At 39.6% G+C, this 115,343-nt stretch carries 112 protein-coding genes and 1 tRNA gene (2 of these 113 running past the window's edge); 63 read left to right on the top strand and 50 right to left on the bottom strand.

What is annotated here, in order from left to right; all coding sequences use genetic code 11:
• The 5 genes in view from HQN83_RS02900 to HQN83_RS02880 are tightly spaced (at most 27 nt apart) and all read left to right on the top strand, a layout consistent with a single transcriptional unit that may run on beyond the window.
• On the top strand, window positions 1-35 hold the 3' end of the coding sequence (locus tag HQN83_RS02900; RefSeq protein ID WP_173088413.1) for a phytoene desaturase family protein. The gene continues 1,453 nt to the left of window position 1, outside the view; the window shows 35 of its 1,488 coding nt (coding positions 1,454-1,488); the start codon falls outside the window, past its left edge; it ends in the stop codon at window positions 33-35.
• Window positions 36-38: 3 nt separating this feature from the next.
• A complete protein-coding gene (locus HQN83_RS02895) occupies window positions 39-875 on the top strand; it encodes a phytoene/squalene synthase family protein (protein WP_173088411.1) in 837 nt (278 codons plus the stop codon).
• Window positions 872-1,375, top strand: a complete 504-nt coding sequence (locus tag HQN83_RS02890) for a hypothetical protein (RefSeq protein ID WP_173088409.1) — start codon at window positions 872-874, stop codon at window positions 1,373-1,375. The genes HQN83_RS02895 and HQN83_RS02890 overlap by 4 nt, the downstream gene beginning before the upstream one ends.
• 27 nt (window positions 1,376-1,402) lie before the next feature.
• On the top strand, window positions 1,403-1,864 hold the full coding sequence (locus HQN83_RS02885; protein ID WP_217277293.1) for a sterol desaturase family protein: 462 nt from the start codon (window positions 1,403-1,405) through the stop codon (window positions 1,862-1,864).
• Between the two features lies 1 nt (window position 1,865).
• Complete coding sequence (locus HQN83_RS02880; protein ID WP_173088407.1) at window positions 1,866-3,023, top strand: lycopene cyclase family protein; 1,158 nt, start codon at window positions 1,866-1,868, stop codon at window positions 3,021-3,023.
• A gap of 138 nt (window positions 3,024-3,161) precedes the next feature.
• On the opposite strand, the gene HQN83_RS02875 is transcribed toward HQN83_RS02880, so the two are convergent.
• Window positions 3,162-3,617 carry a VOC family protein gene (locus HQN83_RS02875; protein ID WP_173088405.1) on the bottom strand — a complete coding sequence of 152 codons (456 nt, stop codon included), beginning with the start codon at window positions 3,615-3,617 and terminating at the stop codon, window positions 3,162-3,164.
• Window positions 3,618-3,770: 153 nt separating this feature from the next.
• Here HQN83_RS02875 and HQN83_RS02870 point away from each other — a divergent pair, with 153 nt between their 5' ends.
• From HQN83_RS02870 to HQN83_RS02860, 3 genes are all read left to right on the top strand, one after another.
• Window positions 3,771-4,439 carry a hypothetical protein gene (locus HQN83_RS02870; protein ID WP_173088403.1) on the top strand — a complete coding sequence of 223 codons (669 nt, stop codon included), beginning with the start codon at window positions 3,771-3,773 and terminating at the stop codon, window positions 4,437-4,439.
• Window positions 4,440-4,757: 318 nt separating this feature from the next.
• Entirely contained in the window at window positions 4,758-5,525 is a 768-nt protein-coding gene (locus HQN83_RS02865; RefSeq protein WP_173088401.1) for a helix-turn-helix domain-containing protein, read from the top strand.
• A 66-nt stretch (window positions 5,526-5,591) separates the two neighbouring features.
• The gene (locus tag HQN83_RS02860) at window positions 5,592-6,020 is read left to right on the top strand and encodes a DUF1398 domain-containing protein (RefSeq protein ID WP_173088399.1); all 429 of its coding nucleotides are present in this window, start codon (window positions 5,592-5,594) and stop codon (window positions 6,018-6,020) included.
• Between the two features lie 131 nt (window positions 6,021-6,151).
• Here HQN83_RS02860 and HQN83_RS02855 read toward each other — a convergent pair whose 3' ends face one another.
• Window positions 6,152-7,312 (bottom strand): sensor histidine kinase, encoded by a 1,161-nt coding sequence (locus tag HQN83_RS02855; RefSeq protein ID WP_173088397.1) that lies wholly within the window; start codon window positions 7,310-7,312, stop codon window positions 6,152-6,154.
• A 234-nt stretch (window positions 7,313-7,546) separates the two neighbouring features.
• Here HQN83_RS02855 and HQN83_RS02850 point away from each other — a divergent pair, with 234 nt between their 5' ends.
• On the top strand, window positions 7,547-8,092 hold the full coding sequence (locus HQN83_RS02850; RefSeq protein ID WP_173088395.1) for a GNAT family N-acetyltransferase: 546 nt from the start codon (window positions 7,547-7,549) through the stop codon (window positions 8,090-8,092).
• A gap of 232 nt (window positions 8,093-8,324) precedes the next feature.
• Here the strand turns inward: HQN83_RS02850 and HQN83_RS02845 are convergent, their stop codons facing one another.
• Entirely contained in the window at window positions 8,325-8,750 is a 426-nt protein-coding gene (locus HQN83_RS02845) for a VOC family protein (RefSeq protein WP_173088393.1), read from the bottom strand.
• A gap of 312 nt (window positions 8,751-9,062) precedes the next feature.
• On the bottom strand, window positions 9,063-10,583 hold the full coding sequence (locus HQN83_RS02840) for a serine hydrolase (protein WP_173088391.1): 1,521 nt from the start codon (window positions 10,581-10,583) through the stop codon (window positions 9,063-9,065).
• Window positions 10,584-10,913: 330 nt separating this feature from the next.
• On the opposite strand from HQN83_RS02840, the gene HQN83_RS02835 reads away from it, so the two are divergent.
• The 11 genes from HQN83_RS02835 to HQN83_RS02785 all read left to right on the top strand — a co-directional run bounded on the left by HQN83_RS02835 (window position 10,914) and on the right by HQN83_RS02785 (window position 19,702).
• Window positions 10,914-12,392 carry a TlpA family protein disulfide reductase gene (locus tag HQN83_RS02835; protein ID WP_173088389.1) on the top strand — a complete coding sequence of 493 codons (1,479 nt, stop codon included), beginning with the start codon at window positions 10,914-10,916 and terminating at the stop codon, window positions 12,390-12,392.
• Window positions 12,393-12,606: 214 nt separating this feature from the next.
• Window positions 12,607-12,993 (top strand): hypothetical protein, encoded by a 387-nt coding sequence (locus HQN83_RS02830; RefSeq protein WP_173088387.1) that lies wholly within the window; start codon window positions 12,607-12,609, stop codon window positions 12,991-12,993.
• A gap of 314 nt (window positions 12,994-13,307) precedes the next feature.
• The gene (locus HQN83_RS02825) at window positions 13,308-13,718 is read left to right on the top strand and encodes a hypothetical protein (RefSeq protein ID WP_173088385.1); all 411 of its coding nucleotides are present in this window, start codon (window positions 13,308-13,310) and stop codon (window positions 13,716-13,718) included.
• A gap of 27 nt (window positions 13,719-13,745) precedes the next feature.
• The gene (locus HQN83_RS02820) at window positions 13,746-14,438 is read left to right on the top strand and encodes a CPBP family glutamic-type intramembrane protease (RefSeq protein ID WP_173088383.1); all 693 of its coding nucleotides are present in this window, start codon (window positions 13,746-13,748) and stop codon (window positions 14,436-14,438) included.
• Between the two features lie 63 nt (window positions 14,439-14,501).
• Window positions 14,502-15,035, top strand: coding sequence for a hypothetical protein (locus HQN83_RS02815; RefSeq protein WP_173088381.1), 534 nt, complete (start codon window positions 14,502-14,504; stop codon window positions 15,033-15,035).
• A gap of 193 nt (window positions 15,036-15,228) precedes the next feature.
• Window positions 15,229-15,558 carry a hypothetical protein gene (locus HQN83_RS02810; RefSeq protein WP_173088379.1) on the top strand — a complete coding sequence of 110 codons (330 nt, stop codon included), beginning with the start codon at window positions 15,229-15,231 and terminating at the stop codon, window positions 15,556-15,558.
• 124 nt (window positions 15,559-15,682) lie between these two features.
• Window positions 15,683-16,033, top strand: coding sequence for a hypothetical protein (locus HQN83_RS02805; protein ID WP_173088377.1), 351 nt, complete (start codon window positions 15,683-15,685; stop codon window positions 16,031-16,033).
• 249 nt (window positions 16,034-16,282) lie between these two features.
• Complete coding sequence (locus tag HQN83_RS02800; protein WP_173088375.1) at window positions 16,283-17,767, top strand: caspase family protein; 1,485 nt, start codon at window positions 16,283-16,285, stop codon at window positions 17,765-17,767.
• A gap of 81 nt (window positions 17,768-17,848) precedes the next feature.
• Window positions 17,849-18,325, top strand: coding sequence for a hypothetical protein (locus HQN83_RS02795; RefSeq protein WP_173088373.1), 477 nt, complete (start codon window positions 17,849-17,851; stop codon window positions 18,323-18,325).
• Window positions 18,326-18,794: 469 nt separating this feature from the next.
• Window positions 18,795-19,355: a hypothetical protein gene (locus tag HQN83_RS02790; RefSeq protein ID WP_173088371.1), complete on the top strand. Its 561-nt coding sequence runs from the start codon at window positions 18,795-18,797 to the stop codon at window positions 19,353-19,355.
• A 137-nt stretch (window positions 19,356-19,492) separates the two neighbouring features.
• Window positions 19,493-19,702 (top strand): hypothetical protein, encoded by a 210-nt coding sequence (locus HQN83_RS02785; protein ID WP_173088369.1) that lies wholly within the window; start codon window positions 19,493-19,495, stop codon window positions 19,700-19,702.
• A gap of 157 nt (window positions 19,703-19,859) precedes the next feature.
• Here HQN83_RS02785 and HQN83_RS02780 read toward each other — a convergent pair whose 3' ends face one another.
• Window positions 19,860-20,240, bottom strand: coding sequence for a PH domain-containing protein (locus tag HQN83_RS02780; protein WP_173088367.1), 381 nt, complete (start codon window positions 20,238-20,240; stop codon window positions 19,860-19,862).
• A gap of 136 nt (window positions 20,241-20,376) precedes the next feature.
• Here HQN83_RS02780 and HQN83_RS02775 point away from each other — a divergent pair, with 136 nt between their 5' ends.
• Window positions 20,377-21,519 (top strand): tetratricopeptide repeat protein, encoded by a 1,143-nt coding sequence (locus tag HQN83_RS02775; RefSeq protein WP_173088365.1) that lies wholly within the window; start codon window positions 20,377-20,379, stop codon window positions 21,517-21,519.
• 255 nt (window positions 21,520-21,774) lie between these two features.
• Here the strand turns inward: HQN83_RS02775 and HQN83_RS02770 are convergent, their stop codons facing one another.
• Together HQN83_RS02770 and HQN83_RS02765 are read right to left on the bottom strand one after the other, a co-directional pair.
• Window positions 21,775-22,629, bottom strand: coding sequence for a sialate O-acetylesterase (locus HQN83_RS02770; RefSeq protein WP_173088363.1), 855 nt, complete (start codon window positions 22,627-22,629; stop codon window positions 21,775-21,777).
• Between the two features lie 34 nt (window positions 22,630-22,663).
• The gene (locus HQN83_RS02765; RefSeq protein ID WP_173088361.1) at window positions 22,664-23,275 is read right to left on the bottom strand and encodes a TetR/AcrR family transcriptional regulator; all 612 of its coding nucleotides are present in this window, start codon (window positions 23,273-23,275) and stop codon (window positions 22,664-22,666) included.
• Between the two features lie 616 nt (window positions 23,276-23,891).
• On the opposite strand from HQN83_RS02765, the gene HQN83_RS02760 reads away from it, so the two are divergent.
• Window positions 23,892-24,071 (top strand): hypothetical protein, encoded by a 180-nt coding sequence (locus HQN83_RS02760; protein WP_173088359.1) that lies wholly within the window; start codon window positions 23,892-23,894, stop codon window positions 24,069-24,071.
• A gap of 182 nt (window positions 24,072-24,253) precedes the next feature.
• Here HQN83_RS02760 and HQN83_RS02755 read toward each other — a convergent pair whose 3' ends face one another.
• The 4 genes from HQN83_RS02755 to HQN83_RS02740 all read right to left on the bottom strand — a co-directional run bounded on the left by HQN83_RS02755 (window position 24,254) and on the right by HQN83_RS02740 (window position 28,039).
• Window positions 24,254-24,709, bottom strand: coding sequence for a hypothetical protein (locus tag HQN83_RS02755; protein WP_173088357.1), 456 nt, complete (start codon window positions 24,707-24,709; stop codon window positions 24,254-24,256).
• Window positions 24,710-24,978: 269 nt separating this feature from the next.
• Window positions 24,979-26,400, bottom strand: a complete 1,422-nt coding sequence (locus tag HQN83_RS02750) for an RtcB family protein (protein WP_173088355.1) — start codon at window positions 26,398-26,400, stop codon at window positions 24,979-24,981.
• A gap of 45 nt (window positions 26,401-26,445) precedes the next feature.
• The gene (locus HQN83_RS02745) at window positions 26,446-27,540 is read right to left on the bottom strand and encodes a slipin family protein (RefSeq protein WP_173088353.1); all 1,095 of its coding nucleotides are present in this window, start codon (window positions 27,538-27,540) and stop codon (window positions 26,446-26,448) included.
• Between the two features lie 439 nt (window positions 27,541-27,979).
• Window positions 27,980-28,039 (bottom strand) — tRNA-Ser (locus HQN83_RS02740).
• Between the two features lie 435 nt (window positions 28,040-28,474).
• On the opposite strand from HQN83_RS02740, the gene HQN83_RS02735 reads away from it, so the two are divergent.
• Entirely contained in the window at window positions 28,475-29,503 is a 1,029-nt protein-coding gene (locus HQN83_RS02735; RefSeq protein ID WP_173088351.1) for a helix-turn-helix transcriptional regulator, read from the top strand.
• Between the two features lie 38 nt (window positions 29,504-29,541).
• Here the strand turns inward: HQN83_RS02735 and HQN83_RS02730 are convergent, their stop codons facing one another.
• Window positions 29,542-29,937, bottom strand: a complete 396-nt coding sequence (locus HQN83_RS02730) for a hypothetical protein (RefSeq protein ID WP_173088349.1) — start codon at window positions 29,935-29,937, stop codon at window positions 29,542-29,544.
• A gap of 547 nt (window positions 29,938-30,484) precedes the next feature.
• Here HQN83_RS02730 and HQN83_RS02725 point away from each other — a divergent pair.
• Window positions 30,485-34,225: a YobI family P-loop NTPase gene (locus HQN83_RS02725; RefSeq protein WP_173088347.1), complete on the top strand. Its 3,741-nt coding sequence runs from the start codon at window positions 30,485-30,487 to the stop codon at window positions 34,223-34,225.
• Between the two features lie 71 nt (window positions 34,226-34,296).
• On the opposite strand, the gene HQN83_RS02720 is transcribed toward HQN83_RS02725, so the two are convergent.
• The gene (locus HQN83_RS02720; RefSeq protein WP_173088345.1) at window positions 34,297-34,533 is read right to left on the bottom strand and encodes a hypothetical protein; all 237 of its coding nucleotides are present in this window, start codon (window positions 34,531-34,533) and stop codon (window positions 34,297-34,299) included.
• A 194-nt stretch (window positions 34,534-34,727) separates the two neighbouring features.
• Here HQN83_RS02720 and HQN83_RS02715 point away from each other — a divergent pair, with 194 nt between their 5' ends.
• Window positions 34,728-35,075, top strand: a complete 348-nt coding sequence (locus HQN83_RS02715; RefSeq protein WP_173088343.1) for a hypothetical protein — start codon at window positions 34,728-34,730, stop codon at window positions 35,073-35,075.
• Window positions 35,076-35,094: 19 nt separating this feature from the next.
• Entirely contained in the window at window positions 35,095-35,343 is a 249-nt protein-coding gene (locus HQN83_RS02710; protein ID WP_317172487.1) for a CPBP family glutamic-type intramembrane protease, read from the top strand.
• A 151-nt stretch (window positions 35,344-35,494) separates the two neighbouring features.
• Here HQN83_RS02710 and HQN83_RS02705 read toward each other — a convergent pair whose 3' ends face one another.
• From HQN83_RS02705 to HQN83_RS02675, 7 genes are all read right to left on the bottom strand, one after another.
• Window positions 35,495-36,781, bottom strand: coding sequence for a 5-methylcytosine restriction system specificity protein McrC (locus tag HQN83_RS02705; RefSeq protein WP_173088339.1), 1,287 nt, complete (start codon window positions 36,779-36,781; stop codon window positions 35,495-35,497).
• A 7-nt stretch (window positions 36,782-36,788) separates the two neighbouring features.
• Window positions 36,789-38,642: an AAA family ATPase gene (locus tag HQN83_RS02700; protein ID WP_173088337.1), complete on the bottom strand. Its 1,854-nt coding sequence runs from the start codon at window positions 38,640-38,642 to the stop codon at window positions 36,789-36,791.
• A 40-nt stretch (window positions 38,643-38,682) separates the two neighbouring features.
• Window positions 38,683-43,539, bottom strand: coding sequence for a DEAD/DEAH box helicase (locus HQN83_RS02695; protein ID WP_173088335.1), 4,857 nt, complete (start codon window positions 43,537-43,539; stop codon window positions 38,683-38,685).
• 452 nt (window positions 43,540-43,991) lie between these two features.
• Window positions 43,992-44,153: a hypothetical protein gene (locus tag HQN83_RS02690; RefSeq protein WP_173088333.1), complete on the bottom strand. Its 162-nt coding sequence runs from the start codon at window positions 44,151-44,153 to the stop codon at window positions 43,992-43,994.
• A gap of 209 nt (window positions 44,154-44,362) precedes the next feature.
• Window positions 44,363-45,391, bottom strand: coding sequence for a nucleoid-associated protein (locus HQN83_RS02685; RefSeq protein ID WP_173088331.1), 1,029 nt, complete (start codon window positions 45,389-45,391; stop codon window positions 44,363-44,365).
• Window positions 45,375-46,010, bottom strand: coding sequence for a hypothetical protein (locus tag HQN83_RS02680; RefSeq protein WP_173088329.1), 636 nt, complete (start codon window positions 46,008-46,010; stop codon window positions 45,375-45,377). Before HQN83_RS02680 ends, HQN83_RS02685 begins: the two co-directional genes overlap by 17 nt.
• Window positions 45,994-47,019, bottom strand: a complete 1,026-nt coding sequence (locus tag HQN83_RS02675) for a hypothetical protein (RefSeq protein WP_173088327.1) — start codon at window positions 47,017-47,019, stop codon at window positions 45,994-45,996. Before HQN83_RS02675 ends, HQN83_RS02680 begins: the two co-directional genes overlap by 17 nt.
• An 866-nt stretch (window positions 47,020-47,885) precedes the next feature.
• On the opposite strand from HQN83_RS02675, the gene HQN83_RS02670 reads away from it, so the two are divergent.
• The 6 genes from HQN83_RS02670 (at window position 47,886) to HQN83_RS02645 (ending at window position 57,440) form a co-directional block, all read left to right on the top strand.
• The gene (locus tag HQN83_RS02670; RefSeq protein ID WP_173088325.1) at window positions 47,886-50,216 is read left to right on the top strand and encodes a sensor histidine kinase; all 2,331 of its coding nucleotides are present in this window, start codon (window positions 47,886-47,888) and stop codon (window positions 50,214-50,216) included.
• The gene (locus tag HQN83_RS02665) at window positions 50,206-51,288 is read left to right on the top strand and encodes a hypothetical protein (protein WP_173088323.1); all 1,083 of its coding nucleotides are present in this window, start codon (window positions 50,206-50,208) and stop codon (window positions 51,286-51,288) included. Before HQN83_RS02670 ends, HQN83_RS02665 begins: the two co-directional genes overlap by 11 nt.
• A complete protein-coding gene (locus HQN83_RS02660) occupies window positions 51,281-51,988 on the top strand; it encodes a hypothetical protein (protein ID WP_173088321.1) in 708 nt (235 codons plus the stop codon). The genes HQN83_RS02665 and HQN83_RS02660 overlap by 8 nt, the downstream gene beginning before the upstream one ends.
• 1 nt (window position 51,989) lies before the next feature.
• Window positions 51,990-53,894: an HsdM family class I SAM-dependent methyltransferase gene (locus HQN83_RS02655; protein ID WP_173088319.1), complete on the top strand. Its 1,905-nt coding sequence runs from the start codon at window positions 51,990-51,992 to the stop codon at window positions 53,892-53,894.
• A gap of 88 nt (window positions 53,895-53,982) precedes the next feature.
• Window positions 53,983-54,561, top strand: coding sequence for a hypothetical protein (locus tag HQN83_RS02650; protein WP_173088317.1), 579 nt, complete (start codon window positions 53,983-53,985; stop codon window positions 54,559-54,561).
• Window positions 54,558-57,440, top strand: a complete 2,883-nt coding sequence (locus HQN83_RS02645) for a KGGVGR-motif variant AAA ATPase (protein ID WP_173088315.1) — start codon at window positions 54,558-54,560, stop codon at window positions 57,438-57,440. Before HQN83_RS02650 ends, HQN83_RS02645 begins: the two co-directional genes overlap by 4 nt.
• 390 nt (window positions 57,441-57,830) lie before the next feature.
• Here the strand turns inward: HQN83_RS02645 and HQN83_RS02640 are convergent, their stop codons facing one another.
• From HQN83_RS02640 to HQN83_RS02550, 19 genes are all read right to left on the bottom strand, one after another.
• The gene (locus tag HQN83_RS02640; protein WP_173088313.1) at window positions 57,831-59,582 is read right to left on the bottom strand and encodes a TetR/AcrR family transcriptional regulator; all 1,752 of its coding nucleotides are present in this window, start codon (window positions 59,580-59,582) and stop codon (window positions 57,831-57,833) included.
• Between the two features lie 7 nt (window positions 59,583-59,589).
• Window positions 59,590-60,846 carry an aminotransferase class I/II-fold pyridoxal phosphate-dependent enzyme gene (locus HQN83_RS02635; RefSeq protein ID WP_173088311.1) on the bottom strand — a complete coding sequence of 419 codons (1,257 nt, stop codon included), beginning with the start codon at window positions 60,844-60,846 and terminating at the stop codon, window positions 59,590-59,592.
• 10 nt (window positions 60,847-60,856) lie between these two features.
• Window positions 60,857-61,003, bottom strand: a complete 147-nt coding sequence (locus HQN83_RS02630) for a hypothetical protein (RefSeq protein ID WP_173088309.1) — start codon at window positions 61,001-61,003, stop codon at window positions 60,857-60,859.
• On the bottom strand, window positions 60,993-61,634 hold the full coding sequence (locus HQN83_RS02625) for a Crp/Fnr family transcriptional regulator (RefSeq protein WP_173088307.1): 642 nt from the start codon (window positions 61,632-61,634) through the stop codon (window positions 60,993-60,995). Before HQN83_RS02625 ends, HQN83_RS02630 begins: the two co-directional genes overlap by 11 nt.
• Before the next feature lie 265 nt (window positions 61,635-61,899).
• Window positions 61,900-62,361, bottom strand: coding sequence for a helix-turn-helix domain-containing protein (locus HQN83_RS02620; protein WP_173088306.1), 462 nt, complete (start codon window positions 62,359-62,361; stop codon window positions 61,900-61,902).
• An 11-nt stretch (window positions 62,362-62,372) separates the two neighbouring features.
• Window positions 62,373-62,756, bottom strand: coding sequence for a hypothetical protein (locus tag HQN83_RS02615; RefSeq protein WP_173088305.1), 384 nt, complete (start codon window positions 62,754-62,756; stop codon window positions 62,373-62,375).
• An 8-nt stretch (window positions 62,757-62,764) separates the two neighbouring features.
• Complete coding sequence (locus tag HQN83_RS02610) at window positions 62,765-65,155, bottom strand: glycoside hydrolase family 2 protein (protein ID WP_173088304.1); 2,391 nt, start codon at window positions 65,153-65,155, stop codon at window positions 62,765-62,767.
• Between the two features lie 39 nt (window positions 65,156-65,194).
• Window positions 65,195-66,067 carry an alpha/beta hydrolase gene (locus tag HQN83_RS02605; RefSeq protein ID WP_173088303.1) on the bottom strand — a complete coding sequence of 291 codons (873 nt, stop codon included), beginning with the start codon at window positions 66,065-66,067 and terminating at the stop codon, window positions 65,195-65,197.
• A 12-nt stretch (window positions 66,068-66,079) separates the two neighbouring features.
• The gene (locus HQN83_RS02600) at window positions 66,080-67,111 is read right to left on the bottom strand and encodes a hypothetical protein (RefSeq protein ID WP_173088301.1); all 1,032 of its coding nucleotides are present in this window, start codon (window positions 67,109-67,111) and stop codon (window positions 66,080-66,082) included.
• Between the two features lie 49 nt (window positions 67,112-67,160).
• Window positions 67,161-67,424: a DUF6520 family protein gene (locus HQN83_RS02595; protein ID WP_173088299.1), complete on the bottom strand. Its 264-nt coding sequence runs from the start codon at window positions 67,422-67,424 to the stop codon at window positions 67,161-67,163.
• Window positions 67,425-67,453: 29 nt separating this feature from the next.
• The gene (locus HQN83_RS25485; protein WP_394353492.1) at window positions 67,454-67,918 is read right to left on the bottom strand and encodes a MauE/DoxX family redox-associated membrane protein; all 465 of its coding nucleotides are present in this window, start codon (window positions 67,916-67,918) and stop codon (window positions 67,454-67,456) included.
• A gap of 6 nt (window positions 67,919-67,924) precedes the next feature.
• Window positions 67,925-68,596 carry a hypothetical protein gene (locus HQN83_RS02585; RefSeq protein WP_173088295.1) on the bottom strand — a complete coding sequence of 224 codons (672 nt, stop codon included), beginning with the start codon at window positions 68,594-68,596 and terminating at the stop codon, window positions 67,925-67,927.
• Between the two features lie 35 nt (window positions 68,597-68,631).
• Entirely contained in the window at window positions 68,632-69,471 is an 840-nt protein-coding gene (locus HQN83_RS02580; RefSeq protein WP_173088293.1) for a hypothetical protein, read from the bottom strand.
• A gap of 20 nt (window positions 69,472-69,491) precedes the next feature.
• Window positions 69,492-72,212, bottom strand: coding sequence for an alpha/beta hydrolase family protein (locus tag HQN83_RS02575; protein ID WP_173088291.1), 2,721 nt, complete (start codon window positions 72,210-72,212; stop codon window positions 69,492-69,494).
• Window position 72,213: 1 nt separating this feature from the next.
• The gene (locus tag HQN83_RS02570) at window positions 72,214-73,683 is read right to left on the bottom strand and encodes a RagB/SusD family nutrient uptake outer membrane protein (RefSeq protein WP_173088289.1); all 1,470 of its coding nucleotides are present in this window, start codon (window positions 73,681-73,683) and stop codon (window positions 72,214-72,216) included.
• Between the two features lie 29 nt (window positions 73,684-73,712).
• The gene (locus HQN83_RS02565; protein ID WP_173088287.1) at window positions 73,713-77,024 is read right to left on the bottom strand and encodes a SusC/RagA family TonB-linked outer membrane protein; all 3,312 of its coding nucleotides are present in this window, start codon (window positions 77,022-77,024) and stop codon (window positions 73,713-73,715) included.
• Window positions 77,025-77,355: 331 nt separating this feature from the next.
• Window positions 77,356-78,483 carry a FecR family protein gene (locus HQN83_RS02560; protein WP_173088285.1) on the bottom strand — a complete coding sequence of 376 codons (1,128 nt, stop codon included), beginning with the start codon at window positions 78,481-78,483 and terminating at the stop codon, window positions 77,356-77,358.
• A 103-nt stretch (window positions 78,484-78,586) separates the two neighbouring features.
• Window positions 78,587-79,168: a sigma-70 family RNA polymerase sigma factor gene (locus HQN83_RS02555; protein WP_173088283.1), complete on the bottom strand. Its 582-nt coding sequence runs from the start codon at window positions 79,166-79,168 to the stop codon at window positions 78,587-78,589.
• Between the two features lie 111 nt (window positions 79,169-79,279).
• Window positions 79,280-79,513, bottom strand: coding sequence for a DNA-directed RNA polymerase subunit alpha C-terminal domain-containing protein (locus HQN83_RS02550; RefSeq protein ID WP_173088281.1), 234 nt, complete (start codon window positions 79,511-79,513; stop codon window positions 79,280-79,282).
• Between the two features lie 437 nt (window positions 79,514-79,950).
• On the opposite strand from HQN83_RS02550, the gene HQN83_RS02545 reads away from it, so the two are divergent.
• The gene (locus HQN83_RS02545; protein WP_173088279.1) at window positions 79,951-80,175 is read left to right on the top strand and encodes a hypothetical protein; all 225 of its coding nucleotides are present in this window, start codon (window positions 79,951-79,953) and stop codon (window positions 80,173-80,175) included.
• A 235-nt stretch (window positions 80,176-80,410) separates the two neighbouring features.
• Here the strand turns inward: HQN83_RS02545 and HQN83_RS02540 are convergent, their stop codons facing one another.
• A complete protein-coding gene (locus HQN83_RS02540) occupies window positions 80,411-80,899 on the bottom strand; it encodes a hypothetical protein (protein WP_173088277.1) in 489 nt (162 codons plus the stop codon).
• 135 nt (window positions 80,900-81,034) lie between these two features.
• Between HQN83_RS02540 and HQN83_RS02535 the strand changes: the two genes are divergently transcribed.
• Window positions 81,035-81,580, top strand: coding sequence for a hypothetical protein (locus HQN83_RS02535; protein WP_173088275.1), 546 nt, complete (start codon window positions 81,035-81,037; stop codon window positions 81,578-81,580).
• Window positions 81,581-81,592: 12 nt separating this feature from the next.
• Here HQN83_RS02535 and HQN83_RS02530 read toward each other — a convergent pair whose 3' ends face one another.
• Window positions 81,593-81,970 carry a hypothetical protein gene (locus HQN83_RS02530; protein ID WP_173088273.1) on the bottom strand — a complete coding sequence of 126 codons (378 nt, stop codon included), beginning with the start codon at window positions 81,968-81,970 and terminating at the stop codon, window positions 81,593-81,595.
• 166 nt (window positions 81,971-82,136) lie between these two features.
• Between HQN83_RS02530 and HQN83_RS02525 the strand changes: the two genes are divergently transcribed.
• From HQN83_RS02525 to HQN83_RS02515, 3 genes are all read left to right on the top strand, one after another.
• The gene (locus tag HQN83_RS02525; protein WP_173088271.1) at window positions 82,137-82,646 is read left to right on the top strand and encodes a hypothetical protein; all 510 of its coding nucleotides are present in this window, start codon (window positions 82,137-82,139) and stop codon (window positions 82,644-82,646) included.
• A gap of 158 nt (window positions 82,647-82,804) precedes the next feature.
• The gene (locus tag HQN83_RS02520; RefSeq protein WP_173088269.1) at window positions 82,805-83,575 is read left to right on the top strand and encodes a hypothetical protein; all 771 of its coding nucleotides are present in this window, start codon (window positions 82,805-82,807) and stop codon (window positions 83,573-83,575) included.
• Window positions 83,576-83,908: 333 nt separating this feature from the next.
• On the top strand, window positions 83,909-86,140 hold the full coding sequence (locus tag HQN83_RS02515; protein WP_173088267.1) for a TlpA family protein disulfide reductase: 2,232 nt from the start codon (window positions 83,909-83,911) through the stop codon (window positions 86,138-86,140).
• A 67-nt stretch (window positions 86,141-86,207) separates the two neighbouring features.
• Here HQN83_RS02515 and HQN83_RS02510 read toward each other — a convergent pair whose 3' ends face one another.
• The gene (locus tag HQN83_RS02510; RefSeq protein WP_173088265.1) at window positions 86,208-88,769 is read right to left on the bottom strand and encodes a UvrD-helicase domain-containing protein; all 2,562 of its coding nucleotides are present in this window, start codon (window positions 88,767-88,769) and stop codon (window positions 86,208-86,210) included.
• Between the two features lie 198 nt (window positions 88,770-88,967).
• On the opposite strand from HQN83_RS02510, the gene HQN83_RS02505 reads away from it, so the two are divergent.
• From HQN83_RS02505 to HQN83_RS02475, 7 genes are all read left to right on the top strand, one after another.
• Complete coding sequence (locus HQN83_RS02505; RefSeq protein ID WP_173088263.1) at window positions 88,968-89,897, top strand: toprim domain-containing protein; 930 nt, start codon at window positions 88,968-88,970, stop codon at window positions 89,895-89,897.
• Window positions 89,898-89,989: 92 nt separating this feature from the next.
• Window positions 89,990-90,490 carry a sce7726 family protein gene (locus HQN83_RS02500; protein WP_173088261.1) on the top strand — a complete coding sequence of 167 codons (501 nt, stop codon included), beginning with the start codon at window positions 89,990-89,992 and terminating at the stop codon, window positions 90,488-90,490.
• Entirely contained in the window at window positions 90,466-90,873 is a 408-nt protein-coding gene (locus HQN83_RS02495; RefSeq protein WP_173088259.1) for a hypothetical protein, read from the top strand. Before HQN83_RS02500 ends, HQN83_RS02495 begins: the two co-directional genes overlap by 25 nt.
• A 154-nt stretch (window positions 90,874-91,027) precedes the next feature.
• The gene (locus tag HQN83_RS02490; RefSeq protein WP_173088257.1) at window positions 91,028-91,375 is read left to right on the top strand and encodes a hypothetical protein; all 348 of its coding nucleotides are present in this window, start codon (window positions 91,028-91,030) and stop codon (window positions 91,373-91,375) included.
• 175 nt (window positions 91,376-91,550) lie between these two features.
• Window positions 91,551-91,964 carry a plasmid mobilization protein gene (locus HQN83_RS02485; RefSeq protein WP_173088255.1) on the top strand — a complete coding sequence of 138 codons (414 nt, stop codon included), beginning with the start codon at window positions 91,551-91,553 and terminating at the stop codon, window positions 91,962-91,964.
• A gap of 85 nt (window positions 91,965-92,049) precedes the next feature.
• A complete protein-coding gene (locus tag HQN83_RS02480; RefSeq protein WP_173088254.1) occupies window positions 92,050-93,213 on the top strand; it encodes a relaxase/mobilization nuclease domain-containing protein in 1,164 nt (387 codons plus the stop codon).
• Window positions 93,214-93,244: 31 nt separating this feature from the next.
• Entirely contained in the window at window positions 93,245-93,841 is a 597-nt protein-coding gene (locus HQN83_RS02475) for a hypothetical protein (protein ID WP_173088253.1), read from the top strand.
• Between the two features lie 17 nt (window positions 93,842-93,858).
• Here the strand turns inward: HQN83_RS02475 and HQN83_RS02470 are convergent, their stop codons facing one another.
• Both HQN83_RS02470 and HQN83_RS02465 read right to left on the bottom strand, forming a co-directional pair.
• The gene (locus HQN83_RS02470; RefSeq protein WP_173088251.1) at window positions 93,859-94,539 is read right to left on the bottom strand and encodes a carboxypeptidase-like regulatory domain-containing protein; all 681 of its coding nucleotides are present in this window, start codon (window positions 94,537-94,539) and stop codon (window positions 93,859-93,861) included.
• A gap of 217 nt (window positions 94,540-94,756) precedes the next feature.
• Window positions 94,757-95,266, bottom strand: a complete 510-nt coding sequence (locus tag HQN83_RS02465; RefSeq protein ID WP_173088249.1) for a hypothetical protein — start codon at window positions 95,264-95,266, stop codon at window positions 94,757-94,759.
• Between the two features lie 66 nt (window positions 95,267-95,332).
• On the opposite strand from HQN83_RS02465, the gene HQN83_RS02460 reads away from it, so the two are divergent.
• Both HQN83_RS02460 and HQN83_RS02455 read left to right on the top strand, forming a co-directional pair.
• Complete coding sequence (locus HQN83_RS02460) at window positions 95,333-95,995, top strand: ParA family protein (protein WP_173088247.1); 663 nt, start codon at window positions 95,333-95,335, stop codon at window positions 95,993-95,995.
• Between the two features lie 104 nt (window positions 95,996-96,099).
• Window positions 96,100-96,399 (top strand): hypothetical protein, encoded by a 300-nt coding sequence (locus HQN83_RS02455; RefSeq protein WP_173088245.1) that lies wholly within the window; start codon window positions 96,100-96,102, stop codon window positions 96,397-96,399.
• A 136-nt stretch (window positions 96,400-96,535) separates the two neighbouring features.
• Here HQN83_RS02455 and HQN83_RS02450 read toward each other — a convergent pair whose 3' ends face one another.
• Window positions 96,536-96,904 carry a nuclear transport factor 2 family protein gene (locus HQN83_RS02450; protein ID WP_173088243.1) on the bottom strand — a complete coding sequence of 123 codons (369 nt, stop codon included), beginning with the start codon at window positions 96,902-96,904 and terminating at the stop codon, window positions 96,536-96,538.
• Window positions 96,905-96,938: 34 nt separating this feature from the next.
• Here HQN83_RS02450 and HQN83_RS02445 point away from each other — a divergent pair, with 34 nt between their 5' ends.
• The 5 genes from HQN83_RS02445 (at window position 96,939) to HQN83_RS25240 (ending at window position 100,436) form a co-directional block, all read left to right on the top strand.
• On the top strand, window positions 96,939-97,274 hold the full coding sequence (locus HQN83_RS02445; RefSeq protein WP_246254190.1) for a DUF4134 family protein: 336 nt from the start codon (window positions 96,939-96,941) through the stop codon (window positions 97,272-97,274).
• Window positions 97,275-97,363: 89 nt separating this feature from the next.
• Complete coding sequence (locus HQN83_RS02440) at window positions 97,364-97,642, top strand: DUF4134 domain-containing protein (RefSeq protein WP_246254187.1); 279 nt, start codon at window positions 97,364-97,366, stop codon at window positions 97,640-97,642.
• The gene (locus HQN83_RS02435) at window positions 97,642-97,941 is read left to right on the top strand and encodes a plasmid transfer protein (protein ID WP_173088239.1); all 300 of its coding nucleotides are present in this window, start codon (window positions 97,642-97,644) and stop codon (window positions 97,939-97,941) included. Before HQN83_RS02440 ends, HQN83_RS02435 begins: the two co-directional genes overlap by 1 nt.
• On the top strand, window positions 97,925-99,184 hold the full coding sequence (locus HQN83_RS25245) for a hypothetical protein (RefSeq protein WP_246254184.1): 1,260 nt from the start codon (window positions 97,925-97,927) through the stop codon (window positions 99,182-99,184). Before HQN83_RS02435 ends, HQN83_RS25245 begins: the two co-directional genes overlap by 17 nt.
• A 34-nt stretch (window positions 99,185-99,218) precedes the next feature.
• Entirely contained in the window at window positions 99,219-100,436 is a 1,218-nt protein-coding gene (locus HQN83_RS25240) for a TraG family conjugative transposon ATPase (protein ID WP_317172485.1), read from the top strand.
• Here HQN83_RS25240 and HQN83_RS02425 read toward each other — a convergent pair.
• Entirely contained in the window at window positions 100,390-100,644 is a 255-nt protein-coding gene (locus HQN83_RS02425; protein ID WP_173088237.1) for an energy transducer TonB, read from the bottom strand. The genes HQN83_RS25240 and HQN83_RS02425 overlap by 47 nt on opposite strands.
• Before the next feature lie 275 nt (window positions 100,645-100,919).
• On the opposite strand from HQN83_RS02425, the gene HQN83_RS02420 reads away from it, so the two are divergent.
• Window positions 100,920-101,570, top strand: coding sequence for a hypothetical protein (locus HQN83_RS02420; protein ID WP_173088235.1), 651 nt, complete (start codon window positions 100,920-100,922; stop codon window positions 101,568-101,570).
• Window positions 101,571-101,575: 5 nt separating this feature from the next.
• Here HQN83_RS02420 and HQN83_RS02415 read toward each other — a convergent pair whose 3' ends face one another.
• Complete coding sequence (locus HQN83_RS02415) at window positions 101,576-102,115, bottom strand: hypothetical protein (RefSeq protein WP_173088233.1); 540 nt, start codon at window positions 102,113-102,115, stop codon at window positions 101,576-101,578.
• A 114-nt stretch (window positions 102,116-102,229) separates the two neighbouring features.
• On the opposite strand from HQN83_RS02415, the gene HQN83_RS02410 reads away from it, so the two are divergent.
• Genes HQN83_RS02410 through HQN83_RS02400 form a run of 3 tightly spaced genes read left to right on the top strand, consistent with a single transcriptional unit; the run spans window position 102,230 to window position 105,364 of the window.
• A complete protein-coding gene (locus HQN83_RS02410; protein WP_173088231.1) occupies window positions 102,230-102,910 on the top strand; it encodes a hypothetical protein in 681 nt (226 codons plus the stop codon).
• 53 nt (window positions 102,911-102,963) lie between these two features.
• On the top strand, window positions 102,964-103,587 hold the full coding sequence (locus HQN83_RS02405) for a hypothetical protein (RefSeq protein ID WP_173088229.1): 624 nt from the start codon (window positions 102,964-102,966) through the stop codon (window positions 103,585-103,587).
• Window positions 103,588-103,645: 58 nt separating this feature from the next.
• On the top strand, window positions 103,646-105,364 hold the full coding sequence (locus HQN83_RS02400) for an IPT/TIG domain-containing protein (protein WP_173088227.1): 1,719 nt from the start codon (window positions 103,646-103,648) through the stop codon (window positions 105,362-105,364).
• 35 nt (window positions 105,365-105,399) lie between these two features.
• Here HQN83_RS02400 and parS read toward each other — a convergent pair whose 3' ends face one another.
• Window positions 105,400-105,861, bottom strand: coding sequence for a type II RES/Xre toxin-antitoxin system antitoxin (gene parS / locus HQN83_RS02395; RefSeq protein ID WP_173088225.1), 462 nt, complete (start codon window positions 105,859-105,861; stop codon window positions 105,400-105,402).
• A gap of 71 nt (window positions 105,862-105,932) precedes the next feature.
• On the opposite strand from parS, the gene HQN83_RS02390 reads away from it, so the two are divergent.
• From HQN83_RS02390 to HQN83_RS02365, 6 genes are all read left to right on the top strand, one after another.
• Window positions 105,933-106,721, top strand: a complete 789-nt coding sequence (locus tag HQN83_RS02390) for a hypothetical protein (protein ID WP_246254181.1) — start codon at window positions 105,933-105,935, stop codon at window positions 106,719-106,721.
• A gap of 151 nt (window positions 106,722-106,872) precedes the next feature.
• Window positions 106,873-108,027, top strand: a complete 1,155-nt coding sequence (locus tag HQN83_RS02385) for a plasmid transfer protein (RefSeq protein ID WP_173088223.1) — start codon at window positions 106,873-106,875, stop codon at window positions 108,025-108,027.
• A gap of 32 nt (window positions 108,028-108,059) precedes the next feature.
• A complete protein-coding gene (traK, locus tag HQN83_RS02380) occupies window positions 108,060-108,674 on the top strand; it encodes a conjugative transposon protein TraK (RefSeq protein WP_173088221.1) in 615 nt (204 codons plus the stop codon).
• Entirely contained in the window at window positions 108,652-109,086 is a 435-nt protein-coding gene (locus HQN83_RS02375; RefSeq protein WP_173088219.1) for a hypothetical protein, read from the top strand. The genes traK and HQN83_RS02375 overlap by 23 nt, the downstream gene beginning before the upstream one ends.
• The gene (locus HQN83_RS02370; RefSeq protein ID WP_173088217.1) at window positions 109,061-110,275 is read left to right on the top strand and encodes a conjugative transposon protein TraM; all 1,215 of its coding nucleotides are present in this window, start codon (window positions 109,061-109,063) and stop codon (window positions 110,273-110,275) included. The genes HQN83_RS02375 and HQN83_RS02370 overlap by 26 nt, the downstream gene beginning before the upstream one ends.
• Window positions 110,276-110,327: 52 nt before the next feature.
• Window positions 110,328-111,128 (top strand): DUF4138 domain-containing protein, encoded by an 801-nt coding sequence (locus tag HQN83_RS02365; RefSeq protein WP_173088215.1) that lies wholly within the window; start codon window positions 110,328-110,330, stop codon window positions 111,126-111,128.
• Between the two features lie 109 nt (window positions 111,129-111,237).
• Here HQN83_RS02365 and HQN83_RS02360 read toward each other — a convergent pair whose 3' ends face one another.
• Entirely contained in the window at window positions 111,238-111,651 is a 414-nt protein-coding gene (locus tag HQN83_RS02360) for a VOC family protein (protein ID WP_173088213.1), read from the bottom strand.
• Window positions 111,652-111,733: 82 nt separating this feature from the next.
• Window positions 111,734-112,312, bottom strand: coding sequence for a Crp/Fnr family transcriptional regulator (locus HQN83_RS02355; RefSeq protein WP_173088210.1), 579 nt, complete (start codon window positions 112,310-112,312; stop codon window positions 111,734-111,736).
• Between the two features lie 256 nt (window positions 112,313-112,568).
• On the opposite strand from HQN83_RS02355, the gene HQN83_RS02350 reads away from it, so the two are divergent.
• Entirely contained in the window at window positions 112,569-114,539 is a 1,971-nt protein-coding gene (locus HQN83_RS02350; RefSeq protein WP_173088208.1) for a type IV secretion system DNA-binding domain-containing protein, read from the top strand.
• 6 nt (window positions 114,540-114,545) lie between these two features.
• Window positions 114,546-115,343 carry the 5' portion of an ArdC family protein gene (locus HQN83_RS02345; RefSeq protein ID WP_173088206.1) on the top strand. It continues 405 nt past the right edge of the window, so 798 of the gene's 1,203 nt are visible here — the first part of the coding sequence; the start codon lies at window positions 114,546-114,548; the stop codon falls past the right edge of the window.

Below are 115,343 nucleotides of genomic sequence, written 5' to 3'. Positions count from 1 at the left end.
CAGCTAAAGCACTCATAAAATACCTAAACAAATAACCTATGAAAGAAATCTTTGACAAGTTATCGGCAGAATGCAGCAGAATGATCACCAAACGTTACAGTACCAGCTTTTCATTGGGTATTTATTTTTTAAACGAAAAACTCCGTCAACCTATATATTCCATATATGGTTTTGTGAGGTTGGCGGATGAAATTGTAGATAGCTTTCATGACTATGACAAAGCTACTTTGTTGTCCAAATTTAGAAGAGACTGCTTTGAGGCGATTGAAGAAGGGATCAGCCTTAACCCGGTTCTCAATTCCTTCCAGCAAGCTGTAAATGAATACCACATAGAAAGAGAACTGATAGAATTATTTCTTGAAAGCATGGAAATGGATCTGCAGCAAGAATTATATACCCATGAAAAGTATGCGCAATACATCCTGGGATCCGCTCAGGTGGTAGGATTAATGTGTTTACAGGTTTTTACAGCAGGTGATAAAAAGCAATACGAGGAATTAAAGCATTCGGCGATGAAGTTAGGTTCCGCATTTCAAAAAGTAAATTTCCTAAGGGATGTAAATGCCGATTACTATACCTTAAGCCGCACTTACTTCCCAAATGTAAACTTATCCGCATTCACTAATGTAGAAAAAAGGATAATAGAAGAGGAAATTGAAGCGGAGTTTAAACTCGCCCTTACGGGAATCCGAAAATTACCTCCCTCCTCCAGAAATGGTGTTTACCTCGCTTATGTGTATTACCAAAAGTTATTTAATAAAATCAAAAACAGTACTGCAGAAAAAGTCATGACCGAAAGAATCAGAATTTCCAACGTACATAAATTCGGATTGATGTTTGATTCGATCATCAGGTACAAAACCAACACCATATGAAGCTATCGGTCTTTTTCATTACATTCCTGTTTGTAACGACATCTTCCGGTACTGAACCGGAAATTCAGAAAGTAAAAATGTTGTTCGAAGCATCAGCAGACAGTAAAGATGCAGCAAACCAGCTTTTAGGACTATTGTCTGCAGTGGAATCATCTTCTTCGCCCCTTTTGATCTGCTACAAAGGTGCTGCTGAGATGATGCAGGCAAAATATGTATTTAACCCGCTAAACAAATTCAGGAGCTTTAAAAAAGGCAAGCGATTAATTGAAGCAGCAGTTACAAAAGAACCGGACAATCTGGAGATTAGGTTTTTAAGGTTTCTAATACAAACGAACCTTCCGGGATTTCTCAATTACAATGACCATATAGAACAGGATAAGCGCTATTTGATCGCTAACTTGAAAGCAACTAAGGATAAAGAGCTCAAGCAAAAAGTATTGAAATACTTAGCTACTTCAAAACATTGCTCCATAGCAGAAAAGAAAGGACTAAGCACGTGATAGGACATTACAAAAACAAGCAAACCAATGGATAACTGGATGATTTATGTACTCATTACCACAGGCACCTTTATTTTTATGGAGGGTGTTGCGTGGTTTACACACAAATTTGTGATGCATGGATTACTATGGACATTACACCAGGACCATCATCAGAAAAAACCGCATTTCTTTGAAAAAAACGATGCTTTTTTTTTAATATTCGCCACCCCTAGTATTCTGCTGTTCTTTTTTGGGGCGAAAGAAGGATTCAATTGGATGTTTTACATGGGACTGGGCATTTTACTTTATGGGATCGCCTATTTTATCGTCCACGATGTGATCATCCATCAACGCTTCAAATGGTTTTCACGAAGTAACAACAGGTATATCAACACCATTAAAAGAGCACATAAAATGCACCATAAGCATCTGGATAGACACGATGGGGAATCCTTTGGTATGCTATTCGCTGCTCGGAAATACTGGCAACAGGTTAAAAAAAATTAAGATGGGACACTTTGATTACATCATAGCCGGTGGAGGATGTTCGGGACGAAGTCTGGCTGTCCGCATGTTGCCTTACCTGAGGGCCTTCAATAAGAGAGCATTGCTCGTAGACAAGGAGTTAAAAAAAGGAAATGATAAAACATGGTGCTTTTGGGAAAAGCATCCGGATACATTTGAGCCTATTGTCTACAGGAAATGGGACCGATTGTCCTTCTCCAGTTCCTTCATCGATCAGGAGTTGGATATCCAGCCCTACCAGTATAAGATGATTCGTTCGGAAGACTTCTATTGCTACACTGACGATCAATTGGACAAGGACGATCACATTCAGTGTATCAATGGAAATGTAGAAGAGCTATACACTAAAAAAGAGCTGGCGCATGTCAGGATAGATGGAGCGCTATATACCGCAGATTATATTTTTTCCAGCATTCCACAGGCCTTTAAAAAAAGACCGGACCGTTACCAATATCTCCTCCAACATTTTCAGGGCTGGGTGATAGAGACAGAGGGGCAGACGTTCAACCCGGATTGCGCAACATTGATGGACTTTAACACGCCCCAGCAGGTGGGCACTTCATTCGTTTATGTTCTACCCCTGGGTTCTAATCGGGCTTTAGTTGAATATACTGTCTTTTCTGAAAAAGAACTCCCAGCAGAATACTACAGTGCAGCACTAGAGCAATACATTACGGAACAACTGCATTGCAAAAAGTACAGCATCAAAGCGCAGGAATATGGAGTAATTCCAATGTCTGACCATCCTATCAGAAAACAACGGGGTCGTATTATTTATCTGGGTACCGCAGGAGGGTTTACTAAAGGATCGACCGGTTATACCTTTAGCTTTATTCAGAGGCATACGGCTGCAATTGTCGAGAAATTAATTAGACAGGGAGATCCAAGAATCCCACCTGTCACAGCACAGAGATTTAACACTTACGATGGCATACTCCTTCATCTACTAAGCAGGGGCCGTCTTTCCGGGGAAAAGATATTTTCTAAGATGTTCGAAGAAAATAGCCCTGTTCAAGTATTGAAGTTTCTTGATAATGACACTTCTATATTAGAAGAGCTGCAGCTCTTCAGTACATTACAAAAGAAGGAATTCGCCCTTGCTTTCCTGAGGCGTACTTTTAAATTAATGGGAATCAACTAACTAATGGCGCTTTCTAACCTTTGATCAAGCGATGGAAAACTGTCGAAAGAAGTATAACAGCACTAAAGAAAGAGAATTAATTTCATAATGATTAACCCCTCCAAAAACGGTAAAACGAAACCGGTATCAGACTTTCTCCTATCCTTTGTTACCTAGTTGTTCGGCCAAACCAATTAGCAGTCCGTGTTTCTCCCGAATGTAGCAGAGCCGATAAGAGTCCTGGTACTGAACCATTTCGCCAACGAGTTCAGCACCATGCTTAAGGAGTCTGGATACCAATTCGTCAATATCTTCAACAGTGAACATCACGCGCAGATAACCGAGTGCATTCACAGGAGCTCGGCTATGATCTGAGACAATTGGTGGAGCTAGAAATTGTGAAAGTTCAAGCCGGCTGTGGCCATCGGGGGTAACCATCATCGCCACCTCTACGTGCTGAGGACCAAGCCCGGTCACGCGACCGGCCCATTCTCCTTCGATCGAGGCTCTTCCCTCGAGCTTCAAGCCGATCTCGGTGAAAAAAAAGATAGCATCATCAAGGGATTCTACAACGATCCCCATATTGTCCATTCGCAATAATTTATTTTTTTTCATATTTTTTTATTAAAAGTACCTGAAATGCTACTTTAAAAAAGCATCCAAATAAACCAATATTTTTTGTGTTTGCATCCTCAAGCTGACATGTCCTTGGAATAGTTTTTTTTTAAAAAAAAATATTACTTTCGACTATTCTAAATACCGCTCAACATGATGAAAAGCATCCAGTATTTTTGTCCATCCCTTGTATTATTTCTTGCCTTCAGCTTGCTGTTCGCCTGTAAAAAAGATTCCGCAGGTAAAGCACAGTTCCCAATAGATTTCTATTCAGAATCAGCCCAGGTAGAAACTGCCACCCGCGTATACACTAAAGGCGGGGAAATAAAGGACCCGATAAAAATTCGGCAGCTCACTGGGAATGTGAGTTATTTTCATGCGGAAGATGATCAGACAGGCAAAGGTAACCTATACCTTAGTTTCGTATCCAAAGATTCCATATTTTTTGGAAACAACAACTTCAAATTCGGAGTACGGCAATCAGGTGAACAGTTTCTGTTTACTTTCAGCTTGACCCTGCTCCAGTCTGCTGCCGGGTTCGACAACATTCGTTATCACCTGCTCAAACATGAGAATGTAGTACAGTCACAAGGAGCGCAAACCTCCAAAGAAGTAAGGATCGCCTATGGCAATCACCAGGAACTGAAACTTCCGTTTTTTGCTTACCGTATTTCCTCCTCATTTGATGGCACACCACGATCTTTATTCCGATATGATGGGATCGTAAACAATGAGTTCAACGAATCATCACTGTCGATGCTGGCCGCCCATGACACCCTTGCAGTGAAAACCTACATCCTTACCCTGAAAGCAAGAAAGTAAATTTATTTTGACGGACACTAATTAATTGGGGATATCAATCTCAGATGTTATGTACTGCCACTAACTAATAAATTTTAACGTTGAGTCCGGCCGTTTTTGGGGGAAACAAATGCCGCAAAAGACCAATCGATCAAAGCGAAAATTTGCTACGGATTAGGGATAGCATAAAACATTCCATAGCGCTCCATTTTAGGATATTAATTTTGATTTTCTACTGCTTGCTCTTTTGCGTCAATTGATTAATGGCTATATTGATCGGTTTTATAAAGGAAATAAGAAATCTGAACAGCATGATTTTTTTTGTAAATTGTCGATGGAATGAAATTCGACACCTACCTGCCTTGTGAACCGCTACGACCTTATGTTAGGTCACTTGTTATTTCAGAAACAACCGAGGAAAGCGTTTATAAGGTATTGCCTGGTACAGGTATAGTGATTGGTTTTCAGTATGATGGCCAGTTGGCTTATGAGCTGCAGGGAAAAGAATATAAATTGGCACCATCGGGTATCACGGGCTTAAATGACAGTTTTCGTTTGTTCAGGAACTCAGTGAATATTGGAACGGTGTTGGTATTCTTTGCAGCGGCTGGTGCTACTGTGTTTTTCAGGCAGCCGCTGCATGAGCTTTTCCGAGAAAGTGTTTCGCTGGATAATTTTATGTTGCGTTCTGAACTGTTGATTTTAGAGGAGCAGCTGTGCTCGGCGAAAACTGATACGGAAAGGATTGCAATTGTTGAGCGGTTTCTGATCTCTAGAATGCGTAACAGGGAACCCGACCCAATGGTTTTGCAGGCCATCGCGGTCATTCACCGGCATCACGGTAACATCAGGATTAAGGAACTGTTACAGCAGGTTCCTATTAGCCAGAGCCCTTTTGAGAAACGGTTCAGGAGTGCTGTAGGTACTTCTGCTAAAAAATTTGCTTCGATTGTTCGCATGAAATATGCTTTACAGGTTTATGACCCAAAACGTTCGCTGACAGAATTGGGGCATGAGATGGGTTTCTATGACCAGTCTCATTTCATTAAAGAGTTTAAAAACTTTACTGGCCTTGCACCGGAAGATTATTTTAAGGGGAATAGTTAATCAACGATTTTTTACAATCCTGGCTTTTTGCTGTTTTGGATATTTGTGTAAATAAATAAACAAATTATGTTCAGTTTTCTTCAAGACCCTAATGTTAAACCTCAGTTTACACTTGCTCAGATCAGGGCAGCACATGAGCAGGTAAAAAGCGGTGCAGATTTCCCTCAATACATTCAGGACATCATTGTACTTGGTGTAAAAAAGTTTGAAACGTATGTCGTTGACAGTCATACTTTATATTTTGGTGTTGATGGCTACCAGACTCAATCCGGGCCTCAATATGAGGAGCTGACGATCGCAGAGCAGTCAAGTAAAGCTTTGTTTACCAGTTACCTCCTTCAGCATCAGCAGGGAGGATCTGATTATTTTACTTTTTGCAGGCATTGTGCACAAACCGGGGTGGAGAAATGGATTGTTGACCTTACAGAAATGAGCTGTGTGTATTACGACCGCGCTGGCCATCAAATCCTGGTCGAAATGATTCCAACACCTTGAGCATGGAGGGGAAATTCGTCTGGTAAGAATTACCGATTGGATTTCCTCCATTTGATTACGCTTTCATTAAATAGCTGCTTGCTCCGCTGGTAAGGGCACTGTACAATTAAAGGACCATTCGGAAATCAACCTCAATCAGAAAATAAGATTGCAAATGTACTGCCTTTATCGGGTTCACTCTCCACACAAAGTCGCCCGCCTATAGCTTCAACCTGGGCTTTGGTGAGGAAAAGTCCGATCCCTGTACTGTCATAGCCAGTATGAAAGGTTTGATTGAGTTGAAAGAGCTGGTTGCCATGACGGTTAAGATCGATACCAATGCCATTGTCTTTTATACTCAGCGTCTTGCAGGTGCCTGTTTCAAAGGTGCTGATGCTGATCTCTGGTAAGGTTAGTGTGCTGGTATATTTCAGGGCGTTGCTGACCAGGTTATAGAGGATACTTTTGAGATAAACGGGCGGGGCAGATAGGTATGGCACATCAAAACTCATCGTAAGTGCGGCCTGTTTTTCATAGATCGTTGCGCTCAATTGCTGAAGGACCTCCCCTGTCATTTGTTCAATATCACATTGCCTGAAATCTAAGGTCGGGTTTTGCTTGGTACTGGTCAATTTCATCAGTTGATCCAGGTCATCGGCTAACTTTGCAGAACTTTTTGAAAGCATTTGCAGTCCCTCCAGTTCGGATATCACATCAGCAATTTCATTGGGGGGAACTGATGGGTCGATTTTGGATAAAAGCGCATGAGCAATCAACTGCAAATTCTTAAGTGGCCCTCTGAGGTTATGCGTCAGTGTGTAATTAAGTTCCTCCATTTGTCTGATCTTCCCATCCAGTGTCTGCTTGGTCAGTTCCAGCTCGCTGACTTTAACATCCAGCATTTGGGAGAGCTTCTTCTTGTTGTCAACATCAATGATTTGAGAAATAAAAAAGGAGGGTTTGTTGTTTTCTTTCACCAGGGAAACCGTAAGACTTATCCATATCACTCTACGTACTTTTGTGACATAACGTTTTTCCATGGTATAGGTGTCGATCTCCCCTGCCAGCAGTTGCTGCAAATAATCGAGGTCCTGGAGCAGATCATCAGGATATGTTATTTCCTGAAAAGTCATTTTTAACAGCTCAGCCCTGGTGTAACCTGTAATTTGACAAACCGTATTGTTAAGATCAATCCAACTCCCGTCCAAGCCGATCAGTGCGATCCCTATTCCAGAATACTTAAAGGCACTAAGAAAAATATCAGATGGCTGAGTTACATGATTTTCGATTTGCGGATGCTCGTTAATTTTCAAAATTGACAACTAAATGAACTGCGAAAATAAAGATATGAATTTAAAAATAAAGCGAAAAGCTTCTTGCCTTAGATTTTATGCCACAAATGGTATTCATCTGGAAATTGAATTGTAAAGTCTGGTTCTTAACCAGACGATTCGTTTTCATACAGTAATGCCTTATACCTCTTTTAGTTTACTAAGCGGTTCAGAATTTAAAAATATTCTGATACCTTAATACGTTTATCAGCAACCATGAGACAACCCGATTTTTCCGTATTTCCAGCATTAACGACCAGTAGATTCGTACTCAGAAAGCTTTCATTAGACGACGCAGCTGTAATTTACCAGTTGCGGTCTGATATTGAAGTTGCCCGTTTGACTGGCAAAAAGCCGTTTACGAGTCTGGATGAAGCTTTCACCTATATCAATAGGATAGAAAATCTCATCAATGCGAATGAATGCATATTTTGGGGGATAGCTTACCAGGATACCGAAGCATTGATTGGTGCGATTTGCCTTTGGAATTTTGACCTACCGGAAGAAACTGTCGAGGTTGGGTATGAGCTGCTTCCGCAGTTTCAGAATAAAGGCATTATGGCAGAGGTTCTTTCTTGTGTCGTAGCCTATGGATTTGATACCATGGGTGCAAAAGCCATTATGGCGTTTCCTTCGAGCGAGAATCCTGGTTCTGTAAAATTACTTGAAAAGAAAGGGTTTAAACAAGCACCGGATCACTATAAACATACACACGCGGATGTTGCGGGAATGTTGACCTATATCCTTTCTGCCCCTACCTAATCTAAGAGGCATACCATTTATACCAGGACGGTGTATTTCGGAAGATTGGTTGTTCCCCAATTTGGTGCTGGACTGGAAAAGCCAGAATCTATTGATCCCTCTTCGCCAAAAATAAATTATTGATTACTTGCTGATAACCAGTTTGTTTTGGTGTCTTTTGAAATTGGTGGAACGGGGTCAACAGATGGTGGTTTTCCACCTGCCTACTATTTATGTATACAAACACATTGGTTTACTTTTCTGATTCGATTGTTACCTTCCACATAATTCCAAATCTATCTATACAAATACCGTAATAAGAACCCCAAAATGTCAGATTCATTGGCATTTTTATTTGTCCACCTTCAGAAAGTCCATTAAATAATCTGTCTGCTTCTTCTTTTGTGTCAGCATGAACAATTAGTGAAAAGTTGCTATAGGTCAATAGTTCCGTATATGCTTCTTTGTTGTCAGCTCCCATTAGTACTGTTTCCTCGCTAATTGGTAAAGAAACGTGCATAATTTTCTCGTCTGTTTCCCTGAAAACTGCGCTGTCTGTTTGTGGCACATCTTTATAGCGTCCAAGGTAGGTAAACTCCTTTTCAAACACTGATTTATAAAAATTGAAGGCTTCTTCACAATTTCCGTTGAAGTAAATGTATGGGTTTAATGTAGCCATAGTTATTTTTTAAGGGTCGCGCTATAATGACACAGGTATTTTACTACAAATCGTCAAAAGAGGCTTTTAACGGTAAGTAATTGGATTTAAAAAAGCGCTTTCAAAAACACATTTGAATAGCAGTCTAAAAGCATTCGCTAATCAGTAAATATAAGAACATCTAAATCTTCCACCAAAAGTTGGGAAGAACCATTTTTATTGGAATATACACTGGAGACCTCAGGATTACGCTTGAATTGATATTTCAATGTAAAATAAGAATTCGATAGTTTGGAGATTATTTTCCAAAACTGCTTTAAAATTAGCTGGAAATTATGGTTTAGACTGGATTTCGCTAAGGATCTTTTTTGCCGGTTCATTTCCCGGATTCATCTCCACTGACTTTTGATACATCAGTATGGCAGCCTCCTTTTTTCCTGTTTCTAATAATGCTTTTGCATAACTGTCATAAGTATTCCAACTGTCGGGATAAAGAATGGTACAGAGTTTCAATGCTTCCAGTGCAGGCTGGTAGTGGTGATCATCCAGCAACTCAAGCCCCAGATCATTGAGTTCATGTTCCGCCGCATAATAAGCGGCTGTATCCGTCTTCAACTGATTGAACAACGTGATGGCTTGATCAGCACCTTTATGAAAAAGTTCTTTCGCATAGGCAAGAAAAAGGGACTGTTTGGACTTAGCATTTTCAGCAAAATACTGACGCCCGCTTAACAAATTAAAGCTTTCTTTACAGGCAAGTCCAAAGGCACTGCTCTCGGCATTGTCAATCAGGATCAATGTTCTGTTATGGCTAAGGTCCCGAAGGAAGAAGCTAAAGAAACCTGGCTCTCTTCCAGTATGCATGACGATCTTTCCTGCACTGGTATCACTTTGCAAAAACCATCCCAATCCATAACTGGCCTTCCCAAACTCTCCGTCTGCGGAAGTGGACCTGCCATTGGTAAGCAAAGCAGGACTTAGCATTTCATTTATCGTAGCTGCCTTCAGCAATTTAGTACTTCGAAGCGCCTGATCAAAATTCAACAAATCAGCGGTAGTACTGATGATATTTGTCGGTCCTTCAAAACCCCGCATATTATAACTCCAGGGCCTCACCTTTCTGCTGCTGTCAATGGACTCCATATCTCCCAGGTAGTGGGCACGAATCAGGTATCCTGTAACCTGATTTGGCCCTGGCTTTGGTTTGAGCAGGTAACTATGATGCATCTTCGCGGGTCTAAAAATATGGGTATCCAAATAATCGCTAAAAGTTTGCTTACTGGATTTTTCTACCAACATGGCCAACAGCGCATATCCCATATTACAATACCGCCAGCTGCTACCAGGACTGAATGCCAGGGGAATGCCGGAAACTTTCATCGCAGGGATGACATCTTTATTGGTAAATAGACGATCGGGGTCATTTTCTATTGCCGAGAGGAACAATTCTTCTTTATCTGGGATCCCGGAAGTGTGACTCAGTAATTGTTGAATGGTTACTTCACGATATGGAAATTCAGGGAAATACTTTACCAAAGGATCTTCGAGTTTGAATTTACCTTTTTCCTTTAATTGAAGGATGGCAACGGCAGTAAAGGTTTTGGAAACAGAGCCAATCTGAAATGCTGAGGCATCGGTGTTTTTTTTCTGATCCTTCAGGTTGGCAAAACCGAATGACTTACTGTAAAGGATCTTTCCCTTTTCAGCAACCAGGACATTACCATTTAAAGTATGCTGTTGTTCGAAGCCATCAAACAGCTTTTTCATCTGAACACTAAGGTTTTGAGGATAGGCCTGTAAATGAACAAATATTAAAGTGCTAAACAACAACGCAGTACTGCATACTTTTTTCATATTGGTAAGTTAATCAGATCCTTTCAAAAAGAATAGAATTTAGGGTCAAGCTCGTCAAATAGGTGTTCTATGGCTATTTTTCCCTCCAGAGGATAAATAATTCTAAATCATCGGAGTGTACGTTTTGCTATTCGATTACCGATTCTTCTATAGGATCATTTATAGCCTCTGGAGTATATTTTTGATAGGTTTCATCTTAATCTAAATCGCAGCATGCCCGGTAATGCGGTCAGCTCCTGCCCTGAAACACAGATTGCATAAATAAATTACAAATATGATTTGTATAACTAAAAACTTAGTAGTAAATTAACTAGCTAATTAGTTATAGATATGAAAACCTCAACCTATTTACTGCTGGTCTTCCTGATTGCAGGCAGCACAAAAACTACAAATGCCCAGGTGTCCGGTGTCATTCAGGCAACGGACAAGTCAAAGTGGTCCCTGAGCAATAACGATGGCTGGAGCACACCGGTAATTGCTGATGAAAATGGGAACTACAAAGTCAATATCAAAACACTTAAAAAAGGGATGTACAGCCTGGGAGAGGTTGGAGACATCTATTTGGAACCCAGTTATAGCCTAATCATCAAAAAAAACAATGAGGGATATGAATTTAGCGGGAAAGGAAGTCTGGAAAACAACCTGATCCAACAAATCCAGGCTCCCTTAAACCAGATGAATTCCAATAGTGGATACGGTGTGAAATATTCAGTGCTACTCACTGAGCCAGAAAAATTTTTCCCGATCATGGACAAATACAAAGAACAGGCGTTGCTAACGATTGACAAATCCAGCAATAAATTCTTTAAAACATTGATGCATGAAGAGATCAATTACATTCGCCTCAATAAAATCTATAACTGGAAACTCTTTTATGGACTGGACAGCACCAGAATGGATTCGTTAAAGAAAACGCTTTCCATCCCTTTGGCTAAACGCGCAAAAGACTATAACCAGCAGTTGCAAAATGCTTACCTATATCAATTCAGCAAGAAAATGACGGAGGAGCAAAAGAAAGAAGTGGATGAGCTGTTGTATTCCGGGTGGGACATGAACAACGAGTTGCTGTTTAAAAACTCTTCTTCTTATAGCTATGCAATCAATAATCGGATTAACTTCGAAACACGTTCAGGCCGATACCAGAAGCTGAGTGATTCTTTGAAAAACCCCGATCAGGCCAAACTCATTTTCATCAGGAAAGAAATCAACAACGATTACATCAAGGACCATTTTCTGTACACCACTACCCTATCACTAATCAGGATGTCCAAGAGCAGTACAAAAGTAGAATCCTTCTATAAGGAATACCTCAGCAGCACTAAAGTTTCGACTCGTCTCCAGGACATTGAACAGGCTTTTAAAAACTTAAAAGCAACGGAAAAAAATGCAGTTGTTCCTGATTTCAGTTATAGCAATCCTGATAACCAGCTGGTAAGCCTCAAAAGTATGCGGGGCAGCTTTGTTTACATTGACCTCTGGGCAACCTGGTGTGCTCCCTGCATTGCGGAAATTCCAGCGCTTAAAAAACTTGAACTGAGGCTGAAGGAGAAGAATATTAAATTCGTCAGCATTTCACTGGATGCACCGGCAGAGAAAAATAAATGGTTGAGCTATGTAAAGGATAACGATTTACATGGGATCCAGCTCATTGCAGACAATGATTTTAAGTCAGAATTTGTCAAGAAATTCGGGGTAAATACCATTCCGAGATTCCTGTTGATCGGTCCTGATGGCATTGTCATTGACAATGACGCAAAGCGTCCTTCTAATCCGGAGTTACAAAAGCAGCTCGAGGTCTTATTGAAATAGCAAAACCAGTTTCCTAAAAAAGCCTTTCCTGCTTGTCAGGGAAGGTTTAATGTGGGTATCAGTTAATTAAATAGGATTAAGCATCCCATCATCTGATACTGAAATTTTGCTTTTAAGGAAAGGCCTTCTATCGAAAGAGAAGATATAAATTAAATAAAATAGTGAATTATCACGATACAAGTTAATGTGTAACTTTATAGTTTATGATTTTTTTATGCAGACTAGAACCGAGGTAATATTAAATCAATTTGCAGCGTCATTGACTGAAACGGAACGTTACTTTAAAGACCTTATCACTAATTACTCAGGCTTTGAACGTTTAAAACCAATTTCACAATTTATTTTAGATTTAAAGGAGAAGGGGGAAGATAGCTGTTTCCGTTTCGGTACATCCATTCACCTGCTATTGATTTCCCGATCGGTTCAACATGGATTAAGACCTGATCAAAAATATATTGTGATCGAAGCATATGATGATGAATTTGAAGTCACGTTTCGTGATGGAGAGAAAATATACAGACAATATAGACTGGAGCATTTAAGTGATGATAGGTTAACTAAGTTGCTAAAAACTTTAAAGCACACCTTAATAATAGACTGATAGATCATTTTTTAATAGCAAAAACCGCAACCTTAACATACGTTGGGCTTAGGACAAGAATTTTGTGGGTATTATGACAGCGGCTCAAATTAGCATAATTTAAGTTAATAAAATAGCGAACAAATTGGACGATTGGAAGTTCAATCTTAAACATTGGTCTGGTAGACATAAGAAGTGTCTATTGGGCGCTAGGGTCAACCGCTCGGAATCTCCGTATTGATGAGGTAATTTATTAAAGAATTGCTTTGCTGGATACAGGAATGTTCTTTCTTGTATGACATTTAAATTCATTTAGAATCTATTATCTTTATTGCATGAAAACGCTTTTATTGATTTGTTTATTGGTGTCTGGCTCCTTTGGGCTAAAAGCCCAGGAGGTATTGGTTGAACATGTAGTTGGCCAGTGGAGATTAACGGATATTCCTAAGGCTGCTGGAAAAGAGGTTGTTTTGGTAGACTCTGTTTATGACGGCCGGGCTTTTGAAAGTCATACTTTACTGAATATTGGTGGAAATTATCCCAATCAGCTGATGTCAGTGTTTATCGATAAAAAAGACTATGAGAAATTTGGTGGTGATGTCTTAAAATTATTCCTGCACAAAAAGATCAGTGTTCAGGGTAAGCTATCCCTGTATAAGGAGAAACCTCAGGTAGTGGTTACTGATCCTAAGCAGTTGAACAACCACCTGAGCTGGAAGCAGAAAGTGCTCCATGTGTTCTTATAATTTCTTGTCTTTTTATTTTTCTGATACATGTTGGAATCGCTCTCTGCCTATTGGCAATATTTAAAATACCCGCGTTTGCTTGTTTTGAGTAAGAACAAGAAAATGTTGTGGAAGGATTTGTTGTGGTTATTGGTTTTAGATATCGCATTTGCAACGCTCATCGGAGTAATCTACTATTCTCTATTACATTTTAGATTGATTAGGAAGTATGAAGAAGTTGATATTTTTAAATACGGATTTCGTTTGGCTATGTTCTTAGGAGTTGTATTTGCTCCAGTTGCTGAAGAAGTGCTTTTTAGATGGCAACTACGTAAGCCTAAATGGAGTATCTTATTTGTCCTGATCTCTATTGTAGTTACAGCATGGACTGTTGTCAAAAATGATTATGCATTATTTTTTATTGGCCTAGGTTTATTGGTGATTGGTCTTGTTGCGGTTATGGTCATAGATAAACTGGATAGATTAAGAAAAGTGAAAGTCTTCAGAACCTATTATGTGTTCTTATTTTATTATACGGCAATTTTATTTGGATACATACACATCACAAATGCCAAAGGATTAACTTTAGCTGACCCGTCATTTATTTTCTATATCGGTTCGCAGATCTTTGGAGGTTTGAGTATGGGATACCTTAGGGTGAAATACGGATTAAAGTATGGCATCTTACTGCATGCAGCTTTTAACTTCATTGCTGTTCCCATAGCCTGGTTATTGGCTTAATATTTCTATACAAAAAGATCGCAGAGATGAGCACAACCGATTTCCGTCCTAACCCCAGATAATATGAGTTTTTCATCTTCAAAAATCTTTAAAGGGTCATTAGTCCTTCTGCTTCTTGATGTTCTGGTCATTTGGGTTTGGGCCATTAATTCGGATCTTGGTCCGGGATCAGCGATGGTTATCTATATTGTTGTACCAATTGCTTTTATCATCAATATTGTGATCGGAGTTGTATTATTCTTTGCCAAAAGAGTCTATAGTCCTTTGTTCTTCGTCAACTGTATTGTAGCATCTGTGATTACCTATTGGGTTTTTACTTTGGAAATGAGCAATCAATATAAAGGACATTTTGATGAATGGAGGTTTAATTTACAGGATACCACTTTTAGGATTACCAAATGGAATAAATACAATGAATTTAGCATATCATATAGTGAGGGTCCCGGATCTTCCACTAGCTTTCTAGATGGCAAATGTGAACAAAAGAACGACACACTCTTATTGACCGCGGATTCGGTAAGCATGTACATCCACAACGATAAATTATACAATTTTAGAAAATCAAAGGATCCGATCCAGTTAAAGATCTATAATTAAATCATACGTATCCACATATGACATTGCTACCCTACGAAAAACTTACCTATATAAGCCCTCTTAAAAAAGATGACGCTATCAAGAGGCTATTCGCTAAGATTGATCCCAATCCTCCTTTTCTTAATTGGAAGTTCGGCGAGTTAGAACGTCCATAAGAGGTCAAGAAACATTTAGTCCAAATGGGCAATTTATATTGCAATTTCAATTAAGCGACGGGAATTTAGTTCTTTCTAAGGTAAGCACTGGACAAGCCTTGTGGGCATCAAACAAATCCAATGGCCAGGGCTTGTATTTTCAAGCAGATGGAAATTTAATCATTTCCACCGCTTCGAATCAAATGATTTGGACATCTGATGTTTACAAAGTGGGAGGCTCCTATCTCACTAACCAGCGTTTGTATTTAGAATTACAAAATGATGGTAATTTAGTGCTGAAATGGAATGGAGGAACCTATACCGATGCAATTGCTGCCGTTGGTACAGGAGGTGGAATCGTTAGTAATCATTTTGGAAAGTTTAAATAAAATTAATAACATTTAGTATATCTCCCCACTACTTAATTGTTGTGGGGGATTTTTGTTTTATGACAATTCTCTTCTTGTTGTTTTACTAAAAATATTAGTAATTTTGTTATCCAATTTTACTGCGATGGGCAACGGACCAATTAGAGATCATAAACCATTAATGAGCTATGTTGATAATTATGAGCAAAAAGTAAGGTCAATAGACCTTATCAGAACCATATTTAATAATGCTATTAAGGAAAGGCAATGGATATTTGAACCATCAACCAAAAGATGGTTCAATCCTGAGGAATTTCTAGAAATGTATGGGCGGTACGACAACATTGATCTAAAATGGTTTGAAAAAATTGAGGTTCGAGATCCTATGGAAGGACTAGAGGCTGCCGACATGCAAATTGAAAGCATTCTTTCAAGGAAAGCAATTTTAGAGAAAAGGATTATTGAGTACTGGAAAGGTAAAAGTAGGAAAGCGTGATTTGTTAAACCCCACTATTAATTATTTTCAACTAGTTTATCTAACCGACTCCTAATTCAATTGGCCTCTTTGATAATTTAATACGTGAAATACTGCTTCGTAATCTTCCGCTGTCATGTACCCTGTACTCATGCCGCGAAGGAAGGAAATGAACCACCCAAACACATCTATATACCACTATAAAATACAAACTAGTAGGTATTGTCTTTAAGTTCAGAGTTAAATAAATTAGACTATAAAATACATCTTATGAGAAATTATCTTTTAATATGGGTATTAACTTTGGCTTCAATTCAGCTTTCGGCTCAGCAGAAAAGCGTGATTACAAGAGAAAGTGACAATTTCAGTGGTGCATCTTGGAACTGGAGCCGGCAAACTAATGATCCTATTTACAATTGTTTTATTACTGACCAACAAAATTATTACTTAAGCTTGCCCCCCGGATCGTGGGGATTTACTTATGCTGGTTTACCTAGTGAGATTCGAAGAATTGACGATTTTGCTAATGGTGAACTAAATTTTGATTTCAAAGTTAGTACAATGGTTGAGAGCGGGTTTTCACTCGGATTTCTTTTTGATTTTCATGGAGTAACCGATCAATGTCCAGGAGGTGATTTTTATAACTTGAGAATTCATGGCGATAGTATTTATGTAACTGCTAGTATAGATCAGCGTAAGGGTTGTGAATATTTAGAAAAAGCTACCGTAACTCCAACAAATAAAGCAGAGGTCAATTTAACTGGTTACAATCATGTTTCTATCAAAAAAAATTCTGAAAGATATGAAACATATATAAATGATGTAATGGTACTAACATTCGAATTTAAAGGCGCCTTAAATTTGGCAAGGTTATACTGGGAAAGAGGCAATTACTATTTGGATAATATAACCATCAATGAAGTTATTTATACCTCACCACAAGTTAATCTTTCCTATCTTAATCCGCCTAACAATCAAAGATCGCATCCGCAAATATATGTATTAGCAGTTGGGATAAACATTTACGATAATATCGGGTTTCCTCAACGTAAATTAAAGGGTTCTGTGAATGACGCCACATCTATGAGTGCTTTTTGGTCGAGTATTTCAGGGGGATCTGTAGACCTAGACAATATTTCACTACTAACAGATCAAGATGCAACCGTGGAGAAAATTCTCACCACAGCAGAAAAGTTGTTTTACAAAGCAAAAGAAAATGATGTAATAGTCACTTTCTTTTCCGGTCATGGTGGAGTTGGGGCTTTCTGTGCTTACGATGGGGCGCTTTCCTATGAACGTATCAACCAAATAATAAGCAAATCGAGTGCAAGAAAGTTGTGTATAGTAGATGCATGTCATGCTGGCACATGGAATGCCAATTCTGTTCTTGGACAAAAAGGTCAGATGACTTCTCCTGAAGATGCGTTAAAATTGTTTTACTCAAGACTTGCCTCCGCCGGAAAGGGGATGAACTGGCTTCTTGCTTGCCGTCCTGATGAATACTCAATAGACGGAACTCCCAATGGGGTTTTCACTCAAAATGTGCTTTTAGGATTGAATGGTAAGGCAGATCAAAATGAAGATAGTATTATAACGGTGGGGGAATTAAACCAATTTCTAAACGAGCAGTTTGCAATATTTAACAACACGAACAAAGACAAGGTATATGATGATGGAAAAAGAGTTCAAATGAATCCTCAATTCAGGGGTGATGGAAATACATCAATACCACTAGCGGTCTTGTACAAACAGTAAGTCAAATATATTCTAAAACCCTAATTTCTCGTCATTTTTCTGGCGCAATAAATCTAGTATTTTTATTTAAAAGTCAAGATTATGAAAATTACAAGGCACGCTCTCCTATTGTGTCTTATTGCAGTTATCTTCAATTCTTGTAAAAAAGAGCCGAATTTAATTGAAAAAAGTCTTTATGGCCCATTACCAGGTTATATCTGGACTTTAACATGGGACGATGGAAAATTTGATGGGGATGTGATTTTTTCTACCAAAAAACAAATGCTATACTATAAAGATGGCGTACTTAAAATTGGGGGCAATTGGGTATTAATACCTTTAGATAAATCTAGTTTAGAATTAGAAAGGCAAGTAAGTTTCGATTTTGAAGGGCCAAATAAAATGGGATTATTAGACTATCACGGCAAATTATCAGAACAGGGTGATGAAATAAAGGGCGAGGTTATCCAAACAGATGTTAATGGAAATGGAACATTCATAGCTAAATTCTTTATGAATAGAACAGAAAAAGGAAACAGGGCGGAAATTTTACTCTTAGATGGATACGGTCAAAATTAAAGATCTATAATTAAATCATATGTATCCCACATACGACATTGCTACCCTACGAAAAACTTACCTATGTAAGTCCTCTTAAAAAAGATGACGCTATTCGCTAAGATTGATCCCACCCCTCCTTTTCTTAACTGGGAGTTAGGAAGTACAATTCTCATTACCGTAAAACCTCGGACTTCTCGAATTATATTTTCATTGTTATTTTATGGACTACTTCAGTTTGTCGGCTTAGTAGTCGTTATAATAAGCAATTCCATATGGCCTCAGATTGCTTTCCCACTTGGTGCTTTATTATTTTCTTACTCAATAGCAACTATGTCATTCAAGTTCCAGGCTAGTTTTATAAAAGATGATCTTAAAGAGGTTTTTGAAGTGAAAAAGATTTAATCTGATTAGCTATAATTCGCAATTGATTTAATATTTAGTAGTATGCAGAGAAATGGTTCAGGGATAAAAAACCTAAATTACAATAATGGAAGATTTTAATGCATCGGAAAAATACAGGAAATATTTGATTGAGCTAGACTTTAATCATTTGACTGTTCTTACCGTATGGGGCACCGATATGGTAGATGGAGAAGATAAGCTCCTGGTAAACGGTGAAAAATTAATTGTATTAAAGACGGCTGTAGATATCAAATCTGTGCTGCAAAAGTTAGAAAACCCCTACCTTGATCAGGAAAACTACAGACAATGGATAGAGGAGGAAAACCTCCATGACATTTATAATGTGAATGATATGAAATTGTTATCCAAATTTGAATTTAGTTTTCTGGAGGAGAAATCTACAGCTTTAATCGTATTGAATGATATCAATCTTATCCAGGATTTTGCTATTCAGGTTGACCATTCAAAGCTCCTACCCATTTTCGATCAATCGGCAATGGTGAATTTAAAGGACTTTATCTACGACAATCATTTTTGGAAAGGCGGAGACAAAAATAGCGTTGCTTTAAAGAAGGAAGAAATGGAGATTATAGCGTTGTGCAAAAGACTATATACCGTATTTTTTGACAGCATAAGTTTCGTTTAGAATTTGGTTGAAGATCAATTTTTTTAAGATACGATTACGAAGATGACGGAATAAGTTTTGTCAATAATTAACATTTTAAGAACACATTTCGAATGAAAAAAATTAAAATCCAAATTCAAAATTGCAGCAATGACTCTATGTCAATAACGAAGGAACCGGAGGCCGTAGAGGCATTTATTAAGGTAGGTGATATAATTGAAGTGGAAACGAATGAAGAAGAAGACAACATCTTAATTAATATTGGCAAGAATGATGATGGAACAATTTATGTTCAAATATGGGATGCGCGCAACACAGAGTACATCATATATCATAAAGGCAAAAATATGTTTGAAGAGTATTTGTAGTAAAATTGGTGATGTTACAATTAAATAGCCTACCAAAGTTGTTGGTAAGGCAGGAGTTAAAATTAAAGCCAGACCCATGCACTGCCTCAAAAGCTACACACTTTCTGGAGGCGGTGCATTGGACTGCTCCATCATTTTCTTTTTCTAGAGATAGAAACTATCCCAGAACATGATGTGCAAGCACTTTCTGTACCTCAAAAACATTGACTGATTTATTGAATTTCTTACGGATACTTGGAGTAGGTTCACTGGAGATCCAAATTTTTAATTCCGCATCCAGGTCAAAAGTACCGGCAGTTTCCACGCTAAATCTGGAAATCGCTTTATAAGCAATAGAAACATACTCGGTCTTGCTTCCGGTCAATCCCTGAACATCAACAATGATCAGTCGTTTATTGGTAAAGATGAAAGTGTCCCTGATCAATTTAAAACCCATTTCAATTTCTTCTCTATCTGTAAGCAGTGTGCCGTAGCTTTTCCTTAAATCGTCCTGATTTACCGCGCCGGCATTGCCCATTAATGCTGAAAATAATCCCATATAGTAGCTAATTTTAAACTTAGAAGCACCAAGAGGAATAAAGTTACAGTAGGCCCGATATTTTTATCTGGATTTAAATCTTGTTTAATTATTATATTAGACCAATTTATAAGTCCAATTCAATTAGTGCTCGAAAATGAACCCCCTGCTGTTTTTAACAATTGTTCTCATTGGATTATATATTGCATTTTTTATCACTAGTCCCCTATTATCCATTTTTCATGAACTCGGACATGCGATTGCCTATCTGACATTAACCAATTCAAATAGAGTCGATATCTATATTGGATCTTATGGAAACCCAAATAGCAAATTAAACTTTAGCCTTGGAAGACTTCATTTTCACATCACCCCTGCCCTTTTTATTAAAGGTGGAGGTTTGTGTAAGTCGGATAAAATAGTTGACAATTACATCCATTGGATAATTATTTTATTGGCTGGGTCATTCTTCAGCATCATTCTTTCTTGTTTTTTAGGATACTTTATCTTCAATACGGAGCTGCACGGGGCAATTAAATTCTACTTTTTTTGCTTAATTATTTGCTCTTTTATTTCACTTTTCTTTGATCTTGCACCACGTACAATCAAAGCATACAATCTATACAATGACGGGAAACTTATTTTGTTTACTTACCGAATAAGGAAAGTTTTTGCTGATTATGCCCTTGCCAGAAAACATCTTTTAAAAGGGGAAAACCTGGAAGCCATAATTATATTAAAGACTATCATTGCAAAATTTCCTTACCAGGAAATACCTATCCGTCAGCTAATCCCCATTCTAATCGTGGAAAAACAATTAGATGAGGCAAAAGTGTACTTGACAAACCTTGAAAACTTCACTGAGTTTACCATCGATGATTATATACACATGGGATATTTTCAAACCTTATCCAATCAGACTTATGAGGCCCAGACCAGCTTCAATAAGGCACTTGTGCTGAATAAAAACAATCCCATCGTTCTAAATAACTTAGGCCATGTTTTAATCGTATTGGAGAACTATGAGGAGGCGCAACAATACCTCGAAAAGGCAATCAAACTTCAACCGGAGCTTGCAGAGCCCTATAATAATCTAGGACAAGTTAAGCTGCTCAGGAATCAACTTGAAGAAGCTAAGGCGCTAATTGAAAAAAGTATTTCATTAAATCCAAAAAATGCACATGCTTATAAAAACCTCGGCCTTTTTTATTCAAAGGTTGGGGATATGGAGTTAGCTAAATTCAATTTTGACAAGGCAGAAGAACTAGATGGCAGTATTGAGATTGAACAACTCAAGTAATTGCCTACAAAATATCCCATTGGAGATTATGGAGCAACGAATGTTGGAGGGTTCTGAAGATCCAGATATGGAAGAACCTATTTAATTGATGATTTCTAATTATCTTTACATTCCCCCATTCATCAACGAATTTACCTTCAGCGTGCTGTCTGTAATTTGTTTTTTTACGGGTATCCGGTGTGAAATTCTTTAATTGGTAGGCTTTCTTAGGTACTCGGATTTTATTCGATTTTACCCTTAGAGACAATGAACATTTCAAATTGATTGCCGGTTCAGCAGTGCCAGTTTTTCCTCCAGATCAGCTAAGGACATTTTACCAATGGCAAAATCAATCTCTAACAATGCAGCCTGGTCTTTTTTGGTTAAAACCCTATCCTGTATGATTTCGATTAACATATTCTCGTCTGCAGGCGGTACCAGAATATTTTTCTTATCAAAAAATGAGTTGAAATACCGGACGCCAAACCTGCGCAGGGATATGGCATCAAAATGGAGTCCATCTACATTAGCCGTTAATTCATTTGCCGTTACAAAATAGCAGTTCGGTTTCGTTTCAGCTAATTTCTGAAGTGCATGATTAACCTGGTTGTATTCAGTAAAATATTTACCGTACCTGCCACCGCTTAAATAATCACCAAGGCCGCCGGTAATAAAAGGAATATCTGGAGCCTTAAGCTCACGGCGAAATGCATCAATGATTATATTCAGCTTATCATAATATAGATCAGAAAGTCCAGCAAAACTATCATTTTCCCCCTGGTGCCATAAAATCCCATTCAATTTACTGGTTCTTAAAGCAAGCTTTGTCTGCAATACGGCGTTTTCAAAAAGTACGCCTCCGTCCGCCCAATCGTCGAGACTGGTACCTCCGTCAGCACAAGGTATTAACCCGATTTCTTCCTGATCATTTTTTAATCTCCAGGCACCTGCGAATGATGCTGCAAGTCCTATTCCGGAGGTGGGCCTATCAAAATTAATTGGTTCTGTCATCGTTTGCCATCGACCGTTCACCAGCATTTTGATCTTTTCATCATAAATCTGTTTAACATCAGTCAAATATCCGCGACCCGCCATATTTGATTGGCCTATCATCAAGAAGGAATTTATCATATTTTTCGTATTGTAGTTGCTGTTATGAGCCGTGTTATTTTTTCAAAGCTTTCAGTGCCAGTTTAAAGGTGGTCCATATCAGTGCTTCGCTGATTTCAAACGAAGCTCCTGTTATACTGTGTCTTTGTTGGTGAAAGCGCATTAAAGTATATAAAGGACCAAATGCAATCGACCAGTAAACATCAATGGGCAAATCATCCATTTCGCTCCGCATTACACTATTAGAGATGAAACGCTCCATATTATTTTTGAACTTACTTAAGAAGGGGTCTGTATTGCTTGCGAACATTTCAAGAAACTGCTGATGGTATGTTGAACTGCTGATCTGATCGAAAAACTGTCCCAGCAAAGGATTTTCCATCATATAATCGAACCGATTACGCCATTGGATCCGCAAGCCATCTTCGAGTGAAGCCTCTGGATCGAAACCTTTATTTATTGCCGCTTCCATTTTTGCACCCTCTTCCAATACGATCTTTAGAATAAGGTCGTCCTTATCTTTATAATAAACGTAAGGTGTGCCGACCGAAACCCCACAGGCTTTCGCAAGTTTATTAATGGTAAAGCCTTCCAAACCGTGTAGTACAATAGTTTCTATCGCTTTTTGCTTTACCAATTGTTCTTTATTGATATCTCTAGTCCGCATAATTAAAATTCGTTCAAAATTAAATGATTATTCATTTAATTTTGAATTACTTTGATTTATTTAGCATTTACCTGACAGTTGAGCGTTGCTAGGGCTGCTTTAATCACCTGAAGGTAAATGGTAATACCAATCTTGATTTATCTCCTGATCTAAAGAGGTCATCATTGATGCGCTGATCTCATTTGAAATAAGCCCAGGCCCGTTCCAATGCATATTTTTTTTATGCTGCTAAATACATGGAGAAAAGGTAGGTAGCGTAGATGTAATGAGCGCAATTGATAGTGTTCATGGATTTTAATTCGATACTGCATTTCAAGGTTTCTTGGGCGCTTATGAGTATACTAAAGATTTAAAGTAGCTAAACTGGACTTATCTATTTGTAAATTTCGATAAAAGTGGGCAAGCATTAGTATTGCCAAAATTCCTGATAAATGGAGAAGACAATATTTATCGCGTGCCCGGTTTACCGCTCCACTGTCAGGCTGAGGTTTAATATTATACATTTCCAATTTGTCCTCCTACAATTTTTGTATATTCAATTACCCTAAACGCAAAGCATAAACGTTGACAGTAGTAATTACAGGTCAATATTCCTGAACAACAAATAGAAAGAATTATGAAACTTGACAAATCTTTTATACTAATCCCTATTGGGCTTTTTTTTATTTCAGGAGCGATAGCAATTACCCATTTCATCAATATGGCTGACAGCTTAAAAGGATCATTGTTTGGCGTTGGAATCGGATTAATTGTATTGCCACTTATTCTTAAAAGAATTAAACAATCAAATTATTAGCTATTTACCAGTATTGACTTTACTACTGCCTGCTGTGTTTTATCCCTATCCATAAAATGCCCAGTTGGAGATTACGGAGTAATAAATATTGTAAGAACCTGAAGAAACTAGATTAGCGAATGGACAGTTGTCTTTTATTCCCGTCCCCCAAGTGCTCATTTAATTATTCGTTGAAGTCCAAATCAGTTGTCAATCCTATTGTCGTTACCATAAAGTATAGCGCCGCCTTCTTCTGCCTTCGCTAAATGAACCAATTCTTTCTGGAAATTATCAATTGCACTAGGTTCAACAATGATTTCTAATTTCAATTTATTCTTTTCCTCTTGTCTAAATGCTGTTGCGACATTACTTTCCAACTTTATTTCAACTCCAACTCGTCCGCTTCTACCAATTGGGTAATATTTCATTGAAAAATAGGCATAGCTATCTTTCTCACCTGACTCAAAAAATAAAGTCTTGTCGCCTTTTGGAAAATCTGTTAAAGCTGATGCGAATCGTAATACGTTCTCCGATTGATCATAAACCTGAGTTGTTCCGGAAAAATCAATGTTCGATGCGGTCGCTTTCAACTCGAACATGTCCTCGTCCTTCCAGATGATTCTTAATTCTAAAAATGATTTTCGGTTATTTGATGTCATTACGATTTGAATTTTAGACCATAAACTTAATGAGGCTCATTTCAATAATTTATACACTACTCATTATTAGGTGAATAATTACATTAAAGTGCACAAAAGCTTAGCGCTAAGATACAATTCAGCAGTTCCAATTCTTGATGTTTCTGTGTTCAGCAATACGTGCTTCCATCATTTATTCACCTTTTGCTAGGAGCATATTTCTTTCTTTGGCACTTCCTTTTTGATTTCATTCTTTCCTTTCTTCCATTCCGATTGCTATTATCGGTCTCTTAATCCTCACGACTACCATCGTCGGCCATTCTTACGATTTTAGGACTGAATTTAGCAACAATATCCACAAGCTCTCTTTGCGCATTCATGACCATATCGATGTCCTTATAGGCCATAGGTGCCTCATCTAAGCCTGCACCAATTAAGGTTACGTTATGGTCTTTCAATATGGCCCGCATTTCTTCCTTGGTGATACTTTTAATGGCCTTTGAACGGCTCATTTGTCTACCGGCTCCATGTGCAGCGGAATTGATGGCTTTTTCTTCACCTTTTCCCCTTACCAGAAAGCCGGGTGCGGTCATAGAGCCGGGTATAATACCCATGACATCTTTCCCTGCAGGGGTAGCTCCTTTACGGTGTACAATCACTTCTTCCCCATTATAGATCTCTTTCCATGCAAAATTATGGTGGTTTTCAACTTTCGCCAGTACCCTCGCTCCTATGGCCTCGCTCAGTTTGTTATGGATCACTTCATGACAGGCAGAGGCATAAGCTCCAGCCAGGTTCATGGCTAGCCAATATTCCTGTCCTTCTTCGGAATTCATGTCCAGGTAAGCCAGATTTGCGGCTTCCTGAGGAAGTTTACAAAGTTCCTTTGCCAGTTTGGTATAATACCCAGCGAGTGTTGCACCAAACCCACGTGATCCTGAATGACTCAATAAGGCTACATATTTCCCTTTTTCAATACCCAGCACCTCATCTTTTTTCTCAAATTCTATGATTCCCCACTCCACAAAGTGGTTTCCACCCCCGGAGCTTCCAAGTTGCGAGTAAGCTTTGTCTTTTAATTGCTTTAACATCGCTGTCGCATTGAAATCATTGTGATCCATAATTGCGTGATCCGATTTTTCTCTCCCGTGGAAGCCATGACCGGCACCGAACTTAGTATGGGCAAGCAATTCCCGTTTGTACTTTGCTTCGTTTCCGTAAAAATGGCTTTCAGGGATGTCGAAAATAGAAAGTGCCATTCGGCAACCGATATCTACACCAACCCCGTAAGGGATAATGGCATTTCGGGTTGCGAGTACCCCGCCAATTGGCAATCCATATCCTTGATGTGCATCTGGCATCAGCGCTCCCCCTACCGTTACCGGTAGTTTCATGGCAATGTCCATTTGTTTTCTGGCACCTTCTTCAATAAAGGCTTCACCATATCGTGCATACCCCTGTATATGGGCTTTTAAAGGGATCACTTCGTCTGCTGGCGCATTGGCGGCTTCTATGATGGCAGATGCCAGTGGCTCCATGATTTCATCGTCCAGATAATTTTCCGGAGTATCCTTTACCTTACTTAGCAAATCACTGGCTTCATTAAAAGTGAGTTCAGTTAATGCTAAAGCCGTTTTAATGGCTAAACCCAATATTTCTCCTGGTTGATAACCTATGGCTAACAGGTCATTCCCGTTTATATTTCTTTTCATTTTATTCCTTTTTAAAGGTAATGTTCCTGAGCACATTACCTATTCCTATTTTACAAAAATTTGTTTCAATTGATCTACAATTTGTCCACTACCCGACAAGCTGATGTTGTTGATCTTTTCTGCAATTTTCTCTACGTATTCCATTTCTTTCAATTTGTAGAGCATCGCATTGTCTTCCATTAACTTTGCGGTATTTAGCAAACTTCTTGTAGACGCTGTTTCTTCCCTTCTGGTGATCAGGTTGGCTTGCGCTCTTTTTTCAGCAACGAGCACCTGATTCATGATGTCTCTGATGTCTCCTGGCAATACAATGTCTTTCACGCCGCAGTTCAATAGTTCGACGCCAAGTGAGCTTACTTTACCAGCCGCAATGGTCATGATGCCTTCGGAGATTTTTTCTTTATTCTCCATCAATTCATCAAAGGTCATTTTTCCAATGAATTCTCTTAAAGCCAACTGGATGATCACATACAATTGCTTATCGAACTCTTTGTTTTCCAACAATGCTTTCATGGCATTGGTAACCTTGTATTGTACACTGAAATTGATTCTAAGCTGGGCTTTGTCTTTAGTCAGGATTTCCTGTCCAACAATTTCCATATTCAATTGCCTCAAATCAGTTTTCAATACCTGGATGGTGGTGCTGTTTTTCCAGAATACATAATTCCCTGGCTTCAACACGCTTTCAAATGCGCCATCTACGATCATTAGTCCGGTTTCATAAGTCTCTACCTTATATGCCCTGATATGCGCTAACATTGGAGCTTTCTCTAAAGTATTTTTATCAATCTGCTCGGTGATCTCATATTTACTCAGGTCGGCAGTTAAGAACCTATATTTATTTAAACCTTTCCAGAAGGCATACTTTCCTGCGGTCAATACCTGTTTAAAATTGTTGTTCTGATAAACTAGCACCAGCTCTGTATCTTCTACCTCTACGACCGTTACCAGGTCCGCAAAATCTTTATTCAATAGTAAAACGTCTAATTCCACTGAAGCAATGAATGTTTTTGATAGGTCATATACCACTACTGTTTCGTTGAAACCTAACCAGTAGTTTCCTACGGTCAATACGTTTTTTAATTCTCCTTTTTTGTAAACCAATCCAACAGAATTGGTGTTAATTGTTACTCTTTTCATCTCTGTTTGATTTTAATTGTTTGTGATTAGACCACCCTTATGGTGGGCTTATGTTTTCTGTTTTTTCATTAAGGCATTTAGAAAAACTTTCATTCGCTTTATGCGGAAGAAAGTTCTTTTCCTGGGTTTATTGTCCTTAATCAGTCGGAACATTTGAACCTTTAATGCTAGGACCGCTTGAGCGCGTTGGAGAACGTTGGAGCGTTATCACAGTTCAGCATGCTACAGTTTTCATTTGTTCAGGAACTATTGTTGGGCAACTCGCCTCAGGCTTGTCTATTTCCTGCATAGCATAGTGCAAATTGTCCATAGGGCTTTTAATTGCCTATTGACCGAAAGTTTTTCCTTATACCTTTTGTTTGGGAAATTTGAAAAGGCTCCCTTCTTTTTGCTTTGGATTTTGAGCCCATTGCTTCGCTACCAGTTGCGTTTCCTATTTTGGTCGGAAAGCAGGATTCGAACCTGCAATTGTTGTTACTCTAGCCACTGAGTTATCCCGTTTTGATCCGGGAGCGGGATTCGAACCCGCGACACACAACGTGTGACGATCTTTCTATTCTAAACATCAGAATATTGATGCTGATCAGCTCAATACTATGGGGCCATTTGAAACCCTCAACTGTGGATGTTTATCCTTTAAAACCGCCATCCCCTTAAAGGGATATCTTAAAGTACTTTTGTACGGTATATTTTTTCAAAGAACAGTTGTCATTGCTGACATTACAAAGGTGCGGCTGGTATTACGCAGCGTAATTGCGTAGTAGAAATTAGTTTTGATTAAAAATTTAAATAACAGTATATCAGGTAGATAATTTTTAATACAGAGGATTTCATAATGTATTTCAATCTAATTACGCAATTGTATTGCGTAGTGATTTTGATTTTATAGCTTTACCTTCAGTTATTTTAGATTGACTTTTAACATTATCGCTGTATGTCTGTTAACAAACTTGCGCTGATCCGCTATAGAACCATTGATGAATGTTTAAAGAACAGGTTCAGAAAATGGACCTTGGAGGATATCATAGAGCGTGTGGCGCATATGCTGTATGAGTATGAAGGAATTACTTCCGGCGTTAGTAAACGCACGATACAGGCGGATATTCAATTGATGCGTAGTGATAAGCTGGGGTATAATGCGCCAATTGTGGTTACTGACAGAAAGTTCTATGCTTATAGTGATTCTTCGTACAGCATCACAAAGGTTCCCGTCAATGCTGCTGATGTGAACAAGATGAAGGAAATTGTAGGCATACTCAAACAGTTCGAGGGATTCAATTATTTTGATGAGATGACTGAAATGATCACCAAGCTGGAGAATAATCTGTATAAGTCTACACATCCGAATGAAAATTACATTCAGTTTGAAGGGAACAAACAGCTTCGCGGGTTGAAACACATTAATCCGCTCTATCAGGCGATTCTTCAAAAGAAAGCATTGCTGATCGAATATCAGTCTTTCAAGGCAAAAGCGCCCATCCGAAATGTGTATTACCCCTATCTGTTAAAGGAATACCGGAACCGTTGGTTTTTGATTGTTAAAGCCAGGGACGGAAAGGCCTTGATCACCATGGCGCTGGACCGCATTGTTGGTTTTCAGACCTTAACAGAGGAACCCTACAAAGCCTATAAAGGTGTAGATTTTGACCGTTATTTCGATGACCTGCTTGGGGTAACCAAATCGGAAAAAGACAGGGCACAAAAAGTAGTTTTAAAGATCAATAAACTCAACGCACCTTATGTGTTAACCAAACCCATTCACCATAGTCAGCAGTTACTAGCTGAAGATGCTGAGGGAACGACCATCAGAATTGATGTCGTGCTAAATTTTGAACTTGAACGTGAAATCCTTGGTTTTGGTGAGTGTATGAAGGTGCTTTCTCCAAGAAATCTTGCTTCCAGAATGAAGAAAAGACTTGCTCAGGCAGCCAGGCAGTATGAAAAAGACAGTAGCGAGGAATGAATTATTTTTTAATATCTTCAATTTGCTTAACACAGGGGTTAACGAGTTTGATATTCGATACTTTGATCGGGGGAAATATCGATTGAATATTTTCCATCTCCTAGATCATTAGCCATCCAAACGTCCCAGGATGAGCGTGTCTTTTTAATTTTTTCTAGTACGATATCCTCTAGATTGATGAATATCAGATTTGTGTTTGGCCAAGAATCTTTTCCGTCAAACATTCGGAGAAATATACCTTTCCCTGATGAAAAGAAAAAGCTGCCAAAGAATTTCCCCATTAGTAATTGATTGAGCTTACTGGAACTCGTTTCAATACTGTAAATCTTTACGATTCCGTCGAAAGCCGTTTCATTTTCCAATTTCCGCTTAAATGTAATGCCGTTAATTTCCGTAAATGGCTGGTATTTTTCAGATTCGTAGTTGAGTTGCATATGTTAAAATAAATTAGTTATAATTCACAATTGATTTGATTTAATATATAAATATCTAGAGTCGGTTGAGCTCTGGATTTAATATGAAGATAGCGATTGCCTCGAGCGCCTCGGCACCTCGGTTGGTATCACAAAATCCGATCTGTATCTTGCACTTGGTTCTCAGAAAATTTATTACTTCATATCTATCTGCATGTGTTCCCCTCTTAATCAGTTTTCTGACTAAAGTATGTGTCGTTTCACGTTTGAGATCTGCCCCAAAACGGTCGCCTATGTATTTACTATCCTGGTAAATAACATGAAGCTTGCACTTTGGAATGCCTCAGATCGTTTGATGCGATAGATTAGAAACTATTGCTATCTTAGAACATCTAATTGAATACAATGAACGCAATCAAGGCTCCTTTAGCTAAAAGAAGAAATATCCGAAATTCAAGTTTTCCCGGCGCCGTGACGAAATATAGTGATCACAGTCGCCCGACCCATTCTGGTGCTGCACTTGCATTTTACAGCTGTAATTAAACTTTCTCTTTTTTAACGTTTTCCCATGACTTATTTTATCGCTATCATCTTATTTTGCCTGGTGGTTACGGCCATTATGACCTATTTCAAATTGCTTTTGGAAATCCTGCAACGGTTCTATGAATGCAGCACCGCTTCCCTGCTCCGGATCTTGCGCTGGCTGATTTTATGGGCCCAGCGCTGGGCGGCATCCCTTCAGTCCAGGCTCAAACAGCATTCAAAAAGCGGTTATGAGCCCTTAAGCGCAGAGGAGGATGAATCGGTCAATCCGACGTATCTCGAGGCACTTGAATATGGTTTGCAGCATCAGGCCATCCGGAACATTGCCCTGAGCGGCACCTATGGATCGGGAAAAAGCACCATCCTCAAGACTTTTCAGCGGCTGCATCCGGAGTATAAATATCTGAACATTTCCCTGGCCGCCTTTAACAAGTCCAAGTTTGAAAACGAGCTGCTGGAAGTGAGTATCCTACAGCAGATGTTTTATCATGTCAGGCATTCGGATATCCCCGATTCCAGGTTCAAACGCATCAAAAAACTCTCCCGCAATCACTTGGGGCTTAAGGTACTGATGAGCTTTTTCTGGGGGATATCGCTGTTCTACCTCATCAAGCGCAGGGAAATGGTATTGCCCAAAAGCTGGTCGGCCTATTTTTCCCAGCAGGAGGACCTGCTATTTGTGATCGCGCTATGGGTATTTGTTATGGGCAGTCTGTTTATCCTGTATACCATTTTCAGGATCTATAACTACTCCCAGTTCAACAAACTGAACCTGAGCAGCGGGGAGATCGAGTTTGCAGATCAAAAAGAGGCTTCCATCCTGAATAAGCGGCTCGATGAGATTGTGTATTTTTTTGATAAGACCGGCTTTAATGTGGTGATCCTGGAAGACCTGGACCGCGTGGAGGAAAACAAGCTCTTTGATAAGCTGCGTGAACTCAACATCCTCATCAATAACGCCAGGCAGGTTGGCCGGCGGGTGGTTTTTATCTTTGCACTCAAGGATGAGCTCTTTACCGAAGAGGAAAAGACCAAGTTCTTCGACTTTATTATTCCGGTGATCCCGGTGGTCAACGCGTCCAATTCCGGGGAAAAGCTCCTGGAGCGCATTGCGGGAACGGACTTGAAGGGGCATGTATCCGAGCACCTGATCGCCGAGCTCTCCTACTACATCAATGACATGCGGCTTTTGAAGAATATCTTTAATGAGTTTATGATTTACCGCAACACCCTGAGCAGGTTTCAGCTGGATCCGGAAAGGCTTCTTGGCATGATTGTTTACAAGAACAAATTTTCACTGGACTTTAACCAGCTCAATAAGCAAGAAGGTACTGTATATGGCTTTTTCAAACGCAAGGGTTTTTTCGTGGAGACGATCAGTGCGGAGATGGAGCGTAAGCAAAAAGCACTCAAAGTCCGCATTGAAGAGATTGAATCGGAAATCGCGGTCAATAAGCATGAGCTCCGCTCGATCTACATTTTTAAGCTCATCGAAATGACCGACATGGATGACCTCCCCATCTTTCGTATCAATGGCCAAAACCTCACCTTTCGACAGTTGCTGGAGGATGATTACTATAAGCTGCTTGTTGAATACAAACAGTTATCCTATCAGAATGTTGGTACGCAGGTCTTGTCCTTTAAGGATGTCGAAACTGAGGTGGATCCCTCCCAAACCGCACAGCAAAGGGAAAACCAGCTGCTCTCCAGGCTGGACAATGAACTCGAGGACAAGAAAAGGGAAAGGGAACATATGCTGGAACAGATCTTACGGGTCAGTCAATATACCTTTAAGCAGATCATCGCCTTACCGGAAATACTTGCCCTGGAAGATGAGTTGCTACAGCATGATCTGCTGGTCTACTTGGTCCGCAATGGCTATCTGGATGAGGATTATTATGATTACACTTCCCATTTTTATGAAGGGAGCCTCACTGCGCGCGATAAGCAGTTTGTACTGAGCGTGAGCAATCATCGTCCCCTGCCGTTCAACTACTCGATTGATAAAAGACTGAATGTTGCATCCAAGCTGCGCTTGAGGGATTTTGAGCAGGCCGAGACGCTAAATTTTTCCCTACTGGAGACCTTGTTGGAAAACAGTGTTCAGTTTGCTACGCAATTGGGGGCGCTTCTGCAGCAGCTCAGCAATGGGCAGAAACATGCCTTTGCCTTCATCCAAGAGTTTATTGATCAGGAAAAGCAGACCGAAAAGTTCATCGAAGTACTCATCAGCGCCTATCCGGGCTTCTGGAAATTCCTGGACGGCATATCCGGCTCTTCTTCGGAGCTGAAGGACCGCTATTTGACGCTGATTCTGACGCATGCGGATCTTTCAGGCATCAAGGCGCTCAATATCGATCAGGGCCTGAGCACTTACATTTCGAAAAAGGTTCATTTCCGCCAGTTGATTGATGAAAGCGGGGGCCTGGATAAGATCAAGGCGATATTGAAAGTGCTCAACGTACGCTTTACCAGATTGAGCATAAGCGATGAACAGGATCCTTTTTTTAAGATGGTTAGTGAAAATGCACTTTATGCGCTCAATCCTGCGAGCATATCCAGTGTGATGAACTTTATGGATTTCAAGCAATTTCAGGAAAAAAATATCGGCCGGATGCTAACGGTCATGCCATACCAAACGGTCAAAGCTTATGGTGGAGAAACGATGAACAAATACGTGAGTGATGAGTTTAAAATCTTTGCCGACCAGGTACTTTTGCGCGGAAAATCCACACATTCAGAACCTGAGGATACACTCATCGATCTTTATAACCGGCCTGAAGAGGTGATTTCTACAGGAGAAAAGCAAAAGCTGGTATCCAGGCAACGGGTGGTGCTATCGCAACTTAGCAGTGTGCCACAAATGCTGTGGACCCCACTGCTGGAAAGGAACAAGATAGAACCGACCTGGAAAAACATTTTTGATTATCATCATGCTGTTGGAGAGACCAATAAGGAACTGATCGATTTTCTCAGTCGCCAGAAAAATGCAGCGGTCATAGGAAAAACCAAGCTTACTGAAGTGCTTTCTGAAGTTGCATCCACACTTCAAAACCAGTTTTATATGGATGTTCTTTTTCATCAGGACCTGAGCAACAGCAGTTTTTCAAAACTGTTGAACAGCTTTGATGAGGTATTGGATACGGTCAGTATTGCTGGCTTGAACGAGATCAAACTCAGGGATCTGATCAGGTCCAAGAAAGTGGCCTACAGCAATAAACTGCTGGAGGAACTCAGCCAGAGTACCCAGCGGGCCTATGTCATTCTGGTTGAAACCTATCAGCAGGACTTTATGGATGAGGTCGATCTGGACAAGCTCAGTGGAGATGCGCTGGGCCATATCCTGGCCTCCAGACAACTGACTGAGGAAAACAGGGAACTGATCTTTAGGGAGCTTGAGGCGGAAAAGATCAAAGAGAGTCTGGTGCTGAAAACAGAGGTCTTCAAAACGATCAAGGGTCTCGATGAGGATTTTGATGCGGAGATCACCAAAGCGGTTCTGGGCGCCAATGTAGCAGAGGAAGCTAGGGTAAAATTTCTGCTCCGCCAGTTTGAACAGCTGAACGAGGAAGATTTCATGAGCAGCTTAAGGGAGATCGACGGAATTTACACATACCTGGCCAATGACGAGTACAATGAACTGGATGTTGCTGATACGCCGCTACATCAGGAACTGCTTTCCAAAATGAAGGATTTTGGTTATATCGTGGAATACCATGACCCGAATACCGGGTCGCTGAAAGTTAAGAAAGCTGAACTGGATTAGGTTGGGTATGGCATCGAAATAATGACGGGAAACCCCTTTTTAGTAGGTCTACAACCAATTCTGCATCGGGGTTAAGCTTTCGGGTCTGGATTATACAATAGGTCGGCAGCTTCAGAGAGTTTGGTTGTAACCGTTTTCAAATAACTGCGGATCTGGGTTTCATTCATCAGACTCAGTACATGGTTAGGAATAGACCGTTTCAGCTTCTTACATTCATTTTTCAGCATCAGGTCAGCGGTTTCCGTCTGATCTGTACGGTCTGATAACTGAGCCACCACGGTGGCTGAAGATGCTGAGGGAACGACCATCAGGATTGATGTCGTGCTGAATTTTGAGCTTGAACGTGAGATCCTTGGTTTTGGCGAATGTATGAAGGTCTTTTCGCAATGATCTTCTAATTTTTTTCCCTTTTTTGTTTTTCTGATACATGTTGGAATCGCTCTCTATCTATTGGCAATATTTGAAGTACCCACGGTTGCTTGTTTTGAGTAAGGACAAGAAAATGCTGTGCAAGAATTTGTTATGGTTATTAGTTTTAGATATCGCATTTACTACACTCATAGGAATAGCCTATTATTCGCTGCTTCATTTCAAATTGATCAGGGAATATGAAGAATTCGATCTCTTTCAGTTTGGGTTCCCCCTGGCCATGTTCTTGGGTGTTGTATTTGCACCAGTTGCTGAAGAACTACTATTTAGATGGCAGCTGCGCAAACCCAAATGGAGTGTCTTGTTTGTCCTGATCTCTATTGCAATTATAGCATGGACTTTTATCAAAAATGACTATGTATTATTTTTCATTGGTCTTGGTTTATTGTTGATTGGCCTGGTTGGTTATGGTCTTAGATAAATTAGAAAGATTGAGGAAAGTGAAAGCCTTCAGAACATATTATGTGTTCTTATTTTATTATACGGCAATTTTGTTTGGATACATACACATCGCAAATACCAAGGAATTGACTATGGCTGACCCATCATTTGTTTTATATATTGGTTCGCAGATCTTTGGAGGTTTGAGTATGGGATACCTTAGGGTGAAATATGGATTAAAATATGGCATCTTACTGCATGCAGCTTTTAACTTTATTGCTGTTCCCCTGGCTTTGTTATTGGCCTAAAAATTTCTATACAAAAAGATCGCAGAGATGAACACAACCGATTTTTCATCATAACCCTAAATAATATAAGTTTTTCATCTTCGAAAGTATTTAAAGGTTCTTTAATCCTCCTGCTAATTGACATTCTGATTATCAAATTTTGCAGACAAAATTAGATCTCTGGCAGTGCAATTCCCAATTTATAAAATCCTACATATTCATCGATTGGGGTGCTATAGAGATCTTCACGTTTTATGTCTTTTTCGCCCTCTTGGCTAGAAAAAATAATCAGGCCATTGATTAGTTCATCTGTAGAGATACTAAGTTTTTTATACACGCTTTTCAATCGCGTATATCCTGCTAGTTGGCGCATATCCTCCAATGAAGGGTTATTGCGCAGATATCTTGGCTTGTATTTGCAATCGACAACCGCTTCAAAGCCTTTTGCTCGGATCAGGACATCTGTTTCTTTACGACCGAGAAAGTGGTCATGATAGGTGATCTCCTTTGGTCCTGAAAATATTGTCTTTAATTTTCCGAAAACATAAAGTTCAAAAAGTTTACTCATATCGACCCAGAAAGGTGGCGTCATAGAAGATGATTCACTGAGCTTATTGATATTGTAAGAAAATCTTTTAAGAACAAATTTTCCTATACGGACCGCCTCTACATAATCTTTGAAAAACACATTATTTTTGACCCTCAGCTCAGCTCTCTTATCTTGCAGCTCATCGACATTGGCAAATGCAGGCGCACAATAGTCAATTATTTCGTTTAGCTGACGTTTTTGAGGTTTGGAAAAAAAGCTGTCCGATATATGCAGATATTTTTCAACAAATGAAAGAACGGTCTTTAGAAACTGATTTTCAGGAAAATTGAAACCAAATTCCTGATATTGGCAGATAGTACTCGTGTGTCTATTTTGGAGTAAATTTTTTTTGATCTGTTGGCCTACCAATATTTTGCCTCTAATCTTGCTATTTAAGCTTTCTGTTACGGTGTAATAGGATTTTTTCAGACCCATTCTGACAATGCCTTTCAACAACTTAAGGAACTGTACGACAAGTATCGGCGATAATATGTCTTTTTGTTGAGGAATGGCAATCCAGGTTTCATCGAAGTTTACATCAAAAAGCCCGTCAAGGTGACTGATATTTTCTGGTGCATCTAAGCTATCGATTAGCATTGACATGAAATTGACCTGGTTTTCATTTTTTACATTGAGCTTGGGCTCGACAAAAAGAGCCACTTTCCCCCTTTCGATCCAGTCGACCCCAATATAATAGCTAGAATTAACGGAAAGAATTCCATGGTTGTGGGTAATCTCAAAACAGAACTTGTCGTCTAATTTACCAAAAGGCTTGCTATAGGTTTCTTTGGAAAAAAATGGAATGAGCTCTTCCCATACAGTAAAAGTATGGCCATTGTAGTGTTCAGAAGCATAAAGTAACTGATGCATAGCTTACTTACAACAGATTTATCTTTTCCACAACATCTTCACCGATGAGTATACCATCCTTAACATACTCCAATAGGATCGGCCTAATCTCATGTTCCAATCTAAGCTGCATACTGCCCCCAATTTGAGACTGGTCGATAAAATAGGAATGTCCAAGCTGGACATCTTTAGTGTCGAATTCGGGAGAAAGGTAGGTTTCGTGGCTAAATAACTCTGCAACCTTGTGATACAATTCATGGTCGAAGCGCTCTCCCATTGAAGCTTTCAAGTCTTTTGGAGGTACATCCAAGAAAGCAAAACGCCTTCTTATCGCATAATCTATATGTCCTACACTTCTATCTGCTGTATTCATGGTCCCGATAATAAAAAGATTGGGCGGCAACACTAATCTATTGTCCCCGTCTTTGGGATAAAGCCCCTCTACAACCTCTCCCCTGTATTCCAAAGCATAGATAAGCTCCCCTAAAACCGATGAAAGGTTCGCTCGATTGATTTCATCGATGATCAAACAGTAGTTGTGTCTGATAGTTTTTTTTGATAGCGCAGGTTTTGCCGGTGTGCTCTTGATGAATTGATCAAATCGCTCTAGCACTGCTAGATAGTAGATGGCTTTATCTTTAGGAAATGGACTGAGCTTGGAAGACCTTTTGATCTTGTCCTTCTCGTCTAGACCCTCATTGTACATGGTCAACAGATCAGAAAACTTCATTCTTAGCCCCGCACTATGATACTCCCATTTGTCGCCTTTGAACCTAAATGCATCATCTTCAATCGAATTGAGATAGATATTCTTATTGAGCACAACTTTTCCATTAGCATCGATCTCCTCTCGCATTTTTTCTACGAAGGAATCAAATCTCTCCTCGGTCATATTCTGTTTTACTGCCAACTCTTCAACGCGCAAACTTCGTTGGAGATTATCATTCGCAATTTGCGCTAATTTTGCTAGAATTTTGTCTTCAACTTCATAGGAAATCAAACCATTCTCTGCCCTTGTTACAATACCACGAACAAAATCTTCGTAGGAAAACGATGGATGGAATTGGATAACCTTCAGCTTTTCCAAAGAAAGCTGTTCGACGCAATAATTGGCTAATGAGACAATGTATGTACCAACGCCCTTCGCATCGTATTTTTTGATCTGGTCGGTTGCTTTAAAGTCCTTTGCACAATTGATGATATCTTCTAAAGAGACTTTATAATTATGCATGCCATTCTTTGGATGGATATAGACACTTTCATTATTTACTTTGGTAATTGTAAATGAATTATACCTTGTGGTGGTTTCAACAACTAAGTCTAGTGTAAGAAGCTGTTGCAAATCTTCAAGGGAAACATTGTCTTTAACGGTTTCGGAAATCAGCGAAATGCCCAGCTGCTTGGCAAGTCTAGTTTTGCCAGTTCCGGGAGGACCCTGGAGGATAATCTGCTTTTTGTACTTGAGTACAGATAAATGTTCTTCGATCTCCATATTTTCTTTGTATTTGCGATATAATTCAAGAGTTGTGCTGATAATTTCGGGCTTGTGAATCTGGCAGATGCCGGTCTGCAAATTATAAGAGAAGCGGTCTCTGGGCACAAGCTCATGCCACACGGACTTGGCAACAAGCACATCATCGTCAAAGGGGACCTCTGATTCTATAAAATCCTCCTCCAATTCTCCGCGAAGACTGGCGGGCGACGCGTCTTCCAATAACTGAGTTATAGCATATACCGTAAAACCTCTAGTGATAATTATGAAATCGCCCTTTTTCGCATGTCCGTCATTGGTATGTCCAAGAGAGATTCTATGCTTTTTGATCATCTCAAAAAAATCCGGAGCACCCTTTCCCCAATTGGCCCCTAGCTTCCAAAACTTCATATTTGGCCACATAAATTAAACATACCCATAATTTTAGTGTTTACTCGAATTTGACCTTCGGTAGTGAATTTACGATATCGACAGTCTGCACCGATACATTTATTATACTTAAAAGCAGGTCTAGAATATAACGGGGATTGCCAACTTCCACAGCCCAGTCATTTGGGTCATTTTTGATGCCACTTTCTTTGTGGGTTGTTATTGCATAGCGTTCCATAATCCACTCAATCGCACTTTTTCCATTGACAACATATTCATAAGCTCTGGTAGGTATATTATTAATGGTAATTTTGCTATTGAAATTAATTGTGCCTTTTTGGTCTTTCTTGGGGAAACGCATTTTCTCAACTTTGTAAAACTCACTTTCACTTCCTATTACTTCTAAATCAGCATAAGCCGGAACAGTCTCGTAATTTAGATGTAAGTCAGCTAACGCTCTGCCTGCCTTAGTAAATTTCCAAAAATCTCTTACATCTTCTACCAATGATAAATGAGGCAACATTTTTTTTAAATCATTTGCAAACTTATGCTTGTACTCTGGATTATGTAAAAAGCCATAGACGTAATAGAATATATCTTCTTTACTTACTGTTTTGCCATAAATCGATTTCGCTCTGTCTAAGATAAAATCACTTACGCCATCCCTTTTTATATATTCGCTATCACCTTTTGAATCAAATAAGCTAGGTGCTTGTTTCTCCCGCTCCTCGTAATAATACAAAGGAAAGCTTTGCCCGTTTTCAACAACGTGCAGAATAGGAACCTTGTCAGAAATTAATGCTGAAAAATCTTTACTTCCACCAATCCCTGTTACACATATTACCAAATTTTTCATTTCATTATTTGGAAAAAGCTTTTTGTTCTGATAAAGCATTGCGTTCAAATCTTTATCAAAATACAAATAACTCTTATAAAAAGGCCGGTATAAGCAGGTAGTTATGCTATCTTCTTTGAACGAGTAATTTTTATTTTTTTCTAAATCTTGTATAAAGTTCCTATTCCAACTGATTTGGGTTGAAGAAGTATCTATAAAAGACTCAGCTGTCAGCTTCAAATTGGTTTTCCTCTTTTCATTAAATAGCTTAGATTGGTCATTGAAAAAAAATATGGTATTATTCACATTTTCGCTCAACTTACTCTTAGAAAAATTGATCACCCAAGCGTCCCTACCTGTTGCTAGCCCTAGTGAATAGGTTAAAAAATATGATGGACTTTTTAAATCAAGTTTTTTTTCGGGTCCGATACCAATGAATGTACTAAATAGATCATTTCGCTGACTTAGCCAGTCCCCATGCTCATTAGGGGTTAGAATCTTCCAATCAATTCCATTGGCTGATTTCGCCTTTTTGATAATTTGGAGTTTTTCGTCTCTACTTAGATAATCGCCAATATCATAATAGTTAATAACTGACTTTTCCGAGTTTACCGAAGGTTTTTTGATTAACAAAGTTATAGATATGGGAGTCCTTGAGCCAGAGCCAAATATTTTACCGCCTTCTTTTCGACTAAGTTCGCCACTCGTTCTTTGATTGCCTCTTAAATTGAACACATAAATAGATGAAAATTCTTCTTCTAAGCTTTTTCTAAACCCATCCATACCATTACCATCTATCCAAGCACCATTTGAGACAAAACAGATAATACCTCCATCTTTATCAAGCCTGTCTGCACTCCATCTAAAAGCTTTTATATATGAATCATATAAGGCCTTTACTGATGTAGCTTTACTATTCTTCGCAAATGTTTTTTCGATTCGACTGTCGAGTTTTAAATATTTTTGATTTTGAGCATTATCATTTGCAGACTTCTGTCCTACAGAATAAGGTGGATTACCAATTATTACTTGTAGCTGTGCTTTTTTCTGTTTAGCTACCCTTTCAGAATTCTGAGGAAACATTTCCTTAAATATTTTGTCTCTATGATCGTTTTCTCCCAATTGGAATGTATCTGTCAAGCAAATCCCATCGAATGAAAGATACTCTTCAAGCTCCATCGCATCATGGAATGCATTTTCAATATTAACTGCAGCGATATAGTAAGCTAAAAGAACAATCTCGTTAGCATGTATCTCACTCTTATATTTTCTTAATAGATCTTTCTTGTCAATTAATCCACTCTGCAAAAGCCGTGTAATAAACGTCCCTGTACCAGTAAATGGATCCAATATGTTTACATTCTCATCTGACAGGCTCCTGCCAAATTCCTTTATCAGTACATCGTTCACCGAATGGATAATAAAATCCACGACCTCAACCGGCGTGTAGACAATTCCCAACTGTTCTACCATTTTGGGAAATGCGGTCTTGAAGAACTTATCATAAAGCTCGATGATGATCCGCTGTTTGCCCTCAGCGTTATCGATGTCGCTTGCGCGCATCTTTACAGATTCATAGAATTTCTGCAGTGTTTCGATATCTTTTTCAACCGCTTGAGCCTCCAAAAGATCCAACATCTTCTGCATAGAAACTGAGATTGGATTGTTCTTCACAAAAGAATAGCCATCGAATAATGCTTCGAATACAGGCTTTGTAATGATATGCTGAGAAAGCATTTCCACGGCCTCCTGTTGGGAAATACTTGGATTGATATTTTTCTGCAGCCCGCCAAGGAAGTTGGCAAAAGCTTCCTGATGAACCTTGTCTTCAAAAATCAGCCTATTAATACGTTCAGCCTGACGTTCTGCGATCTCCGCTACGCTTTTGGCCCACTGTTCCCAATACCTTCGGTCTCCTACTTTATTAACCATCCTTGCAAAAACGACGTTCTGCAACTGCTCGAACTGCATTGCGATCTGATTGTTGATGGCTTCAGAATTTCCTCTTGGCCCATGATCATCGACAATGGATGCATTACCATTTCCATCAAAGGTATATTCGGGTCTTCCAACTAATATCTGGCTGGGCCGACTCTTGTTGAGTTCAATCTTATTGACCGTTGCATTGAAACGGTCATCATGGGCCCGGAGCGCATTGAGCACCGTCCACACTACTTTATACCTGTCATTATTATCTAGGGCGATATCCGCTTCGATATCTGAAGGAACTACGACCGGGATAATGATGTAACCATATTTTTTGTTCGTGCCAGGAGACAACCTCATCACCCTTCCAACAGATTGGACTACATCGACCTGCGAATTCCTAGCGGAAAGGAACATCACTGCATCAAGTGAAGGTACGTCTACTCCTTCGCTCAAGCATCTCACATTGGTCAACACACGACATTCATTGTTATCTGTCTCGGCTTTTAGCCATCCCAAACGTTCATCTCGGTCTGGAGCTGACATTGTTCCATCTACATGCATAGATGAAAGCGAGACCATCTGCTCTCTTTTCTCTCCTGGAAGCGAATCTACGTAGGTATCACTGATACTGTTGTAAGTATCGGTGATCGTTTTCGAAGCAGCAATGCTCTGGCAGAACGCTACTGCCCGTTTCATCGGTTCAGGATCGGTCTCCTTAATAATCCCGTGGTCACCCAAGATCTGCTTGGAAAGTGCGTTGATACAGCCGATCAATTTAGAAGTATCATCGGTACTGATCTCGTTACTATCCCCCTGCAGCATTTTCTGTACCGCTGGCGGAACGTCTTGCTCACTTAAGGTGAGAATCAATACCTTATAATCGGTCAAAAGGCCCTTGTTCACTGCCTCTCCAAATCCAATACGGTAGATCTCTTCCCCATAAAGCTCGGGATCATCCATGCTGCAGAGCACTGCATCGGCCTGAGCAGCCTTGCTTTTGGAATCGTCATTATATAATCGTGGCGTAGCGGTCATATACAACCGCTTTTTACCTTTGATAAACTCATTGTTATGAACCTTGGTAAAGGCCGATTCGTCTTCTCCGGCAAGGGAAACACCCGTTGTTCGGTGGGCCTCATCGCAGATAATCAGGTCAAACTCCTTAAATCCATTCTCTAAGAGTTCGGTCTGCGCCCTGGCGATCACCTCGATTGACTGATACGTAGAAAATACCACAGTCATGCCAGGATTTCCCCGCTCCTTTATATTTTCGAACTGGCGAAGGATATCCTGTGGATTGGTTGAAGCTGGTAATGCCAGATCGACGACACTTGCGCCATCATTGTCCTGGTTCTTGTTCTTCTGCCTAGTAATCTCCGGATCCGAACAGATGCAAATCGCATTGATTGGTTCGAGTGCAAAAGTTGACCATTCCCTCAAAGTCTGCCCTAACAGGGCAATCGACGGAACAAGGAACAGAATCAGGCCTTTTCCACCCGTTTGGTTTTCTGCAATGCGCAAGGAATTGAAAGTTTTACCCGTTCCGCAGGCCATGATCAGTTTACCACGGTCAGCGGTCTTGAAATGTGCAATGGTATTGTTCAATGCAGTGCGCTGATGGGTCTTTAGTTCCCTTGTGGTATTGCGGGCCTGTTCTCCGTGGACACCGCTATCCAGCTTCTCCCATTCTACCGGTGCATCCTGTAGATTATACAGGTTGATCCTGGTTACTTGCGGGTTCTGACCACGGATGGCCTCTTCTGCGTTTGGTCCCCAATGGTTGCTTGTTGAAATCCAAAGCCTATGTGAGAATCTCACGGTTTTAAGCTCTTCGTTCTTGAATTCGCGGCTTGAAGTAGAAAGAAATGAATCTACTGCAGGTTTATCAATTCTAGAACTCTCTTGGAAACATTTACATTGTATTGCCCAATAGTCACCATCAAAAGTCTTGGCAACAAGATCGATGCCTGTATCTCCACCTCCAAGATCATTTTTACCATGGAACTCAGTCCACAGCCAGACGTTTTTGAACTTGTTAGTATATTGGGGATCGGTAAGCAGATAAGCCTGCATCAACCGCTCAAAGCGGTCGCCTTTATCCCTTTGGGAAAATGAAATCTTGCGGTATTTTTCTAAGACGGAATTGAAACTCATTTAAATCTGGATTATTTGGAGCGTTTGTCAGCCTGTAAACAAGCAGGTTAGATTTTTACACTTTTTGCTATGGCCGACGTGCTAAAATAGTAATAATTTATTAGCGGAAAGCCAATGTCTACAAATTGAGCATATTTACAGAATATCCGTTTAAATGGATGCTCACAAATTCAAATACTGTAGGGCCGAATTCCCCAGGAAGACCCCTTAAGAAATACTACAACGATAAAGATTATCATCATTTCACAGTAGCTTATAGATGCAAGAAGAGTTCCTGGCTGGAGAAAAAGGCACCAGCCAAATTGTCTGCTACCTCGTTTTTTCTTAAAATTAGCAGACACCTTTCTGGTAAACACATCCACTTTCACTTCTGAATAAATACCTGCATCATACTGCAATTTCTGCCAACAGGATAATTCCGAAGTACTCAGTACCTTGTTCAAACTATTGTCTTAGATCGTCTCCTCAAGTCCCACTGGAGTCCCCTCTCCTTTCTTCAGTTCAATCACAATCCATTTGTTTAAATCCTCTACCATTGTTGCCTTGCTGGGGTAATAGCTCATTAGTGTTCTTGATGTAGTTTGTCCGATCGTAGCAAATTGTTGTTCCAACATTGTACGTTTTCCTGCCAAATCAACACTGGCAAAGGATCAATTATGAAGAGTCTTTGCGATCCTCATTGGGATTAAATAACCAGAACCGAATAAAATAAATAACCAAGTCATCAATGTAGAAAAAATTGTTAAGATAATTTTAAAAGGGCAATTGTGTAAACGTTCGATCACCCACCTTTTTGTATTCGATCGCTGCTACGCTAGATAGATTAAATTTCTTGATGATAATATACTTTGTAAAAGTTCATATGTTTTTCTTCATCAAACCCATTTTCAATTAATTCCTTATTCCCATGTATGTAGATATGGAAATTTTTATCAAGTTTGAGGACACTTTTATAGGCTCTAGCTTGCTTCTTTACTGCTGCCTCAGAAATATCAAAGGTATCTGGTATCGGGGTGTCTAAAGCATCATCAAAATTCTTTTTATACTTTTTGAAAGATTCAATACCTTCATTACTTGAAATAACTTTCTTGGAGAATTCATCAATATCAAAACTATCTTGCTCCTTGAAATAAGCTATAGATTTATTCAATAGATCTATTTGATCAGATCTATTGATATCAAATTCCTGAGGAATCTGCTCAGTTATAAAACTCTTTGCTAATACTAAAAGATCCGTTGTATTATTAACAAAATCAGCCTTCGGTCTATTCCCTATAAATTGATTCTGCCAGTAGTCTGTTTCAGTTGTACTGTTATCTATTAAAAGTAATGTATATGGCTCGTCAGTAAAAATAATTAGACAAGCCTTTTCTGGTTTCTTCGGACCAACCCCTTTTCGAAGGGAATAAGATAGATCAGTTGAAGTCAGATTAGTTTCTAAAAACGGTTGTTTATCCTCAAATTTGTATATCCCCAATCCTTCGTAAAATTGGCCATTCAATTTTATATCTTCAAATTTTGCAACAAATAGATCGCCGTCTTTAATCTTTGAGTCGTTGCTAACAGACATTAAATGCTGAAATATTTGTTTTGAGAGTTCGATGAAATTTCCATTACCATAAATCTCTTTTGACAAACCAAATAAAACATTATAGCTGATATTAATAGTATGGTGGAATTCCTGAGAGGAGACATTGTTGGTGAATGGCTTCAGAAACATGTTTTTAAAAACATCAGCCAACGCCTCGTCACTTAGATCACACACCTGATCACTAGTTCTAGCTTGACTTTCAATATAACTTACTCTATGTAGTATAACTCTTTTTAAAAAGGCCTCATCTATTTCTATCATTTCTGTCAATTTTAGTAACCATGTATTGAACCATGCTGCTAACTATGAATAATGTGTTGAAAATTATTCCAAAGAGCCAGTACAGCACTAAAAACTTTTGTATTTGGATTAAACTTGCAAAAATAAAAAGCACGATATGAGATGCCCCAATATTACTGAAACGAAAGTCCAGCTTGCTAATATCTAAAGCCATCTCTTCCTTAAAGAGCGCACTAACCGTTATCAAAACTAAAGCAAAGATACTTTGGACAATAGTATAACTTGTAATGTATGCAAACTTTTTAGAGTAGTTATAAGCTTGCATTTCCCATAGTTTGTCTCTGGAATTTGCCTGCTCTAGATTGCTATTTGCTTCGTAAAACTTGTCAAAGCTAAAGATTAGTGCCGTTATAAACAAACCTACAAAGATAGAAAGTACAGATGATGCGAATGAAACGAAGTCACTGCTAAATCCCGTCTTTAGCAACCAGGTGATTATTAAGGATAACAAAGCTCTAAGTATACGCACGAGGTATTTAGCACGAAAAGTATTATCTATATTCCCGTTGATGTCAGTACGTTCAAAAGAATTTGCTTTTCCTCTGAGAATTTTTAAATATTTACTAAGCTCTGGTAGCATTTAAATCTGGCCTTATTTCTGGCAATATCTCATCTTTAAAAATAGTTTCACAGTATTGCTTCAGTTCGTCAAAGTCAGGTGTTCCGTCAGCATTTTCATTTGTGATTCTGTTTTTCAAATATACCACAGGAATAAATTCATTGTCTTTCGTATTCCATTCAAAAGATTTCTGGGAAGTTCCAATAGCGCTTCCCAGAACTAGCGTTGTTCTGTCAAATTCATTAAGTGCCCTTTCATTTGATCGACTTCCGAATACCTTAGTCGATAATTTACTAAGAAATGCCTTAGCTGAATTTCCTGAGATTGTTTTGTTTTTAGGAATCGCTTCGATACGTATATCATACTCTTGCATTAGATTGGATATCCCATCCGTAGTGTGTACGGTATCTACAAATGTAGACTTAAATGTCATGCTTTTTAGTACAGCACCATTTTTGAATTCATCTTGAAAAGATTTTGGACAAAATGATTCTGCCACCGGCTTGCGATACTTAGTAGACCTAAAGAGATTGACTATATAATTTCTAAAAATAGAGGTGATACTTTCATCCTTACTATTTGAATGAATCATAAAAAAACCTTCGTTATGATCCGGCGGCAAGTATGCGAAAAAATAAAAGTACATGAGGACGGCTTTATTTATCCCTAATGTCGTACTATCATCTTCATCATCATTATTAGAAATAATTCGTTCTCTACCATATGGGCCTCCATTTATCACTCCAGAAATTATTGAGTCAGCGCTATTGAAACTTGGGCCTTTATCAATATACTTATTTATACTTCTCTTTTTCTCTAAGCCGATTTTCTTTTTGAGATTTTCATCCTTGGCATAATCGCTTTTTAAGGACTGTATAAAATGCGTAAAGCAAGCCTTTGTGACTTTTTCATCGCTTGGATTTCTTCCTGCTCTGAGTTCATCAATCGCGAAATCCCTAAAAGTCTTAAATTCTTGGTCCTTATGATTAAGCTTGAACCTATAGAACTCTAGTTTTGCATTTGTAGCCATTCGTTAATAAATTATCTGTTAAAGTTGCTAATACGTTTATACAGACAAGAAACTAACAGCACAGAGCTATCACAATAAAATTAAGTGAGGTTTTGAGCGTTAATAATTTCGAAAGATTGGTCTCGTTTTCAATACTTTACCAAGCTTTACTTATTGCACTCCCTAAAGTGCAAGCCATACAAATTATATTAGGTTAATTCAAATATTAATAAAATACTTTGAAAAACAAAGGTTAACTCAAAATAGTTACAAATCAACTAAAAGACAACAAAAAATGACGCTTAATAAATAATAAAAATGGATTAAGAAAACGGGTCTCACTTAGTAGTTAATGTTGCTTTGAGAGCTACTCCTTAACCAAAGGTATCATCATATAGGCTTTTTTATGTTCTTCTTGCTTTACAACCCCCTTTTGGAAATAATCCGTAAATCAAAAGTCTGTATTCAGATTAAAAAGTTGGCAAGATTCTTTATCGGCTTAATACTAATATTTGGCCAAAATCAAATAGAATTACTAGCTCGATGACGGCCATCTAAAAATAGTTGCAAAGTTTAAATCTTGATATATTAAAGGTAATTCTTTTATTTATATAAACTTATCTGAACAGAGAATGAATTTATTGCAATCACAGCCAAATCATATTTATGCATTTTCATAGTATTATAGTACATTTACAGACAGGTATAACAGATTAGTTATTTTTAGGCTCTTAACCAACTACAAAAATTCTAACTCTACGTGGCATTCATGTAGTATTCTCTATTATTAGAGTAGGAAATAAAACTTTGGTAAGTATTCAAATAAAATAGTATTTTGACTGTAATGCTTTTTCTTAATTTAAAGGATAAAATTAACCAATGTAGTTATGAATGAAGAAGAAATTAGGAAGGAATTGACTGATACGCTTACTAATGATTCTGATAATTACAGTAAAATATTAAGACTATCAACTGCATTAGCAGGATTCGACCTAGAGAACGTTCGCTTTAGTGTAGACGCTGGCGTAATAGACAGATTAGGAACTGAATTAGTAGCTAGACAGGAAACAGCTGTTTCTGAGTTGGTTAAGAATTCCTACGACGCAGATGCAAGAAATGTTTCTTTAATCTTTAAAAATTCTGACTTGATCGGTGGAACTTTAGTTATTAATGACGACGGGATTGGAATGAATCGTGAACAACTCGTAAACGGTTTCATGCGAATTTCGTCAACGGATAAACTTCATAATCCATTGTCTGAACGTTTCAAACGAAAGAGATCTGGTCAGAAGGGTATTGGCCGATTTGCGGTACAACGACTTGGTGAAAGGCTGACGATTATAACACAAACCCTAAATTCTCCAAAAGCGTTAAAATTGATAATTGAATGGGAAAGATATAAAGGAGATATCGATTTAGTTAATATAGCAAATTCAATAGTTGAAATAGAAAAAGAAAAAGAAGAAGGAACGACTTTAATAATTGACAACCTTAGAGATCGTTGGTCGCAAGCAGCCATTAAGCGAATTTATAGATATGTTAGCGCTATAATTCAACCGTTTCCTCTTTCAACAATCACAAAAGAATCTGCTAGTCAAAAACAGCCTGCTGACTGTGAAATAAATGACCCCGGTTTTAAATCAATTTTTAAGAAAATTGAGGAAAATAATAAGGTGGTAACTATTGCGGACGAGACGAGTATGATTTATGATCATGCGCTCGCAACTATTGATGGCTGGATTGATGATAGTGGTTTGGGTATCTATTCGATTGAAAGCCAAAAATTGGATATTAATGAAGTCGGGCAAATTGGAAGTGATCCAGATGACAATACAGTCCCGTTTAGCCAATTAAAACATGTTAGATTTCGAGCCTACTATTATGTTTATAATTTAGACCTAATACCTAAGATGCATGAAACAACAATCAAAAGTCTTTCAAGAAAAATGGGTGGTATTAGATTGTACAGAAATGGATTTCGAGTACTACCATATGGGGAAACAGGGAATGATTGGCTGAAGCTTGATGCTTCAATAGTTAAGAGATCTATTCTACCTGTCCATGGCAATAATAACTTCTTTGGTTTTGTCGAATTAACTGATACTGAAAAGGTTTTTAATGAAACATCCAGTCGAGAAGGCTTAATGGAAAACGAAGCTTTTATTCAGTTGCAAAACTTTATTTACAGAACATTACTTACTGGTGTTATTCGGACAGCAGAAGAAAGAAATGTAAAGATTGCCTCGGGTCAAAGAAAAGACGGTAAACTTTATGAAAAAATAGAAATACGTATCAAAGACATTGCCCATACATTAGAAGCCTTAGATCGAGAATTGGAAAAAGAAGAAGGCAATATTGAAGTTAAGAAAAGACGTAAGAAAAAAATAGATAAATTAAAAAAGGACATTCAACAAGTCGCAGAACTTCAAAAAGAGGAACAGAAGACGTTTCTTAAAGAAAAATCTATGTTAAGAGTCTTGGGTAGTGTGGGATTAACAATAGGTCAATTTATACATGAAGTCAAAGATTATATAATTAACATGGAATCTGATATTACTTTTTTGTTAGAAAAATTAAAATCTGATGATGTTATCATGAGACGTCTATTAATTCTTGACAAAAACGTTACGACATTCCAGTCTTACACTTCATATTTTGATAAAGTGATATCCCAGAACGTTGTAAGAGATTTGGTACCTATCGAGTTACAAAATGCTATTGAAAAGTTTTGGGTTTCAATTAAAAATGATGCTCAAAAAAGTGGGATCGTATTCAATGAACCAAAGAGGCAATCAGTATACCTCTACACCTTGCCAATGCACCCATCAGAATGGTCTTCTATTCTGTTTAATTTTTATACTAATTCAAAGAAAGCAATCCGAAGAACCAAGTCTACAGGTGAAATAAGTATTGAGTGTGGTTTCCATGAGAATTTAATTTACCTTGAATTTTCTGACACTGGTGATGGTATTTCAGAAGAGAATGAAGAAAAAATTTTCGAAGAATTCTTTACCACAACCTCGCCAAACATTTTAGACGAGATAGATACAAGTAATGAAATAACCGGAACTGGGCTAGGTTTGAAAATTGTAAAAGATATTGTTTCGAGTTATAGAGGGAATATTCAAGTCGTCTCTCCTAAACACAATTTTAATACATGCTTGAGAATAGAAATTCCCAAGGCAACTGATAAAGAATTAGATAAATATGGCTTATAAAATACTATACATAGAAGATCAGGCAACTGAAAGTAGGGAGAGTGATTTAGCGAATTTAGGGTTTGATGTATGTACTTTTGACCCTTCTTCAGATATAAGTGAGATCTTACAACAAATACAAACTGATACTAATGCTCTAATACTAGATTATAGATTAACAGCAGGGAAAAAATATGCATGCTTTGATGCCCCTACAATTGCTCAAACATTAAGATCAAAACATTCACATGACGCAAATAAAAAAACAGAGATTCCAATTATATTAATGTCGAATGAGGAAATTATAACAGATTATTACAACGACTTCTCGAGTCAAGACCTATTCGATTTTACACTGACTAAGAAGGCTTTTACAGATAATCAACCAAAATTTGCTCATAAATTGAAGTCATTTATTTGTGGGTACAAAAAAATAAAAGCAGATAATTTCGATATCATTAAAATTTTAGGACTTCAGGATGAGGATGAAGAATTAATACATCCAAATATTAAGGTAAAACTATATCAGTACAACGAAAATATTTTTGAGTACAGTAGCCTTATTTTTGATGATATTATTCGTTCTATTGGAATGGTAATTGGAGAAGATCTCTTATCTGCAAGATTGGGAATATCAAAGAAATCAGAAGATTGGGAAAAAGTAAAAGAAAGTCTATCTACTACGAAATATACCGGAATACTCTCGGAAGTCTATCCAAGATGGTGGATGGTTAAAATCAATAAATGGTGGGAGGAAGTTGTAAATTCAAAGATTCCTTTGAGACGTTTAGATGCAGATGAAAGAGTCGAAGTAATAAAGCAGGGTCTTTCATTGAGTAATCTTGAACCTGTAGAAAAAACTAAGTACTCTGAAAGTACAAATTTCTGGACGATTTGCAAACATTCAAATGCTCCAATTGATCCTTTTGATGGAATTGAGTTATTTAAAAAGGACTATTATCCATGGCAAGAGAAAGAATTTATTTCAATTGATTCTGCATTAAATAATATGGATCAATATAAAGAAATTATAAGCCCCATTGACGTAAAGGCTATTCGTGAATTAGCAAGAAAGGTTAACGCAAATGGATAATTGGGAGTTAAGAAAATTTAGGATAGACCTTTCGATGTTTATGGACATTATAAAGGACAAAGGAGTAACTGGAGATTTCTCCGAACTAACTAATCTGCTTAGTAGCTTAAATACTAAATCTTTGATTGAATACAAATTTGAGAATTTATGTTTTCATATTAACGGTCGCATTGTTGGAACTGAACCAGATGATTTAAATTATTGCCAAATCTATTTTGATAATATGTTAAAAGTTAAAGATCCATTTGATCATGATACGGATCCCTTACATATGTATTCTTTCGACATTAATATCCAAGTGTTTAAAAGCAAAACATCGACTAAAAAGGCATACTTCAACAGTTGGCATTTAGACAGACATCCAAATACCCAAAATGTTAAGTATACGCATCCAACATATCACTTTCAATTTGGCGGTAAGAAAATGGAATATATTGACCCGGACATGTCGGTCTTATCTTGCCCAAGAATCCCCCATCCTCCGATGGATTTGTTTTTAGGATTTCATTTTATTCTTTCTAACTTTTTCAATAACAAACAGTTTCCATTTGTAAATGCGGTACTTAACGACTCAGATTACCAAAAGATAATAAAACGGGCGCAAAACAGACTTTGGAAACCTTATTTTAATGCATTTGATTCATCAAATACTAATACAGATTTCACGATCCCCAAAATTTTCCCGCTGTATTTAAACTAAAATGAATCAAAACGTACTAAAATTTTTAAAAGAATATTCATACGATACTTGGGATATAAATCGCCTTATTGTTTCGTCCTTTCTAGTAATTAATAGAATAGATTCAATAAATAATCTATTTATTAAAGACTTTATTATTGCCAAAACCGATGATGCTGAATTTGATTATCTAATAAAATTTATTAACCTTTTTGAGGACGCTAAGTTTGGTATCGAAGAGCTAATTGAATTTTTTGAGTTCGTCATATCTCCTGTGGATAAAGAAGTAAATGGAGCTGTCTTTACACCCGAGTATATTAGAGAATTTATAGTAAAGAGAACAACCGAAAAAATTAACGATAATTCTGACAACTATAATATCTCGAATTTAAGGTTCGGGGATATAGCATGCGGATGTGGCGGGTTCTTTAAAACTATTACTGAAACTTTAAGAACGAAAACAAATAAGAGCTACTATGATATTTATGCTCAAAATATATATGGCCTAGATATTCAGGAATATAGTATTGTAAGAACAAAGATACTTCTTTCATTATTAGCTATTTTGAATAATGAAGATTGTCTACAATTTAACTTTAATTTGTATTGTGGTAATGCTCTTGATTTTGATTGGGACACTATAGAAAGTATAAGGGGAAACGGAGGCTTTGATGTTATAGTAGGAAATCCGCCTTATGTTGGAGTGACTAAAATAGATCCTGAAACAAAGCTTCTGTTAAAGAACTGGAAGGTGTCTTCAACTGGTAAGCCAGATTTATATATTCCATTCTTCCAAATTGGAATGGAAAATTTATGTAATACAGGAATTTTAGGCTTTATAACTGTTAATACATTCTACAAGAGCTTAAATGGGAGATCAGTTAGAAACTACTTTTCTACCAATGAATTTGATTTATCTATTGTAGATTTTGGAGGAGAGCAACTATTTAAGAACAGGTCTACTTATACCTGTATTTGTTTAATTGGCAAGGTGAAAAGTTCTAATGTGAAGTACGTCAAAGCTACAAGTAAAGCGATCAATAGTATTACTCAGAACAACTTTGTAGAAATACCATATTCAGATTTAGACGATTTCAACGGTTGGTATCTGATAAATGACAAACTCCAGAAAATTATAGCAAAAATAGAGAATATAGGAACTTCTCTAGGGGAAAAATACATTATAAGAAATGGCTTTGCTACTTTGAAAAACAATGTATATCTTTTTAATCCAATCAAAGAAAATGAAGATTTTTATTTTTTCCTGAAGGAAGGAGTAGAATTCAAGATTGAAAAGAAGATATGCAGGGATGCTATAAAACCAAACACATTAAAATCAGAAGAAGAATTACCGTCGAAATTGGAGAAACTTATTTTTCCTTATATAATAGAAAAAAGTCAAAATGATTTATTTGGAAAAGAACAAAATAGCTTAATAATAATATCTCCCGAAGATCTTGAATTAAACTATCCATGTGCATTTACTTATTTATCAACCCAAAGGGAAATTCTATCTGGTAGAGATAAAGGAATGGGAGAATATGACCAGTGGTATGCATTTGGTAGAAATCAAGCACTAACACTTAGTGGCTACAAATTGTTATTTCCTTACATAAGTGATAAGCCTAATTTTGTTTTTACGAAAGATAAAGACTTGCTTTTTTATAATGGATATGCTATTTTATCTGAATCTGTAGATGATTTACTCTTGCTTAAAAAGATCTTGATGTCAAAGATATTTTGGTTTTATATAAAAAATACGAGTAAACCATATTCGGGTAACTTTTTTTCCATAGCAAAAAATTATATCAAGAATTTCGGATTATGTGAATTTACAGATGCCGATAGATTATTTCTGACTCAATCGACCAACCAGAACGATATAGACAATTTCTTGGGGAAGAAATATGGAATAGATGTTCTTTGATACTTATTTGAAATTAGTAATTCAATATAGAAATTTTGATTTTTAATATAATTTAATCTTTGTTTGCATAAAACGATAACGTGTATCAATGGAATATACAGCCTATCTTCACGCCTCTCAAAAGCACTTAAACACTTGTCTGTCGTTACTTGACGCAATAAAGCTGTTGAATAGTAAAAACAAAACAGAATCATTGATTATTGTATCACCTGGATATGATGCCGTACTTCATAATGCATATTACCTTTCGGGATATACTTTAGAATGTATTATAAATTATAGTATTTTTAAACACTATAAATTTAAATCAAGCTCAGTGCGAACGGTTGAACATAATTTCAGTGAAAAATGCGGGTTGACATACGGGCCCGAAACAAAAACTAAAGACGGACGACAAAGTTATCCATTTTATATCTCCAAACATCAATTCAGTAGAAACATCCAGATTTTGACAAAAGCATTCCCAAACTCCTTAATACCCTTTGTGGATAATTCTGTAAAGGTAGATGCAGACCTTTTGTCTTTTTTCAGGAATTGGGATGTTGAGATGCGTTATCACGACGTCAATCAAAGCTATAACAATATTCGTTTAACTATAGATAATGTGAGTAGGTTTGTTGAATTAACACAAAAGATTTTTAACGGTTTAATGAAAATAGTAGGATGATAAAAATACTTCATATCGCAAATAAGCTTAATCAAAAGCTTGCCGTTTTGAAAGATAAGAAACTAATAGATTACAAAATTTCAATTAGATTAAATTTTGAGATAGATGTATATGTTATAGAAGCTGATGAAAAACTGAAAACTGATTTGGCTAAAGAATATAACACTGAAAATATAAATTTTAGTTTTCTCACGAAGGAACAATTGAATAATAAGACTTATTTAAGTGAGGCTTTTGAATCAGGCGATAGTATAGACTATGGGTTAAAATATCGTTTTGACTCCTTGTTAAGTAGACAATCAAATGTTAGCAAAAAATTTGAAACACCTATTGTCACATTTTACTCCTATAAAGGCGGACTAGGTAGATCAACGACTATGACCTCATATGCAATGCATCTTGCTTCAATTGGAAAGAAAGTTTGCATAATAGACTGCGATTTTGAAGCTCCGGGATATCTAAATTTTTTCAATTTTTCAAAAAGTGATGTATTAACATCTGGCGAAAAGAATGGGGTAGTTGAATTTCTTGCGGATTTGGCATTCCAAAACGATGTTGATCTAAAGGATTATATCATTTCACCAGTTCACGCGAATAAGAAATATAAATGGACACAAAATATCTTTGTGGTTCCAGCCGGGAATCTTAGTGATTCCAATATTAGTGGTTTTGACGAATTTACTACACATAGGGACCAGTATTTGGATGCACTATCAAAAATTGACTTTGGACAAGCCAATTTATTAAATGGACTTTACACTCTAATAAAAAAAATTGAAACTGACTTACAGCCGGATGTTATCTTGATTGACTCACGCACTGGTTTTAATGATATATTTGCAGTGACAGCATTAATGCTTTCGAATTTAATTGTCGGGTTTTTCGGTAGTAGCGAGCAAACAAAGCCTGGTCTAAGATTTTTGATCGATAAATTTTATGAGTTAAATACCACAATTAACAATCGAACAGACCTTATATTAATAAATTCGATATTACCAAAAAATCAAATTGAGAGTGATATTTTTCATGATGCCTTCGTTACAGAGGTCGGTCAATATGTACAATTCATACAAGAACGAAAATATAATTATATATCTCCTAATGAACAACCTAAATTACCGTCCTTTTATAAATTGGGAAGAAACTCTGGCCTTGAAAAGTTAGGTATTTCAAGAGATCTGGAATCTACTGATTTTGACAATCACCTAGCTTTATTGTCAACAAGGTCTATTGAAGATTATAATGTGATTTTTAATGCTTTAAATGAGTCAAAATCGATTTCACCCATCTTTTCAAAAAAAAACATAGATAGTAAGAACAATATTGTACTTCAAAGAAACCTGATTATAAAAAATCTGAGGGCAACATTAAGGAATGAAAATGGTAATCCAGTTTTATTTGCAGAAGACGCCGAAATAAATCCCAATACTTTTTTCTATCGAGAACAAATGAGTAAGTTATTTGATAAAGATAAATTTATTATACAAGGATTTAAGGGGACGGGGAAAACTTATCTGTATAAAGCTCTGAGGGATCAAAATTTGGAATCGGTTAGAGAAGAACTGCTAAGGCTTGCCGGAAAAGATCCAAAAGAAGACATTCGATTTATCGATATTATCTCATTAAAAGGTACAGGCGAGCCAAAATCATTTGACTTTGACCAAATCCAGTTAAATAAAATCGAGAATAAAAGGTATTATTTTAAAAATTTCTGGCTGGTGTATACTTGGAACTCCATTTTTTTAGACGCGACAAAACGACTGGGGTATAAAGCAATATCTCAATTAAATGATTTTGTAAAACCCTACGAAACAGCTGTCGAGACGAAAATAAGATTTGATATGCTGATTACAGACGACTCAAAGCTTGCAATTATAGAACAAGACTTACTTAAACTCGATTCTTATTTAAATGAAAAAAAAATCACACTGTTTGTACTTTACGACCAGTTAGATAATCTATTGAAACCAAGTGAATGGCAAGATACCGTTTCACCCCTAATAGACTACTGGTGGGATAATTTTAATCGGTACAAGAATATTTCTCCAAAGATTTTTATTCGAACTGATTTATACGGACGACTAGTCGGAACTAATACTGCTCGATTGGAAAATAATATAATTAAAATTGAATGGTCTAGAGAAGAAGTATATGCATATTTTTTTAAACTAATTTTCTCAAATAAAGATTCATTCAAAGCGATGTTTGATCTAATGAAAATCAGTGGGCAATATGAAGATAGCTTCTTTAAAAATGTACTAGCTTATCTAAAGAAAAACAATAATCAACTGAAATTATTAAGAAATGAAATAGAACCTTTTATTGCAACTTTCTTTGGCAAGGAAGTATATAGTAATGATGGATGGTCATTGGGAAAAACCTATGATTGGTTTTATTTTAATCTTACGAATGCCGATCAAAAGTCAATAAGCTTACGTCCATTTATCAATCTCATAAATGGCTCTTTGGACAATGCACTAGTAGACCCGGGAAAGCCTATTCCACCAGTTATAAAAGATAAGTACTTTGCGTCTAGAGAAAACCGGGATAACGCTGTTATACAGCATTTCAGAGATTTAATAAGGGAAGATTTTAATCAAGACCTTGAAATAATTTTTAATTTTTTACGTGAGAGTGGAGGTAACTTCAAACAAATATTTTTGACAAAGTCCGAGCTAAATAATTTTTTAAATCAATTATTACTGAAAAGCAATCACTTAGAGAGCAAAAATATCGATGAGTTGAAGTCAATCTTAATATCAAATGGTATAATTCATGAGAATATTAAGCCAGATGAAAACATTTTTTACTTTGCTCAGCTCTACAAATATTGGTTAGGATTACGTAGTAGAAAATATGAATTCAAGCGTAGAAAGTAATGAGAAGTATATGAATTATTATGGCTTAGCTCGTCTATATTATGAAGCTTCTTATTGAAAAATGATCGGATGAATGTTCTAGAAAATAGATAATATTATTTCGGGATTTATTGATATATGGCTATATTTATACTGAAAGATTGCTGCTAAACGTATTAAAAAATGGTGCGCGATTCGATGAGTTGAATTCAAACCATCCTAGATACTATTTAAGCATTGATATTTGAACAAGGTTCGAATTCCAGCGGGAATCGAACCTGCACTCGTAAAAATAATTCATTTTAAGATAATAAAACAAACTTCGCCTGTCGATTATAAAAGTTGGCAACCCTTAAACACAAGAACTCTTAACACTGCTCCATTTCAGCGTTTCAGATTAATATTTTTAGCTTACATCAAAAACCTGTCTATATCCTCCTTCATCTTATTCACATAAGGTTGTAGTGATTTATAGATCTCCCGTTCCTTACCATATAGTTTAGACTTGACACTGTTACTGGACGGTCGCATACCGCGTTTGGTCTTAAAATTAGCAGATACCTTTCCGGTAAACACATCCACATTCACTTCGGAATAAATACCGGCATCATATTGTAACTTCTGCCAGCAGGATAGTTCCGAAGTAGTCAGTACTGTATTCAAACTGTTGTCAAAGATCTCCTCTCCAAGTCCCACTGGAGTCCCCTCTCCTTTCTTCAGCTCAATCACAATCCATTTATTTAAATCCTCTACCACTGTTGCCTTATTTGGACAATAGCTCATTAATGTCCTGGAAGTCGTTTGTCCGATCGCAGTAAGTTGTTGTTCCAGTAGAGTAAGCTTTCCTAATGGCTCAAAACCTTCAAAGGATTTCTTTAGTTTATTGGTATAGTAAGCACTGAATCTGGTATGATTATATCCTAAACCAATCAATAGCTCAAACAGATCCTGTTCATTTTTTACCAGTTCAGCAGTTTCTGATTCAAGGATAAAAGCATACATTTTCAAATACTTATAGTCATGCCAGTTCACTTCCAGATCTGGCAGAGTCAACCGGTTAAATGGAACATAAACCACATCTATCAGAAAGGGATCAATCTCTACCGCTCCCAGTTTTTCCTTGATCCTTTGCCACTTCTGGTTATACGTAATCGCTTCATTCAGGCAAAACAGCTTTGGAAGAATCACCTCATTTGGAATGGTATCAAAGTAATGACGGGAAATTCCTTTAAGTACATCTACAATCAACTCTGCATCGGGGTTTAGCTTTCGTTCGGGATTATACAATAGGTCGGCGGCTTCAGAGAGTTTGGTCGTAACCATTTTCAAATAACTGCGGATCTGGGTTTCATTCGTCAGACTCAGCACCTGATTGGGGATGGATCGCTTCAGCTTTTTACATTCATTTTTTAGCATCAGGTCTGCGGTTCCCGTCGGATCTGTCCGGTCTGATAACTGAGCCACCACAGTATCCAGTAGCTCAAATTGGTAGTTCATCATAGGTATGGTTGGTATTATAGTTTCCTTATTGTTTGCTGCAGTACAAGCCCAAACAATAATCTGTTCTATGGTTCTTGAGAGTTCAACCTGATCAAGGTCTTCATTCAGGTCTATCCCACTGACCACACTTTTATTGGTTCTTGCATGCAACACCATGTAATAGATACCGCCCAGCAACAGGCCGATTACAGCTCTGAAGTTTACGTTTGTATCAGCAAAGTATGGGTCGGTTACTTTAAATAAATTTTCACCTGCTATTTCTCGGTTGGTAGAGATCTCTGTCATCAACTCATTGGATTCACTGATCTGCCAGAGGATGATGTTCTGCATCTCGGGATTGTTCAGGAAGAACCTGAAGTTTTCCTGCATTAAGCTGGTAAATGTCTCTTTGATTTCGGCAATACCGTCCGCGTCTGTCAGGACAAAGCGTTTGAAGAAGGGGATCCAATAATCCTTTTCCATAATATATGCCCTTTGTAAGCCGGCAAGGCCGGAGAAATAGCGACCAATCAAACTCCGGTTCCTGCCGCTGTACCTGGCAATTCTATTTACCCTCAAACCTGTATGCCCTTCCAATTTCAGGATATTACCAACGGCTGAGATAAACTCCCTCATGGTGGCGGGCTTGTTCTTTATTCCTTTCTGACGCGGACGTTTTGCCATAACTTACTTATTCAAAATTTACAATCTTAGATTTGGTTATTACCCATTCCCAGGCATTCAGCACATCATCCAGCTGATCATAACTGTGTGTTGCCATTACGCTCATTCTGATGCGCGCATCTTTCCTGGACACTGCAGGGTAGTTGATTTGGTTGGCGTATACACCTGCTTCAAGTAACAGTCTGCATACTTCCGCATTCCTGCTCATGTCTCCGATTTTAACAGGGATAATGGCAGATTGTGAAATGCCGGTATTCAATCCCAGGCTCTGTAATCCCTTTCTCAGGTATGCTGTTTTCTCCCGGAGTTGATCCATCCAGAATGGTTCCTGATCAATCAGCTCTATTGCCTTGAGGATACAGGCAGCAGCGGGAGTACTCGATGCGGAGAACAAGTGTTGTCTGGATTGGAACTTTAAAAAGTTGATCAGTTCAGGTTTGGCTACTACATAGCCTCCGATGTGTGCAAAGGTTTTGCTGAATGTTCCAGTAATCAAGTCAACCTCCTGGAACAAGTTGTCCAGTTCAATGACACCCCGACCTGTTTTTCCGATCACTCCTGTACCATGTGCATCATCCACTACCGAGTAGGCTCCGTACCGTTTACACAATTCCACGATCTCTTTTAGCGGAGCCATGTCTCCATCTTGTGAATACACCCCATCAACGATCACCATACGGGTGCGGTATTTGGTTTGTGCAGCGGCCAGTATTCTTTCCAGTGCCTGCAGGTTATTGTGCGGAAAGGACTTGACATTGGTCAGCTGACAGCCTTCATAGACACTGGCATGAACGGCCTGATCCAGGATAGCCAGGTCTGATTTACGTAAAAGGCATTGTAGGGTCGCTGAGTTGGAAGTATAACCCGTAGTATAAATGATGGCACTTTCTCTCTGAAAGAAACCAGCTATCTTTTCCTCCAGTGCTTCATGAAAATCCATGTGTCCGCCAATTGCTGGTGAGGCGCCTACTCCTGAGCCATATTTTTCAATGGCGGCAATTGCCGCGGCTTTTACTTCCGGGTGCTGGGTGAAACCCAGGTAGTCATTAGATACCAGGCTGATGAATCTGTTGATTGGGATACCTGGAATTTTCAGGGTGATTTCCGGACCACAACCTGATGTGGCCAGCTGCCTGTAATTCATCTGGTTCCGTCCACGTTTGTAAATGGAATAGTCATTGAATAGTGATGCTCTGCCAAATGGGTCAATTCCGGCGATGTCTTCGAAATCTTTAAAACTTGCTTTTTCAAAATCTATGGTCATGTCTTTTTGTTTAATACTGCGAAAGTATATTTCGGGAAATCCCCGGCTGGATACATCTGATGCCATATTTATCAACAGCCCTTGCAGGGCTTAAAACAGCGTATAAATGCTTAGAAGGGCTCCAGAACTGGAGCTTAATGCGCGGACTATTTTCCATTTTTATTCGTTGGTTTAATGAGTTTACGGGTTGCGAAAAGTTCGGACCGGTGTTCACGCAGTAAGCTGATACTGATCTTGAGAAATGAGGCTATTTTTTTGTCGGTTAATACCGATCCAGGTTCGATCAGTTTTGGGTAACGTTTGTAAAAGGATTCGACCAGATCAATTCCCTTTATCAACAATAGTTTACGCAGACGGGCTTCTTTACGGTTATGCTGAGAAATGATCAGAGAAGCCAGTTCATGTGCTTCTGGGAAAAGCGAATAGACAACTTTCAATTGTTCATGGGTAATGTAAGCGAGGAAAGTACCGGAGATTGCTTCTATCAGAAACTCTGATGGGGTCTGCTGCATAAAGTCGGGACCAGCTTTAATTTCATCTGCTTCAAAAATGCTCAGCACCTGCTGAGTTCCTTGTTTGTTTTTGGATGATCTTGTGATAAATCCTTCTGAAATGAAAAAGGCGCGGTCAACCCGATCGCCAATATGGAAGAGTATAGCACCTGATGGATAATATATCCCTTGGTACTTCATGACCTGTCTCAGGTGCTCATATAATTTAGGGTTTTGCGCTTTAATGGAATCCATGATTCCAAACATTCTTTGTAGGATGATATCTATACTATTCATTGATTAAATTATGTGCAATTGGAAATACAAAAAAGAGCGGTCGATCTTATGCGGTTTTAACAACAGAAGTGCAGCGTCCATCCGGACCATACTGCACTTCATAACCTAAATTCTCAGATACCTAATTTGTTCTGATTTTGGACAGGCTAACCGGACCTGTCCTGACTTAACTCACTATTCACTATAGCTTCTTTATCACATTGATTATCGTTTTACGCCCAGCATGGTTAAATCTCTTGGGGAACTATTTATGCCTCGTTCCATTCTAATAATTACCAGGGTCATTCAGGTTACCCAATTTGAAACCGGAGCTTCTGAACCGCTTTGGGGAAAGCCCGGTTTTCTTCTTGAAACACCTGTTGAAATAACAGGGATCATTACCACCAATTTCGTAGGCAATTCGCTTTACAGACCAATTGGTAGTGGTCAGCAGTTTGATCGCTTCATGATGAATCTTGTCCTGAATCAGTTCATAAATGGTCTTACGTAAAATCTTTTTGCTGAGGCTGTTCAACGTAAAAGTTTTTATCGACAGGGAAATGGCGTAATAACCCGGACTCCGCTCCTTTCGAAAATGTTTTTCTATCAATCCGATCAGATCGATTAGAACTTGCAGCTCACCAGGGACATTCTGTAAATGGAGTATTTCCGGGTATTCCATCGTTAAACTGGAAGTCTTCATGTCTACCACAGAAACATTGGAATCATAATTAATCGTGTATTTCATTTGACCTGGTTTTAATTCAATTTAAGTTCCTCAGGATGTCCGTTCTCTTTAAACCTCAACAGCTCAATCCCCTCAGCTAGCTCAGACAGCACTTCTTCGAGCATATCATAAGTTCTTCGTAGTTCATCCAGTCTACAATCATACACTTGCAGGAGTTCGTGATACACCCGATCAATTCGAAGTTTTTGCAACAGACGTCCGGTTTCTGCGGCATGAAAGTCCAGCTGATAGACCCAGCCGAGTCTCCTCTTTTCCCGGAGATTCGTCAATGCGCTGCTGATTCTTGGGTATTCCGAACCGATCAACAGGAAATTACTTTCGGGTACCGAATCCAGGTTATTGACTTTACTGAGATCAAAGATCAACTGGCCAAGAAGAGAAAGTTCATTTTTCATTTTGGAGGTTATTTGTGTTGATCAATGGCGGCCTGAAACATCTGTTTTTCTTCTTCTTTGATATTTGCCCCAAACTTCTCCAAATAGGAAGATGCCGTAGGCACATAGTTCTTCCAGTCCTGTTTGTTGTAAAAACCAATGGTCTTTGCACGTAACAGGATTTCTTCACCTGGTAACCCGTAGGGTTTTACTGCGGTTGCTATAGCAGACCAGTCTGGATTATCTCCGTTCATCAAAGGTTCCATCTCTCCTTTCAGGATCATGTTCATCATCGCTACAGTATACTTACGACCTCCCATTGATTTTTTAAATGCTGCTGCATTGGTATTCATTAAAGCAAAACCTGGATCCTTGGTGCTTTTGGTAAACTGTGATACTGAAGCCATGTCTTCTTCAGAAAGGGGCATTTTAAGGTTAGCGATGTAAGCAGAACCGGCCAGCTCCGCTCCGGGTTTATCTCCGGCCTGGGTAGCCATCATCGCCATTTTTTTTAGGAATGTTGCATCGCGTTTCCCTGCAATGTACTGATCGAGCATAGCGCTATACAATAGCCCAGGTTCGGTTAAATCTGCATCTTTTGCAGTAACTACTGGAATGGTTCCCATGTTTGGATTCAGCGGGGCATGAATTTTTCGAAGTTCCGCGAAAGGGATTTTTACAACTTCTCGATCATAGGTCATCAGTCCGTTCTGTTCTCCTTCTACATCAAATGGCTGGGTATAAATAGAACCTGATAAGCCTTGTTTTTCAAACAGTTGCAAATGCTGATTCATGATCTTGTATTTGGCCTTTAATGCTGCTGGTTTTTCCTGGATATACCCCCAGGCTGATCCTGTTAGCCATTGGTGTTCGGGGATAAAGACCCCGATTCCTCCAAACTCACCACAGACTTGTGCTTTACCATTTTGTTTGATACTCATCATTGGATCCGGATAGGCATGTACATCGGTCATGTCCGCAGATACATAGGCATTGGGTGAAGGACTGCGTAGCTGTTCATTGACGTACAGGAGTTCGCCTGAATGGCCATTCAGTATCCTTGAAGGATCGACTTTCTTTACCCATTCACTTAATCTTTGCTGGTCGTATTGTCCCCATTTCTCATTGAACAGTACCCAGCAAACGATCGAAGGATAATTGTGCAGTTGTGCCATTTCCGCAGCGCTTTCTTTTTCAAATTCTTCCTTGCTGCCTTCAGGTAAACCTTGATTCGGGTTTACAAAATCTTGCCAGACCAGCATGCCCAGTTTGTCTGCATGATAATACCAGCGTGCAGGCTCTACCTTGATGTGTTTGCGAATGGTATTGAATCCCATTGCCTTGATGGCTTTAATGTCAAAAGCCAGGGCTTCGTCGGTTGGGGCGGTATACAAGCCGTCTGGCCAGAAGCCCTGGTCGAGCGTTCCTAGGTTGTAGTAGGGTTTATTGTTTAAAAAGATGCGGTCTGTTCCTTTACTATCTTTTGCGATTGAAATCTTCCGCATCCCGAAATAGCTTTTTACTTCATCGATTACTTTTCCGTCTTTCAATAATTTTATGGTTAGATCATATAGAAAAGGTGATTCTGGGGACCAGAGTTTGGGATTCTTTACTACAAGTTGTAAGTCAGTGCCTGCATTACCAATTACTGCAGAGACCTTAATTTTTCCATCAAAAGCAGTAGCTTCTATTTTACAACCAGCCGGTGCCTTCACCTTCAGGTTCAATAACCCTTTATCAATATCAGGGGTCATTACCAGATTTTCAATATGTTCCGCAGGTACTACTTCCATCCATACTGTTTGCCAAATTCCTGAAGTTGGGGTATAATAGATATTGGCTGGATTGAGCACCTGTTTTCCATGAGGTCCGATCCCCTGATCTGTCGGATCCCATACTTTTAGCATCAGCAGGTTATTTCCTGAAGTTAATGCATCAGTGATGTCTATGGAGAAGCTGGAATAGCCTCCCGTATGCGCTCCTACCTCTTTACTGTTTACATACACCGTGGTTTGCCAGTCCACTGCACCAAAATGCAGTAATAAGCGTTCGCCAAATTTTAGTACAGGTTTAGAAAAGGTTTTCTTATAAAACAGTTGCTGGTCGGGTAGCAAAGCCTTTTTTACTCCTGATAGGGCAGATTCTATTGGGTAAGGAACAAGAATCTTGCCTTCAGAAATAACTTTCGAATCCAGATTCTTTGGAGTAATGGCGTATTCCCATAACCCATTCAGGTTTGTCCAGTTTGGGCGTACCATTTGTGGCCGTGGATATTCCTTTAAGGCATTCGCCGGAGAAACTTCTTTAGCCCAGCGCGTTTGAATGGGCACATTCTGCATTTTGTATTCTTGTGACTTTGCATCATTTACTGAAAAAAAAGGCAAAGCAGTAGCTATAAGCAGTATAATTCTAGCTTTCATTTGTGTTTTTATATGATTTTTGTTAGTTCTTTCTGATTCTTATTTTGAGCTGTTTTTATAAAACCCTTCTCTTTCCAGAAATGCAAGCATCGGATCGAGCCATTCCTTTACCGGCAATCTTTGGGTAAATCCGTGGTTGCCTTTTGGAAACAGATGCAACTCCGCATCTACCCCATTCTTCTGCAAGGCCTGATAAAACACAATACTGTTGTTTACATCTACGACCCCATCATCGCCACAATGGGTCAAATAAGTAGGTGGAGTATCTTTGGTGACCTGTAGTTCGTTAGAGAACAAATCCACTTTTTCTTTAGAAGGGTCCATACCGAGCAGGTTAATCTTGGAGCCTATATGAGTCAACTGATCATTCATGCTGATCACCGGGTAAACCAGGATCATAAAATCAGGTCTTAGGCTGATATTGTCTTTATTCGGGATATAGCTTGTCCCGAAATGTGTACCTAAGGTAGAAGCCAAATGGCCTCCTGCACTGTAGCCTATTACACCTACTTTAGCAGAATCAAGATTCCAGTTCGCAGTGTTTGAACGGATCAATTTAATGGCTTGTTGCGCATCCGTTAACGGCCCATAGCTTTTGTCCTGCATCGATTCTTTTTTTGGCAAGCGGTATTTGAGCACAAAGGCAGCAATTCCCTTTTCTGCAAAGGCTTTGCCTATAGCAACACCTTCTTCTTCAAAGGCAAGAAAACCATAAGCTCCGCCCGGGATGACCAGTATGGCTGTTCCTGTGGCTTTTTCTTTAATGGGCAGATATAGGGTCAAGGTTGGCTCTTCTTCTTTGGAAAGTTTCACTGTACTTCCGGGAATAGTGTCCGGGTAAAGCGGCAGCACCTGTTGTGCTACCGCAGTATACCCTACCATTAAAAAGAGCATATAGATTAATATTTTCATTTCAGATTCGTTCTAAAAGTTTAATTGGTATTTGTAGAGGTAATGATCGTAAAGGGCATAGAGCGATTGACCATAGACCTTAAAGTCACGGACTTTAAAACCTCGGAAATCAGGAAGGTAAAAACTGAATTGGTATTTGCCATCTGCAACGGCATACACGTCAATCATAGACACATCTTTGATCATGTATTCAGTTTCATTGTTTGCGCGCAAAGAAGATTGTACAAAGAGATACTTCTCATTGGCACACGCCCGCTTATTCACATGCAAAGGTGGTGCTGCCATAGTAGTTTCTCCAGTTGAGGCAATCTTAGCTACTTTGATCTGAGCCCTACTGATCGTATCGATGGTTTTTCCTTTGTACAATAAATTAAGATTGCTGTCTGTGCATAAGAATTGATTGCGATAATAGTAAACATAAATCATTTTTGAAGATCCTTGGACTTTAACTATCTCCCCATCAGTACAAAATATACCGTCGATTTGCTTTTCCAGTAGGTCTGTAGTTTTTAATACATTAGTGTTCAAAAATTCCTTTGCAAGTACACTCACCCCCTTTTCATTAATATACCTTAAAGCAATTGAATTTTCAGTAAGTGGAATTGAACCAGTAAAAAATGAAGTCTTGAAGAACTTTTCAAAACGGAGATGTGGTAAGCCTCCCTTCAAGATACTGGGTTTTAATCCATCCATTATCCAAATAACTTCGTTGTCAGTGGTAAAAATGGAGCCTTGAAATAATCGAGACTTTTCTAGACCAGTGACAGTTAAACCGACAGTATCAACTAGGTTTGTATCAATTTTAAGTACTTTTTTAATTACTAGTGAGTTTGCCAAAAATAGCTCGTGATTATGTATCCCCGACAAATACCAGGAATTATGTTTAAGATCTTTAGAGTTAACCCCATCAATTAAATGAGAAGGCAAAATACGTATAAAACCAAAGTGATTAGTTTTATAAGATGAGATTAAAAACAATATAATTACTAAAGCCACACTTCCGACAAAGCAAATTAGCAGGTTAAAAATTTTTATCTTGAGCATTTTCTAAATTTTAAAATGAACCTGGCTAATAAACCAGGTTCAAGAAGATTTAAGGTTGTCTTAGTGGTATTGTGCATGGCGTTCCGCCATCCATTGTTGTATTAAGTGCGGTATTGTGAAACCCGCCATTGAATACAGTACAAACTGGCCCTGTTAACGTAGTTGAACAGGCTATTTGTTCCGTATAATCATACATACAAACGCCACCCTCCAGATAAAATGCAGGTCTTAAAAATTTCTTTGTGCTTGTCGCAAACGAAGCGGTAACGGCTAAAAGTAATGCTACCGACATCAAAAAGTTTTTAAATTTCATTATTTTTATTTATTAAGTTAATTGCCTGCTTATTCAGGGTGCAGGTATTCCCTCTTACTGCAGATAAGATTTTTATTTGGATAGATCAAAATTGAAATTATACTTAAAACAATAAACACGATATTGAAAATAAGGTGCTGGTTCCATGTCATGTTTTGCAAAATCCCACCACAGCTACATGGAATATAAGTACTGAACTTTAAAATGATAACAATATATCCTGAAAATATCACCATAAGACTAAAAGAGGCATATAGTCCTAAGAACTGGTAGCGCTTCGAGAAAAGAAGAATTGAAATTCCAATTTCTGAAGACGGAATGAAGATAGCGACGTAGTTAGAAATTACATTTAAAATTGGAGATTTACCTAGCTCTATTCTAAATTTTTCAAAGTCGTGGAATTTACTCATCGCCGCATAAATAAAAAGTAACACAAAAAGTGCTGATATAAAATCAACTAGTTTGATTCTAAATCCTTGATTTACTTTTAACATCAATTCCTAATAATTATTTACCCTAACTATTGTTTCACTTCCAACCATTCCTGAGAATACTAGGGTAATATTTCTAAACCTTGGTAAATCATAATCTGGCACGTCAAACAAAGTAATCAGATCTCCAGTAGCCGCATTCCTGAATTCAAAGGTTTTTGTCCCTTCAGCAGCTAAAGATGAAACATCTTTAAAGGCCGAAATTGCTTTATAAGCAAGGCTACTCGCAAAAGAACCTTTTGCACTTCCTTTCAAATTTACACTAATGGCAACACCACCTGTAACCAGGTTAATCACTCTGGCGCCAAACACTTCTGCTGTATGCGATGGAATATTCTCCTCTTTCAAAAATACCGATTCCACCGCAGTTGGAGTGCCCGTTAAGAACAGCGAATACACTCCCCCGTTTACAAAATCTTTGGTTTGATTGTAGTACAATGGATTAGGTGCAACTGTTGACGATAATTTCAACACCTGACTTCCAGCTAAAATACCATATGCAGTATATGCATTACTTGGAATAGTTGCCGCATAAGTTCCAAACTGAAGTTCGCTTCCGCTGACCAAAGCATTGGTGATTTGAATACTTGCCAAAGGCGTCAATCTAATTTCCTGCTTTTTGCAAGAAATTATTGCCATTGCATATAATACAATGCATACTTTAGAGAATTGTAATTTCATAGTTATCAGTTCAATTGGTTTATAAAATTTATATGTTAGTTTTTAGCAGTTTCAACCCAGGTCTTAATGTTATTTTTCATTTTTCCCAACGTTTCAACAATCTCTTTATCATTATTTGAAAGTTTAACGGCCTTTTCTTCCCACTCTATAGCCTGTTTTATATTTCCTGTTTTATATAAAAGGTTTGCATAAGTATCAAAAGCTCGCCAATCATTCTGGTACCATTCTTCCATTGCATATTTCATAACAACGTCACATGCGAATGTTAGTATTTTAGAATCATTAATGTGTTCAAAAACCCCGTACCACGACATATCATTAATATTAACTTCAGGCCGCTCCAGGGCCATTTCAAAATAAAGGACATAATATTTACCAAAATTACTCCAGTCTTGATTGTTTATATAGTAAAGCATCATTCTACCAAAAACTACCTCTTTTCCTAAAGAACCAAATTTATTATTGAGTTCGTTTTCTATAACTAACCAATTTGGCGGGGTAGATTTATCGCTTGCCATTTTTGGTATAAATTGTTTAGCAATAGCATATTTAATTGCATACTCAGCTTTATTCTTCCCTAAAACGGAATTAATTAAAACACGATTTTTAAGAAAATACTTAAACCCTTTGCTATCTGTATCTCCTAAATTCTCACTTATAAATAGTAAATTCTCCTTTGACAATAGATTATCTTTCCTTAATTTAAAAAGGTAATTATTAATATAATTTTTAGCAATGGAATCTGCTAATCTTATATTCTTCTCTTTCTTTGCCTCCTTCACTAATGCTGGCACCTTTGTGAAATCTTTTATTTTTTGGGCAAAGCATACATTTGTAAGGCTTATAAAAGCCAAATTCAATACTAGTTTTTTCATATGTTAGTTCTTTACTTCTTCTATTTTAATATTATTGTAATTGGTTCCCGTTTCATCAAAGTTTCGACCTTTTTCTGTTCCACATCGGTTAATAAGCCGCGACCGGGTATTCGCCCAATTTCTTTAAGTTTAAATCCATTATCTATCCCACTATTAGCAGCTGAGATCCCTGTTAACATCCATTCAGGAGCAGGCTCATCTTTTAAATAAAAATTGAAAAATTGCATCATTCGAATAGTAAAATCAGACGATTCATTGCCTTCAAGAGAATGATTGCCTTCTGGGTACACAAGCATCCAAGCTACTTTTCCCATCCGCCTAAGCCCTGTAAAGAATTCAATATTATTTGCAAAATGAGAAATTCCATCTTTTTTCCCTTGCATGAGTAATAATGGAGTTGTTACTTTATCAACCTGAAAAATTGACGAACTTTTAATATAAGCATCAGGTTTATCCCATAAACTTGCGCCAATTCTACATTGTTCACCTTGTCCTTCATAAAAGAACTGTAAACTACGTCCGTTTAATAAACTTCCGTAACTGCTTACCCAATCGGACCACCCAGAACTACTTTGAGCCGCTGCGAATATATTGGAATGAGTAACAAGGTAGTTAGTTTGTATCCCGCCAAAACTATGTCCTTGAAGGCCCATTTTTCTTGGGTTTACAAAAGGTAATGTTGATATATAATTCGCTGCAGAAATAACCGCGTCATAGGTGCCTTGCATTGGCTCACTAATCTTATAATATATATCCGGACAGAATACCAAATAACCATTACTTACATAAGTCGGTATATCCAAAGCACCATATGACAAATCTGGTTTCAAATAGGCATTTAATCCATCAGATTTACGTTCATAGTAATTAAAGATAATTGGGTACTTTTTAATAGGATCGAAATTCTCTGGTTTATATAAAATTCCTTTTAAAGTTCTCCCATCTAGTGAGTTCCATTGATGAAGTTCAGTTGTGAACCAGTTGTATTTTTTTTCAGGTTGAACATTTGTTATCCTATTAAACTTTTTAAAATCGGTTGTAACAAAATAATTTGGTGAATTAGATGTATTTGCTCGTCGTACTAAATACAGCTCTTTATCTCTAGCTTTTTGAGGATATTCTCCTTTATCATTGACATATAGATAGTCAAACAGTTTGAACACATAGGGACCCATAAATAACATAGTAGGATCAGCCTTAGATTCCATTACTACTCTAAAAAAACCATTGTCTTTGTTTTCAACATTAAATGCAAATAAGATTAATTTCTCATTCTTAGATATTCCTTTCATTTTGTAACCATCTAATGCCAAATCAAATACAATATTGTGCTTCAATCCGAAACCATTTGTTATATTGATAGGTTTAAGTTTAGTTAATGGATCTATTTTCCAGATATCATGCTGATCATATATTAATAATGATTCATCATCTTTTAACCAGCAAGCAATTCCTCTCTGCCTAACCTCACCTCGGTCAGACAAACACAATTCCGTCCACGCAACAGGTAGATCTTTTGTAATATTCCGAATAATGTTAGTCGCTATTTCGTAACTGAAATAACTTAATTGTTCATTGTCAAACCAAACGAGGTATTTTCCAGAAGACGAAATTGCCACTCTTCTTTTGTTATTCAAGAAGTCCAACTGAAATTTTTTTCCGTTTACAGTTGATATAAGACTAGATTTAATTTTGTGCCCAATACTCCAAGGCTCTAGTAATCGATCTTCAGTAGGAATAAGTGCTACTGAATCCTGGGCCTCTTTAAAATCAGCAAATTGAGGACGAACCTTTCCTGTATAATTAATCTTATGCGTAATTAAATCCAAAATCACATATCGGAATTCACCATTCAACTCGTCTTCTTGTTGCTCGGTTTGTAATTTCACATCGTTGTAACTCCATACTTCAACAACCGCATTGGAAGATTTTTGATTCTTTTTACAATTCAACTCGAAATATAGTCGCTTCCCATCCTTACTAAATCCTTTTAGGGCATATAACTTTGACTCATTTAGTTGTATATCAAAAGAGCCAACATCCATAAGCTTTTCACTAGATAAATCACCTAATCTATAATGCCAAATCTCATTATTGGAAGTAAATACCAATTGCTTATGTAAAGCGTCAATCATTAAGTTTTCAATATTTGTTCCCTCCCAAACTTTATTGCTTTTTCCAGATCTAATATCTATCCAATTTAGAATTTGTAATTCAGTATGAGCTGTTGCTTTTTTCTTAACAACGAGAACTTTTCCATCTTCACTAAGCCAATAATTTATTATTCCTTTGTGTTTAATCTCCTTACCTGTATTTAGATTTATTGATACTAGTAAATGATCAGTATCAGTAGGCATATAGTATAGCATTTCGTCTTTTATTTTAAAAGACTGAATACTAGTGATATACCTTACCAAATCAGTCCCCAATTTTAGAACAACTAGGCTATCTTTTCCTTTTATAAAAACTCCATACTTGCTATTAGAAGAAATTCTAAAATCTTTCGGAGCTAAAAGATCTACTTTCCACTTAAAGTCTATTGATCGAATTATTGATGTGTAACTGTTTATTGGCTTATTTTTGATAGTATACAATATATACCTTCCATCATTACTTATTTGAGCTCCTCCATCAATTGAAGTCCAAGTATGATAAGCAGTCGAATCCAATACTGGCTTTTGGGCAAATGCATGATTGACAGAGTAAAATAATACCCATATAAATAAAAATCCGCTTTTCATATCAATAACCAGGAGTAGGCATTAAATTTGGATTTTTTTTCAATTCATCAATTGAAATAGGATAATATTGCTGGTAGCTTTTCCAACCTGAAGTATTTCCTTTTTTTGGCGTCATAATGGCCATTACTTCATCTATTTTTCCTGTCCGTTTCAAATCAAACCAACGGTGCCCCCATTCTGTGAATAACTCCAGTTGCCTTTCCTTTGAAATAAGTTCCAATAACTCAGATTTAGTTATGTTGGGAAACTTCGATTTGGTTGCAGCCAATCCAGCTCGTTCACGAATTTTATCTACATCTAAAACTGCTCCTTCTAAGTTGTTATTTTGAGTTCTGGCTTCTGCACGAATTAAGAATTGCTCTGCTAGTCGCATTACCATACTGTATTCAGTAATGGGTATAAATGAAGTATTTGTATTAGCTTTCGGCGGAACTTTATATTTGTAGGGATAGTAGTAAATAATTCCATCTACAACTACACTATTAATCCACATATTTTTTCGCTGATCTTCATCATCGAAATTATTGACGAGTCCTTCATATAAATAAACAGGATTTTGCTGCATCCCTGGACCAGATACGGGGAGTAAAAAGGTCCTTGCGTCGAAGGTGTTTACGCCTTCATTAACTGACTGCAATTGCCATATTGATTCAGCATTATTTTTTAAAAATACTTTATCTAAGGATTCAAGATGAAATTGCGCTGTATTTTCGATAATTTTACTCGCTTGGCTTTCAGCTCCTCCCCAATTACCGGTATATAAATATGTTCTTGCGAGCAATGAAATAGCAGCCCATTTTGTTGGTCTTAATCTTTCTTCTGAGCCAATTGGATAAGGTGTTATACAATCAATTTTCAAATATCTATCGCTTAGTAAATTCTGAGCATCTGTCAAATCGGCTATGATTTGCTCATAGACTTTTGATTTTGAGGACTTCTTTATTGAAGCGTTTATAGTATAATCAGTGTTTATTACTAAAGGCACATCACCATATAGATTAACAAGATAGAAATAATAAAAAGCACGCATAAATTTAGCTTCCCCTAGTAATTGTTGTTTTACTTCAGGTGTTAAACTATTGGAAATACTGATGCCCTCTAATGCTGAATTTACAATATACAATTCACTATAAATCGCAGACCAGTACGTAAAGTCTTTTGAACTCGTAAGAGAATTTTGATAAAGCGAGAACATTTGGGTGTTATTCGCTAACCTAAATAATGTCAACTCATCGGCGGAGAGACCGGCTATACATGACAAAGTAGGAAGTTCATTGGTTCCATTTAAATCGTTTAGACTTGCCATTTTTGCATATAAATTGGTTATTGCTCCTATTGCAGTTGCATCTGTACTGAATACATCTTTAGAACTAACATTTGTTATTGGCCCATCAATTTCAACCAACTTCTTACAACCGCTATTAAATATGGCTAATAGCCCTATTATCATTATCTGAAATAAATTTTTCATTTTCTATTTAATTTATGATTTAGAGAACTCTACAGGCCTACTTTTATTCCCATCGTGATTACCCGTAGTGGGGGCAAAACACTAGAACTTTTAGTTTCAGGATCAAGCCCCTTAAACGGTGTTGTGGTCCATAAATTCTGCCCATGAACGAAAATATTACAACTTTTTAAATGCCCTTTCCTCAACCATTCTGATGGAACACTCCAGGCTAGAGAAACATTTTTCAAACGTATATACGAAGCATCACCCCAACTTGCATCACTATAATATGCTGCGTTGGTATACGATTGATATAAACTATACCCTGTTGTAAATCGCTGAATATTAGCAATATCTCCCGGTTTTTTCCAACGATTTAGGACGCCAACCGGCTGATTTCCTAGTCCATACCCCCATTGTCCTGGCATATATCCCGACGCTCCAAATTCGATATCATTTTGTGCCTTTTGTTTTGTAAATTGAAATAACACGTCCAGTTGAAATCCTTTATAATTTAAGGTATTCGTAATACCTCCATATAATTTTGGAGAAGGATCAATAATAACAGCCCTATCCTCTTGATCATTAGGCGACATTGTAGGATTTCCATTCTTATCCGCAAACTGATATATACCAGTTGCGGGATCCACTCCTAAAAAATGATAAGTCTTTACTACATTTAAAGGTTCACCAATAATAAGTCGGTATTTATCAGTCGACTTGTCTAAATCTCGATAAGATAGAAGCTTATTTCGCGGGATAGTAAAGTTAGCGCTTGACGACCAAGAAAATTTAGTACCTCGAATAATATTAGCGGTGATCATCGATTCCCAACCCGAATTCTGTATAGTGCAATCTAAATTTTTAGTTATTACGTCGAAGCCAGTCACATTAGGCAATGAATAGGATGCTAACTGATTGCTAGAACGATTTCTATAATAGTTGACATTTATTAATATCTGATCACTTAATATCCCTAAATCTAGACCAATTTGGAGTTTTCTAGTCTCTTCCCACTGCAAATAAGGATTGGTTAAACCTATAGGCTGATAAACTACTCCACCTTGGTAAGGAACACTCTGACTAACTGGAGTATATAAGCTTAGAAATTGATAATCTCCTATTTGATCATTCCCAGTAGTACCGTAACTTCCTCTAAGTTTGCCAAAGGTAAGTATGGGAAAATTCTCTGTGACGAAATGTTCTTTTGAAAATACCCAAGCTGCTCCAAATGCTCCAAAATTATGAAACTGGTTTTCAGCTCCAAATCTAGAACTTCCATCTCTCCTAGCTGTTAAATTAATAAGATATTTATCTTGCCAGTTGTAAGCTATCCGACCAAATAGTGCATTATACTTATATTTGGTATTAATCGATGAAAAAACTTCCTTAGTAAGTGCAGACATTAAATCATCCATAACTAAATCACTACTAAAACCATTGGCCAATATGCCCAATTGACTACTATTGGTTTGCGTAATTGTTGTTCCAAGTAAGACGTCCAATTTCCCTTTACTTATAGCTTTACTAAAAGTTAACTGAGGCTCTATTGAATATGAATTTATTTTAGAGTCTAGAACTCTCGATCCTCTTCTAAAATATGGCAGATTTTCGGGATAAACACCTCTAATATTATTCTTAGAAATAGAATTAATTATTAAACTACTGTATCCTAGGCTATTTTGGATATTTAATCCAGGTAAAACCTCATAACTCAACAACATATTACTTAGTAAATTGGTTGTTTTGTCTGTATATTCATTAGCAAATAAACTTGCTGGATTTAAGAAAAAAGTTGATCCTCCCTGACTGTTTGCAGCCCAATTAATTTCTCCGTTTTCAAGGTAGAGATCTGGAGCTAAGGGAGCAACTCCAAGGAGTGCGGGGACTAAAACATCTCTAGGCAATTTACTTACGTCATTAACATAATTACCTTTCATTTGAATTTTAAATTTTTGATTTGCTGAGATAGAGTTAAGACCAAATCCAACTGAACCCTTTCGGTCTTTGTAATTACCTTTAAATACATTCGTTTCATTATGGTATCCTCCAGTTACTAGAAATGAAGTTCTTCCCTCTCCACCAGAGACTGAACCAGTTATATCGTTATACCCGAAATTCCTTCCAATCAGTTCCTTCTGCCAATCTATGTTTCTCGAATTATCCCAATTCCCATTTAAATCATTATCACCAAAATTACTCGTCGAAGGCCTAGCAATTCCATCATTACGCAAGGCCTCTTTTCTCATTTCCAAATATTGCTCAGTATTCAAGAGATCTACCTGATTTGGTACTTTGCCCCAACCTGACTGAATATTTAAGTCAACTTTCATATCACCTACTTTACCTTTTTTTGTAGTAATCAGAATAGCGCCATTTGCCGCACGTGAGCCATAAATTGCTGTTGCATCAGCGTCTTTTAACACATCGATACTTTCTATATCCGAAGGATTTATAAAACTTAGCGGATTTCCGAAAACATTCCCGGAACCAGAATTCCCTAGATTAGCGTTACCATTAGGTAAAAGTTGAGATATATATGGTACTCCGTCAATTACATAAAAGGGTTCGCTCCCTTTATTTATACTATTCTGCCCTTGTATCCTCACTTTCACTCCAGTTCCAGCAAAACCACTTGCCTGTTCAATAAACAATCCCGGAACCCTTCCCTGCAAAGCCAACAGTGGATTATTCACCGGTTGCTTCTCAATCACATCCGCCTTAATTGTCGTCACATTACCTGTACTCAGCCTCTGTGTCGTCGTTCCATAGGCGATAACCTGTACTTCATCAAGCTTTGAGTTACTCAATTCCAGTACTACATCTCCAAGTTCCTTAGCAGCTTTTACTTCTTTATTCACATAACCAATAAAAGAAATCACCAACACAGCGTCCTCATCCACACCTTTCAAATAGAAACTTCCATTTGCTCCAGTACTCACCGCTTTGCCTCCTTTCCCCTTAACAGACACAGAAGCCCCAGGAAGATCACGCCCATCAGCATCCACCACTCGACCAGAGACATTGATGTCTTGGAATACGCCGACCACCTTTTCCAGAAAGGAGGGCTCTTTCACCTTTATAATAATATTCTTTTCATCCAGTTCAAACGTCAATGGTTTATCCTTCAGTAGAACTTCCATTACGCCATTAATGTCCTCATTTTCAAAATCCGCGTTTAATCTTACAGTTCCATCAACAGCATGGTTGGAATACACCACTTTGAATCCTGTCTGTTTTTTGATCTCCTGGAATATCTGATTCAGTGTCGCACCCTGCTTTACATAAGTCAGCTTCTGAGCATTACTTGAAGCGCTCACCTGCAACAGAAAGGTTGTCATCATAATTATGATCAGTCTCATAATTAGTAAAAGTTTAGGCGGCAGCCACGGACGCGGCATGCCTTGATTAAAAGCCTTTAATTTCATACTTTTGATTTGGTTTGGGTTAATACGTTAAACTATACTCGAAACATCGTTTTTATGGGTTGACCCTGACTTATGCTATGGAGGTGCTTCAACACCTTCATGGCTCTTTTCACAGGAACCCTATGCTCATTAACTCGCCTTCCCTTTAATTCTTTTCATCTTTTTTTAGTTTACGACCCGCCAGGTTACCCTTTAAAGCCAATGGTTAGTTGATAATATTAGTTGCAGGGTTGGTTACACCCCAATGATGATTTCATTTTAAAAATTATTCAATCTTGATTGTTTTCCCTTCAATGCTGAAACGCACCTTACTTGCTTTCTGTAATACCCTCAGCACCCCAGAGACCTTATCGCTCCTAGAAACCGATCCGGTAAATGTATTTGACAAAACCTTTTGATTCACGACCACAAACTCCACATCATACCACCTGGACACTTTCCTTAAAATATCTCCTAGTGGTTCATCCGTAAAAACAAACTCCCCGTTCTTCCAGTCCACAAAATTTTCCGCATCCACCTTCAACACACTGATCTTTCCTTCAGACAATACTGACTGTTCGCCTGGTTTTAAAACCGTTTTTCCGTTCACGCTTACCGAACCTTCCAGTAATGTAGTTTCTGTAGCAGCTTCATCGGTATAACTGTTCACATTGAAATGCGTACCCAAAACTTCAACCTCTTGTCCATTACTTTCCACTATGAATGGATGTGCTTTATCTTTAGCCACCTCAAAGTAAGCCTCACCACTTAGTTTGACCCTCCGCTGCCGACGCTCATTTAAGGCAGTAGAATAGGTCAAACTTGAAGCGGCATTTAACCATACCAAAGATCCATCCGGCAAACGCACCTGATAAGTTTCTCCTTTGGAGGTTGATAAGACATTTATGTGGTTTGATTCGGTGTTTGTGCTTTTGATCTCATAAACCAATTGTCCATTTGCAGATTTGCTGATCACGACACCGGATTCTTTTGCAAGCTCTCCATTTGCTGCATCAGCTAACCTGATGTTTTTACCGTTAGCCAGTGTAAGGGTTGCGCCTTGCTTACCTGGTGCAACATCATTGGCATATTTAGTGACCTCATGCTGATTTGCAATTCTTGGTGCGATATAGAAATAAATACCAATAGTAATTAAAGCTACTGCGGCTGCAACAACACTGATCCTTCTCCAAAGCTTGATGGTCTTTGATGGTTCATTCTGTTGGATAGTAGTATGGATATGCTGCTGGATTTCAGCCCAGGTTTGATTTGAGGGTAATTGGCTTCCTATACCATTACGATCTGCACGGTGTTCCAATGCCTGGTAGTAAGTTTCGATGAATTTAATTTCATCCGGACTTGCTTTACCTTGCTGGTATCTTATAATGATCTGATTTAATAATTCCTTTTCCATTTTAATTATAAACAGGGCTTATAAAAGAACAGGATACATAACTCGGGATTTTGCCCAGTCATGTTAAAAAATATTTTTTTATTGTTAAATGATGGAGCTTTCTTTAGTGCTTTTCGGATAGGTAAATGATGATCTGAATGAGCATTAAAGAGGTTTTTAGCTTATTCACAGCCTTTCCAAGGTGGTTTCGTACGGTCTTTGGGGATAGCTCAAGTATTTCTGCAATTTCCTCCGGACTTCTGTTTTCAGTATAACGCATTTTATAAATGATGCGTTGCTGATCAGGTAAATCGTTGACTAGTGTTTCGTAGGTTGCTAGCAGTTCTTTATACATCAGCTCCTGATCTGGTCGTTCTTTATTGGCAATCAGGTCCTGAAGTAAATCAGATATCGGGACAAACTTATCTTGTCGCTGTATCGTACGTAACACTTTGTTTCGGATGGAAATGAATAAATAACCAGGTAGGTTTTCTATCTCTGTTTGGGTTGCTTTTAACCAAAGTCCGGTAAATACGTCCTGTGTAACGTCCTTCGCCAGTTCAGGATCATGTAGACGTTTATTGGCTTCCAGGTATACGTCATTTTTATACAGTTCGTACAATGCATCAAATGCAGTCCTGCTTCCTGAACGCAGTTCTGCGAGGAATGTACTATCAATGGCAGTATGTTTTCTTCCGGTTAGCAAAGCTGTTGATTGAGATCGTTAGTGATGATATATACCTTGTGACTAATTTACGATTTTTTAACTTTTATATTCGTATCTATTTTGTTATGAAGCACTTGAATAGCAAATCTCTCAATAGCTATCTATGAGTGACCCCATTCCATTGCCTTCTAAAAAATTGACATATTCATGAACGAGCTGGATATTAAATCCTGGCCATCGTTCTACTTCTGCCGTGCTGTACTTCAGTAATTGTTGCATGGTTTTAATCCCGGCGCCATTTGCCGCTCTTTTTAATTCCGTACTTAGTTTAAGTTGCTGTATATGGCAGTTCAGCACATTGGTTTCTCCCTGACTATTCATCATGAAATGATTAATCTTGGTCTGCTGACCCGATACAGCCCGGTGATGAAAACAAAATAGCGCGGGACACAACCATAATCCGTCTTAGAGGCACGGCGAAGCGCCCACAGTACAGAAAACAGCCGCGCCCGCGCTATTGCGCAGGCGAGCAGCATGATTTTCCCTTGTACTGTTTGAAAGTTTCGCCGTTTTCTAAGACAAGATCAAATAGCTGTCGCTAAATATTTTTATAACACAAAGCTAGCAACTTTTTTTGACGCAACCTACAAAAGTTATTTAATGTGTGAATGAATTAAATGTCTCTTACAGGATACTGCAATATCATGACTGTTGTTTTTAGTTCCGGTAACTAGCTGGTTTACAGGTCTATTTTGTTGGTTTCGGTGTATGCACGGCACATACACTTTTTTTGAACTCATCTGGTCATTTACTTTGCATCGATGAGGATTACAGATTTATCCGGTCAGGTGCCGGATACACTCACCAAAGCAGAGGCCTATCGTTTATACGGTAGGGATCATGTAGACAGGTGGTGTAAAGAAAACCTGATTCATCCTGTGGTTCAGGCTGGATCAGGGAAAAAGAAATTCATCGACCGGTTAAAGCTTGAGGCAGTTGCCAGAGCGAATAACCGGGTTACTGCTCTGCCGGGTGGCAGAGTTTAAATTGATTTGAGCGCTTGCTCAACGTACATTGTCCTATTGGGGTGAAGCATTTTCCGGCGGACCGGAGAATTACAGTGCAAGGCTTTTCTCGTCTTAACGGTTACGTGTAGCCAATACGGTGAGAAAAGTCTGAACCATAGGCAGTCAGTTTTGGCAGGTAGGTAAATACCAACGTGGGTAACCCCGGTTTAGTTTTTTAAGGGAGGCATTTTTGTCTCCCTTTTTTGTTTTTCGGCTATTGGTTAAAATCTATCTGATTCTTTAAAACAACGTTTTTATTCCGGTTTAAAGAGTCTCTTAGGTCGATCAGTTTAGAGCCAATGAGTGAACGAACAGACTCCGGATTCAGTTTCGCAAAACCAAATAAGTCTAATGGTTTATCTTTTAATTGTTCTTTCGTATGGTGTTTTATGGTTTCATAGGTGTCTATAACCAGTTGAAGTAAAAGATCTGTGTCTGATGCTAAAAGGTCGAAGTTTGAAATTGCGAATTCATAACCTGCAGTTAACTCGTAATACTTTGCAATATCACCGAGATCACCAAATATGGAACAAGTGCCCATGATCTTCAACTTAAAGCTAATCCTGCCATCGGGTGAGTGTAAAGGTTCAATTAGGTCAAACTCCCATTTCATTAAATTTATAAAGGTTTCTGTGATCTGAACCTGATCATCTAATACCTCGTTTAGGATGATAAATTGTGTTTTGTCTTTTTCTGAAAGCATTGCTGAGATTTTTAATTAAACTTAGTCATTAATCAACACATACCTCAGGAATGTGAGCGTAACGAAGCAGATACGATCCGCATGGCAATAGAAATTATAATCTATATTTGATTGTACTTTCTATTGTCTAACCAAATGATGCAACGGTCTTTTACGATATCTTATGAAGGTGATGAATTCATCCGGGATCAGATCAGCAAGAAACAGAATTTCTTTTTTTTCAATAGTTTTATTTTTCTGGGGATTGTGGTAGTGACCGGGTATCTTAAACTTCATGTCATTGACCGTGGAGGGATTCTCTTTGGTTTCTGTTTATTTCTGGTGATGATGACACTTAATCTTCGTCATTATTTTAAGTTCAAAAAACTAAAAGCACAGCTCATCCGAAGTATGCAGATTGTTGATGACAAAATAATACTGACTACTTACCGCCACGATACCTATGAGCCGGTACTTTATGAGTTACCACTAGAAAATAGGGTATTAACAAAGGGCATACTCAGCTCAAAGACAGACGCCAACAAACCTTTGGATATTGATGTATTTGGTATACCTCAGGCTTATACTTTGAGTGCTGAGCAGGATCCAAAAAACAAGTTCTATCTCGCGGGTTCATTTTGGCAGCAGTGGGACCAGATGTATGAACTACTTGAGCAAAGGCACAAAATCCCTGTAGCTTAGATTTTACTTTACTTATTGCAGTGAGGCCGATAGTAAAAAAAGGACAAATGATCCTGCCCATACTGCCCAGCAGATGGTTCTGTTGGTTTGGTTATTCAAGGGATGATTTTTAAATTCCTGGAAGATGACTTCACTCCTGCCTTTGCTCATTAAATACCAGTGAAGGATAATCAGTATGAGGACGTTGATGGTGAATACAAGCAGCTTGGTCAAGGATCCAATTAACCAGAATCCAGGATCAAACAATAGCCATAACGTCAATATAAACCAGAATATACTGAGTTCCACCAATAACACGCTTCTGAAGTCCCCTACCCAGCTTTCCGGCTTATTCCGGTAATGATAGAGGAAGGTAAAGTAATAGAATCTTAGCAGTTTCAGTATAGGCATTTATTGGTCCTTAAATCGTTTTGCAAGTTAATAAGTATTGCTGACATCTCCTGGGATTGAAGTGAGCATACCACATGCCATCGCCCTGATTCGATCAGGTGAACTTTTAAAACCTTGATAAAGTTTTGTAGGAATGATGTATCTTGGATTCCTTATATAATTCTCAATGACTTTAACGCAATCACATCTCAGACGCTATATCCTACTGATTCCAGTAATCATTTTTGCCATTTCATTAACGCAGAATGCTTTGGTATATGAGTATCAGGGAAGGCAGATGCATTCGGCAATCTCTTTATTTCTGGTAGGTGGCATTTCCATCCTTGGCGGTGGTGGTATGGAATGCCTGACCTGGATGGCAAACCCTATTGCAATTATTGCTGGAATAAGGTTTCTGATAGAAACCAATAATGTGATTAAATTAGAGCCTGTTTTACGTACTCCAATACCAAAGCCCGAACCAAGTAGTCATTGGCTTTCTTTAATTGCTGCTGGTATCGCCTGGTCATTTAGTTTCTGGAAAGAGATATTAGCTGCAGAAAGTGGCACTACCGGCAAGATCTACAGCTTTGAACCCGGTTACTGGCTATGGGTATCTAGCTTAACTATTCTTGCTATCGGTATCAATTGCTATCACTTTCGCTTTAACAAGGCGGGCAAGCAAGCAGCGGATTAACCATTCCATCCAAGAACTACTATTTAATGTGTTGAACATTTCGATTCCAGTCCCATCAGAATTGTATTTTTAAAATGATTCTTTATGGAAATGACATGGAGTGATCATCATGATGTTAAAAAAGCATTGATAAATCAGTTTCCTTACAAATCAATACGATGATAAAACTCAAACGTTTACTCTGCTTATTCCTTTTTCTTTTTCCTGCTGGTTTATATGCCTGTTCCTGTGCCAATGAGGGTGTGGTCAATAATTTTCAAACTTCTGAATTTGTAGCAAAAGCTAAAATCATCAAAGTGACACCAGATCCTGAGAATTCGGAGTATCATGATGCGGTAATAGAAATCATCAACTTGTATAAAGGTCAGCGCCTGAGTAAGGTAAAGATCATGAGTTCATTGAATAGTTCCTGCGCCTTTCTACCGGATGAAAATTCAACCTGGATCATATTTGCTCAAGTTTGGCAGGGAACGTTGAGTTTTGGATTCTGCTCGGGCAGCATGAAGGTTGATGAGTATTTTGATCCTGTTCAATATCCAAATGCTGCGAAGAATTGGGGCAATACGATTAAACTAAGAGAAGGGGCAATTGCATTTCTTAACGAGCATAAGATTTTTAACCCCAACCCTTCTTTCATTCGTGTACACAGTACTGAGATCGGTTCATTCAAAGGTTATGAAAATACGAACGCCTTCGCCGTATTTCAGATAGATGTGAATTCCGATTTTACGATTGCTAAGGTCAAACAGCTCAAGAATTTTCAAAACAAAAAGTTGAATAGTCTCGTCTTTAAAAGCATGAAAACGAATCTGACACTTTCTGGTAAACGGGGCAAACCACTAGCAAAGTCCACACAGCTATTCTTATTCTGTTACTATTATGAACAAAATGGATCACAGCAAAGCTTCTTAAGCTTTTTTGACATTTAGGTTTTGAAGCATTCCAATTTCACAAGTCACTCCTATTGGACAGCAGTTGAACATTTCTTGGTCTGTGGCTACATAAATGTAATCTTACAGATTTATGCTAAAGTTAAATAAGGTTAAAATTTTTACAAGTACGATAAATGCTTGTATATTAACGTTGTATTGTAAATCTTATCTTTAAAAGAACAGGTATAAACGCGATGAAACCATTATGAGCAAATGCTCACAAGTAGTGATGAACCGAGCTTGGGAGCTCTTGAACACAAAGGTCAATAGATTTTGGTGAAAAATATTGCTCATGATGCTTCATAACCATTAAAAATCAACTATATTCAGATGAAAATTAACCTCTTAATGCTGTTTCTGCTGATCTGCGCAGCAGCGAATGCACAAAAGCTCAAACTAAAACCAGGACAAAAGTTCAGTTACGATGCCATAAACAGCAGCGAATCGAAGGATAGGCAATATAGCTCCAATACCTACGAATACTGGAAAACCAATTTTGAGGTGATCAGTCATAAGAACGGGATATACACTTTAAAAGCATCTCCTGAAATATTTCTGACCAAGTGGGGCGATGGTATTCATGATTCTACCGTTCCTTTTGAAGAGCAGCCGGCGGTTTTTATGGCGGTTGCAAAGAAAGTGATGACCGGCTGCTCTTACGAATTAAAACTCGATGAAAAAGGGAACATTACCGCAATAAACGGTATACCTGAAATTAGGGCGGCTATTATGGCCAAACTTAAAGCATTAAATACTCCGGAAGGTTATGAAAAACATCAGAAGCTGATAGAAGTAGTGCCTTCTGAGGATTATTTTAAAGAGCGTCTACCCTTCTTCAAACACCCGGTACGCTCTTTTAACCGTGACACCACGATAACCCGGCGCTCGCCTGAAGGCGCCGAGATGGGCACCACACGTACCATCACCAAGTTTAATCTGATCAGCCCGGCAAAAGATAGGTTCGATGGCTTATCTACCCCGCTAATGGCAGAGGCTAAAGCGAAATTGAATTATGCAGATTATTATACGCCTTTCAACAAGGCCACCCGTAAAATTCAGGAACTGGCCGATCAGTTTAACCAGGAGAAAGGAAGTCAGACGATTGAAGCGAAGGTCCTGAAAAAACTGGATTCACTGGACAAGGGCTTTGCAAAAGATGACTACCAGTACATGGGGGCCAAACTTGGTCTTTTAACTTATCTGAATACTGGTGGTTATTGGGATGTGCTGGAGAATGTACCTTATGAGTATCTGCCTAGTGAAAATGACATAGACAATAAGCTTACCCGAGACCTGGAAAGAGGTGACATGAGTAAGGTTAAAAAGGCCATGGAGCTGTCCTTTACCAAATTTAAAGGAAAAGACTATTATCCAATGAACATGGGGAATACTGCCAGTTCAATACATGATCATTTTGGCGGACTGATTTACCGGATTCAAAGTAAAGACTCTCTTCAGGCGGCTTACAAAATCATCCAGCAAATAGAAGCGCTTAATATCCCGATAACGACAGAAATGCTCAAAGGAATGAAAACATATGTACAGGCAAAACTGGCAACTGACCAGAAAGAACTCGCAGAAATTGCCCACATCAACTTCAACTCCCCATTTGACAAAGCAGGCCGTTATAGAATATTGATTTACGATGAATTGGTGAAAAAGCAAATCCCGGATTCTATAAAGCTGGCTTACATCGATTATACCATAGACCTGGATAAGAAAAGAATCGAACAGATCAATTCTGGTGCCATTGAAAATATAGAGCCTTTTTATTTTGAACATTTTATAGTCAGGAATAAAATCGTTTATAAGAAAAATCTTGCAGATGCTTATTACCGGAAAAGTAAACTGGATAAGAAGACTGAGGAATCTTATTTGCAAATGGCAGCGGATTACCTCCCTACCCAGCAGGATATGGTAGACAATGAGTTTGGTTTAAAGAATGAATATAAATTTACTCCCTTCGTTGCCTATACTGATCTTTATTTAGCTTCCGGTGGCAGTACGGGTATGAATGATGAAGCCAAACTGAATAAATATGTTGACATGGTGATCCTTGAACCGGAGCGTTATGCTACGTTGAAAGAGAACTACCTGAAAGCTTACCCCAATGGAGATTTTAAGGCCTTCTTCAACGCGGCTTTGAAAAGTAAACTGCCTGCTATTCCGTCTTTCTCCTTAAATGAGCGATCGGGGAAAACAGTAGCCAATCAAGACCATAAGGACAAATTTGTTTTTGTCGATTTCTGGGGAACCTGGTGCGGCGCTTGTGTAGCAGAAATAGATAGAATTGAAGCCATACACCTGAAGAATCCAAATCCTGAAAAACTGGTGGTCACGACTATCGCTTGTTATGATAAGAAGAAAAATGTCGATGACTTTATGGCTAAAGAAAAGTACAGCTATCAGGTGCTGATGTCAGACGGGAAAGTAGAGAAGGATTTTAAAATCCACGGTTATCCGACCAAACTCTTGTTACTTCCTAATGGAGTATATGTGACGATTTCCTTCTTTTCAAATTACGAGGATATCTTGAACAAATATTTGAAATGGGAGATTTAGTTTAACGATATAAGTTATTAATGGTTTTAAGACAAGAAGTCCGCTTTTTTAAAGATTAATCAGGTTTTTAAACTAGGTTTGGTACAGACCGAAGTACCTGTTTGCAGTGTGGGTAGTTGTTGCAACCCAGAAATTTCCCGTTTGCAGATTCCCTTTCAATCATCATGCCGTCGCATTTGGGACACCTGATGTGTTGCTTTATACTATTGCCAATAGCATAGGTGTCAATGATTTCTTCCAGAAACTTACTTTGGTTTTGGGGATTGTACATCAGGTAAACCTGATGGCGGGCACGGGTGAGTGCTACATAAAACAGCCGTCGTTCTTCAGCATTCTCGAAAGTCTCCCCTTCATGTAACAGGTTATTCAGAATTGGATCATCGGCAACTTCCGAAGGGAATCCATAGATTCCTGCATCCAGATCCAGTAAGATGGCGACATCACAGGTTAGGCCTTTGCAGGCATGCGCGGTATAGTAAGTAATCTTTAGTTCCCTGAATGTTTTTTGGAGTTCAGAAAGATCTTTAGGTTCATTGTGATGGTAACGCCCGATCAGAAATACACTGGCCTTTGAATGGTTCAAGACGACCTTTGAAAGAGCTGCTTTCAATGCATCCCATTTTCGCATATTCAGCTCTGCAATATTTCCACCCGCTTCAACCGGCAACAACTGGAATGCAGGAAATACAGCCTTAAAAGGTGATTTGAGTTCTTTTTGTAATTGACTCGGATTGCTTTGGATGAAGCCACTACTTAAGGCTAAAATATCCCCATTAAAACGATAGGTTTGCAGGACGGTATTTTCTGCGGTCACCCCAAAATGCTTTGAAAATTCAGTGATGATGCTGATGTCACTTCCAGTAAAACGGAAAATCGACTGCCAGTCATCACCAACGGCATAAAGCTTAGCCCCAGGATTGGCTTTTTTAAGCGCCTTGATCAAGCCATATCTTCCCAGGGACATGTCCTGAAACTCATCAACTAAAATGTATTTATAGGTTTTAGGAAATTCACCATTGTGAACAAAAGCAGTCGCATGATTAACCATATCATTGTAATCAATACTCCTGGTGTGGTAAAGCTCCTGCTCATAACTTTGATATAATGCACCAAAGACATCCAGAAATACCGAGAACCTTTGATCGCTGCTTTTTGCTTTTAGTGAGTTTACCGAGGCGTTATTGGATTTCATTAAGCTGAGGAAGGTATAAACCAGGTTCAAGAAGTCCTCATAGTGATCCGTTTTTTTTATTTTAGCCAGCACCTCCTTCCCTGGTCGTTTGTTCATTACAACGCCATGAGCGGCCAGCTGTGTTTTGAGCGAACGCAGTAAGGTATTGTCTCTGTTTTGAAAGGAATAGGTCTTGATGAGTGTACTGCCGTATTTCTGGTGAATAAATGCTTTCCACTGCATGCCATGGTGATACTGCTCCTTGGCGCTCTGAAAAGGTGGACTGCTTTTAAACCAATCCGGCACCTCCCCGTTTTCATCAATTCCATAATGTTCGTGGTAAATCCCATAACCTGGCAGAAAGAAGTCAGGTTGATACGACTGAAAATCCGGATTGCGGTCTTCCCGTTCTAGTGGGTAAAGACTTTCGTATTCAAACTCCACCTGGTGGAGGTAAAGGAAATTGGCGATGAGTACCTCTTCCTTACTTTTACAGTGCGTATCGTTCAGGCTTATATTGCAAAAGGATTTTTCATGTCGGATAAAATCGCTTCCAGTTTTGAAGTCAAATTCATCCCTTTCTGGTCTTGCGAAAAATGCAATGAAATTAATCGCCTTTTGCTGAAAATCAGCATTGGCTAGAAATAAGCGGTCGAATTCTTTTTGTAAAAATACCTTAACCCGGTAGTCCTTTCCATCAAAGGCTATTTTCTTTGGGAACTGACTGCAATAGCGGGTAACCATGTTCCCAAAGCTATTGAAGGTGCGGAAAGTAATCTGCTTGACTTGTTCACTATGGTTCATAAAGGCAGCAGTTCGGTCGAACATTTCCTCCACCGCGCTTTTGGTAAAGGAGATCACCAATAGCTGCTCAGGGAGGGCCAATCCTTTTTCAAGGATATAGGCAATCTTCGCACTAATGGTTGTTGTCTTTCCTGTACCGGCACCGGCAATGACCAGGTTATTGTCTTCATCACATACCACAGCCTTCATCTGATCCATGGAAAGCGGATAGCTGTCCAAGGTGGAGAAGTAAGCCTTATACTTAGTGATTTCGCTGGAAACAAAGCGCTGATTGTAAGTTGCCCGTATCTCATTCATCCTTTCATGGGTAGATACAAAGCGGTAAATCAGCTCGTTTTCACTGGAATCAAGGCCGCAGTTTTTATAATTCTTAGGAATCGCTCGGAGTAAATCAGCCTGTGCGTTTCGTAATCCCTCTGCACCGAAATTCGAGAAATAGAACCTCATGTTTTGCTGTTGATCAATCGCCTTTAATGCAGCTTCGATCTTTGGCAACAGCGTTCGGATGTTCTCCCGTTTTTGAAGTTCGGCTTGATGCTGTTTAAACAGATACCAAAGACCCAGGGTAACAATAAACAGAATGATCTGAATGAATACAGGGAGGTCCTGCTTTGGCTGGTATGAGTTTGAAGATTTTTTACTCTTTGTAGGCATTGCTGAGCGCGTATTCAATAAAATCCAAAGGTAATATTTTAATGGTTCAAATTATTGCAGTCATAAGTTGGCATTGGGACATACAAGACTAGCCTTTGATGTCGAACGCTTCGACCAATAACAATCGTTTAATATACTTCATTAAAGATCTGCAGTTTCCATGCCTAAACCCCCTACTGAAAAACAAAATTATATTTTATGCTATCAAACTCTGAGAAAGCCTGTGAGATTAAACGGCAAGTATCCCTGATGAACTTCCTGGCAAAACTGGGGTTCCATCCTAAGAAAACTCATGGCAATGAAGCCATGTACATCAGCATGATTAGGGAATCTGATACTAAACCCTCATTTAGCGTCAATGAAAAGCTTGGTGCCTGGTATGATCACGGACTGGGAAAAGGCGGCGATATTTTTGATCTCGCGATGTTGTACTGGAAAGGTCTTAAATTCCATGAGGCGGTTGAAAAAGTCCAAGAGGTTTGTAGTCTGCCCCGCGCTGAGCAAAGCTCATCACGTAACATCAACCTACGGCCTCGTTTAAAAGTGGCGGTAAAGCTCCCGAACTACCAGATCCGGGAGATTAAACCATTTGGTTCTACTGAGGTAATCAATGCTTACTTGAGAAGTCGTGGTGTTTTTGATGCAGCATCTACCCAGCTCGCCGAGGTACATTACTATGTTGTGGACGAGAAGAAGCTCCGAAAAGAGTTCTTTGCAGCCGGATGGCAGAACGAACTTGGTGGTTGGGAAGTCCGAAATAAATATTTCAAAGGTTGTCTGGGTAAAAAGGCGATTACTTTCATTCCCGGATATCAACGAGAGCTCGCGGTATTTGAAGGTTATTTCGACTACCTGAGTTGGAAAACGGAAAACCCGGCTTCGTCAAAAAGTATTCTTGTGCTCAATGCTGTCGCATTAATTGAGTTGGGTATTAAAAAAGCAAAATTGTTCTCCGACATCGAACTCTACATGGACCATGACACAGCGGGCTACAAGGCCCTAAATGCCTGGAAAACTGCTTTACCTTATTCGACTGATAAGTCTGGTGTTTATCAAAAATTTAACGATTACAATGACAAATTAGCAGCAGCTTTGAAAGCCAAAAGAATGAAAAACATAAACTGGTAAACTGCAGTTAGCGTGAAAAATTTGTGTTTTAACCGAGGGGGAACTCTTGGCGATTTAGTCTGCTGTTAAAACTTTCTTTGTACCTTTACAGTATGTCATTAGCTCGTGTTAACTCTCAGTCGAACCTAAGTACATTGGCAAAAATGGTGTCCAATGCTGGACTACAGCGGATGATGTTTGCCGATGATTTCAAAAAACAGGCAAAAAATCTTAAGCAATTGCTGGGCAAAAACGGTATCCAGATTGAAAAGAAATCCTATGTTTCTGAGCTAATTGATATTTCACATAATCATTTATTGACGCATTACCGTCACGAGTACCTTTACAAGGTCGCCTTGTTAAATAGCCACGTATTACATAACCATTCGCTATCTGATACAATTTTACTAAACGAGTTCAGGATAGGAAACTCCAAAGCGGACACCATTTTAATTAACGGAGCGAATAAAGTATTTGAAATTAAAACTGAACTGGATAGCCCTGTACGGCTTTCTACTCAAATTGATGATTACTATAAAGGTTTTCAGAAGTTTACATTGTTATTCACCACTCAGAGATCGGCAAATACATGGATTGTATCGATGAATATGTAGGGATCATGGTGTTTTCAAAAGACAATACTATCGAACTGTGTAAGGCTGCTCAAGTTTATAACGACAAACTAGACATTCTAGCAATGATAAAGACCCTGCGCAAGGATGAATATTTACAATTGGTCTCCCAAATTGCCGGAGAAATTCCAAAAGCAACTCCTGTACAGCTTTTCAAAACCTGTGTAAACTTACTTTCTGAATATCCCGTTCTGGAGGTACATGCTGCGTTTTTAAGAATCATAAAACAACGGATCAACCCATGTACGAATGACTTAATACAGCAATCAGAAATACCGGAAGCACTTCGTTTATCCTGCTATTACCATAATCTGGATCAGAATGATTATATTAACTTAGTTGGTAAACTCAGTTACCAAATATAATAACGCTATGTATTTACCGTATCTCAGGGAAAAACAGTATGAACTGCTGGTCTTACGCGAGCTTTGTGCTTTACCATTAGATCTGATACATTAAAATGCGAACTGATTTTGATATACAGTGCCTATTAATGGTTAAGTTTGCTTAATAGTGGGGATGAGCGAAAAAAAATTCAACCCAAAACGATTGTTGTTTTTCCCAATATTCTTTGGGTCGGTATTGATAATTACGTATTACAATGTATATCAATATGGGCGAAGGAACTACTCAAAATATACCAGTATGGTGGTAGCTAGCGCTGATACTTCCCAATCCATGAGGGTAACTTATTATGATAAACTTGGAAAGGGGCTCAACTTAGAAGGTTTTACATTCACGGGTGATTATGGTATCCGAATAGGTGACAGCCTGGTCAAAAAATCAGAATCTGACACGCTCTATTTTTATAGGAAAGATAGCTCGGGACATTACAAAGTGTTTGGACAAAGAACCGACAGTTATTGACGTTCGATGTGGCTCCCCAAAAATTCATCGGATGAATCTATTCCAGCTGGTTCCTTTGAAACCTGGCTGCAAAGTAAAAATAAGCCGTCTGCTTATCAGCATCCTGATTTGAATTTTACTTGACAACTCCGTTTTGTCGTAAATGATCAAGGAGTTAAATCTACTCAAAGTCTTTATGGAAGAGAAATACAAATGGCTCAAAGGTAGACCGCCCTTGAAAAATGGCAAACGTAACCGCATGATTAAAGTGTATTTCACTGAGGAAGAGTTTGCTCTTGTGCGGGAGCTGGTATTAGCATTGGGTATCAAACGCACTGAATTTGTTCGGATGCGGGTGTTACAGGGATCTTCACAGATCATGTTCAGCGCAAAAGAATTGATGGTTCAACTGGATCTGCTTGGGGCTGAGCTCGCCCGTTCAGGAAACAACATCAACCAGCTTGCCAGGTATGCGAATGTATTGAATAAGCGGACATTGCTGTCCCCACAGATTATTGAACGCTACAATGTGCTATTGGCGGAGTACCTCAAAATTCAGCAGCGGCTGGAGACCACCTTGCGCAAACTCATCAGGTCAATGACTAAATAAGATAATTGCGATAGAATCCTTGGGTTCAGTTTTTTATGATTTCCTCTGCTTGTGGAATTAGGGGTTCAAAAAATCATTGAAATTTATGATTGTAAGAATCCTCGCTAAAAGCAAAACCTTTAAGGGTGTCCTTTACAACACCAATAAGGTGGATAAAAACAAAGGTGAACTGATGAAAGTTTCTGGATTCGGGGCTTTGCAGGGGATGACCAAGCTCAGCCCATTGGATTACATCGATTATTTGCAAATGCTCTCTGCCAGAAGTAAACGGATTGAATATCCGCAGTTTCATGCTTTCATCTCCGCAAAAGGGAAAACCGTCAGCAAGCAGCAGTTGACGGTTATCGCTACTGCATGGCTAGAGAAAATGGGCTATGGTCAACAACCTTACCTCATCATCTTTCATAAAGATACACGTAACCATCATGTCCACATCGTCTCTACCCGGGTGGATAAGTCGTCCGGAGAAAAGATCTATAGTAAGTATGAGCGCATTCGGGGGATAACTGCATTAAATCAGGTGATGAACCTGGATGAAAAATTAGTTTCCAAAGCTGACCTGGAAAAAGCATTGGCATTTAACTTTTCGACCAAAGCTCAGTTGATGATGGTTCTGGAAAGTAAGGGGTATAAAGTATTGGAGGATCAGGGTAAGTTGGTGATGGTCAAATTCGGCCTCAGACTATGCGAGATTAATGCTTCAGCGGTTGAAGTCCGTACCATGAATTACCGGCCTGATGTAGGCCGGGCAAAACAGATCAGGGCCTGGCTGCAGGAATATCGTTTACTGTATTCGGGGGTTTTACGGGGACAAACTGTTCCTTTGCCCGGGGGTAGAGTAAAGCAACAGGCCCGTTATACTTCTGACCTTGCGGTAGTGCTGAAGGAAAAATTTGGTATGGAACTGATCTTTCAGGGGAATCCGGGGAAAGCTCCTTATGACTATACCCTATTGGATGGTGTGCAGGGAAATGTTTTCAAGGGTAATGAGCTGCTGGACTTGTCGGTACTGACTGAGGAATTGGGTATTGCATTACAGCGGCCAATACCACCAAGATCGGATTGGACTGCAAACATCCCCAATCAGGAACAGATGGATGAGTTATTGCCGCTCGCTTTAGACTGCGCGCTCCACTCTGAACAGGCGTTTACGCCCTATGAAGCTCCTATTGGCCTCAGCATCGCTGATGACATCGATGACGAGGCGATTCATGGTCGCAAGCGGCAGAAAAGAAACAATACGCGATGAGAATTGCTGATTTTACTTTATCTTGTACCTAATGAAACGACCATTAATTTACGCCCTGTTTACGCTGTTGAGTTTTACAAAGGCTTTTGCTCAGGAGAAAATCTGGACTAAACAGACGAAAATATCAAAGGTGATCGCTTTTGAAAAAAAGGTCAATCCAAAATCCAAATTTCTGAATCAGGAAGTATTCGTGTCTAAGGAATATTATCCTTTGGCTGAGAAATATGTCGTTGCCAACCCTATAATCGTTCAGCGGGTGGCACAGTATGACCTCCCTATATATGCGGAATACTATTTTACTCCTGGGGATTCCATCTTAAGGCTCATTTCTTACAATTGGGAAAAAGGACGCTATGGCGACTTAGCTGACTTACAAAAGACCTGGAAAGAGGAGAACACAAAGTTTGACGTTTATGGTAAGGAGTATGAAAGGATCAAGAAGATGCTGATAAGTCAATTTGGTAAAGCTACAACTGCTGATGCCTCAGCGAAAACAGTAAACTCGGAAGAATCAAGCTACCTGGAAAGAAATACGCTCTGGGAAACCGAAAATATGCATCTGGAATTGAATATGATTTTTGCACAGCATACGCATCGGATCAGAATGACCTTGTACTGGAAGAATTAATCAGGAATGGAAAGTGATTAGGGCGTTTTTTGGATGGGGCGAATGATCCGTTTCAGCAGAGTCGGCTTTCGGGTGATACAGACCTCTCCCATTAGCATTGAAGCGTCCTGGGAGAGCATTATGGTAAATAGTTTACCTTTCTCAGCCCGCACTTCCTGTTCATAAGCTTGATATCCAGGGTGCGAGATCATCAGCACTGCTTTAATGCCCTTATCAAAACTGATCTGGAAATTACCTGTACTATCAGTCAATGATTTGATCCCGGTGCCTTTTATCCTTACTTCGGCTCCTGCTACGACTCCTTTTATATTCTTATCCCAAACAACCCCGTTTATTGTGCTGAGGCTATCTGCTGGCTGTGTTTGCTTTTCGATGGCCTGGGGCTTTGGGCTGCATTCAGTTCCCGGGACGGCTTCTATTTTTTGTTTTTGTATCGAGGTATTTGGAGAGGCTTTCAAGGTAAAGGGAAACATGAGCACTGCGGCTGCAAGGATCCTGGTACTCAATACAGTCCATGCATTTGCTTTTTTCAATTCTTCTGGCTGCTGGGCCAGCTGATTCTTGAAAAACCTTCCGCATATTTTTTCATCCTGATGTTGCAGAAACCACTCTTGTAAGGCTTTCTCATTGAAATTACTGAAATCAATGACGCTTTTCTGGCAGGATGAGCAGTAACTTCCTCCCGCTACGGGTGACATGCCGGCCCAGTTTTCTGGACACCTTTTGGGGATACTGATTGCTATGCGTTCATTCATGCATGAATTTAAACTAAAATCCTGACATTTTCATTAGGATCATCTTCATCGGGAACCAGAAAGGTGGTATCAGTATCGCTGATGACATCGATGAGGAGCCGATCCATGGTCGCAGGCGGCAGAAAAGGAACAACAGGCGATGATCAAAATTCTTTTTTGATTAATCCTTATGGACTCTGATACGACCTTGTGGTGCAATAACAATGTCTTTGGGAAGATTCGGGAAAAATTTAATAATGGTTTCCCTGGGGTAAGTACCTGTGGAGATAAATGTCCAGTTTTTTCCCTGATCAGCACTGATCCCTAATAAAGTCGAGGGTACATCGGCATAGCCACCTTCGTAGTTCATGACGATGGTATCTGGGATCGTGCAATAGATTTCGTTTCCTGAGGGAATAAACTTTCCGACTGCTCCGAGGGTGGCGGCCCGAAAATTCATTCCTTTGCTTGCGGCTTGGTCCATGGCGGATTTTGTGGCCTCAATCATTTTTTCTTTACCTCCCATGATATTGTGGACATTGGGATGGGTATAATCAGCAAAAGTAGCATAATCACTTTGCTTTAATGCGTTCATCAGCTTGAGTGCGTCGCGCTTAATGGCGATGGTATCCTGGGCATAGCTGTAACTGCTCGCAAAGCACAGCATCAGCAGGATCATGTATCTTCTCATGGCGTTAATTTTACTGCAAACTAATCAATACCTAGATTTTTAGCAATTCATTTTAAATATTTTTTGATGATCATCTTAATCGGAAATCAGAAAGGTGGTGTGGGGAAAAGCACTTTTACCTTGCTATTGGCGAACTACCTGACTCAGCTTCGGTATTGTAAGGTTACCGTGCTGGATCTGGATCCTCAACAGTCTATTGTGCAGCAATACCAGAAGGCAAAACTGCTGGAAAATAAGGAACCTTATGAGGTCCGCTCGGCAAGCCTGGAAGATTTTCCTACACTACTGCCGGCGCTCCATCTGAATCCTGAGGAGCTGACCTTGATTGATCTTCCTGGTAGACTAGATGAGGATGGACTGATTCCGGTCGTTAGCTCGGCAGATCTGGTACTCTGTCCCTTTTGCTATGATGAGTTTAGTTTCGGATCTACGGTTTTGTTTTCAGTGGTGCTACAAAAAATCAATCCTGAACTGGAGCTGGCTTATATTCCTAACCGCATGATGGCTAATTTGAGTGATGATACGCTGCAGGAGGTTGACCGGCAGCTGGGGAAATTTGGTCTGGTGACTTATGGCCTGCCGGACTGGATCGATTTTCAGTGGGTAAATACTCTTCATACCCCGGAAATTGTACTGCCCCTGGTCCGGCGGGTAATGGATCAGCTTTTTACCAGGTACTTGTCCTTTCTGTTGGAGGACTTGTCTGCAGGGGAATTAAATGATGACTAGTATCTCTGGGCTGAAATTATCTGCTGATCAGCTTCTGCTGTAGCACTGGGGAAACACCCCCGCTTTGAATTAACACTTTTATTAAACCATTATTAAAACTTAGTATGATGAATTGGATTTCTTTTATTGCCTGGCTCGGGGCGCTTTATGCGCTCTATTATTTTTCCATCATTGTACTGGATCCTATCCGTTCGGGTACTCCTGCCCATTCGGATGACCTGCCGGTCCTCACATTTTCTGAAACCAACGAACCTGAAAAGGTCAGTATGGAGGATTTTACCGGCAGACCTGTTGATTCCGTACCTGTTCCCCCATCTGTGGGTCTGGGAGGTATTTCGCTGAAAGCGTTGTTCGAGCTCGCTCGTAAAGATGCGATTGAGTATACCCGCTCTGTGAGTTTCTAATCACCTTAATTGCTGGTCAGGGTAAAATGGCAAGCCGGTTCAATCCTGGTATTTACTGGTTTACCATCGAATTTACCGGAATCCTATTCTGTGGGATGAGCTGAAATATCCTTATGCTCCGATGTGTTTTGTCAGCCTATTTCTGAAAACTGGAGATTGATTTAATCGCTGATTTTCCGGCACTGACAAAGGTGAATACATCACAGAACTGGTAGTCCATACCATCTTCCCTGCTGATTGTGCCAAGGACCACGGCCTCTGGTCCATGGGTGATGATTTTTAAGATGCTGAGTTCTGCTATTTTTACCGAGTGGTATTTCCTCAGGTATTTCAGACAACTTGCCTTGTCTTCAAAGCTGATCCCTGGAAACTCCCATCTGATCTGTTCGTGTAAATGAGCGCCGACAAAGTCTGATTCTCCCTGGTAAATTGCCAGGTAAAATTCCTGTAAAAACAGTTTTCTGGTTGAATTCCCACAGTCTCTTCCAATGACCATTCCTCTCATAAAAAATAAGTTTTAGCTAATAACAGCCTAATCTATGAAAATATTTATTGTTCCCAAGTGCTTGCAGGGCTTTCGTTTGTTAGTTTATGCGATGCTACTGCCCTTGATCACCCTGAGTTTTCATTGCCAGGGTCAACCTGGTATTGCGGAAATGCAGCAGGCAAACGCTTCCTTTAGGACTTCCTTCTTCTCCGCTTTTGATGCCACCTTAGTGCTGGCAACTTTACTGGGGATTTGTGGTGCGGTACGCATTTATCACAACCTGCAAATGGGCAAAAACCAGTTTACTGCCGAAGTGGCGGCCTGGTTTCTTGCTGCGTTGTTCGTCATCCTTATGGGACCATTTCTTCGTGGTCTCTTTGGCATTTAGCCGTCTTCTTCTATGTTCAGCCTATTTGGGCTGCAGTATTACATTTATTCTTTAGGTATCAAATGCAAATCCTTAAAAACATGTTGGTTATGGCTGTTATTTTCGCCTTAACCCAAACCGCTGCTTTGGCTCAAAGTGGGGTAAATGGTTTAAATACGGCCACAACTACTCTTAAAACTTACATTGGTCCGGTGACCACTGCGACCCTGGTGATTGGCGGTATTGTTGGTCTAGTTGGGGGCTTACGGGTTTATTCCAAATGGAACTCTGGTGATCAGGACATCAACAAGGAGCTCATGGGCTGGGTAGGCTCCTGTCTCTTTCTGGTCCTGTCCTCACTGATTGTTAAAGCGTTCTTCGGTCTGTAATGCAGCAGAGCTACAACATTTACAAGGGGCTACAAAAGCCCCTGGAGTACAAAGGCTTCCGTGGTAAATTCATCTATTGGGGTATTGCTTCCTTACTCCTGGGATTAGTATTTGGTGCCATTGTGATGGCAACCCTCAGCATGCTGGCGGGTGTGCTGGTACTGGTGATCATCATGCTTGGTGGTTTGGCCTATACCGCGAAGCTGCAAAAGAATGGTTTACACCACAAAACCCGCTCCTCAGGTCATTACCTGTTCGCTTCAACCATTAAGTATCCTATCTATGACAAAAAAGAATGAATTCAAAATGCCCTACCTGGGCATTGCTCCTCAGCCTGATTTTGATTTACTCTACGGGCTCAATGGTGAGTTTTCTGTGGTGATCAAAATGAACAACCCGGTTCTTCAGTATGCAGGATCAGCTGAAGCTTACCTTGAGTTCCATAACCTGTTTAACAACATCATCAAGGTATTAGGTAGTGGCTACCTCATCCAGAAACAGGATGTCCTATCCAATTGCCTGTATCCTTACCGGCCTGCAGCGGAATACCTGCAGGATCAGTACAACCGGCATTTTGCCGGTCGTCAGGTGCTGAATCTCCAAACTTACCTGTGCATCACCCGGGGAGTAAAGAAAGGTGCTTTTTATCAGTATGATCCCAAAAGCTTAAATGCCTTTAAACAGAATATTGATAAAGTGATGGCCATTCTTTCTTCGGCGGGTGCAAAACCGGAAATACTCCATGAGAAAGAAATTCGGATGCTCCTCAAACGTATCCTGTCGATGAACTTTAGCGAGGGGGCTTTTTCATTGAATAACCTGGCTGTGGCAGATACAGAAATAAAAATGGGTACCAGTTCATTGCGCAGCATCAGTCTGATTGACATAGATACCATTGATCTCCCTTCTGAGATTGCAGCCAATACGGTGCTTACTGGGAATGACGCCACCCGTGGATTCCCTGTGGACTTGTTGTCTTTTTTGACCAAAACCCCGGGTTACCGATGCATCCTGTACAACCAGCTCATCGAAATTCCGGATCAATCGCTGACGCTTCGTAAACTTGCTTTAAAACGGAAACGGCATTCGGGGATTCCTGATCCTGCCAATGCCATTTGTGTGGAGGACATTGACCTGCTTTTGAATGATGTGGCCCGCGACAATCAGCTATTGGTCAATGCGCATTTCAATATCCTGGTTTCTGCAGAAAATGACCTGCTTCAGGGGGCATGTAATTTTATAGAAAGCGAATTGTTTAACCTGGGTATCACGCCTTCCAGCAATGCATACAACCAGCTGGAACTGTTTCGTACTGCGATTCCTGGCAATGGCGTGGAACTCAAACCTTATGACTGGTTCCTGACTACGGGTGATGCTGCCCTTTGTTTTTTGTATAAGGAGTCCCTACCTAGGGATGATCCTTCGGATTTTTTGATTCGTTTTACCGATCGCCAGGGAACGCCCCTTGGGATTGACCTTTCAGATCTGATGATGGATACCGGGCGCATGACCAATAGGTCCAGGTTCTGCCTGGGACCCTAGTGGAAGCGGCAAATCGTATTTCATCAACAACCTGGTGGAGCAGTACATGCTGTCCAATATGGATGTGGTGATTGTAGATACGGGCCATAGTTATTCTGGTTTGTGTCAGTACTTTGGTGGTAAATACATTACCTATACGGAAGAGTGTCCCATTACCATGAATCCTTTTACCATTACTGAAGGGGAATACAACATCGAAAAGAAGGATTTCCTGGTTACCTTAATCGCTTTACTTTGGCGGGGTGCTGCAGGGACAGTCAGTCAAATCGAAAACGATGTCATTGCCCTGGTCATTTCTGCTTACTATGCCCATCATTTTGCTTTAGATGGCAGTGCTGCTGTAGGTCTGGATCAGGCTGGTTTGGGTTTTAATTCCTTTTACGAGTTTGCATTGCTGAAAATTCCGGAAATCAAGCGCAGCGAACAGATTAGTTTTGATCTGGAGGAATTCCGTTTTGTGCTGAAGAAGTTTTATAAAGGTGGGCAATACGACACCATTTTAAATCAGCAAGTGGATCAATCGCTTTTTACTGCTCCTTTTATTGTGTTCGAAATTGACAACATCAAGGAGTCTAAGGTCTTGTTCCCCATCGTTACTTTGATCATTATGGATGTCTTTCTTCAGAAAATGCGCTTGCGGGAGGATCGACGTAAGGCGTTAATCATTGAGGAAGCCTGGAAGGCGATCGCCTCGCCCCTGATGGCAGGATACCTGGTGTTTATGTATAAAACTGTCCGTAAGTTCTATGGTGAGGCGATTGTCGTAACGCAGGAACTGGCCGATATTCTGGGGAATGAAACGGTAAAGGACAGCATCCTTAGTAATTCCGACACCATCATTCTACTGGATCAGCGTAAGTTCAAAGACAATTACGATCAGATTGCTGCCTTGCTGTCTTTAAGTGAAACTGAACGCAGAAAGATCTTTACCATCAATCAACTCGACAATAAAGCTGGTCGTGGTAAATTCAAAGAGGTGTACATCAAGCGGGGTGCTATTGGTGAGGTGTATGGTGTCGAGGTAAGTCTCGCGCAATACCTGACCTATACCACTGAAAAACCTGAAAAGAATGCGGTTGAGCGATATGTCCGCCATTATGGTGCTTATCCGGCTGGTCTGGATGCTTTTGTAGCTGATTTTCACAGCAGCGGACTGCCATTGGGGCAGTTTGTTTCGCAGGTTAACCGCAGGAGCTCTCTGGAGCTTAATTCGCCCGTTTCGACTCAAATTTCTGGACCAGCTTCACCTTGAATCTTGCCGGTTTTCCGTCTTTTGTTCCTGGAGTATATTTAGGTGCATGGAGCAGCAGGTTACGGACCCGCTCTCCAAAATCCGGATTGGTGTTCTTCTCAAACCGGGTTTGGGAAATGGTTCCGTCCCGCTCGATATAGATCCAGATGTTTACCTCTCCTTTTGCTCCGTTATTGATTTCTTTCTGCGTAAAATGGAATTGATTCATAATGTATCCTTGTATTCCATACTCCTGTCCTGGAAATTTCGGGATTTTGACGTTTCCATAGAATGGTCGGTTTAAATCGATGATCGTGGAATCTGCTTCGACAAAGGGTTTAGCTGAGTCTTGGGCATATAGATTAAAACTCAGCGCTAGGAGCAAAAAGATGCCGTAGCATTTGGAGAGGCGTTTCATATTTTTTAATTATTAATTAAAGCTAGAGTTAAGATACAGCTTTCTCTGTTAAAAAAACCAATCAAATGTGTAAATATTTTATCCTAATGATACTCCTGTTGTTGAATGCTCAGCTACAGGGTTTCTCCCAAACCCTGTACATTGATCCAGCGGTTTCTGCCGCCATCTATACCCATAGTGCAGCCATTGATGGGCAGTTGAACCGAACGAATAACAATTTGACGCTGATCCAAAGGGGTCAATTGGCGGTAAGCGGTCAATTGGTTATGGTCAATGAACTGCAGGACCGCATTTTTAGAGGTTTAAGTGAAGTTGCAGGAGTCATCCACAGCCTGACGACCATTCAGGAGATCGCCGACATTGGCATTGACATCATCAATGATGTCGGGCAAACCGTTTCTATCGCCCGATCTAATCCCCTGCTTTTGTTGTTTGCTGAGGAAGGTGCGCGTGAGTTTAAAACCCGTGCCACTAATCTGGCTTTAGAGGTCGGCGGCTTTGTGTTGCATGGTGGACCAAAAAACCTGATGGATTCCGGTGAAAGGGCTAAACTACTCAATCACATTGCTGCTGAACTTCGCATTCTTCGTGGTATTGCTTATGGCATGCATAGAGCCATGTACTGGGCAAAAATGCAGGGCATCTGGAAGTCGCTGAATCCCTGGAGCAATTGGATCAGTATGGATGTTCAAATCGCTGGTGATGTGATCCGTCAAGCTAAATACTTAAAGAAATAACTCCTTTATCTGGGGATATTCTGAACGGTCTTTGTGAAATCCAATTTCTGGTAAGTTTGCTTTAACTTTTCATTTACCGCTTCAGCGGTATTTTCAAAGGAGACCTTCTCCTTCTCAAAATGCCAGGTGCCCAATTCATTTATACTGCCGGGTGCTAGGGTAAACAAATAAAGACTGCCTTCAGGTTTTCTTATTTGTTGTTCGAACTGCTTAAAACCATACCAGGTACTTTTTTGATACATGTATTCCACAATGGCATATGTCCCGGGTTTGATAAAGAAAATGAAATTATGCTGTTTTGCGGATTTAAACAGTGGTTTGGCCCGAAAAACATAAAGCTCCTGGGTAGCAGTGTCCCTCAGATAGATTTCCTGATTGAGTCCTCCACTGGTCATGGCGTTAAGCCGCTGGACAAATGTCCCGTAAATCACGGCCCGCTCGGTGTTGATGGTATCCTTTTGGTCAACATCATCCAGACGGATGGTTTTCTGTGCTTTTGCAAAATAACAAAGGCATACTAAGAGCAGCGTTAATTTAAATTTCATTGATGATGTGTTTCATTTAGTGTCCTGGTCTGATTTCTCCTACGCTGGACAAGATCCTGGCAAATATCCTTCCTTAAAAGTAATTACTAATCTTCATTACTCAAAAGAACAGCTATGAAAACACCATTAATTTTTCAGCTGGTACGGATTTTACTTTGGGGTCTACTCCCACTGTCTTCCGTACAGGCCCAAAAGAAGGCCCTCAACATTGCTGGTCTGCACCAGCTTGTTGCAGATTCTAAATCTGAATACAATTTACAGAACAAGGCACGTGACCGGCAGGCGGTCAGTACGGCAAATGAACAGGCCAATAAAACCTTACTCGCAAAACTGAAAACCAGGTACCGGGACTTGCAGGATCGCTATCATGTGTTGGGGATGGTTATTCAGGTAGCGGATATCGGTATCAGGGCTGCTCGTATGCTGGACCAGATTGTCCGTAACCAGACTGCAATTTATGAGCTTGCCTATCGCAATCCTGTTTTGTTGGGTATTGCTTTTCAAGCGGAGAAAGAATTTTTGGCTAAAGCGCGTTCGCTACTCCACTACCTGATGGGTCTGTGCGCCAGTATCGGCGCGGTAAACCAGATGAAGGCTGCAGATCGCAGGATCTTGTTTGATTATGTGTTGGCGGAGTTGAACGGGATTCAGTCTTTATCCGCAAATCTGGCTGGAAACATGGCTTACAGCAGTACGGCAACCGGACTCCGCTCCTTAAATCCTTTTGCGGCTTACCTCGATACGGATAAACAGCTGGTGGAGGAGATTATCCAGAACGCCAAATTTTTGAAATGATGTGCAGGAACGCTTCCAGATCTCTGGTCACTCTGCTGATCGCTGCAGGACTCATGACCGAGGCAGACGCCCAGCGTGTGGTCTTTGACAGAAAACACTTTCAAACAGTCAACGAAAACGCCCTGGTTAGGCAGGCCGCAGAGCTCAACCACAATCAGTACCTGGAGAAGATCGATCAGAATCTTCAGACCATAAATCTCAATGTGGGTACCGTGCTGACTGCTCAGGCGATTATTTATGATGGCTTGTCTAACGTAAATTCTGCTTTAAAAAACGGACGGGCTGTTTTGCAGCTGGGAAATACGGTAGCTGACCTGATTAACTACAGCAATCAAATGGTCCAAATGGGGAGATCAGAACCTTACCTGTTGTTGTTTGCGGAAGATTTCACGAACCAGATGAAAGCCCGGTCGGTTCGCCTGCTTACTGAAGTATCCGGTTTTGTGCTTAAAGAAGGCAGCAATGTACTGGCTGATTACAATAGTCGGGATCAGCTTTTGCGTAAAATCACTCAGGAGTTGCAGCTACTGGTTTCCCTGGCTTATGGGGCATGGAAGGCCATGTACTGGGCAAGGGAACGGGGAATCCTTCGTTCTGTTAGTCCCTTTGAAAACTTTATTGCTCAGGACCGGCAACTGGTTGAGTCGATTATCAGGGACTCCAAATACCTGAAGTAGTAAAATAATTTCCTGAATTACTTATATTTGGGTCTGTTTAAGTTACGCCATTCTCCACATGTTCAATTCAATTCGTCCGAAGGCTACTCCTTTCGTCTGGAATGCTTTTTTGAAATACTCCATTTTATTTTCAGTCAGCCTTGTACTGCTATTTTCTGCTTGTAAAAAAGACAAATCCCTGGAGGAGGACAACCTTCCGCAGGTGACTACCACTGCCATTGTGCCGATTACCCCGACCAGGGTTACCTTAAAAGGGAACCTGAGCAGCAAGGGTAGAATCAAAATTCTTGATTATGGTTTCCTCTATGATGTCAGGGGTTATTTTGATGGGCCGACGATGAAGACCATTTCTCTTGGAAGTGCTGCTCAGGCGGGTGAGTTTACGGCAGAAATTGAGGGCCTGAATCCTGGATTTGGCGTCAATGACCGGGGATATTTGTATGCAAAAGCTTATTTTACCAATGAATTTGGAACGGTGTATGGAGAGCGGCTGCGTGTCGCCATGCCCTATCTGGTTTCCAGGGGTATCAGCCCAAGACAGGGAAAGATCGGTGACCGGATCACCCTGGATGGAGATTTTTTCGCCTCTGCGACGAAGCTGCTCAAGGTGCGTTTCAACCAGATCGAAGCAAAAATTATCTCCGCTACGGATAAAAAGATTGTGGTTGAAGTCCCTCCAGGACTTCCTGTCAGACACGGTGAAGGCGTAGGTATTGACATCAACACCGACGGGCAGCTGACTCCTGCTCAAGGTGACTTTACGATCCTGGCTACTTTTAAGGATTTCAGTCCCAAGTCCGGGCCGACCAATACTGTTCTTCACTTTACAGGAGAGAATCTGCCGGCTGGTTTCAGTTCTTCGGATGGAATTGAGATCTTGGTTGGGGGTGTTAAGACTTATACTTTCGCCTATCAGGAGTTTACGGCCACTGCACTGGAATCAAATCTGGTTAAAGTGAAAGTTGCTGCAAAAATAAACGGGGTTGAAGTTGAGCTTCCGGGTGAATTCACATATACCCCACCTGTGATTACATCCATGACCCCGACTTCAGCACTGGCCTTTGAACTGATTACCTTTAAGGGGACAAACTTTCCTTTAGCAACGCCATTTCACTATGCTACGATGAAAGTGGGTAATGCAACAGCATCTGCGGCTCTTTATAATGGGGATGTGACTGCTTCCATTCCCCCGCATCTGGAACCAGGAACCTATCCGGTGTCTTTTATCAGTGGTCCTTTTACCATTACCATGCCCCAGCAGCTGACGGTTAAGCCTTACCAGATGTTTTCACTTTCACCGGCTACGGGCTTTCCTTTAACTGAGCTTACCATTAAGGGGACCTTCAACAGGTTTCAGGAGTATTTTGTCCATTTCGGGGATCAAAGAATTAAGGGTACGGCCGTCTCCAATACAGATGTGCTTGTTGCAGCTCCACTGGCTGACCACGGAACGGAACTGAAAGCCCTCGTGGAAATGGTCGGGGGTCAGAAAATCCCTGTGCCGGGAGTATTTGTGGTGAAGGGGCCATTGATTACTTCCTTCTCTCCATCCTCAGGAGGTCCGGGTACACAGGTCACCATTAAGGGCGCTAACTTCAGGTCTGATTTTGGTGTCAGTATCGACCTTGGAACCGGTTATGCCCCTGCTGACGAAGTCAATGAAAATACGATCAAGTTTACCGTCCCTCGTATCATTGGTTCAGGGACCAATAAATTAAAGGTAATGATCAATAGTCAGACTGCGGTAAGCGCGTCCAGTTTTACCGTGATCAATTAAATCTCCTGGTTAATGCGTTGTTGGCAATTGGGTTTTTATAAAACTCCGTGTTGAATTCTGCCAATGATGCTGTTGACTTCGTCAATCCCAAAGATGGTGTCCATAATGGCTAATGGAATGCGGTTGCCCAATGCCCGGTTAGCGGTCTGAACCCATTTATTGAATTTTTCATGGTCAGTAAAAACCTGATATCCGAAACGGTAGACATCCATTAAGGCGATCAATTTCTCACTGATTGAGGGTCCAAAAGTTTCCGGTCCCTGTTTTTTATGCAAAGTGTTTTTAGTGGTTCCCAGTACAAAGGACAACTGATCATAGTCAATATCAATAGCTTGTTTGAAGGAAACCAGACTGTCTTTACTGATGCCGGTTCTTACCGATGCGATCTTATCAAAGTTCGTCCATGACCGCTGTATCCAATCTCCTTGTTTGCTGGATTGCTGTGCTACCTTTTTGTTTTCGCCAGGCGGTTTGTCTGACACTAGTTTACTTACCATGATCAGGTTTTTCACTAAAAATAAATAAAACAATTTACTTCATCAATGCTATTTCATTCTAATTATTTACTATGAATTCAAAACAAAAAAAGACAATTGTGCTATTGATCATAGCCGGCATTACTCAGTCGGTCTATGCGCAGCTTGCTATTGAAGACAAGGCCATGCGCTACCAACAGGAACGTATGGTGTTCAAACAATGGGACCGCGGTAAATTTGAACCGGGATCTGGTTGGTTGGGCATCAATCCTTACTACTGGCTGACCTGGGGATTACATCCGAACTATCCCAAAACTGATCGCAGGCCATTGAGTGCCTGGGGGCCACAGACACAGCGTCTGGGTTTAACTGGTTTGATGAATACGACCAGCAACAGTTATAAACTGGAAGCGGATACCCTGAGAAATACAGCGCTTCTGGAAATCGCTGGTTTTAGTGGTTTGGTTTCTGCTGCCGATCCGCTTTGGATTTTATACTACAGTAAGGAGCTCCGCGCTGTACTGGAATCTGATCCTGCTACTGTCCTTTCAGCCTTACCTGCTGCTGTACGCAGCAAGGTGATTGCTGAAGGTTTGTACGGTTGGTATGTGGATCAAATAGAACTGCTGAAAGAACGTGTAAACGGGGCGAGAACGGCCAATATGGATCGCGGATCTAGGATCCTTGCCTACCATCGCCTATTGCAGGAATACCGGCAATTGGAAGCAACCTGGGCAACCAGAACTGCTAATGCCCAAAGGAACCTGAAGTTAAGTGCTCAGCAGCAGAAAATGAAATCGGGTCAGGTCAGTATTGATTCCTGGACACCCGGTTCGGATGTGGAGATTGCCAAAGAAGTTTTAAGAACGCGTAAGTATTAGTTTTCTTCTTTATGATCACATTCCAGCTCTTTGGAGGGCTTTGCTGAAAAGCACCTCTAATAGAAAACCATAGCTATATTTTTTGACCGGGACAATGATCCGGTTTTTTTATGCCCATATTTTTCAGGGCAAATCCAATTTATCCAGACTTATGAATAAACTAAAACTGACCGTATTTCTGCTGCTCGTCGGGCTTGGTATGGCCCATGCGCAAACCTCAGGCCCTGATTACAAAAAATCCCTTGAATTCCTGCAGGGCAATGGTGTTTACGACGAAGGGATGATGACCTTCTTAAAAGGTTTAAAAGATTCCATCTGGACGCATTTTGACCTGTTCATCACGGATGCGAAAGCATTGTCTGCGATCTTTATGATCATTTTCTTTGCCATCAAAAGCTATGAGCTGATGGCTGGCGATAAAAAACTGGAGGTGATGCCCCTGCTGCGTCCCTTTGGCCTCGCCATGGTCATTCTCTGGTGGGGTGCTTTTGTGAAAATGGTGGCTTTCCCAACTGATCTGGTGGCGATAAAGACTGAGGAGATGTTCAAGACTGAGCAAAACAACGTCAATAACCTCCGGTTTGCGCGTGCGGATTACATGTACAAGGTAGCCAATGCCCTATACGCCTTTCAGGCTCAGACTGAGGTTGCTGAAAAGGAATCCAATACCTGGTATGAGCAGGCCTGGGATTCGGTCACCAGTACGGTTAAGGAGGGCATCTCAACTGTGGTGACTCCGTTGATCGAACTCAAGAACCGCATGAGCATCGGGATACAGTTACTGCTCACTCAATTGCTGGAACTTATTGGCATCTGGATCCTGCGTATTGCGGTCTATGTGGTTTTCCTTCTTCAGATCATCTATTCCAGTATCCTGATCATCTTGGGTCCTTTTGCTGTTGCTGCCAGTATCTTGCCTGCTTTCCGTGATAGTTTCAGTACCTGGGTAGCCAGGTTCATTTCGGTAAACCTGTATACCGGTATCGCCTATCTGATCATGTACCTGATGGCCTTGATGCAGAAATACGCGATGAGCTCTGAAATCAGTAAATACAAGGAGCTGCTCGGTCCGGATGGTACTGATGCTGCGCTGGCTAAAATGGCCATCTTTACCGGTAATGGAATCCTGTCCTTTGGTACAGTCATCATCGTGTTTCTCATAGGTGCCATTTGTATGTTCACTGTTCCCAGTATCTCTACCTGGATCATCTCCACTTCAGGCATCAGCTCAGCAGCTTCCAGCTTTGGCCGCGGCTCCACGACTGTTCTTGCTTTCAGCAAGAAAGTCGGTGGTAAATTGCTGTAAACACTTCTCCCTCACCTTCTACACTTTATTTTATGTTGATTAAAAGTATCGAAAGCAAAATCCGTCTGGCTTCCCTGGTCGCTATCGGGAGCTTACTGGTTTCCATTTTAATTGCTGCTTTTGCCTTAATCTCTGCCTATAAGCAGGTTGTCAGTGCAAGGCAAAGCATTTATATCCTTGATCACAGTGTCCCCATACTGGCAAGGCAAACGGACATGCAGCTCAACCGGCCTGCGGAATACCGTGCACATATTGATTTGTTCCATTCTTTTTTCTTTTCGCTCACTCCGGATGACCAGTACATCCAGTATCAGATGAAAAAGGCCATGTACCTGATTGATGAATCCGGGATCAATCAATTGAATAATTTAAAAGAACGGGGTTATTTCAATTCCATTTTATCTTCGAGCTCGGTACTTACTTTGGAAACGGATTCTATAGCCCTGGATGTTCCGCGCCGGTATTTCAGGTATTATGGTAAAATTAGAATAGACCGCAGGAGTGCCACATTACTCCGTTCGCTGATTACCGAAGGTTTTCTCAAAGACATCCCTCGTAGTGACAACAATCCCCATGGCCTGCTGATCACGGGTTGGAAAACAATAGAAAACAAAGACCTCGAAAATGTTCAGAAAAATCCACTCTAACAGAGACCCGAAAGACACGCTCTTTAGTGAGCTCCAAAAAGAATTTGCAGTCTACCTCGACAGGATCGCTTTTTCCATTACCGGCTTTTTGAATAGGAACCCCAATCTGGTGTATACCCTGATGCTGCTGTTTTTAGCTGCATCTATGGTACTTTCCTTTACCATCTTGCGCCATCGGGAGCAAAAGCCGGGTGTATCCGCGAATGTAACGGTCAGCCCGGTCAGCGATGGATTCGGTAGGATACTTGAAACAGGGACCGCCCTTAAAGAAAGCATCCAGTTAAAAGCGCAAATCGAAACCTTAATCGCAAAAGATACCCTGACTAAGGCCGACAGCCTGTACTTAGGGAAAGCAATTGACCGCTTACATCAGTTATCCATCCCACATGAAAAATCTACTCAACCGCATTAATTTCAATCAGCCCAGGTACATTATCCCCATTATTTTGCTGCCCTTTATTTGCCTGGGATTCTACGTGTACAAACTAAACACTGCTGATCGTGTTCCTGAAACTAAAGATAAACCTGGTATCCAGGATCAGATCGGAACGGCGTCAACGGCGGTTCAGAAAAGTGCATTTGACGACAAGCTCGAAGCGTTCAACCAGCAGTACAAACAGGCTGATGGCAACACGGCTGTAAACCCTATTGATGACAATGCCCATCTGGACTCCATCGATCACCTGGTCAGGCAGGGTTTTGCAGGTAGCCTTCCTCCTTCCTTCCCTCCGCTCAATGGTATCACGCCGGGGCAGCAGCGATTAAGCCGCTTGGCGCAGCAGGATCAGGACCTAGCAAAAGCATTGGCCGGTATTCAAAATGGTTCCGGGAATGCTGCTCCCTATGTTCCTCCATACGATAGCCCTCCGGTTCATCCTACTACGCAGGTTCCTGCAAAAGAGAAAGATCCTATGGACTTGTTTAAAGCGCAAATGGCTTATGTGGACAGCGTCAACAAAGCCTCTGATCCTGAGTACAAGGCTCAGCAACAGCGACTTTTGGCGGAAGAGAAAGCAGCTGAGCATGGTAAACAGCAAGTTAAACTTGAGATACATAAGGGTTTGAATTCCAGCTCTGTATTCAATACGATGTTGCCTGGAAAAAAGGAAGAATTCATTACTGCAATTATTGATGAAAATGTAACGGGTTATTCCGGTTCAAGGATTCGGCTTCGCTTGCTGGAAGACATCTGGGTTGGACAGACGCTGGTTCAGAAAGGGACTTACCTCTTTGCCCTGGTCTCTGGTTTTGGAGATCAGCGGGTAACGCTGAGGGTTCAGTCGATATTTTTATCCGGTAAAATATTACCGGTAAAGCTTGAGCTGTATGATACCGATGGTTTACCAGGGCTCTATGTTCCTGAGTCTGCATTTCGTGAGTTTACCAAGGATCTTGGGGGCAATTCCATGCAGGGGGTAAATCTGCAGGGTAACAGTACGGGTGCCAATCAATTCCTGATGAGCAGTATTGATAAGGTCTTTCAGAGTACTTCTTCTGCCATTGCAAACCTGATCCGTAAAAATAAAGCCAAAATCAAGTACAACTCGTATATCTACCTGATCGACCCTGAAGCCCTTCAGCATGCTCAAAAAAACTATTAAAAAAACAAACTGATACTAAGATTTCATTATGATAAAAAACTGCATTTGCTGCATGGCTGTATTCATTTTCACAGCCCTGTCTACTTACGCCCAAAAGCTACCCTTAATCACCTTGCCTGGTTCGGCAACTTTTCATTTCCTATCCCCGGAGCCCATTCAATATGTCGACATCTCCAGTAAGGCCATTGTGGGTGATATCCCCATCCATAATGTGTTGCGCATCAAGCTGGTTGCTGACTCCATTAAAAGCAAAGGGATAGCTGATTCAGTTGATGCTATAATCACCATAGCCGGTGAAACTTTCATTGCCCAATACCGCGTTACTGCTATTCCCAATCCGCTTAATAAGGAGTACCCCAGTCAAATGGAGATCCTGCCGGAGCATACCAAACCACTGGACATTCAATCCCAGGGTTTTAGCCAGCATCAGCTCAAGTCCTACGCCACCGGCTTGCTGTTTAAAAAGTCCGAAACCAATATTGCACAAAGCTCGGCGTTTGGTATTAAAGGCAACATCAATCACATTGCTGCCATTGGGGATTACATCTTTATTGACCTGAGCTATACCAACAACACCAACCTAAAATATGATCCTGATGAAATCCGCTTCAAAGTAGCGGATGAAAAGGTGACTAAAGCCTCCACTGTTCAGTCTATTGAACTCAAACCGGAGTTTATCCTTTACACTCAGCATAGTTTCCATAAAAACTACCGCAATGTCTTCGCCTTTAAAAAGTTCAGCTTCCCAGGCCATAAAGTGCTTAAGGTTGAGCTCAGTGAAAAGCAGATCAGTGGAAGAGTTCTTCCCTTGAAAATAAAATACAAGGAGCTGTTAGACGCGGATACCCTTTGAAAATGCATCGCATTTCTGCCAGAGGTGATGTTTAGTCCTGATAAATGGATGAATCAAATGTAACAAAAGGCGTCTATTTTGAACGCCTTTTGTTAATCCTGGCCCTTCTTTAAGGGCATTCCTGATTGGGTATTTTAGCCATATCCATAAAAAACACCTCCCAGGTATGACCGTCATAGTCTTCGATTTTTCGCAATTGCATAAAGCCATAGTCCATCATCGGCATTGGTTCTGTACCTCCGGCATTTAATCCTTTTTCTACCGTGTCATTGATTTGGTCTACACTTTCAACGGACAGGGCAAACAATGCGGCGATGCTGCTTTTTGTATCGGCAATCGGTTTGCTGGTAAAGGACCCGAATTTTTCGTGGCTCATGATCATCAGGAAAATTCCCTCAGACCATATCATACATTTCGCCTGATCGTCTGAAAACTGTGGGTTGACCGTAAACCCAAGTTGGGTGTAAAAGTGCATTGATCTTTCAACGTCTTTTACGGCTAAATTGATAAATACTTGTTTCATTTTCTTTGCATTTACATGGTTAATGATACAAAGATGAAGACCCTAAAAACGAAAAACCTTTACAAATGTTGAGAAATCAAATTTATTTACTATATCCAAAAATTCGGCTCAATTGTGTTGGGGTAATGCCCAGATAGGCTGCAATCTGATGTTTCTTTAGCCGCTTCACAAGATCGGGGTACTTCCGCAGGAAATCAGCATAACGGATTTTCGCCACATCGCTGCGTAGCGAAACTTCATAAGGTTCTTTATCAACAACCCAGTGCCGTTCTAAGTAACAAATATAAAAATCAGCAATGTCACGATAGCTAGAGACCAGTTTTTTGAATTCGATAAAATTATACTCAAGAACAGTTGTTTCTTCGAACGCTATGATGTCAAATAGGCTTTCTGATTGCATTAGTGTTGCAGGAATTGAACCGGCAATTCTGCCTTCCGGGAAAAAGTATTTTATGATGGTTTCGCCACTTTCGTTGAGGTACTGTTGCGCAAATAGTCCCTTTGTCACAAATGCAACCTTTTTAGGGATTTGTCCTATGGTGATAAAGTGATCGCCTTTTTGATAGGTCTTTTCTCTGAGTAGTTTTAACCAGGCGCTTTCCGCTGCTGTGGTCAGTTCGGTGTAAGTTCTGATCTTTTGAAAGAATTGTTCTGTTGTCATTTTGAAGGTCCTAAGCCATCCTAAAGATAATTTATCTGTTTTGTAGTTCAAATTACTTTTTCTATTCCAGGGACATGGGAGATGAAGACTTTATAAATCATCCTCCTTTATTTGCTTGTGGTAAAGCTTTCGGCGATGATCGCCGAAAGCTTAGCCTTGCGTAAACATCCCATTGATCACTCAGCTCCAATAGGAATTAATCATCACGGAAGACCACCAATGGCAGCCGTCCAACCTATAATCATCAATAAATACTATGGAAGAATCCAGAGAAATCCAGAAACTTCATGGTTTCCTTCAATGTACCATTTACCTGATGGTCCTCACTGAAATCATGATCTTCGTTTATGCAAAAGCCCCCTTTCTGGGGCTTTTTTCGTATGTGGTCGATCGGCTCAGCTTAATTCCGATATACCATAAATTGAACTACAGCAAGTTTGCTACCCTGACCTTGATCTGCCTGGTGAGTATAGGTACACTTTCGAAAAAGAAGGTGGATCTGGATCCAAAAACACAGGTCCTTTACCCTTTAACCATTGGTTTGCTCCTTTTCTTTGGCAGCCTCTGGTGCTACAACCGTCCTTCTGCCCTAGTCTTCGCTTGGACTTCCTGGTACAACCTGGCCTACGGGCTTAGCTCTTTACTGGGCGCACTGGTGCTGAGTCTTTCGCTGGACAACATCTCCAAAATGATCCGTTCCGGGCTGGGATCAGACAAATGGAATACTGAGCAGGAAAGCTTTATGCAGGCCACCAAAAAGATCGATACACCGAGTTCTGTAAACATCCCGATGCAGTTCTATCATAAGGGCAAGGTGCATGATGGCTGGGTGAATCTTTGCAACATCTACCGCTCCTGCCTGGTCATTGGTACCCCTGGATCGGGTAAGAGTTTCAGTTTCATCAATCCAATGATCCGTCAACTGATGGCTAAGGGTTTTTGCCTGTGTGTCTTTGATTTTAAATATCCTGATTTGGGTAAGATCCTGTACTATCATTTCCTGTTGGCCAAACAGCAGGGCAAGTGTCTGAACTATACTTTCCATGTCATCAATCCTACTCAGCCGGAGAACAGCAGAAGGATCAACCTCTTGAGACCGGAATGGCTGGGTACGCTGGCAGATGCCTATGAAACTGCTGAGGCATTGGTGGAGGCCATGAAAAAAGGAGATAAGTCCGGTGGTTCCGATCAGTTCTTTACCCAGTCTGCCATTAACTTTTTATCTGCCTGTATCTATTTTTTCAGCAAGTATAAAAAGGGGCAATACTCTACTTTCCCGCATGTGCTTGCCTTTCTTAACCGCAGTTATGAGGAGATCTTTAAGACCCTTTTTACGGAGCCTGAACTGACCTCACTGCTTTCTCCTTTTCGCAGTGCTTACCAGGCGAAGGCTTTCGATCAATTGGAGGGGCAGATCGGTACCCTGAAGATTTTCATCAGCCGTCTGGCGACCAAAGAGACCTTCTGGGTCTTTTCAGGTGATGATTTTAACCTTAAGATCTCTGACCCTGATGAACCGGGAGTATTGGTCCTGGCCAGTAACCCAAATACGCAGAACATTACCGCTGCCTGTTTCACCGGCATTGTCAACCGCATGACCCGTCTGATGAACAGCAGAGGTAATCTTCCCTGTGGGCTCATCATCGATGAGGCCCCTACACTTTACTGCCACAAGATAGAAAACGTGATTTCCACTGCCCGGAGTATGAAATTCGCTGTAGTGCTCGGCCTGCAGGAACTCCCCATGCTCCAACAGCAATACGGTAAAGATACCGCTGCCGTCATTACTTCTGTTGTTGGCAACATCCTTTCGGGTTCAGTCCGTCATAAAGACACCCTTGATTGGCTGGAACGGCTCTTTGGTAAGTCTAAACAACTTAGTGAAAACCTCAGTATTGACCGTAACAAAACCAGTACCTCCTTAAACGAAAAGATGGAATCCCTAATCCCTGCCGGTAAGATCGCCTCCCTCAATACCGGTGAAATGGTCGGCCTGATTGCCGCAGAGCCTCAGGAACATTATGATGGTCAGTTTGAAACTTCCGCCATTCATTGCCGCATCAATCTGGATACCGAAGCACTCAAAATTGAAGAGCAAAACTACCCCGAGCTGCCAACATTCTACGATTTCGGGGAGAATAAGGAACAGATCCTGCTAACAAACTTTCTAAAAATCAACGACGATGTCGCTCAAATCGTCCAGGAATTTATGCAATTAAACCAATAATCACCTATGACTAACTTCAAGCCACTACACGAACAGATCGCCGAAAAGCTGATTGCTGAACTCAAGGCGGGCACCTCTGTTTTTCAAAAAGCCTGGATTGATGAGAGCAATCCTGGTTTTGTGATTCCTGCCAATCCGACAACCGGTAAAAACTACCGTGGTCTGAATGCCTTATGGTTGGGGATGCAGCCATTCTCTGACCCCCGCTGGTTAACGATGCGCCAGGCAAACCTCAACCAATGGCAGGTACAGAAGGGTGCCAAAGCCACCCTGATTAATTTCGTTCAGCATACCGATAGGAAACCCTTACTTGATGAAGAGGGTAAAGCCCTGAAAGATGAAAATGGTAAAACCAGGTATACCGAAACTAAATTGGAGAAACCGATCCTCGCCAACGCCTGGGTATTCAATGCCGAGCAGATCAATGGCATTCCTGACCTGTCTCTGGTAAAAGCCGAAAAGCTGGCTGCTCAGCAATGGAGTCCCATCGAGCGCGCCGAGGCCATCTTAAATGCGACCAACCCGAATTTCAAACATGGTGGCAATTATGCTTTTTACAATTATGTAACCGATCAGATCACTTTACCGCACCGGCACCAGTTTCCGACCGCAACTGAGTATTATGCCACTGCCTTGCATGAGTTGGGGCATTGGACAGGCCACCAGTCACGCCTGGATCGTGAGTTGTCCAATGGCTTTGGCGCACCTGATTATGCCAGGGAAGAACTTCGTGCGGAAATCGCTTCTCTGATGATTGGTTCCGAAATTGGTATTGGCCATTATTTTGAACAGCACGCGGTTTAC

Source organism: Pedobacter foliorum (genome assembly GCF_013266735.1).
Classification (GTDB): domain Bacteria; phylum Bacteroidota; class Bacteroidia; order Sphingobacteriales; family Sphingobacteriaceae; genus Pedobacter; species Pedobacter foliorum.
The sequence above is the reverse complement of the archived record's forward strand: the minus strand, read 5'-3'. Positions and strand labels throughout refer to the sequence as shown.

Bases quoted from the DNA above. Each gene is read 5' to 3' on its own strand.
- HQN83_RS02535 (WP_173088275.1), top strand. From the start codon at position 81,035: ATGATGCAACGGTCTTTTACGATATCTTATGAAGGTGATGAATTCATC.
- HQN83_RS02895 (WP_173088411.1), top strand. From the start codon at position 39: ATGAAAGAAATCTTTGACAAGTTATCGGCAGAATGCAGCAGAATGATC.
- HQN83_RS02850 (WP_173088395.1), top strand. From the start codon at position 7,547: ATGAGACAACCCGATTTTTCCGTATTTCCAGCATTAACGACCAGTAGA.
- HQN83_RS02775 (WP_173088365.1), top strand. From the start codon at position 20,377: ATGAACCCCCTGCTGTTTTTAACAATTGTTCTCATTGGATTATATATT.
- HQN83_RS02540 (WP_173088277.1), bottom strand. From the start codon at position 80,899: ATGCTTTCAGAAAAAGACAAAACACAATTTATCATCCTAAACGAGGTA.
- HQN83_RS02420 (WP_173088235.1), top strand. From the start codon at position 100,920: ATGATACTCCTGTTGTTGAATGCTCAGCTACAGGGTTTCTCCCAAACC.
- HQN83_RS02655 (WP_173088319.1), top strand. From the start codon at position 51,990: ATGAATCAAAACGTACTAAAATTTTTAAAAGAATATTCATACGATACT.
- parS (WP_173088225.1), bottom strand. From the start codon at position 105,861: ATGGTAAGTAAACTAGTGTCAGACAAACCGCCTGGCGAAAACAAAAAG.
- HQN83_RS02545 (WP_173088279.1), top strand. From the start codon at position 79,951: ATGAGGATTACAGATTTATCCGGTCAGGTGCCGGATACACTCACCAAA.
- HQN83_RS02460 (WP_173088247.1), top strand. From the start codon at position 95,333: ATGATCATCTTAATCGGAAATCAGAAAGGTGGTGTGGGGAAAAGCACT.
- HQN83_RS02450 (WP_173088243.1), bottom strand. From the start codon at position 96,904: ATGAGAGGAATGGTCATTGGAAGAGACTGTGGGAATTCAACCAGAAAA.
- HQN83_RS02885 (WP_217277293.1), top strand. From the start codon at position 1,403: ATGGATAACTGGATGATTTATGTACTCATTACCACAGGCACCTTTATT.
- HQN83_RS02580 (WP_173088293.1), bottom strand. From the start codon at position 69,471: ATGAAAAAACTAGTATTGAATTTGGCTTTTATAAGCCTTACAAATGTA.
- HQN83_RS02715 (WP_173088343.1), top strand. From the start codon at position 34,728: ATGCTGTGCAAGAATTTGTTATGGTTATTAGTTTTAGATATCGCATTT.
- HQN83_RS02360 (WP_173088213.1), bottom strand. From the start codon at position 111,651: ATGAAACAAGTATTTATCAATTTAGCCGTAAAAGACGTTGAAAGATCA.
- HQN83_RS02485 (WP_173088255.1), top strand. From the start codon at position 91,551: ATGGAAGAGAAATACAAATGGCTCAAAGGTAGACCGCCCTTGAAAAAT.
- HQN83_RS02425 (WP_173088237.1), bottom strand. From the start codon at position 100,644: ATGAATCAATTCCATTTTACGCAGAAAGAAATCAATAACGGAGCAAAA.
- HQN83_RS02750 (WP_173088355.1), bottom strand. From the start codon at position 26,400: ATGAAAAGAAATATAAACGGGAATGACCTGTTAGCCATAGGTTATCAA.
- HQN83_RS02835 (WP_173088389.1), top strand. From the start codon at position 10,914: ATGAAAACCTCAACCTATTTACTGCTGGTCTTCCTGATTGCAGGCAGC.
- HQN83_RS02565 (WP_173088287.1), bottom strand. From the start codon at position 77,024: ATGAGACTGATCATAATTATGATGACAACCTTTCTGTTGCAGGTGAGC.
- HQN83_RS02820 (WP_173088383.1), top strand. From the start codon at position 13,746: ATGTTGGAATCGCTCTCTGCCTATTGGCAATATTTAAAATACCCGCGT.
- HQN83_RS02400 (WP_173088227.1), top strand. From the start codon at position 103,646: ATGTTCAATTCAATTCGTCCGAAGGCTACTCCTTTCGTCTGGAATGCT.
- HQN83_RS02665 (WP_173088323.1), top strand. From the start codon at position 50,206: ATGGCTTATAAAATACTATACATAGAAGATCAGGCAACTGAAAGTAGG.
- HQN83_RS25245 (WP_246254184.1), top strand. From the start codon at position 97,925: ATGACAAAAAAGAATGAATTCAAAATGCCCTACCTGGGCATTGCTCCT.
- HQN83_RS02785 (WP_173088369.1), top strand. From the start codon at position 19,493: ATGTCAATAACGAAGGAACCGGAGGCCGTAGAGGCATTTATTAAGGTA.
- HQN83_RS02470 (WP_173088251.1), bottom strand. From the start codon at position 94,539: ATGTCACCCGTAGCGGGAGGAAGTTACTGCTCATCCTGCCAGAAAAGC.
- HQN83_RS02510 (WP_173088265.1), bottom strand. From the start codon at position 88,769: ATGCCTACAAAGAGTAAAAAATCTTCAAACTCATACCAGCCAAAGCAG.
- HQN83_RS02645 (WP_173088315.1), top strand. From the start codon at position 54,558: ATGATAAAAATACTTCATATCGCAAATAAGCTTAATCAAAAGCTTGCC.
- HQN83_RS02690 (WP_173088333.1), bottom strand. From the start codon at position 44,153: ATGTTGGAACAACAATTTGCTACGATCGGACAAACTACATCAAGAACA.
- HQN83_RS02805 (WP_173088377.1), top strand. From the start codon at position 15,683: ATGGGCAACGGACCAATTAGAGATCATAAACCATTAATGAGCTATGTT.
- HQN83_RS02845 (WP_173088393.1), bottom strand. From the start codon at position 8,750: ATGGCTACATTAAACCCATACATTTACTTCAACGGAAATTGTGAAGAA.
- HQN83_RS02350 (WP_173088208.1), top strand. From the start codon at position 112,569: ATGGAAGAATCCAGAGAAATCCAGAAACTTCATGGTTTCCTTCAATGT.
- HQN83_RS02880 (WP_173088407.1), top strand. From the start codon at position 1,866: ATGGGACACTTTGATTACATCATAGCCGGTGGAGGATGTTCGGGACGA.
- HQN83_RS02490 (WP_173088257.1), top strand. From the start codon at position 91,028: ATGAGCGAAAAAAAATTCAACCCAAAACGATTGTTGTTTTTCCCAATA.
- HQN83_RS02830 (WP_173088387.1), top strand. From the start codon at position 12,607: ATGCAGACTAGAACCGAGGTAATATTAAATCAATTTGCAGCGTCATTG.
- HQN83_RS02375 (WP_173088219.1), top strand. From the start codon at position 108,652: ATGTTCAGAAAAATCCACTCTAACAGAGACCCGAAAGACACGCTCTTT.
- HQN83_RS02415 (WP_173088233.1), bottom strand. From the start codon at position 102,115: ATGAAATTTAAATTAACGCTGCTCTTAGTATGCCTTTGTTATTTTGCA.
- HQN83_RS25485 (WP_394353492.1), bottom strand. From the start codon at position 67,918: ATGTTAAAAGTAAATCAAGGATTTAGAATCAAACTAGTTGATTTTATA.
- HQN83_RS02585 (WP_173088295.1), bottom strand. From the start codon at position 68,596: ATGAAATTACAATTCTCTAAAGTATGCATTGTATTATATGCAATGGCA.
- HQN83_RS02440 (WP_246254187.1), top strand. From the start codon at position 97,364: ATGGCTGTTATTTTCGCCTTAACCCAAACCGCTGCTTTGGCTCAAAGT.
- HQN83_RS02465 (WP_173088249.1), bottom strand. From the start codon at position 95,266: ATGAGAAGATACATGATCCTGCTGATGCTGTGCTTTGCGAGCAGTTAC.
- HQN83_RS02860 (WP_173088399.1), top strand. From the start codon at position 5,592: ATGTTCAGTTTTCTTCAAGACCCTAATGTTAAACCTCAGTTTACACTT.
- HQN83_RS02735 (WP_173088351.1), top strand. From the start codon at position 28,475: ATGTCTGTTAACAAACTTGCGCTGATCCGCTATAGAACCATTGATGAA.
- HQN83_RS02795 (WP_173088373.1), top strand. From the start codon at position 17,849: ATGAAAATTACAAGGCACGCTCTCCTATTGTGTCTTATTGCAGTTATC.
- HQN83_RS02660 (WP_173088321.1), top strand. From the start codon at position 51,281: ATGGATAATTGGGAGTTAAGAAAATTTAGGATAGACCTTTCGATGTTT.
- HQN83_RS02790 (WP_173088371.1), top strand. From the start codon at position 18,795: ATGGAAGATTTTAATGCATCGGAAAAATACAGGAAATATTTGATTGAG.
- HQN83_RS02770 (WP_173088363.1), bottom strand. From the start codon at position 22,629: ATGATAAATTCCTTCTTGATGATAGGCCAATCAAATATGGCGGGTCGC.
- HQN83_RS02435 (WP_173088239.1), top strand. From the start codon at position 97,642: ATGCAGCAGAGCTACAACATTTACAAGGGGCTACAAAAGCCCCTGGAG.
- HQN83_RS02640 (WP_173088313.1), bottom strand. From the start codon at position 59,582: ATGGCAAAACGTCCGCGTCAGAAAGGAATAAAGAACAAGCCCGCCACC.
- HQN83_RS02705 (WP_173088339.1), bottom strand. From the start codon at position 36,781: ATGCATCAGTTACTTTATGCTTCTGAACACTACAATGGCCATACTTTT.
- HQN83_RS02505 (WP_173088263.1), top strand. From the start codon at position 88,968: ATGCTATCAAACTCTGAGAAAGCCTGTGAGATTAAACGGCAAGTATCC.
- HQN83_RS02875 (WP_173088405.1), bottom strand. From the start codon at position 3,617: ATGAAAAAAAATAAATTATTGCGAATGGACAATATGGGGATCGTTGTA.
- HQN83_RS02680 (WP_173088329.1), bottom strand. From the start codon at position 46,010: ATGCTACCAGAGCTTAGTAAATATTTAAAAATTCTCAGAGGAAAAGCA.
- HQN83_RS02480 (WP_173088254.1), top strand. From the start codon at position 92,050: ATGATTGTAAGAATCCTCGCTAAAAGCAAAACCTTTAAGGGTGTCCTT.
- HQN83_RS02745 (WP_173088353.1), bottom strand. From the start codon at position 27,540: ATGAAAAGAGTAACAATTAACACCAATTCTGTTGGATTGGTTTACAAA.
- HQN83_RS02500 (WP_173088261.1), top strand. From the start codon at position 89,990: ATGTCATTAGCTCGTGTTAACTCTCAGTCGAACCTAAGTACATTGGCA.
- HQN83_RS02670 (WP_173088325.1), top strand. From the start codon at position 47,886: ATGAATGAAGAAGAAATTAGGAAGGAATTGACTGATACGCTTACTAAT.
- HQN83_RS02520 (WP_173088269.1), top strand. From the start codon at position 82,805: ATGATAAAACTCAAACGTTTACTCTGCTTATTCCTTTTTCTTTTTCCT.
- HQN83_RS02635 (WP_173088311.1), bottom strand. From the start codon at position 60,846: ATGACCATAGATTTTGAAAAAGCAAGTTTTAAAGATTTCGAAGACATC.
- HQN83_RS02780 (WP_173088367.1), bottom strand. From the start codon at position 20,240: ATGGGATTATTTTCAGCATTAATGGGCAATGCCGGCGCGGTAAATCAG.
- HQN83_RS02815 (WP_173088381.1), top strand. From the start codon at position 14,502: ATGAGTTTTTCATCTTCAAAAATCTTTAAAGGGTCATTAGTCCTTCTG.
- HQN83_RS02625 (WP_173088307.1), bottom strand. From the start codon at position 61,634: ATGAATAGTATAGATATCATCCTACAAAGAATGTTTGGAATCATGGAT.
- HQN83_RS02475 (WP_173088253.1), top strand. From the start codon at position 93,245: ATGAAACGACCATTAATTTACGCCCTGTTTACGCTGTTGAGTTTTACA.
- HQN83_RS02615 (WP_173088305.1), bottom strand. From the start codon at position 62,756: ATGAAAAATGAACTTTCTCTTCTTGGCCAGTTGATCTTTGATCTCAGT.
- HQN83_RS02755 (WP_173088357.1), bottom strand. From the start codon at position 24,709: ATGACATCAAATAACCGAAAATCATTTTTAGAATTAAGAATCATCTGG.
- HQN83_RS02825 (WP_173088385.1), top strand. From the start codon at position 13,308: ATGAAAACGCTTTTATTGATTTGTTTATTGGTGTCTGGCTCCTTTGGG.
- HQN83_RS02560 (WP_173088285.1), bottom strand. From the start codon at position 78,483: ATGGAAAAGGAATTATTAAATCAGATCATTATAAGATACCAGCAAGGT.
- HQN83_RS02570 (WP_173088289.1), bottom strand. From the start codon at position 73,683: ATGAAAAATTTATTTCAGATAATGATAATAGGGCTATTAGCCATATTT.
- HQN83_RS02575 (WP_173088291.1), bottom strand. From the start codon at position 72,212: ATGAAAAGCGGATTTTTATTTATATGGGTATTATTTTACTCTGTCAAT.
- HQN83_RS02800 (WP_173088375.1), top strand. From the start codon at position 16,283: ATGAGAAATTATCTTTTAATATGGGTATTAACTTTGGCTTCAATTCAG.
- HQN83_RS02630 (WP_173088309.1), bottom strand. From the start codon at position 61,003: ATGGAAAATAGTCCGCGCATTAAGCTCCAGTTCTGGAGCCCTTCTAAG.
- HQN83_RS02605 (WP_173088303.1), bottom strand. From the start codon at position 66,067: ATGAAAATATTAATCTATATGCTCTTTTTAATGGTAGGGTATACTGCG.
- HQN83_RS02650 (WP_173088317.1), top strand. From the start codon at position 53,983: ATGGAATATACAGCCTATCTTCACGCCTCTCAAAAGCACTTAAACACT.
- HQN83_RS02720 (WP_173088345.1), bottom strand. From the start codon at position 34,533: ATGGTCGTTCCCTCAGCATCTTCAGCCACCGTGGTGGCTCAGTTATCA.
- HQN83_RS02695 (WP_173088335.1), bottom strand. From the start codon at position 43,539: ATGAGTTTCAATTCCGTCTTAGAAAAATACCGCAAGATTTCATTTTCC.
- HQN83_RS02765 (WP_173088361.1), bottom strand. From the start codon at position 23,275: ATGCGGACTAGAGATATCAATAAAGAACAATTGGTAAAGCAAAAAGCG.
- HQN83_RS02410 (WP_173088231.1), top strand. From the start codon at position 102,230: ATGAAAACACCATTAATTTTTCAGCTGGTACGGATTTTACTTTGGGGT.
- HQN83_RS02600 (WP_173088301.1), bottom strand. From the start codon at position 67,111: ATGCTCAAGATAAAAATTTTTAACCTGCTAATTTGCTTTGTCGGAAGT.
- HQN83_RS02595 (WP_173088299.1), bottom strand. From the start codon at position 67,424: ATGAAATTTAAAAACTTTTTGATGTCGGTAGCATTACTTTTAGCCGTT.
- HQN83_RS02370 (WP_173088217.1), top strand. From the start codon at position 109,061: ATGAAAAATCTACTCAACCGCATTAATTTCAATCAGCCCAGGTACATT.
- HQN83_RS02760 (WP_173088359.1), top strand. From the start codon at position 23,892: ATGAAACTTGACAAATCTTTTATACTAATCCCTATTGGGCTTTTTTTT.
- HQN83_RS02405 (WP_173088229.1), top strand. From the start codon at position 102,964: ATGACCGAGGCAGACGCCCAGCGTGTGGTCTTTGACAGAAAACACTTT.
- HQN83_RS02840 (WP_173088391.1), bottom strand. From the start codon at position 10,583: ATGAAAAAAGTATGCAGTACTGCGTTGTTGTTTAGCACTTTAATATTT.
- HQN83_RS02530 (WP_173088273.1), bottom strand. From the start codon at position 81,970: ATGCCTATACTGAAACTGCTAAGATTCTATTACTTTACCTTCCTCTAT.
- traK (WP_173088221.1), top strand. From the start codon at position 108,060: ATGTTGATTAAAAGTATCGAAAGCAAAATCCGTCTGGCTTCCCTGGTC.
- HQN83_RS02620 (WP_173088306.1), bottom strand. From the start codon at position 62,361: ATGAAATACACGATTAATTATGATTCCAATGTTTCTGTGGTAGACATG.
- HQN83_RS02700 (WP_173088337.1), bottom strand. From the start codon at position 38,642: ATGAAGTTTTGGAAGCTAGGGGCCAATTGGGGAAAGGGTGCTCCGGAT.
- HQN83_RS02550 (WP_173088281.1), bottom strand. From the start codon at position 79,513: ATGATGAATAGTCAGGGAGAAACCAATGTGCTGAACTGCCATATACAG.
- HQN83_RS02525 (WP_173088271.1), top strand. From the start codon at position 82,137: ATGACTTTAACGCAATCACATCTCAGACGCTATATCCTACTGATTCCA.
- HQN83_RS02685 (WP_173088331.1), bottom strand. From the start codon at position 45,391: ATGATAGAAATAGATGAGGCCTTTTTAAAAAGAGTTATACTACATAGA.
- HQN83_RS02890 (WP_173088409.1), top strand. From the start codon at position 872: ATGAAGCTATCGGTCTTTTTCATTACATTCCTGTTTGTAACGACATCT.
- HQN83_RS02495 (WP_173088259.1), top strand. From the start codon at position 90,466: ATGGATTGTATCGATGAATATGTAGGGATCATGGTGTTTTCAAAAGAC.
- HQN83_RS02355 (WP_173088210.1), bottom strand. From the start codon at position 112,312: ATGACAACAGAACAATTCTTTCAAAAGATCAGAACTTACACCGAACTG.
- HQN83_RS02365 (WP_173088215.1), top strand. From the start codon at position 110,328: ATGGCTGTATTCATTTTCACAGCCCTGTCTACTTACGCCCAAAAGCTA.
- HQN83_RS02445 (WP_246254190.1), top strand. From the start codon at position 96,939: ATGAAAATATTTATTGTTCCCAAGTGCTTGCAGGGCTTTCGTTTGTTA.
- HQN83_RS02455 (WP_173088245.1), top strand. From the start codon at position 96,100: ATGATGAATTGGATTTCTTTTATTGCCTGGCTCGGGGCGCTTTATGCG.
- HQN83_RS02730 (WP_173088349.1), bottom strand. From the start codon at position 29,937: ATGCAACTCAACTACGAATCTGAAAAATACCAGCCATTTACGGAAATT.
- HQN83_RS02610 (WP_173088304.1), bottom strand. From the start codon at position 65,155: ATGAAAGCTAGAATTATACTGCTTATAGCTACTGCTTTGCCTTTTTTT.
- HQN83_RS02390 (WP_246254181.1), top strand. From the start codon at position 105,933: ATGAATTCAAAACAAAAAAAGACAATTGTGCTATTGATCATAGCCGGC.
- HQN83_RS02385 (WP_173088223.1), top strand. From the start codon at position 106,873: ATGAATAAACTAAAACTGACCGTATTTCTGCTGCTCGTCGGGCTTGGT.
- HQN83_RS02865 (WP_173088401.1), top strand. From the start codon at position 4,758: ATGAAATTCGACACCTACCTGCCTTGTGAACCGCTACGACCTTATGTT.
- HQN83_RS02515 (WP_173088267.1), top strand. From the start codon at position 83,909: ATGAAAATTAACCTCTTAATGCTGTTTCTGCTGATCTGCGCAGCAGCG.
- HQN83_RS02870 (WP_173088403.1), top strand. From the start codon at position 3,771: ATGATGAAAAGCATCCAGTATTTTTGTCCATCCCTTGTATTATTTCTT.
- HQN83_RS02725 (WP_173088347.1), top strand. From the start codon at position 30,485: ATGACTTATTTTATCGCTATCATCTTATTTTGCCTGGTGGTTACGGCC.
- HQN83_RS02675 (WP_173088327.1), bottom strand. From the start codon at position 47,019: ATGGCTACAAATGCAAAACTAGAGTTCTATAGGTTCAAGCTTAATCAT.